83 protein-coding genes (2 of these 83 cut by a window edge) are annotated in these 115,343 nt (G+C 44.2%); 20 read left to right on the top strand and 63 right to left on the bottom strand.

The features are described 5' to 3' along the window. From ACTJKG_RS10435 to ACTJKG_RS10445, 3 genes are all read right to left on the bottom strand, one after another. Nucleotides 1-291: the beginning of a SusD/RagB family nutrient-binding outer membrane lipoprotein gene (locus ACTJKG_RS10435; RefSeq protein WP_172334489.1), read on the bottom strand. It extends 1,167 nt beyond the left edge of the window; the window shows 291 of its 1,458 coding nt (coding positions 1-291); the start codon lies at nt 289-291; its stop codon lies off the left edge, out of view. 11 nt (nt 292-302) lie between these two features. Beyond that, on the bottom strand, nt 303-3,548 hold the full coding sequence (locus ACTJKG_RS10440; RefSeq protein WP_172334490.1) for a SusC/RagA family TonB-linked outer membrane protein: 3,246 nt from the start codon (nt 3,546-3,548) through the stop codon (nt 303-305). Between the two features lie 251 nt (nt 3,549-3,799). Beyond that, nucleotides 3,800-4,087, bottom strand: coding sequence for a CBU_0592 family membrane protein (locus ACTJKG_RS10445; RefSeq protein ID WP_440739157.1), 288 nt, complete (start codon nt 4,085-4,087; stop codon nt 3,800-3,802). Between the two features lie 171 nt (nt 4,088-4,258). Here ACTJKG_RS10445 and ACTJKG_RS10450 point away from each other — a divergent pair, with 171 nt between their 5' ends. After that, complete coding sequence (locus tag ACTJKG_RS10450) at nt 4,259-4,867, top strand: TetR family transcriptional regulator (protein ID WP_440739158.1); 609 nt, start codon at nt 4,259-4,261, stop codon at nt 4,865-4,867. A 29-nt stretch (nt 4,868-4,896) separates the two neighbouring features. Here the strand turns inward: ACTJKG_RS10450 and mnmE are convergent, their stop codons facing one another. Further along, nucleotides 4,897-6,297, bottom strand: a complete 1,401-nt coding sequence (gene mnmE / locus ACTJKG_RS10455) for a tRNA uridine-5-carboxymethylaminomethyl(34) synthesis GTPase MnmE (protein ID WP_440739159.1) — start codon at nt 6,295-6,297, stop codon at nt 4,897-4,899. A 592-nt stretch (nt 6,298-6,889) separates the two neighbouring features. Here mnmE and ACTJKG_RS10460 point away from each other — a divergent pair. Both ACTJKG_RS10460 and ACTJKG_RS10465 read left to right on the top strand, forming a co-directional pair. Further along, on the top strand, nt 6,890-7,948 hold the full coding sequence (locus ACTJKG_RS10460; RefSeq protein ID WP_172334875.1) for a nucleoid-associated protein: 1,059 nt from the start codon (nt 6,890-6,892) through the stop codon (nt 7,946-7,948). A gap of 550 nt (nt 7,949-8,498) precedes the next feature. Continuing rightward, on the top strand, nt 8,499-9,116 hold the full coding sequence (locus ACTJKG_RS10465; protein ID WP_440739160.1) for a class I SAM-dependent methyltransferase: 618 nt from the start codon (nt 8,499-8,501) through the stop codon (nt 9,114-9,116). A gap of 488 nt (nt 9,117-9,604) precedes the next feature. On the opposite strand, the gene ACTJKG_RS10470 is transcribed toward ACTJKG_RS10465, so the two are convergent. From ACTJKG_RS10470 to proS, 4 genes are all read right to left on the bottom strand, one after another. Continuing rightward, entirely contained in the window at nt 9,605-11,602 is a 1,998-nt protein-coding gene (locus ACTJKG_RS10470) for a KUP/HAK/KT family potassium transporter (RefSeq protein WP_172334590.1), read from the bottom strand. Between the two features lie 450 nt (nt 11,603-12,052). Next, nucleotides 12,053-12,910, bottom strand: coding sequence for a TIGR02757 family protein (locus ACTJKG_RS10475; RefSeq protein ID WP_440739161.1), 858 nt, complete (start codon nt 12,908-12,910; stop codon nt 12,053-12,055). A 93-nt stretch (nt 12,911-13,003) separates the two neighbouring features. After that, the gene (locus ACTJKG_RS10480) at nt 13,004-14,167 is read right to left on the bottom strand and encodes a cystathionine gamma-synthase (RefSeq protein WP_440739162.1); all 1,164 of its coding nucleotides are present in this window, start codon (nt 14,165-14,167) and stop codon (nt 13,004-13,006) included. A gap of 81 nt (nt 14,168-14,248) precedes the next feature. Next, nucleotides 14,249-15,721 (bottom strand): proline--tRNA ligase, encoded by a 1,473-nt coding sequence (gene proS, locus ACTJKG_RS10485; protein WP_440739163.1) that lies wholly within the window; start codon nt 15,719-15,721, stop codon nt 14,249-14,251. Between the two features lie 103 nt (nt 15,722-15,824). On the opposite strand from proS, the gene ACTJKG_RS10490 reads away from it, so the two are divergent. After that, nucleotides 15,825-16,700 (top strand): hypothetical protein, encoded by an 876-nt coding sequence (locus tag ACTJKG_RS10490; protein WP_216650517.1) that lies wholly within the window; start codon nt 15,825-15,827, stop codon nt 16,698-16,700. Between the two features lie 103 nt (nt 16,701-16,803). After that, the gene (locus ACTJKG_RS10495) at nt 16,804-18,300 is read left to right on the top strand and encodes an OmpP1/FadL family transporter (protein WP_440739164.1); all 1,497 of its coding nucleotides are present in this window, start codon (nt 16,804-16,806) and stop codon (nt 18,298-18,300) included. A 322-nt stretch (nt 18,301-18,622) separates the two neighbouring features. Here ACTJKG_RS10495 and ACTJKG_RS10500 read toward each other — a convergent pair whose 3' ends face one another. The 3 genes from ACTJKG_RS10500 to ACTJKG_RS10510 all read right to left on the bottom strand — a co-directional run bounded on the left by ACTJKG_RS10500 (nt 18,623) and on the right by ACTJKG_RS10510 (nt 22,849). Beyond that, complete coding sequence (locus ACTJKG_RS10500; protein WP_440739165.1) at nt 18,623-21,220, bottom strand: TonB-dependent receptor; 2,598 nt, start codon at nt 21,218-21,220, stop codon at nt 18,623-18,625. A gap of 113 nt (nt 21,221-21,333) precedes the next feature. Continuing rightward, the gene (locus tag ACTJKG_RS10505; protein ID WP_440739166.1) at nt 21,334-21,996 is read right to left on the bottom strand and encodes a hypothetical protein; all 663 of its coding nucleotides are present in this window, start codon (nt 21,994-21,996) and stop codon (nt 21,334-21,336) included. Between the two features lie 322 nt (nt 21,997-22,318). Continuing rightward, nucleotides 22,319-22,849, bottom strand: coding sequence for a lipocalin family protein (locus ACTJKG_RS10510; RefSeq protein WP_440739167.1), 531 nt, complete (start codon nt 22,847-22,849; stop codon nt 22,319-22,321). A 124-nt stretch (nt 22,850-22,973) separates the two neighbouring features. Here ACTJKG_RS10510 and ACTJKG_RS10515 point away from each other — a divergent pair, with 124 nt between their 5' ends. Next, nucleotides 22,974-23,777 carry an SDR family oxidoreductase gene (locus ACTJKG_RS10515; RefSeq protein ID WP_440739168.1) on the top strand — a complete coding sequence of 268 codons (804 nt, stop codon included), beginning with the start codon at nt 22,974-22,976 and terminating at the stop codon, nt 23,775-23,777. A gap of 102 nt (nt 23,778-23,879) precedes the next feature. Here ACTJKG_RS10515 and ACTJKG_RS10520 read toward each other — a convergent pair whose 3' ends face one another. The 14 genes from ACTJKG_RS10520 to ACTJKG_RS10585 form a co-directional block, all read right to left on the bottom strand. Further along, nucleotides 23,880-26,051 carry a GH92 family glycosyl hydrolase gene (locus tag ACTJKG_RS10520; protein WP_440739169.1) on the bottom strand — a complete coding sequence of 724 codons (2,172 nt, stop codon included), beginning with the start codon at nt 26,049-26,051 and terminating at the stop codon, nt 23,880-23,882. 11 nt (nt 26,052-26,062) lie between these two features. After that, complete coding sequence (locus tag ACTJKG_RS10525; RefSeq protein ID WP_440739170.1) at nt 26,063-28,342, bottom strand: beta-N-acetylhexosaminidase; 2,280 nt, start codon at nt 28,340-28,342, stop codon at nt 26,063-26,065. 14 nt (nt 28,343-28,356) lie between these two features. Next, the gene (locus tag ACTJKG_RS10530) at nt 28,357-29,508 is read right to left on the bottom strand and encodes an acyltransferase family protein (RefSeq protein WP_172334601.1); all 1,152 of its coding nucleotides are present in this window, start codon (nt 29,506-29,508) and stop codon (nt 28,357-28,359) included. Nucleotides 29,509-29,535: 27 nt separating this feature from the next. After that, the gene (locus tag ACTJKG_RS10535) at nt 29,536-32,325 is read right to left on the bottom strand and encodes an alpha-L-rhamnosidase (protein WP_172334602.1); all 2,790 of its coding nucleotides are present in this window, start codon (nt 32,323-32,325) and stop codon (nt 29,536-29,538) included. A gap of 271 nt (nt 32,326-32,596) precedes the next feature. Then, complete coding sequence (locus ACTJKG_RS10540) at nt 32,597-34,093, bottom strand: RagB/SusD family nutrient uptake outer membrane protein (RefSeq protein ID WP_440739171.1); 1,497 nt, start codon at nt 34,091-34,093, stop codon at nt 32,597-32,599. A 90-nt stretch (nt 34,094-34,183) separates the two neighbouring features. Beyond that, complete coding sequence (locus ACTJKG_RS10545) at nt 34,184-37,246, bottom strand: SusC/RagA family TonB-linked outer membrane protein (protein ID WP_440739172.1); 3,063 nt, start codon at nt 37,244-37,246, stop codon at nt 34,184-34,186. 568 nt (nt 37,247-37,814) lie between these two features. Next, nucleotides 37,815-38,435, bottom strand: coding sequence for an alpha/beta hydrolase (locus ACTJKG_RS10550; protein ID WP_440739173.1), 621 nt, complete (start codon nt 38,433-38,435; stop codon nt 37,815-37,817). Nucleotides 38,436-38,439: 4 nt separating this feature from the next. Further along, on the bottom strand, nt 38,440-39,375 hold the full coding sequence (locus ACTJKG_RS10555; protein ID WP_172334606.1) for a ring-cleaving dioxygenase: 936 nt from the start codon (nt 39,373-39,375) through the stop codon (nt 38,440-38,442). 248 nt (nt 39,376-39,623) lie between these two features. Continuing rightward, a complete protein-coding gene (locus tag ACTJKG_RS10560) occupies nt 39,624-40,418 on the bottom strand; it encodes an FHA domain-containing protein (RefSeq protein WP_172334607.1) in 795 nt (264 codons plus the stop codon). Between the two features lie 231 nt (nt 40,419-40,649). Then, nucleotides 40,650-44,765: an FtsW/RodA/SpoVE family cell cycle protein gene (locus tag ACTJKG_RS10565; RefSeq protein WP_440739174.1), complete on the bottom strand. Its 4,116-nt coding sequence runs from the start codon at nt 44,763-44,765 to the stop codon at nt 40,650-40,652. A 143-nt stretch (nt 44,766-44,908) separates the two neighbouring features. After that, nucleotides 44,909-46,357: a PP2C family protein-serine/threonine phosphatase gene (locus tag ACTJKG_RS10570; protein ID WP_440739175.1), complete on the bottom strand. Its 1,449-nt coding sequence runs from the start codon at nt 46,355-46,357 to the stop codon at nt 44,909-44,911. 90 nt (nt 46,358-46,447) lie between these two features. Further along, entirely contained in the window at nt 46,448-47,410 is a 963-nt protein-coding gene (locus tag ACTJKG_RS10575) for a hypothetical protein (RefSeq protein ID WP_440739176.1), read from the bottom strand. Nucleotides 47,411-47,498: 88 nt separating this feature from the next. Continuing rightward, nucleotides 47,499-48,938, bottom strand: a complete 1,440-nt coding sequence (locus ACTJKG_RS10580; RefSeq protein ID WP_440739177.1) for a serine/threonine protein kinase — start codon at nt 48,936-48,938, stop codon at nt 47,499-47,501. Nucleotides 48,939-49,175: 237 nt separating this feature from the next. Further along, complete coding sequence (locus tag ACTJKG_RS10585; protein ID WP_440739178.1) at nt 49,176-51,467, bottom strand: glycoside hydrolase family 20 protein; 2,292 nt, start codon at nt 51,465-51,467, stop codon at nt 49,176-49,178. Nucleotides 51,468-51,589: 122 nt separating this feature from the next. On the opposite strand from ACTJKG_RS10585, the gene ACTJKG_RS10590 reads away from it, so the two are divergent. Beyond that, the gene (locus ACTJKG_RS10590) at nt 51,590-51,973 is read left to right on the top strand and encodes a hypothetical protein (protein WP_440739179.1); all 384 of its coding nucleotides are present in this window, start codon (nt 51,590-51,592) and stop codon (nt 51,971-51,973) included. Between the two features lie 39 nt (nt 51,974-52,012). On the opposite strand, the gene ACTJKG_RS10595 is transcribed toward ACTJKG_RS10590, so the two are convergent. The 3 genes from ACTJKG_RS10595 to ACTJKG_RS10605 all read right to left on the bottom strand — a co-directional run bounded on the left by ACTJKG_RS10595 (nt 52,013) and on the right by ACTJKG_RS10605 (nt 53,790). Continuing rightward, on the bottom strand, nt 52,013-52,843 hold the full coding sequence (locus ACTJKG_RS10595) for an N-acetylmuramoyl-L-alanine amidase family protein (RefSeq protein ID WP_440739180.1): 831 nt from the start codon (nt 52,841-52,843) through the stop codon (nt 52,013-52,015). Next, the gene (locus ACTJKG_RS10600) at nt 52,840-53,286 is read right to left on the bottom strand and encodes a Fur family transcriptional regulator (protein ID WP_172334615.1); all 447 of its coding nucleotides are present in this window, start codon (nt 53,284-53,286) and stop codon (nt 52,840-52,842) included. The genes ACTJKG_RS10595 and ACTJKG_RS10600 overlap by 4 nt, the downstream gene beginning before the upstream one ends. Nucleotides 53,287-53,403: 117 nt before the next feature. Beyond that, nucleotides 53,404-53,790 (bottom strand): MerC domain-containing protein, encoded by a 387-nt coding sequence (locus tag ACTJKG_RS10605; RefSeq protein WP_172334616.1) that lies wholly within the window; start codon nt 53,788-53,790, stop codon nt 53,404-53,406. A gap of 141 nt (nt 53,791-53,931) precedes the next feature. Between ACTJKG_RS10605 and ACTJKG_RS10610 the strand changes: the two genes are divergently transcribed. Next, nucleotides 53,932-54,564: a phosphatase PAP2-related protein gene (locus ACTJKG_RS10610; protein WP_172334617.1), complete on the top strand. Its 633-nt coding sequence runs from the start codon at nt 53,932-53,934 to the stop codon at nt 54,562-54,564. Between the two features lie 105 nt (nt 54,565-54,669). Then, nucleotides 54,670-55,869, top strand: coding sequence for a GTP-binding protein (locus tag ACTJKG_RS10615; protein ID WP_172334618.1), 1,200 nt, complete (start codon nt 54,670-54,672; stop codon nt 55,867-55,869). A gap of 11 nt (nt 55,870-55,880) precedes the next feature. Here the strand turns inward: ACTJKG_RS10615 and ACTJKG_RS10620 are convergent, their stop codons facing one another. Beyond that, nucleotides 55,881-57,377, bottom strand: a complete 1,497-nt coding sequence (locus ACTJKG_RS10620) for a gluconokinase (RefSeq protein WP_440739181.1) — start codon at nt 57,375-57,377, stop codon at nt 55,881-55,883. A 601-nt stretch (nt 57,378-57,978) separates the two neighbouring features. Here ACTJKG_RS10620 and rhaT point away from each other — a divergent pair. The 4 genes from rhaT to ACTJKG_RS10640 all read left to right on the top strand — a co-directional run bounded on the left by rhaT (nt 57,979) and on the right by ACTJKG_RS10640 (nt 64,177). Then, a complete protein-coding gene (gene rhaT, locus ACTJKG_RS10625) occupies nt 57,979-59,058 on the top strand; it encodes an L-rhamnose/proton symporter RhaT (RefSeq protein ID WP_440739182.1) in 1,080 nt (359 codons plus the stop codon). A gap of 110 nt (nt 59,059-59,168) precedes the next feature. Continuing rightward, complete coding sequence (locus ACTJKG_RS10630; RefSeq protein WP_440739183.1) at nt 59,169-61,289, top strand: bifunctional aldolase/short-chain dehydrogenase; 2,121 nt, start codon at nt 59,169-59,171, stop codon at nt 61,287-61,289. Nucleotides 61,290-61,530: 241 nt separating this feature from the next. Continuing rightward, nucleotides 61,531-62,805: a sugar isomerase gene (locus ACTJKG_RS10635; protein ID WP_440739184.1), complete on the top strand. Its 1,275-nt coding sequence runs from the start codon at nt 61,531-61,533 to the stop codon at nt 62,803-62,805. Nucleotide 62,806: 1 nt separating this feature from the next. Beyond that, the gene (locus ACTJKG_RS10640) at nt 62,807-64,177 is read left to right on the top strand and encodes an FGGY-family carbohydrate kinase (protein WP_440739185.1); all 1,371 of its coding nucleotides are present in this window, start codon (nt 62,807-62,809) and stop codon (nt 64,175-64,177) included. 119 nt (nt 64,178-64,296) lie between these two features. On the opposite strand, the gene ACTJKG_RS10645 is transcribed toward ACTJKG_RS10640, so the two are convergent. From ACTJKG_RS10645 to ACTJKG_RS10760, 24 genes are all read right to left on the bottom strand, one after another. Continuing rightward, entirely contained in the window at nt 64,297-65,157 is an 861-nt protein-coding gene (locus tag ACTJKG_RS10645) for an alpha/beta fold hydrolase (RefSeq protein WP_440739186.1), read from the bottom strand. A gap of 106 nt (nt 65,158-65,263) precedes the next feature. Continuing rightward, complete coding sequence (locus ACTJKG_RS10650) at nt 65,264-66,115, bottom strand: ThuA domain-containing protein (protein ID WP_440739187.1); 852 nt, start codon at nt 66,113-66,115, stop codon at nt 65,264-65,266. 490 nt (nt 66,116-66,605) lie between these two features. After that, entirely contained in the window at nt 66,606-68,570 is a 1,965-nt protein-coding gene (locus ACTJKG_RS10655; RefSeq protein WP_440739188.1) for a hypothetical protein, read from the bottom strand. 12 nt (nt 68,571-68,582) lie between these two features. After that, a complete protein-coding gene (locus ACTJKG_RS10660; RefSeq protein ID WP_172334627.1) occupies nt 68,583-70,418 on the bottom strand; it encodes a family 16 glycoside hydrolase in 1,836 nt (611 codons plus the stop codon). Between the two features lie 680 nt (nt 70,419-71,098). Continuing rightward, nucleotides 71,099-71,899: a M12 family metallopeptidase gene (locus ACTJKG_RS10665; RefSeq protein ID WP_172334628.1), complete on the bottom strand. Its 801-nt coding sequence runs from the start codon at nt 71,897-71,899 to the stop codon at nt 71,099-71,101. A gap of 699 nt (nt 71,900-72,598) precedes the next feature. After that, on the bottom strand, nt 72,599-72,778 hold the full coding sequence (locus ACTJKG_RS10670; protein ID WP_172334629.1) for a hypothetical protein: 180 nt from the start codon (nt 72,776-72,778) through the stop codon (nt 72,599-72,601). 279 nt (nt 72,779-73,057) lie between these two features. Further along, complete coding sequence (locus ACTJKG_RS10675; RefSeq protein ID WP_172334630.1) at nt 73,058-73,564, bottom strand: hypothetical protein; 507 nt, start codon at nt 73,562-73,564, stop codon at nt 73,058-73,060. Nucleotides 73,565-73,723: 159 nt separating this feature from the next. Continuing rightward, nucleotides 73,724-74,881 (bottom strand): glycoside hydrolase family 88/105 protein, encoded by a 1,158-nt coding sequence (locus ACTJKG_RS10680; protein ID WP_440739189.1) that lies wholly within the window; start codon nt 74,879-74,881, stop codon nt 73,724-73,726. Nucleotides 74,882-74,934: 53 nt separating this feature from the next. Then, nucleotides 74,935-75,405, bottom strand: a complete 471-nt coding sequence (locus tag ACTJKG_RS10685) for a RidA family protein (protein WP_253952200.1) — start codon at nt 75,403-75,405, stop codon at nt 74,935-74,937. 93 nt (nt 75,406-75,498) lie between these two features. Then, nucleotides 75,499-76,062 (bottom strand): Crp/Fnr family transcriptional regulator, encoded by a 564-nt coding sequence (locus ACTJKG_RS10690; RefSeq protein ID WP_172334632.1) that lies wholly within the window; start codon nt 76,060-76,062, stop codon nt 75,499-75,501. A 14-nt stretch (nt 76,063-76,076) separates the two neighbouring features. Further along, entirely contained in the window at nt 76,077-76,769 is a 693-nt protein-coding gene (gene rpiA / locus ACTJKG_RS10695; protein WP_440739190.1) for a ribose 5-phosphate isomerase A, read from the bottom strand. Nucleotides 76,770-76,798: 29 nt separating this feature from the next. Continuing rightward, nucleotides 76,799-77,221, bottom strand: coding sequence for a nuclear transport factor 2 family protein (locus ACTJKG_RS10700; RefSeq protein WP_172334634.1), 423 nt, complete (start codon nt 77,219-77,221; stop codon nt 76,799-76,801). Further along, nucleotides 77,218-77,604, bottom strand: coding sequence for a DUF302 domain-containing protein (locus ACTJKG_RS10705; RefSeq protein ID WP_216650518.1), 387 nt, complete (start codon nt 77,602-77,604; stop codon nt 77,218-77,220). Before ACTJKG_RS10705 ends, ACTJKG_RS10700 begins: the two co-directional genes overlap by 4 nt. A 132-nt stretch (nt 77,605-77,736) precedes the next feature. Then, nucleotides 77,737-78,276 carry a carboxymuconolactone decarboxylase family protein gene (locus ACTJKG_RS10710; RefSeq protein WP_172334635.1) on the bottom strand — a complete coding sequence of 180 codons (540 nt, stop codon included), beginning with the start codon at nt 78,274-78,276 and terminating at the stop codon, nt 77,737-77,739. 25 nt (nt 78,277-78,301) lie between these two features. Then, nucleotides 78,302-78,868 (bottom strand): DUF417 family protein, encoded by a 567-nt coding sequence (locus ACTJKG_RS10715; RefSeq protein WP_172334636.1) that lies wholly within the window; start codon nt 78,866-78,868, stop codon nt 78,302-78,304. 62 nt (nt 78,869-78,930) lie between these two features. Next, complete coding sequence (locus ACTJKG_RS10720) at nt 78,931-79,791, bottom strand: helix-turn-helix domain-containing protein (RefSeq protein WP_172334637.1); 861 nt, start codon at nt 79,789-79,791, stop codon at nt 78,931-78,933. Between the two features lie 108 nt (nt 79,792-79,899). Next, on the bottom strand, nt 79,900-81,114 hold the full coding sequence (locus ACTJKG_RS10725) for a DUF4998 domain-containing protein (RefSeq protein ID WP_172334638.1): 1,215 nt from the start codon (nt 81,112-81,114) through the stop codon (nt 79,900-79,902). 23 nt (nt 81,115-81,137) lie between these two features. Next, nucleotides 81,138-82,382, bottom strand: a complete 1,245-nt coding sequence (locus ACTJKG_RS10730) for a DUF4959 domain-containing protein (RefSeq protein WP_440739191.1) — start codon at nt 82,380-82,382, stop codon at nt 81,138-81,140. Between the two features lie 50 nt (nt 82,383-82,432). Next, on the bottom strand, nt 82,433-84,340 hold the full coding sequence (locus tag ACTJKG_RS10735; RefSeq protein ID WP_440739192.1) for a RagB/SusD family nutrient uptake outer membrane protein: 1,908 nt from the start codon (nt 84,338-84,340) through the stop codon (nt 82,433-82,435). A gap of 28 nt (nt 84,341-84,368) precedes the next feature. Further along, complete coding sequence (locus ACTJKG_RS10740; RefSeq protein ID WP_440739193.1) at nt 84,369-87,554, bottom strand: SusC/RagA family TonB-linked outer membrane protein; 3,186 nt, start codon at nt 87,552-87,554, stop codon at nt 84,369-84,371. A 602-nt stretch (nt 87,555-88,156) separates the two neighbouring features. Further along, nucleotides 88,157-89,191: an aldose epimerase family protein gene (locus ACTJKG_RS10745; protein ID WP_371742438.1), complete on the bottom strand. Its 1,035-nt coding sequence runs from the start codon at nt 89,189-89,191 to the stop codon at nt 88,157-88,159. Next, nucleotides 89,188-92,529 carry a DUF5107 domain-containing protein gene (locus ACTJKG_RS10750; RefSeq protein ID WP_440739194.1) on the bottom strand — a complete coding sequence of 1,114 codons (3,342 nt, stop codon included), beginning with the start codon at nt 92,527-92,529 and terminating at the stop codon, nt 89,188-89,190. The genes ACTJKG_RS10745 and ACTJKG_RS10750 overlap by 4 nt, the downstream gene beginning before the upstream one ends. 18 nt (nt 92,530-92,547) lie before the next feature. Beyond that, nucleotides 92,548-93,894 (bottom strand): sugar porter family MFS transporter, encoded by a 1,347-nt coding sequence (locus ACTJKG_RS10755; RefSeq protein ID WP_440739195.1) that lies wholly within the window; start codon nt 93,892-93,894, stop codon nt 92,548-92,550. 39 nt (nt 93,895-93,933) lie between these two features. Then, the gene (locus ACTJKG_RS10760) at nt 93,934-96,162 is read right to left on the bottom strand and encodes a hypothetical protein (protein WP_440739196.1); all 2,229 of its coding nucleotides are present in this window, start codon (nt 96,160-96,162) and stop codon (nt 93,934-93,936) included. Between the two features lie 389 nt (nt 96,163-96,551). Between ACTJKG_RS10760 and ACTJKG_RS10765 the strand changes: the two genes are divergently transcribed. Beyond that, nucleotides 96,552-97,457: an AraC family transcriptional regulator gene (locus tag ACTJKG_RS10765; RefSeq protein WP_172334646.1), complete on the top strand. Its 906-nt coding sequence runs from the start codon at nt 96,552-96,554 to the stop codon at nt 97,455-97,457. A gap of 18 nt (nt 97,458-97,475) precedes the next feature. Here the strand turns inward: ACTJKG_RS10765 and ACTJKG_RS10770 are convergent, their stop codons facing one another. After that, nucleotides 97,476-97,793, bottom strand: coding sequence for a hypothetical protein (locus ACTJKG_RS10770; RefSeq protein ID WP_172334647.1), 318 nt, complete (start codon nt 97,791-97,793; stop codon nt 97,476-97,478). 260 nt (nt 97,794-98,053) lie between these two features. After that, entirely contained in the window at nt 98,054-98,995 is a 942-nt protein-coding gene (locus ACTJKG_RS10775) for an NADP-dependent oxidoreductase (RefSeq protein WP_440739197.1), read from the bottom strand. Nucleotides 98,996-99,086: 91 nt separating this feature from the next. On the opposite strand from ACTJKG_RS10775, the gene ACTJKG_RS10780 reads away from it, so the two are divergent. Further along, nucleotides 99,087-99,965, top strand: coding sequence for an AraC family transcriptional regulator (locus ACTJKG_RS10780; RefSeq protein WP_440739198.1), 879 nt, complete (start codon nt 99,087-99,089; stop codon nt 99,963-99,965). On the opposite strand, the gene ACTJKG_RS10785 is transcribed toward ACTJKG_RS10780, so the two are convergent. Further along, nucleotides 99,966-100,706, bottom strand: a complete 741-nt coding sequence (locus tag ACTJKG_RS10785) for an SGNH/GDSL hydrolase family protein (protein WP_440739199.1) — start codon at nt 100,704-100,706, stop codon at nt 99,966-99,968. Between the two features lie 454 nt (nt 100,707-101,160). Here ACTJKG_RS10785 and ACTJKG_RS10790 point away from each other — a divergent pair, with 454 nt between their 5' ends. Together ACTJKG_RS10790 and ACTJKG_RS10795 are read left to right on the top strand one after the other, a co-directional pair. Then, nucleotides 101,161-102,453 carry an esterase-like activity of phytase family protein gene (locus ACTJKG_RS10790; RefSeq protein WP_440739200.1) on the top strand — a complete coding sequence of 431 codons (1,293 nt, stop codon included), beginning with the start codon at nt 101,161-101,163 and terminating at the stop codon, nt 102,451-102,453. An 884-nt stretch (nt 102,454-103,337) separates the two neighbouring features. Next, nucleotides 103,338-103,703 carry a hypothetical protein gene (locus ACTJKG_RS10795; protein WP_172334652.1) on the top strand — a complete coding sequence of 122 codons (366 nt, stop codon included), beginning with the start codon at nt 103,338-103,340 and terminating at the stop codon, nt 103,701-103,703. Between the two features lie 667 nt (nt 103,704-104,370). On the opposite strand, the gene ACTJKG_RS10800 is transcribed toward ACTJKG_RS10795, so the two are convergent. From ACTJKG_RS10800 to ACTJKG_RS10815, 4 genes are all read right to left on the bottom strand, one after another. Beyond that, nucleotides 104,371-107,178, bottom strand: coding sequence for a S8 family peptidase (locus ACTJKG_RS10800; protein ID WP_440739201.1), 2,808 nt, complete (start codon nt 107,176-107,178; stop codon nt 104,371-104,373). 91 nt (nt 107,179-107,269) lie between these two features. Beyond that, nucleotides 107,270-108,130 (bottom strand): M57 family metalloprotease, encoded by an 861-nt coding sequence (locus ACTJKG_RS10805; RefSeq protein ID WP_440739202.1) that lies wholly within the window; start codon nt 108,128-108,130, stop codon nt 107,270-107,272. A 121-nt stretch (nt 108,131-108,251) separates the two neighbouring features. Further along, entirely contained in the window at nt 108,252-109,094 is an 843-nt protein-coding gene (locus ACTJKG_RS10810; RefSeq protein ID WP_216650520.1) for a M57 family metalloprotease, read from the bottom strand. A gap of 66 nt (nt 109,095-109,160) precedes the next feature. Beyond that, nucleotides 109,161-110,030 carry a M57 family metalloprotease gene (locus ACTJKG_RS10815; protein ID WP_440739203.1) on the bottom strand — a complete coding sequence of 290 codons (870 nt, stop codon included), beginning with the start codon at nt 110,028-110,030 and terminating at the stop codon, nt 109,161-109,163. A gap of 757 nt (nt 110,031-110,787) precedes the next feature. Here ACTJKG_RS10815 and ACTJKG_RS10820 point away from each other — a divergent pair. The 3 genes from ACTJKG_RS10820 to ACTJKG_RS10830 all read left to right on the top strand — a co-directional run bounded on the left by ACTJKG_RS10820 (nt 110,788) and on the right by ACTJKG_RS10830 (nt 113,094). Further along, nucleotides 110,788-111,486 carry a Crp/Fnr family transcriptional regulator gene (locus ACTJKG_RS10820; protein WP_440739204.1) on the top strand — a complete coding sequence of 233 codons (699 nt, stop codon included), beginning with the start codon at nt 110,788-110,790 and terminating at the stop codon, nt 111,484-111,486. Nucleotides 111,487-111,638: 152 nt separating this feature from the next. Beyond that, on the top strand, nt 111,639-112,367 hold the full coding sequence (cobA, locus tag ACTJKG_RS10825) for a uroporphyrinogen-III C-methyltransferase (protein WP_172334656.1): 729 nt from the start codon (nt 111,639-111,641) through the stop codon (nt 112,365-112,367). A gap of 46 nt (nt 112,368-112,413) precedes the next feature. Further along, nucleotides 112,414-113,094 (top strand): DUF6000 family protein, encoded by a 681-nt coding sequence (locus tag ACTJKG_RS10830; RefSeq protein WP_440739205.1) that lies wholly within the window; start codon nt 112,414-112,416, stop codon nt 113,092-113,094. Nucleotides 113,095-113,469: 375 nt separating this feature from the next. Here the strand turns inward: ACTJKG_RS10830 and ACTJKG_RS10835 are convergent, their stop codons facing one another. The 3 genes from ACTJKG_RS10835 to kduI form a co-directional block, all read right to left on the bottom strand. After that, complete coding sequence (locus ACTJKG_RS10835) at nt 113,470-114,252, bottom strand: DUF4350 domain-containing protein (RefSeq protein ID WP_440739206.1); 783 nt, start codon at nt 114,250-114,252, stop codon at nt 113,470-113,472. Between the two features lie 165 nt (nt 114,253-114,417). Then, on the bottom strand, nt 114,418-115,236 hold the full coding sequence (locus ACTJKG_RS10840) for an SDR family oxidoreductase (RefSeq protein WP_440739207.1): 819 nt from the start codon (nt 115,234-115,236) through the stop codon (nt 114,418-114,420). Nucleotides 115,237-115,270: 34 nt separating this feature from the next. Next, nucleotides 115,271-115,343: the end of a 5-dehydro-4-deoxy-D-glucuronate isomerase gene (gene kduI, locus ACTJKG_RS10845; RefSeq protein WP_172334660.1), read on the bottom strand. Its footprint extends 758 nt past the window's final position; 73 of the gene's 831 nt are visible here — the last part of the coding sequence; its start codon lies off the right edge, out of view — the gene reads right to left on this strand; the stop codon is at nt 115,271-115,273.

Here is a 115,343-nt window from a genome sequence, read left to right on the forward strand (position 1 = left end):
CGATTGCTCCATTTTTATGACCTGGCGAAGGTTGTTGTAATTAGAAAAATCGCCGCGGGTCCAGCCATAGTATTGATAATTGGAGGCCGATTCGGTAACCGCCATCTGCCTTATAGCTAAGGCAACGCTAAGACTGGTTGACTGAAACGCGCTTTGTTCAACGGTGTTTAAAAGTAAATCAGGTGTAGCGGTTGTTGATTTATTGGGGTCTGTTTGAAACTCGCTAAACTTTTTACATCCTGGGGCACCTAAGGCCACGAAGGCCAGCAGTGCGAAAAATATCTTTTTCATCAATTTTCTGGTTAAAATTTAATGTTAGCATTAAAACCTATGGTGCGGGTTGACGGGGTTTGCAGGTTATCAACACCAGTGTCCGGATCTACGTTCGGAATTTTGGCAAACAGGAACAGGTTTCGGCCAACGGCAGATAGATTAAGTCCTTTGATAAATGATTTCTGAAGCCATTTGCCGGGTACCTGCCAGGTTAAACTGATCTCGCGGATCTTTAAAAATGTTTGCGAATAATAGTTGTAGTTGGTATTGGCCGAATTGCTGGTGTTGGTCATGTAATCGATATAGTTGACCGCCTTGGTATTTGGCGCAAATTTGCGGGTGTCGCTGGTAATGTTACCATTTGAATCATAGGTAACCGATCCGGAAGTTACTACCACACCTTGCCCTACATAAGTAGCCTTGCCTGCATTGGCTTCATCACGATAGTGGTTGAGTGTACCCATATTGGTACCGCCCCACCACATTTTCTGGTTAGTGGTTGAATACATTAAGCCGCCAACGCGTCCGTCAACCAATACTTTAAAGCTGAACTGCTTGTAAGTAAAGCTGTTCTCTATACCGTAGGTAAAATCCGGATCACCGTAACCTACGGATCTCGGGAAAGTGTCATCTAACGGGAAACCGTTGCTGCCATAAATAACATTGCCGCTTGGGTCTTTTTGATACACGCTGGTATAAATCTTATCTACACGGTCACCAACTTTCAGGTTATTCAAGGTTGGCGCGTTATTGTATATACCGGTTAAATAACGATGATAGGTGCTGAAGTTAGCAGCGATGTCCCAACGAAAGCCAGGAATTTTTACCGGCGTGGCCGTTAAAACGAGCTCTAAACCTTTGCGTTTGTACGTGTTTCCGTTAACCAGTTGTGAGCTAAAACCGCTGGTGTTGGAAATGGGGATAGAGAAAATATTGTTAAAATCGCTGGTTTGGTAATAGGTGGCTTCCAATCCTATGCGGTTGTTAAAGAACTTGGTATCGATACCAACTTCCCAGCTGTTAGAAGTTTGGGGGTGCAGATTCGCGTTCAATATAGATGAACCATAGGAAAGAGAAGGAATATTATTCCAGGTATAGCCTTTTGAATAGGTTGGCAAATAGCTGTAAGTATAAGCGTTGTCATTCAACGTCGCACTTGAAACCTGCGACCATGACCCACGCGCTTTTAACAGACTGAACCAATCAGGCAGTTTGGTTAATTGCGAAATCACTACTGATGATCCGAATGAAGGATAAAAGAAGCTGTTGTTTTGAGTAGGTAAGGTCGAAATAATATCATTACGGCCGGTTGCGGTTAAGTAAATAGCATTTAGATATTCCAGATCCAAAACACCGTAAACGCTGCTGGTGCGCCGCTCTTCCAGGGCATTTGTGGCAGTAACCGGATTGGTTGAGTTACTTAAATTATAAAAACCGGGTATAGTTAAACCATCCGTTGCCGAACTACCATATTTATCATTACGATAATAATTAGAACCACCTACCTGCGCATGTAATTTGAATTTTTCTGAAAAGGTATGGTTAAAGTCGGCTATCAGATCTGATGTGATATCAAAGAAATTATCGTTCGAAACCGTAAAGTTACCCCTTGATTTATTACCATAACCAATATAGCTTTTAGGTTCGTCGTACGTCCTGTTCAGTCCGTAGGAGTTCATCCCGTTTCTGAACTGTATACTAAAGTCAGGGCTGATCTTATAATTCAGGTTCAATGATCCAAAAGTGCTGTTCTTATCATAACCCCTTAAGTATTCATAAGCCTGGAAATAAGGGTTATTGTAATAAGAGTTATTATAGTTGCGCTGTTGCAAGCCTACCTGTCCCGGAGCCCAATAATTGCGCAGATCCTTAACACTAACATCGGCACCGGTCCACAAGATCAGGTTGTATAAATAGTTTGTAGGGCCGTAACCAACCTCGGGGAAGTTTTTGGTATACTGCTTATTAAAGGTTATACGGGCGTCTGCGGTAAGATTATCAGACAAGTTATAGTTGCCCGACAGATTGAAGGATGTATTATTCAAATCCGTATTAGGCACAATACCAACCTGGTAAACATTTGATACCGAGGCACGGAAAGCCCCTTTGTCTGAACTTTTGGTGATACTGATATTATTTGATGAAATAACGCCAGTTCTGAAAAAGTCCTGGACATTATCTTTACCCCTAGATACCCATGGTGTAGGGATTCTTTTACCCGTTTGCGGATCGATAGGGCTATCATATTGCGGTAATTCAACAAACCCACTTTTGGTTGATGGATCTTTCTGATCCAGTTTGGGCCCCCAGATCCAGCCGCCGCCTTCAGGGCCACCGCCAGAACCATCTACGTAGCTGTATTGACCTTTAAAACCATCACCATATTCGGTTTGCACCTTTGGTATTCTGATAAAGCTAGGTTGCAGCTCTGTAGATGAATTGATCTCCACACTCAGGTCTTTACCTTTACCCCGCTTGGTTGTGATCATGATGGCGCCGTTTTGACCGATAGAACCATACAGAGCAGACGCGTTGGCCCCCTTCAATACAGTCATATTTTCGATATCATCGGCATTAACTTTCCAGATATCTGCCGATTGATCCGGAATACCATCAATTACGATCAATGGCTGACGGCCACGAAGAGTAATGGTAGGGCTCTGGAACAGATCTGTAGAGCTTTGAACGGTTAAACCTGCAACGCGGCCTGTTAAATTGGAGAAAACGTTAGGCTCACGTGCTTTCACCAAATCTTCGCCTTTTACCTCCTGAACAGCATAGCCAAGTTTTGCTTTCTCCTTTTTAACACCGAGTGCCGTAACAACTACTTCTGATAAACCTTTGGCATCATCTTCAAGCGTTATCTGATATTTCTTGCTATCTGTTACGGTTACTTCCTGGGTTTTGAAGCCCATAAATTTTAAAATCAGGATATCGCCAGGTTTTGCCTTAAGTGAAAAATCGCCCTCCTGGTTGGTTGTAGTACCGGTGTTGGTTCCTTTTACCAGGATAGACACACCCGGAAGAGGCAGATTTTTTTGATCGGTAACATGCCCCCTTATAATTTCAGCAGGCACTGATATCGAGGGGCTTAAATTAAATACCTGTTGATTCCCAACAGCATCTTTGCGCAGTGGATTACCGCGTCTGGGTAATGATGCAGGGGCATTATTCGCGCTGGCCGTAGTAGCACAAATGGCTACTGTGGCTACGCCAATAGCAAATGTTTTGTAAATCCATGATATTTCAAAACGTGGGTCAATTTTTTTTTGCATAAATTGGCAATTCGTTAATTAAATGTTCTACTGTTTAATGGCGATTCTTTTAACCGGCATCTCGCACATGCCGGTTAATATTTTACCCCGATTACCTGGAATGGGGTAAAGTATTTGCTCTGTTGCTTTCTTTTCTTTTTATAACTGTGTTTAACTTTTTACTCTTTGTTTGGCAGCCATGTGTTCTCAATACCTTCAGATGAGGTTTGTTACACTTTTATTTTCGCAGACCTACAATCAACAACATATACTTACTGATTATCAGCCGCATGACGTCTACCTCGTTTTCTCCATTTATCGTTATACATCCCATAAAGTGCGATAAGGGCCCAGGCAATGTTGATGAAAGCAGCAGGATAAGAATGATCAACGTATGTATTTATGCCCAGCAGGATGCCGCCTAACAGATTAGAGATATGAAAAGCGTAGGATGAAAGCCTCCATTTTTTGATGACAAGCAAATAATAGGATACCAGGAACAGTAACGTCCCCAGCCATCCCATGCCCTGGTAGATCATATTGATATCACCGAAGCACATTGTCTAACAGATTCTTTTGTAAAATTTATTCATACGCCTTTTTTAGAAAACGATCAAAATAACTCATCGTATGTTAAGCTTTCGTAAATATAAAATTAAATAAACTGAACATTCAGTAAATTTATTTTTACAATTATATTTTTGTGCTTTTATGGTAAGTTTGACGAACATATGGGCAGAAAAAGTTTAAAAGAAGATCAGCAAAAGAGAATAATCGAAGCCTTTTATCAAATCGCGAAAAACGAAGGGATTGAAAACACTTCATTTGGTAAAGTGGCAAAAGAGTTGGATATGCATCCGAGCCTGGTAGTACATTATTTCTCCACCAAAGAGGAGATGCTAATTGGCCTGATTGACTTTATTATCAGCAGTTACGAAAAAATATATATCCCTGAGAATGAAAGCATTGATCCGTTAAACCGGCTGATTGAAGTTTTAAATAACATTTTCTCAAGAAAATGGGATAGTTATATTGACGACAGTATTTTTTACAATTGTTTCGCGCTGATATTCAGAAACCCCCTGATCAAGTTTAAATTTAAAGAAATGCATCTCCTGCTAAGAGAATGGCTTAAAAATCTAATTCAGGAGTGCATGGACAAGAAACTGATAGACTGCGCAGAAGCAGAACTTGCTTCGGATTTAATTTTTGTGATCTCCGATGGGGCCTATTATTTTTTAAGCATGATTAATGATCAGGCTGATTACGAAAAACATGCAAAAAGATATAAAATTGAAGCGTTTAAAATATTAGGCCTGAATTCTCAACTTATTTTATGATTTACTTAACGTTTAGATCATAAATAAGCTTACTTGCCGATACAAAACTTACTGAATATATTATCCAGCAGATCATCCGTAGTAACGGCGCCGGTTATTTCACCGAGATAATGAAGGGCCTGCTTGATGTCCATCGACAGGAAATCTGAGGTGATGCTGCCGTCGATGCCACCTAATACCCGAATCAGCGCATCTTCTGTTTTTTGCAAAGCCTCTAAATGGCGGATGTTGGTTACCAGGGTTTCATCACCACTGAGCTGATCTTTGATTGCTGTGCCGTAGATGTTATTTTTCAGGTCATCTATATGCAGTTTTTCTTTGGCCGAGATAAAGATGGTCTGCAGATCTGGAAGACCGGAAGTCAGGAAAAATTCCTGGATGCTTTCCGACTTTTCCTTTCCTTCTAACTGTATCAAATCCATTTTATTGGCAACCAACAGCATGGCTATACCAGGGCTTTGCAAGCTTTCCAGGTCATTTTTTAGTTCTTCAAGCGTAATCTGATCCGCATCAAAAACATAAATGAGCAGGGCGCTTTGGCTTATTTTTTCCATGGTACGCTGTACCCCTATCTGCTCAATAGCATCGGTAGCCTCGCGGATACCGGCTGTATCTATCAGCCTGAAATTGATACCTTGTATGTTCAATACTTCTTCAATAGTATCGCGGGTGGTACCTGGTATGTGGCTCACAATGGCCCTTTCCTCGTTCAGCAGGGCATTGAGCAGGGTTGATTTCCCCGCGTTCGGCCTGCCGGCTATTACCGTGTTAACACCCTGTTTTATGGCATTTCCCAACTCGAACGACTGGATCAGCCTGCCTATAATGCGGGTAATATCCACAATCAGCTGTTTGAGCTGATCGCGGTTGGCAAACTCTACGTCCTCCTCGGCAAAGTCAAGTTCCAGCTCGATGAGCGAGGCAAAATTTACCAGCTGCTCGCGCAGGCCTTGCAGTTGATTGCTAAATCCGCCGCGCAATTGCTGTAGCGCTACCTGCTGTGAGGCTTTGGAATTGGAAGCGATCAGATCGGCTACAGCTTCGGCCTGCGAAAGATCGAGCTGACCATTCAGGAACGCCCTTAGGGTAAATTCGCCGGGTTTGGCACTCCGTGCACCTCTTTTGATGAACAGCTTGATAATACTCTCCACAATATATCCCGAGGCATGACAGCTGATCTCCACCACATTTTCGCGGGTATAGGATCTGGGTGCCACAAACAGCGATACCAGCACCTCATCCAGCATCAGGTCGCCATCCATGATATGACCAAAATGGATAGTGTGCGAGGCCTGTTTGGTCAGGTCCTTGCCTTTCCATACGCTGTTGGCTATGTTGATAGCATCCAGGCCCGAAAGGCGGATCACCGCGATTGCCCCTATCCCGTTTGGCGTAGCCAGCGCTACTATAGTATCTTGTAAATTGTCCATGGCGAATAGTCGATGGTCCATGGAAATTATCAGCAGCCACAGACCAGGGCACAAATTTAACACAAATAAATCGCACCCGATCGACGGGCCTGCTATCGGCCTCAAGCTTTTACCTTTTAATGGCTAAAAAACTTTTTAAACCTTAATTTTTAACACTTTTTGCTCAAAAACGGGTTAAAAACTGCCATTTTTTTTTCAAAAACATCGATTTTAACATTTTTTAACAAATTTCAGCATGATTTTTAACGCGCTTTTAAAACTTTAAAAAGTATTAAATATTTGATTGTCAAATAACTAAATCAAAACAGAGCATTTTTTGATCTGTTTTTCTCCTTAACAAAACAGCCCGGCTCTCTTATTTGGAGAGCCGGGCTGTTCGCTTGTTATAAAGATACGAAATTACCGTGAGAGTGGCAAATGAAATGTTCATGGTTCATAGATGATAGTTCATAGTAAAAATACTCCATAGGTTAGTAATCACAGTCGATGGCTGATAGACCATGGTTCAGCGTAATTATTTTTTACCATGAACTATGAACCATCATCTATGAACTATCAACTACGCCGTAAAACCCCTACCTTCGCAGCCATTATGGTAACTTTTTTTGAAGCTTCGCTCGATACTATTTCGGTGCATCATGTTGGCAACCAGTCGCAGGAAGAGATGTACGCCCTCTCTGATCAGCCCCTGGAACTTAAGGATGATATTATCCCCAACCTGCTAATGCAGTATTTTTTAAAACCATTTGAAAAAGCCAACGAAGTATACCACCTCATGCACAGCAGCGGTAACCTTTCATTGAACGAGATCCACCACTTTGCCTCACAGGCTTTTGAGGACCGGGAAAAGTTTCATGAAGCATCCGAGCAGATAGCCAAACACCTGTACAAAACCACCACCCATCCCAACATTAAAGGTGGCGAGCTGTACGTGGTTTACTTTAACGATGTACAAATTGAGGGCAACCCGCTTGATGCCATCGGTATTTTTAAATCGGAAAATAAGGAAACCTACCTTAAAGTTTACCCCGATAAAGGTGGCTTCCAGGTTGATTATGAGCAGGATGCCATCAACATCAACAAGCTGGATAAAGGAGTGCTCATCTTCAATATCGAAAAGGAAAATGGCTATAAAGTAGTGGTGGTTGATAAAACCAATGGCGGACAGGACGCTGCCGTATTCTGGAAAGACAACTTCCTGCAGCTCCGCATCCGTAACGATAGCTTTAACCAAACCAACAATACCCTGGGCATCTACAAAAACTTTGTAACCGAAAAACTCGACGAGCAGTTTGAAATGAGCAAGGCCGATAAGATCGATTTGCTGAACCGATCCATGAAGTATTTTAAGGAGAAGGATGAGTTTAATATGGACGAATTCTCGAACGAAGTAATCGGTAACCCCGAAGCCATCGAATCGTTCAAAAGCTTCAAGAACCAGTACGAGCAGGAGTTTGACAGCCCCATTGCCGATAACTTTGTGATATCAGACAATGCCGTAAAAAAGCAGGCCCGCGTTTATAAAAGCGTGCTCAAACTGGATAAAAACTTCCACATTTATATTCATGGCGATAAGGAATTGATTGAAAAAGGTTTCGATGATGGCCGCGCCATGAACTATTATAAAGTTTATTTTAAGGAAGAAGCGTAAGATTTCAATTATTGATTTAGTGAGTTAGTGATTCCTTTACTTGCGCTCGTTTGCAACGAGTGCAAGATTGAATTAGCCGGAATTGAGGTTTTTAAGTAAGATAGATCAGTTTCTATACCATCCGGTAAGGAATTTTCCAAACCCCATCGGGGTTAAAGCTTTGTAGAAAAATTTCAATTGCAATTCAGTGCCGTAGGTACTGTACTCAGGTTGCATACCTACGGCATGCTCGATATCTATTTTTTGTTTTCTACAAAACTTTTACTCCTACGGAGTAGCCTTTAGAATCGAATAATCCAGATCTTTTATATCGAAGTCATGCCAAACTTGTTGCGGCATCCCATGAGCAAGGTTTACAGCATGGTGGTTAACTCACCATATGGGATCCTGATACAAGTTCAGGATGACAGATACCTCATCCCGGAAGTCATGCCGAACTTGTTTCGGCGTCCCATCAACAAGGTGTACAGCCTGTTCTCTCAGGATGACATTGCGTTAACAAGGCAAATAGTTATTTGCTGTAAATTGCGCGTCAATAATTTAAAAGATCATGGCAAACGAAAAACCGGAGTTTTGGGAAGCGGCCTTTGGCGAAAAACAAGAGATGTGGGGTTTTGAACCTGCAAAATCGGCTGTATTGACCAAGGATCTTTTTGTAAGCGAATCGGTAAAAAACATACTGATCCCAGGCATCGGTTATGGCCGCAATGCACAGGTTTTCAGAGAAAACGGCATCACGGTAACCGGGATCGAGATCTCCCAAACAGCTATTGACATGGCCCGGAAGCATTACGGAACGGATATGGTGATCTACCATGGTTCTGTAACCGACATGCCCTTTGATGATCACCGGTACGACGGTATATTTTGCTACGCCCTTATACATTTGCTTGACAGCGGCGAACGCGAAAAATTGATCAGCGATTGCTATAGTCAACTGTCGGCAGGTGGCTATATGGTATTTAGCGCAATCTCCAAAGAAGCCAACACCTACGGCCAGGGCAAATTCATCAGCCAGGATCGTTACGAGATATTTGCCGACATGAAAATGTTCTTTTACGACCGGGAAAGTATCCAGGCCGAGTTTGGCCAGGCCGGATTATTCGAGATCACGGAGATCAGCGAGAGCCAGCCATTCTTTTTAATCAAGTGTAAAAAGGGGGAATAAGTTAAGGTGATTGTGCCTATGCTTTTCAGTTCCCTCCCCACGGGAGGGGCGCGACGGATTTGCGTGATGGCAGGGAGGGGTTTATGTACCAGGTGAGTTTAGTTTCATAAAGTATCGGGCGATGAAACCTCTTCCCCCCTTCCCGAGGGAAGAAATCGCACTATTTCTCCGGCTTTTGATCTTTGGTAAATGAAAGACTTACGAAGTTTTTGAAACTGCGTAAGTCTTTTTATATCCGCTCAGGTCATGCCGAACTCGTTTCGGCATCCCATAAGCAAGATGTACAGTATCTTGGTTAGCCTGTCCTGTGAGATCCTGAAACAAGTTCAGGATGACATTTTTTAATTCCACCAAGGGAGGGAAATAATATCACAAAAGGGGTCACCCTGAGCTCCGTCGAAGGGTTGAGCGCAGAGGCCTCCCCACATGCTTCGACGGGGCTCAGCATGACAGCCTTACTTACACGTCATCACAAACACACATAAGCATCAGCTCACTTCCAACACACCGTTACTGTAACTAACCGACTCTACCCTTTTCAGGTGCACATTACTCACCGGTTTTACTACCAGCGGTATTTTTTCTATCCGGGTTTCGCTCGTATCCAAACCAAAAGCTTTGGCTTCTGACTGGGCCAGTTTTTTGATGGCGAAATAACTATTGAGGATAAATGCCTCCGAAGTGCTGAACAAGTTATTGTACGACAGGAATTTCTCCATGATCACAAACCTGAAATCGGCAGCTATTTTGTATTTGTTCAATGATTCGTACTGACTGGTAATGTCAATTTCCTTACGTTGCACCATGTCCTCCACTACATTTCTGAACAACACGTTCACTCTTGGCTGTATCCGGAAACCTAAGCGGAATTCGATGCGGATTACTTTACCGGGCTCTATCTGGTCAACGCTGTATTCCATGGTATAGGGTTCGTCGGTGCGTTCAATGTGCACAAACCAATAGGTATCAGCACGTTTGGGCCGGCGGCTCATGATGGAGTAAATGATCTTTTCTTCTATCTGCTTACCATTGTTGGCTTTGGTAAGATAGATGAGGTGCGTAGCGTATTTGTTTACCGTAGTATCGGCGCTCAGCGCATTGAGCAAGGGCAGTTTTTCTTTAATGTCGATAAAATTCAGGAAGCGGTTATTGATCTTACGGGCCTTAAACCAAACATACATGGTAAATATCAAACCAATTTCAAAACCTACGAAGAACAACCGGTGTATAATTTTCACGGCGTTGGCCACAAAAAACGAGAATTCCACCGTTAAAAACACGCACAATATCATGGTGACTATCCATACCGGCCAATGTTTTACGTAGCGCATAAAGTAGTACATCAGTATAGTGGTACTGAGCATGGCAATAGTGATGCTGAAACCATAGGCGGCCGTCATGGCGGCAGATGTTTTAAAGTACAGCGATACCAGGATACAGCCCACGCACAGGATCCAGTTGATGCTGGGGATATAAATTTGTCCGCGTATGTTGGATGGGTATTTGATGGTGATGCGCGGCCAGAAGTTCATACTTACCGCTTCACTGATCAAGGTGAATGAACCGCTGATCAAAGCCTGACTGGCAATAATGGTAGCCATAGTAGCCAGCGCCACGCCGGGAATCAGGAACTGGTGTGGTACGATCTCGAAGAAAGGATTAACACCGGTAAAATCTTTACCGGGCGCTTGCGCTAAGACCCAGGCACCCTGACCCAAATAATTTAAAACCAGGGTTGTTTTTACAAAAATCCAGCTTACCTGTATGTTTTTACGACCGCAATGGCCCAGGTCTGAATAGAGCGCTTCGGCACCGGTGGTACACAAAAATACCGCGCCCAGCAGCCAGAAACCTTTGGGATGATCCATAAGCAGGCGCGCACCGTAATATGGGTTTAAAGCTTTAAATATAGATGGATGGTGTATTACCTGCATGGTGCCCAAAACGCCCAGCATCACAAACCAAAGCAGCATAATAGGCCCAAATGCCGAGCCTACCACCTTGGTACCAAACTGCTGAAAAAAGAAGAGCAGGATAATAATACTGATCACGATGATCAAAATAAGGTTATTACCCGGCACAATAACGTTTGAGAAAGCAGGCACCAGGTTAAGCCCTTCAATAGCCGATGTTACGGATATGGGCGGAGTGATGATACCATCGGCCAGCAAGGTACCCGCGCCTACAATAGCAGGGATGGCCAGCCATTTGCCATAGCGCCTTACTAACGCATACAGAGAAAATATACCGCCCTCGCCTTTGTTATCGGCCTGCAGGGTGATTACGATATACTTAAAAGTGGTTTGAAGGGTAAGTGTCCAGAAGATACAGGATATAGAGCCCAATACCAATGCCATATTCACCTTGCCGCCCTCTACCAGTAAGGTTTGGAAAACATACAACGGCGAAGTACCTATATCGCCAAAAATAATACCCAGGGTAACTATCAGACCCGCGAAAGAGAGTTGCTTAACGTGCGAATTCATTCAATGAGATAAAAAAAGAGGGGTTGGATATGATACCTGCGAACGCTGCCGGGGAGATGGTTGCCAATTTTTTATTCTTAGGATCGGCAGCTAAAGAAAATAACAGCATCATACATTAATTTGATTGATAATTCACCTTAGCCAAAATGCGTGCCGGGAGGTGTTTTATTTTGATAAAGATTTATATAACAGATACATAGTCAAAAACGCACAATTTTAACCTCCATTTAAAACCTATCATTTTGATAGGTTTTATCATTTTGAGAGGGTAATTAGGAAGGTGTTTTTTGTAGAATCTTAGCAATTTTCCTCTCTCTACGTCATTGCGAGCGTAGCGTGGCAATCCCCAATTAGCAAAGCCGCCCTGCATAGTTAGGGATTGCCACGCTACGCTCGCAATGACGCGCGGAAGTTAATTGGAGGATATGCAAAATATGACGCAAAAACAGTCTAAAACTGCACACCCCAGCGTTCTTCGATCCCTAATCCAAACAGGGCGAAATCATATTTTACGGGATCTGTAGGGTCAAATTCACGCAGGCGGGCGGTGAGTTCGAGGGCGGTTTGCCAGTCGGTTTGTTTGCGGGTGATGAGCAGGAGCTTGCGGGCTACACGGTCTACATGCAAATCAAGCGGACAAATGAGATCGGCCGGTTTAATACGGTTCCAGATACCAAAATCAACACCGCTATTGTCCTGGCGCACCATCCAGCGTAAAAACATATTTAAACGCTTGCAGGTTGATTTTTGCGAAGGCGACGACACATGTTTTTTGGTACGGTGCGGGTAATCGGGCAGGGAAAAGAAATAGGAACGAAAGTGGTTAAGGGCTGTTTCAGCATCAATATCTCCATTTCTGTCATCCTGAGCGATAGCGAAGGATCTATCAGCAGACAGATTCTTCGTTTCACTCAGAATAACAAACTCTTTTATAGCTGGTGGCAAAAACGCATCCTCCAATGATTCAAACCTTTCGTAATGATACCTGAAAAAGGCGATGAAATACAGGGTATCGATATCGTTAAAGGTACGATGCTTAAAGCTGAGCAGCTTTTTGAGGTCGACTTCCTCATGGTTGGTGATAAAATCATAAGGGGCACCATCCATGAGGGCGATGAGCTCCTTACATTTTTTGATGATGGTAACACGCTGCCCCCAGGATAAAGTAGCGGCCCAAAAACTCATGATCTCGATGTCCTGCTTGCGACTGAACATATGCGGGATGGATATCGGGTCGTTCTCAATAAAACCGGGCTGGTTATATTGGGCTACTTTGGCGTCGAGGAAGGCTTTTGTATTTTCGATCATAATTTAGTATCAAGTAGCGAGTATCAAGTATCAAGTACAGAACCTTTGATTGTATATTCAAAAATCTTGATACTTGATACTAACTACTTGCTACTAAGAAAGCGCTTGTTTCAAATCGTCCAGCAGATCTTCGATATCCTCAACCCCTACGCTCAGGCGTAGCAGGTTGTCAACTACACCGGCTTTTTCACGTTCGGCTTTGGGGATGGAGCCGTGGGTCATGCTTACGGGGTGATTGATCAGCGATTCTACACCACCTAATGACTCGGCCAGTGAAAATACTTTGAATGACGATGCGATCCGGAAGGTTTCCTTAAGATCAGCTCCCTTAAGTACGATAGAAATCATACCGCCAAAATCCTTCATCTGCTTTTTGGCGATACTGTGATTGGGATGATCTGTAAAGCCTGGCCAGTATATTTTTTCGACCTTGGGATGCGTTTTCAGGAATTCGGCTATCTGACGGCCGTTCTCGCAATGGGCCTTCATGCGCAGGTGCAGGGTTTTGATGCCCCTCAGCACCAGGAAGCTATCCATTGGGCCCGGGGTAGCACCACAGGCGTTGTAAATGAACCATAGTTTTTTGTACAGTTCCTCGTCGTTCAGCATCAGGGCGCCCATCACCACATCGGAGTGACCGCCGATGTATTTGGTTACGGAATGCATCACCACATCGGCACCCAGGTCGATTGGATTTTGCAGGTATGGCGAAGCAAAGGTATTATCCACTACAAAAAGCAGACTTTTCTCTTTGGCTATCTTACCTATCGCCTCAATATCCACAATTTGCATGGTGGGATTGGTAGGCGTTTCTATCCAGATGAGTTTGGTTTTATCGTTGGTATATTCGCGGATGATCTCAGGGTTCGACAGGTCCAAGAAATGGAACTTAATACCGTAATTAGCAAATATCTTGGTGAAGATCCGGTACGAACCGCCGTACAAGTCGTTCCCGGTGATCACTTCATCACCCGGGGCCAATAGTTTCATCACCGCATCGGTAGCACCCATGCCGCTTGAAAAAGCGAGTCCGAATTTGGCGTTTTCCAATGCCGCCAAACAATCCTCCAGTGCCTTACGGGTTGGGTTGGTACCGCGCGAGTACTCATAGCCCTTATTATCACCCGGCGATTTTTGCCAATAGGTTGATGTCTGGTATATCGGCGTCATGATAGCGCCGGTAGTTGGATCGGGCTCCTGCCCTGCGTGTATAGCTTTTGTTGCGAATTTCATAGTAAGTGCGTTAGCACGGTCCATAGTCGATAGTCAATGGACCATAGTAAAAAATAAATCACTCATAGCTATGGACTATCGACCATTGACTATGGACTTCCTCACCTAATACGCCCTTGCAAACAGTACCCGCTGTGTCGACGGTTTGCCGGTGAGGATACATTTGCCCGCTTCCTGTTTGTTATCCAAAGGTATGCAACGGATTGTCGCCTTAGTTTCCTCTTTTATCTTTTGTTCGGTTTCTGATGTGCCATCCCAGTGCGCGCTCAGGAAACCTGGCTGCTCATCCAGCATACGTTTAAACTCGTCCCAGGTATCCACTTCGATAGTATTTTCGGCCCGGAAATCGAACGCTTTTTTGTAGATGTTGTTCTGGATCTCTTCCAGCAGGCTTTCTATTTTCTGGGCCAAACCTTCCTGCGTAGTGGTTTCCTTGGTTTTGGTATCCCTGCGGGCCAGCTCAACAGTACCGTTCTGCATATCGCGGCTGCCGATGGCTACGCGCAAAGGCACGCCTTTCAGTTCGTATTCGGCAAATTTGGCTCCCGGACGGTGGGTATCGCGTTTATCAAATTTCACGGAAATACCTTTCGCTTTCAGCTCCTTGGTCAGGCCTGCTACGTAAGCGGCAATATTGTCCAGCTCTTCGTCGTGCTTGTAAATAGGCACAACTACTACTTGTATAGGCGCCAGTTTTGGTGGCAATACTAATCCGGCATCATCGGAGTGCGCCATGATCAGCGCGCCGATCAAACGGGTGGATACACCCCATGAAGTAGCCCAAACAAAATCCTGAACATTCTCTTTATTCGTAAATTTCACATCAAAAGCCTTGGCAAAGTTTTGCCCCAGGAAGTGTGATGTACCTGCCTGCAGGGCTTTACCATCCTGCATCAGGGCCTCAATACAATAGGTATCCAAAGCACCTGCAAAACGCTCATTGGCAGTTTTACGGCCTTTTACTACCGGCAGCGCCATCCAGTTTTCGGCAAAATCGGCATATACGTTCAGCATTTGCTCGGTTTCGGCAATGGCTTCTTCTGATGTAGCGTGGGCGGTGTGGCCTTCCTGCCATAAAAACTCGCTGGTACGCAGAAATAAACGGGTACGCATTTCCCAGCGCATCACGTTGGCCCATTGGTTTACCAGGATAGGCAGGTCGCGGTATGATTGTATCCAGCCCTTATATGTGTTCCAGATAATGGTTTCGGATGTGGGGCGGATGATCAGTTCTTCTTCAAGCTTAGCTTCTTCATCAACAATGATATTACCTGCACCATCGTTTTTTAAACGGTAATGAGTAACCACGGCGCATTCCTTGGCAAAACCATCCACGTGGCTGGCCTCTTTACTAAAAAATGATTTGGGTATCAGCAGCGGGAAATAGGCATTCACATGCCCGGTATCTTTAAACATCTGATCCAGTATGGCTTGTATCTTTTCCCATATCGAATACCCGTACGGCTTAATGATCATGCAGCCTCTAACCGGCGAATATTCGGCCATGTCAGATTTTATAATCAGGTCATTAAACCATTGCGAATAATCTTCGTCTTTACTAATAACACCTTTGCTCATATTGATTGGAATATATAATTTTTGACTTGTGCGAATATTGTATATTGCGCCAAATTTATAAATTAAAAAGTTATTTGAACTCGAACTTTTCACATACCTGCATATGAAACGGAACATTGCTATAGGAATTTTTCTGATCGGCGCCATGGCGTTGAGTTCCTGCTCCACCACAACCAAGCTTGTCAATCCGGAAACCAGTGATGATGTTTATTTTTCAAATGCAAAGGCGGGCGATGAACCTACTTATGCCGCGGCTGATAATTACAACCCCAACGTACAGCAAAACCAGGAATACCTGGATGACAACGATGATTATTTTTATTACGATGATTACGCGTCGCGCATTAACCGTTTCAACTACTTCTCTCCTTTTAGCTTTTATGACAATTTATACTACGGTTACAGCGATCCATATTATAACAATGGCTTTAATTTAGGCTTTAACTATGGCCCCTGGGGCTATGGCTACTCTCCTTACGGCTATGGTGGCTGGGGATTGGGTTATGGTTACAGTGGATGGGGTTATGGATATGGTGGCGGATACTGGGGCGGATATGGTGGCTATTACGGTGGCGGATATCCCGGCGGTTACTGGAGCAGCGGTTACTTTACCTCTGGCAGACCACGGCCTAACCGCGGACCAGGCATTCCATTTGGCAGTGGAGGAGGTGGGCGTGGTCCAATTGGCGTGCCCGGCAACGGCTTACCAGGCCGCACACAACCGGGCAGCGGCATAGGCTATATACCTGGCGGTCGCGGCACCAATAACAACTATTCGCGACCGGTCCGTACAGATGCCCGTCCATCGCGCCCGGGCTATCAACAAACCAATGCCGATAATGCCCGACCAGTACAGCAACCACAGTATCAACCGCAGGTTGATCGTTCCTCTTCGGCTCCTTCCAACAACTCTGGAGGTGGCTCCAGAAGTTCAGGCGGCGGTGGTGGTGGCGGTGGCGGCAGACCAAGCAGACCATAAATTTTATCAACCTGAAATTCCATGAAACGATCATGAGTATCGCTTTTAAAAAATGTACAATTGCTCATAATCATTTCATCACCCAAAAAAACCGATCACACCGATGAAAATAAAATACTTACTTAGTGTAATCGCTATAGTAGCTATTACCAAAAATAGTTTTGCGCAATACTCCCAGGACGTAGTCCGCTATTCAACCTTTCAAAATGGCTCTACATCACGTATCAAAGCCATTGGTAATGCCGGTACGGCTATAGGCGGCGATTTGAGCTCTATTAGCGGCAACCCCGCCGGTTTGGGCTTTTTCACCCACTCAGAATTTAGCATAACGCCCGAATTTAATGGTTCAAAAGTAAAATCCAATTATTTTGGGCAAGCCAATAATGCCAGCAAAAGCAGCGGCAATTTAAGCAATGCATCCATTGTGTATTATCAGCAACTTAACCGCCCAAAAGGGAGTGATAAAAGCAAGGGCTGGCTCAGCATCAATTATGGCGCAGGCTACAGCCGCACCAATAACTTTTATGAAAACATGGTTTACAACGGAAAAAACGCGGCCAACTCCATATCCGATTATTATGCAGGTACGGCCAATAACCATCCGGATGACCCACTCGCGCAAGCGGCCTATAGTGATCGTTTAATCGATAAGTTTGCCACCCCTCAGGGCTTTGATTTCGGCAGTACCATTAATGTCCCCGTAAACCAAACAGGCACCATTTCGCGGGTAGGCGGTCAATCGGAGTTTAATTTAGCTATGGGGGCCAATTACAGCAATAAATTATACCTGGGTGTGAGTGTGGCTATAACCGACCTCAGATATGATTATTCCCGTCAGTTTATTGAGGATGGCACCGCATCTATAATACCCAATGGGGGCGTTAATGGTGTTACAACCCCTTTCAGGTCTAACTACAGACAAAATCAGTCAACCAGGGGTTCGGGTGCTAACATTAAGCTGGGGATTATTTACAAACCCGTTGAAGCCGTACGTTTAGGTTTCACCTTCACCTCTCCTACCTTTTACAGTATCAACGATGTAACTACCGAAGGATTGGCCACTTCCATTAATGGAAGACCAAACCAGCCTTATAATTCAGGTAATTATGAACTAAACTACAATATGCGTACACCGCTTAAATTAACAGGCGGGGCCGCTTTTTTTATTGGCAAATATGGTTTTATCAGTGGTGATATAGACTATGTTGATTATAAAACGGCCCATATCAGTAGTATCCCAGATGCTGGCTATAGCAACATCCCTGACATAACAGACATTAAAGCTAACTATCGCTCTGCCGTTAACGTACGTGTGGGTGCCGAAGCCCGTGTAACCAGTATGTTTTATTTACGTGGTGGATACAGCCAGCAAGGTAGCCCGTTTAAAAATAATACCAGTGCAACAGATGTAAGCAGTGATATCAAAACGGTTAGCGGTGGTATAGGCATAAGATTTGGCCAATACTATGTGGATGCCACTTACGCACACGTTACCGGTTCCGAAGCTTTTTCACCGTATCTGATCAATAATGGCAACCCGACGGCTAATTTTAAAAAGACAAATGATAACGGCTTTTTGACTTTAGGATATCGGTTTTAATAAACATCCACAATGACCACCTATAGAATAATCGGTATAGTATTGATTGTTATAGCAATAGGGATGTTTTTTCTTGAGGCCTCCCTGTTTGCATATCAAGGCCCACCACTAAATCCAATTGTAAGTAAAATGGGAGAATATTCTTTCTTTTGGTGGTTGCCTACACTGATTGTGGGCCGAGGTCTGACCTTTGGCTCAAAAAAGAAGGATAGGTGATATGTAGCCAGTGATCGGTGTTATCGCCGTATCACTTTCCTACACTTATTCCGGCTATGAGATAAATGGTGCGGTGATAGCACCGACTATAAGCTTAATAGATTGATCATTTCAAATGTCCAAACTTACTTATTCTGTAGGTAAGGCTCAGCAGTACAAATTGGCTTAGATAGCTTGTTTTATTATTAACTATGCTATTATCTATAATACTTTGACTTATTTTATTCCCCTGGTTCAATATATCAGATGCTTGTAGTCTTAGCATCAGTTTTTGTTTTAAGAAAAAACAGGAGGCCGTCGCGTCAACAATAAATGGATTGTTTGCGCCAATATTAGTATATCCATGAATGAGGCTTTTACTTGCTGCAAGATTTAAGGTCACATTTTTAAAAAAGGTAACATTTTCATTTAGTGCAAACACCCATCTGGTCACGGTAGTAGTTAATCCTTCACCTATTATATAATGATTAAAACTTGCTGTATAATTAACAGATGCTTCGGTGTCGGTATGTTTAAGGGTATTAGTTATTTTAATAGTTTGTGAAAAATTACGGGAAAAATTAAACGCTTTGTTGTTGTCGGCATAAACTACCTGGCGGGCAAAGTTGGCATTTCCGTAAAAGCTGGTTTTTAAAGCAGCAGCAGAAATTTTTATTGGCATGGAATATCCATAACTGGCGTTGAGCTGGTATTCTCCACTGGCATTTAAAAAATGGGTTTCCCGCCTTAATAAATTCAAGGAATCCGTAATAATTAGCGAGTTGCTGACTATTTTGTTTTGGATAACTGATGCCGATAACGCTGCATTAATTATGCGACGAGAATGATTACCCCAATGCTGAAAGTTAAATTCTAATCGATTATTAAATGAGGTTTTTAGATTAGGGTTTCCAATAGTAATATTTTGTATATCCCGGATATCCGGCACAGGGTTCAATTCTTCAATTGAAGGAGCCTGGCTGTTACCAGAGTAGTTCGCTTCCCAGGTTGTGCTTGTACTGGGGTTGTAACTCAAAGTAAAAACTGGTGAGAAATTATATATAGCTTGTTTAATCTTATTTTCACTTCCTGGAGAAAAAGTCGATAACGAGTTCTTTTGTCCACTTATACCTTGCGTCAAGCTAAACTTCTGTCCGGTAAAACGGTAATTTATACTTATTTTTTGAGTTTGGGTTGTGTTCTCGAGATGTTGATTAAGTGAATCAAGCCCTAATCTCAAGAGAGATGGATATACATCGGTTAGCTGGATTGTTTTTTGTTTGTTTGTTGAAACCTCATAATCGAGATCAAGGCTGCTTCTGGATGTTAATGGTTGCACAAAAGATACAGTTAAGTCTGTTGCGTTAACCTTTAAAAATCTATTAGTTAAGGTATTAAATATGGAGTCGTTTTTAAGGCTGTCAACCGTATCATACTCTTTGATATTTCTGTTTACTTGCTCTGCGTTATTGTTGTTATTAGATTTATACTGAAAATTAATCATAATTAACGGCCCCCGTTTACTCAATTTTCTGCCTATTGTGGCATCAATATTTTGCATGGGGTTTTCACTTTTACTGTAACTACTTGAGACTAATTTTTGATTAATTAGGCCAGTTTGCAGAGAATTGGATGTAAAATTATCATTAGAGTTACTTTTAGACAAACTTAGGTTTAGTTTAATATATGTTTTTTTGTCTCGTTGATATTTTGAGTTAAGGTTAAATGAATGGGTATTATTTTCTGCAAATGAAGTGCTGTTAATATCATTTTTTATAGTACCCAAAGAATTTATAGTTTCTGAAAATGTACTGTTTTGGGCACTTGATTTGGAAACGTTTAAATTATAAAAAGCGCCAATTTTTAAATATTTACTAATATGATCGCTATAATTCAAACTAGCTTGATTTGAGTTATTTGAGCCAAGCACGTTTGATGCCGTCCTTAAATTTATTGAGCTTGAAATTTGTTTTGATTCTTTCCAATAATTGCCAATTGCATTTGTAGCTACCTGTTTGCCCGGCCCTCGACTGGCAGTTATATTTCCAAATATTCCATTATTTTTACCTGGTTGGGTTACCAAATTTAATAATTTATAAGACGGGCCTTTTTTAATACCTAAGAAAGCACCATCATCTCCAAAATCATTAATAATTTGAACTTTAGAAAATATGCCGGCGGGTAACTGCTTTATAAGTTCCCTGGTGTTTCCTGAAAAAAAATCCTCCCCATTTACACAGAGTTTATATATGACCTTCCCCCCTGAAGACAAATAACCATTTCTATCTATCTCTAAGCCAGGTAGTTTTTTAAGAAGATCTTCCATCAAATCATCATCATTTACCTCAAAAGAAGAAATGTTATACTCGATAGTGTCCCTTTTTAATACAACGGGGGGAGCCTTTTCTTTGATGACCACCTCTGCCAGCTGTTTCTCATCGGCGTTTAATTTAATTGGCTCTAAACTAAGTAATTGGGTATGATTTTCTATTAAAAACACAGCATTAAACCCTACAAACCCGACGTGGCTTATTTTTAATTGAAAACTACTATAAGAATTAGTCCTTTTAAAAATAAAACCGCCTTTTTCATCACTCCTGGTTTTTAAGGTATCAGAACCAATGATCAAAGCAATATTAGCATCACTTATTGGAGATGCCTTAGAATCTATTATAACCCCTTCTATCCTATACGTATTTTGGGCATACGCTGAATTTAATAACATGCATAGCGCAATCAATAAAACTACTTTGCAATACATATCATCAGTCACAATCAAAAAAAACACCACTGGCCAAAGCCGGTGGTGTTTTTTTTGATTCTTTCAGTGGTATTTTATTAATTTTTGTCTACATTGATATACGACACTTTCCCATCTAAACCATTATGCTCGTGATAGGTAACCTTTACATATTCATCTTCAAATGACTTCTGATAGCTGTTTATTTGATAAAAGTCTGTAGGAGGGATCGCTTTTTTTACAAGAATTTCAATCCAATCATCATCTGTTTGAGCAGAAGGGTTGTCATAAAATGTTATCAACCGCCCCGCAAACATGCCACTTATTTTCAGTGACCTGGTTTCGTCATTTGCCGGAGCCTTCGTATTTTCATATTCCAGGCCGTCATTTCCATGCACAATGAGGTGTAAGAACAGGTCACCCTCACTATATCGGAATCTTCCTTTAGCAGTTGCGTTATAAGGCAGCACGATGTCTCCATTGTCAACGATATCTCCTTGTGCAAAGTTCTCCTCATACAATATAATTTCAAGACCTTTATTTGTAGGATTACCATTTGGAATAAACTGACCGCGGATTAACGAAGCCGGGTCCGGGACATGTCTGCCGATGTCTCCTCCTCCTCCTCCTCCGGAACCTGGGTCGCCGCCTCGGGGTGGTGGAGTGTCGGTTCGAGGTGGTCTGGTTTGTGCGTTTGAGGCAGGTGCTAAACATAAATACAGCAGAGCTGCTAAAGTAAGTGTAAGTAATTTTTTGTACATGCGGATTATGATAAGTATAACTACAAAATTAGTTGGCAAATATAGAAAAACACTGCAATCTTGCAACATATATAATATATTTTTTATATATAATATATATTTTTTTATTTGAGAGGCATTTATAAACAATCGCTGTCAGTTTACACGCTGATTGGTGTTATCATCATACCAATTTCTACAGTTATTCTGGCTATAATATCATGGTGCGGTGATAACGCCTACCATAATCTGACTGATAAAAAAAGACGCATGTGATGCGTCTCTACAATACAAAACGTAGAGACGCATCACATGCGTCTTCTGCTAATAATACATTTATTTATTATATCCCAGACACATCAGTTATCTGGTCGGTTTTTACCAGTTTCCGTACGTCGAACCCTTTATTGGCAGCGCGTACCACCAGCTCATTATAAGTTTGCTCATCCAGCGTGGGCCGGCGGCTCAATATCCATAAACTACTGCGGTTGGGATTACCAACTACAGCATAGCTGTAATCTTTGGCCAGATCAATGATCCAGTATTTGCCCCTGAAAGGCCAAAAGAACTCTACGTCAAGTTTGGCGTTAGTACGATCGGTTACAAAGGCCCTTCCTTCTTTTACTTTCAGGTCGCCATCCTGGATACAACGGTTTTTGACGATGAGTGAACCGTTCTCGGCCAGTCCATACGTTGCCGATGTGCACATACAACCTTTTTCAAAAGCTTTTGGGAAGGCAGCTATTTCAAACCAGGTGCCTAAATATTTTTTTAGTTCTACGTATTTAACAGTTTCTAAAGGCTTACACCTGGCTTGCAGGGCCAACGCGGTTAAACCTAAAACCACAGATGTTGCTAAAATCTCTTTTTTCATACAACAACAACGATTATAGCCCTCAAAAAGTTTAATTCAAAAACGCATATTTAGTACAATTTCCTGCTTTAAATATTTAATTACCTTTACGCCAATTCATTAAAACGAAACTCCCGGACAAGCCATGGTGCAGAAGATGAACATCAGTATTTTAGGTTGCGGCTGGTATGGCCAGGCGCTGGCAAAGGCCCTGATCAATGTAAGCCATGCGGTGAAAGGTTCTACCACATCCCAACAAAAAATGGCAGCCCTGGCTGCTGATGGTATTGCCCCCTACCTGGTGAGCTTTTTACCCGGTGATGAACATTATGACGATTCATTTTTTACCTCCGATGTACTTTTTATCTGTATCCCCCCCAAAAGCAGGAGCGGCGAAGGACCCGGGTTTATTGATAAGGTACGGGGAATTATCAAGGCCATCAAAAAGCATAGTGTAAAAAAGGTGGTATTCATCAGTTCAACGGCGGTGTATGCTGATATAAACGCGGAGGTTGATGAGTTAAGTGATCCGCAACCCAATATAGAAGCAGGCAGGATATTACTACAAGCAGAAGATCTGTTCAGAGCCGAAAACACATTTAAAACCACAATTATCCGCTTTGCGGGATTGATCGGACCTGGGCGTGACCCAGGCAGGTTCTTTGCCGGTAAAAAAGATATTGCCAATGGCAGGGCACCGGTTAACCTTATTCACCTGGATGATTGTATCGGTTTGAGTATGGCTATACTTGACCGGCAGGCGTTTGGCTATTTGTTCAACGGCTGTTCTCCTCATCATCCGGCCAAGTCTGTGTTTTATACTAAAGCAGCTGTTAATTCGGGATTGGAAAAACCGGAATTTATTGATGAATTGAAGGAGTGGAAGATAGTGAAGAGTGTGCAGGTGGAGGAAGTTTTGGGATATCGGTATAAGATGAAGATTGATTAATATTTTGTAGAGACGCATAATTGCGTCTCCAGCCATGCATTTTCACAAACCATATTGGGATTGTCCTATAAGAGACGCAAATATGCGTCTCTTATAGGAAGATCATATCTTCGGTTTATCACCCATCACAAAAACCAACCTTCCGCCTTTTAAAATATCAAAGTGCCTGATATAATTTTTCAGATAAGGTTTACCATTCAGGCTGATGCTTTGCACGTATTTATTGGCCTTTGATAGCCCTTTGGCTTCGATAACAAAACTTTTGCCGTTAGTTACGCTAATGTTTACCCTGCTCAGTTGCGGCGCACCAAAAACGTAGCGGCCATCAGCAGGATTAACGGGATAAAAACCGAGGGCCGTAAAAATATACCAGGCCGACATTTGGCCGCAGTCATCATTGCCCGAAAGGCCATCGGGTTTGTTCTGGTAAAACTGATCGGCTATCTGGCGTACCAGGCGCTGGGTTTTATACGCTTGCCCGGCAAGCGCATACAGGTAGGCTACGTGATGATTGGGCTCATTACCATGGGCATACTGCCCTATCAAGCCGGTAACATCCAGCGTGGAACCTTTGCCAAATACTTTGGAGCTCATGCTGAACAACGAATCGAGCTTAGCGGTAAAAGGTTTATTCCCTCCCATCAGTTTGATCAACACAGGAATATCCTGCTGTACCGACCATACATATTGCCAGGCATTGCCCTCGGTATAATCGCCGCCGATAGCCAGCTGACCGCTATCCAGGTTGGCAAAGGGACGCACCCAATCGCCATTAGCTAAACGGCCCCGCATCAGGTTGGTCGATTTGTCAAACAGGTTCATATAATATTTTGATCGCTTGTTGAAATAATTATAATCGTCTGTTTTATGCAGGGATTTGGCCAGTTGCGCGGCGCACCAATCGTCATAAGCGGCTTCCAGCGTGCGGGAAACGGCCTCGCGTTTTACCGAGTCTGAAGGCAGGTAGCCGTAACGCGTATACGTATCCCAGTTATATTTAGGGTTTTTATGATTGGTAAGCGAAACTTTAATAGCGGCAAATGCCTGCTCCCGGTCAAATCCTTTAATGCCTTTTAGCGCGGCATCTACTATGGCGGGCACCGCGTGATTACCGATCATGGCATAGCTTTCCTTGCCCCATAAAGTCCACACGGGTAACAGTTTGGCGGTGGTGAAATGCTGCAGCATGGTCTCGATGATCTGCCCGTCTTTATCCGGACACATCAAAGTATAATATGGCTGCGCGGCCCGGTAAGTATCCCATAGCGAAAGGGTGGAGTAATATACCTTATCTGCCGATTGATGAACTTCACCATCCGCACCACGGTATCGCCCATCTGCATCGGCGATATTGTTAGGTTGGATGAGGGCGTGATAAATGCTGGTATAAAAGGCTGTTTTTTGAGCTCCGGTGCCTTCGGCTTTCATCCGGTTGAAATAGCTTTCCCAAACTTTGGAGGCCTCGGCTTTAACCTGGTCAAAAGTTTTGTTCAGTGTTTCGGCAGCCATGTTTTTGCGGGCACCATCGATGCTTACGCCCGATATGACCACTTTAACTTCGATGGTCTCGCCGGGTTGGGTATCAAAGTTGACTATCAAACGGCGATGATCCTCATCAATAAAATGCGAACCGGTAAAAGCCTTGCTAAACTGCGCGGTGAAATAAACCTTCTTCTCCACCCATTGGCTGCTGAAGGCATAACCGCTGACAGTCGTTTTTGAATCGATAGAGATGCTTCCTTCAGATACATGCTCTTTTAATTCCTCGGCGTTCTCTACCAGGCCACTCTGCATATCGATAAGCAGATGCGATTGCCCGGCTTTGTTAAAGGTGTAGCGGTGCAGGCCGGTGTGCGCGGAGGCAGTGAGTTGCACCTTGATGTCGTGATCATCCAGCTCCACTTCATAATAACCCGGCGAAGCTTTTTCCTTACGGTGTGAAAACCTGCTGACGAATTGTTGTGGCTCCTTTCCCTGGAATGGGAAGAACAGCACATCGCCCAGATCAACTCCGCCTGTGCCGCTTAAATGGGTATGAGCAAAGCCGGTGATGGTGCTATCTTCATAACGGTAACCCGACGAATAATGCCAGCCGAAGTTGCCGGTTTCCGGGCTCAGCTGCACCATACCAAACGGCACCGTAGCCCCTGGAAAGGTATGCCCTGTAGCGGAAGTGCCAATAAACGGATCAACATACTGGCTATAGCCCTGGGCATGAGCTGCAGCTATGATCAGGAATGCCACTACAGTTAAACTCCATTTTTTCTGCATCATACTGGTATGATCTATAAATGAAACAGGTACACCGCCGGATCAAGCAATTTACCGCCGGCATCTTTCAACGAAAATAAGGTTTGTTTGCTGTTAGCCTCAGTGGCGGTGTAATATCCGCTAAACTCATAAAAACCTTTTTTAAGATGGAGCACAGCTTTCTGCGGTTCTACATACCTGTTCTTTTCACCCCTGATCACCGGTTCATTATCCAGGTATAGGGTTGGACTTACCTCAAAGCCCGATGTCAGTTCGTAATCGCCCTCCGCATCAATCTTAATCATACCGCTGAATTTAACACAGGTGATGTCCCCATCAGTTACCGGCATTATCATGGGTGTGCCCGTTGTTATCACCATCATGCTAACCGGTGGAACCGCCTCCAGTTTGGCGTAGTTGATCTCTTTGGCTTTGAAAATCTTATAGCCCAAACCTGGTTTCAACTCTGCTGTATAAACTTCCCGGGACTTAATTTTCACATGTTTAATAATCGCACTTTGAAATATGTGCTGGGCGTTCAGGTTCCAGGTGGTAAAAGTTTTGAGCTGGATACTATCCTTAAGCGGAACATCAATATTTACAGGAAACGCCACGGGCCTGGCTGTGCTATCAGGCATTTTACCGTTGAGCGAGTATCGCACCTGCGCACCTGACAAAGGGTACTGCAGTGTTTGTTTAAATCGCTCGGCATTGGTAAAAACATGATCGACGCCAACAATATCGGGCAGGCGCGCGTTGAGGTTCCATAGTTTAAAATAAGGATACTGTTGTTTCATTTTGTACTCAAAACGGTCGATATTCTTATTCTCTTTGATGCTCCAGGCCAGTTCGGCGACGGCCAGCGCACGGGGGAACACCATGTATTCCAGGTGCGGGGCATTGGGTATCTTTTCAGTCCAGATGTTCCCTTGGGCTCCTAAAATATAAGCGGCTTCGGCGGGTGTCAGCTGGCTCGACTGCGGTTCATAGTTGTACACCATTTGCCAGGTAACCGGCGGGTTCCAGCCTATGGGTTCCAGTTGTTCATTGGCCTGTGGCGCGTCGAAATACATATAGGGCAGTGGCGTCATGATCACATGGTGATGCATACGGGCCGCTTCAATACCACCCTCTTCGCCCCGCCAGCTCATTACTGTTGCCGATTCGGCCAGGCCGCCCTGCAATATTTCGTCCCAGCCTACCAGCTTTTTGTTTTTGGAGATCAGGAATTTTTCAATGCGTTTAATAAAATAGCTTTGCACTTCCTTCTCATTCTTCAAACCTTCTTTCCGCATCAGGGCAACGGCTGTGGGGCTTTTGAGCCAATCGACCATCTCGGCTTCATCGCCACCAATGTGCACATACTGATTAGGGAATAGCGCGATCACCTCGGTCAACACATCTTCCATAAACTTAAAGGTATACTCGCTGGGGTCGAGCATGCGCACACGGTGTTTGGCGCCTGTGGAATCTTTACAACCCAACTCGGGATAAGCAAATATGGCTGCCTCACTATGACCCGGCATTTCAATCTCGGGCAAAATGGTCACAAACCGGTCCTGCGCATATTTGAGCACATCGCGGATCTCGGCTTTGGTATAAAAGCCATCGTTACCGCCATCAACCAGGTTATCCAGTTTCCGGAATTTCCCTTCTTTAGCATAGTAGGCTATTTTGGCGCCCATTTCGGTCAGTTTCGGGTATTTATCTATCTGGATGCGCCAACCTTCATCATCGGTTAAATGCCAGTGTAATACATTCAGCTTATAATGCGCCATAACATCGATGTATTTCTTCACCTCATCCACCGTAAAAAAATGGCGGCATACATCCAGGCTTAAACCACGCCACTGAAAACGAGGTTCATCGCTAATAGCACAAACGGGTATCTGCAAAGGCTTGATGCTAACCTGTGGCAGCAATTGGATAAGTGATTGCACCCCATAAAATATCCCGGCTCCTTTACCCGATACGGTTATTTTACCTGCGGTAACACTCAGCGCATACGCCCCGTCTGCTCCTTTCAGGTTACTGCTGATCAATCTTATACCCGTTGATGGGGGGATCTGGGCGTAAACCTTCAGCGCTAACTGTAGTTTATAATATTGTGCCAGGTAGCCTTGCAGGTATTTACCTATCGCGGCGCTTTCTTTGTCAACTCCGATAACAGCTTTTCTGTTCAACACAAAATCGCCTTTTTGCGTTGTTAAATGCAGCGGTTGCGGAATGACATGTATTTGAGCAGTTGTTGTTTTTGTATTTAAACCCAAACAGGTAATTACTAAAAGCAGATATATTTTGCTGAAACGAATCATAAAAGGATGTAGGTTTAAATTTTAACCGTGATATTTTTCCTGTATAGGATCCAAACTGGTATAAAGATGATGATCACGGTAAAGATAGCCGAAATAAGCGAGGCATTCTCTGGCGAAAAATTGGGCGTAAGCAGGTGAAAATACATGTACGACCAGATATTGGTCTTATGGCCGTTATCCTTAACCGGGATAATAGATATAATAGCAGGGATAACATCGGCCAGCACATAAGCCGCTATAGCATTGCGCCCAAAAGCCAGGAATGGCGGCAGCAGTTTTTTATAACCCTTTACATCGATGAACCAATAAGACACGGAGAGAATAATGATGGCCAGCCCTGCGGTAAATAATACAAAGGAGCTTGTCCACAAAGATTTATTGATGGGGAAAAACGTGTTCCAGATCAATCCGGCTACGGCCAGTAAAGCTCCCACATTCGTCAACCGGAGTATTTGACTGCCGGTTTTTAGTTTATCGCTTTTGAGCCAGATACCAGTAAGCACACCGATTAAACAGGTGCCGATAGCTGGGATCGTACCCAATAAACCCTCCGGATCCCAGGTTTTGGATGCACCCCAGAGATGATTCGGGGTAAATACCAGTCTATCGACCCAGGCACCCAGGTTGGTTTCGGGGTTAAGGCTGGCAGGCCCGAAACCAGGCACAGGCACCAGTGTCATGAGCAGGTAATAGCCAACTAAACAAATGGCGGCAATAATTATCTGCGTACGGGTATTGGTTTTAATGTACAACACCGCGGTAATGCCAAAAACGATACCAATACGCTGCAGCACGCCGGGAAAACGCAAATGGCTGAACTGAAAATCGCCAATGAGCGGTAGGCAGATCCCCAGCAATACAATAATGACGGTACGGCGCAAGATGGACAGCATCAGCTTAGGATGTGCCGTAGTGTCGGTTTTTTTGGCCTGCATGGCATAAACAATGGATACGCCCACCATAAATAAAAAGAAGGGAAAAACCAGGTCGGTTGGGGTGCAGCCATTCCATTTGGAATGCTCCAGTGGCCAGTAAATATGGCTCCAGTCGCCGGGATCGTTTACCAGTATCATAGCCGCTACGGTAAATCCCCTGAAAAAATCGAGCGAAAGTAAGCGCGGGCGACTGATACTGGTGGCCTTATCGCCAACGATGGTGTTTGCCATATTTTTATTCTCTGTTGATCAACAACCTTAATTCACGTGCTTGCCAAAAGTTTTCAGCGTATATACAAAATGGTAGGTACCCGAGCCAATATTTAAATGCTCATCGTTACCTATTTTTTGGATTCCGGTAATTTCCTTTATGGTATTGATATCGAGGCCGCCTTCGGTGATCTGATCGGTTACGGATGGCAGCACGATCTCGGCAGTGGTATTGGGCGGCACAATTACGTCTAAGGTAAATATACCATTATCAATGCTCCATGCCGATTTTACTTTGCCATATAAAGTTTCCAGCTCGGCCTGGGCACTGGTCAGTTTGCCGCCCGGATGCGGCGAAATAATGATCTTATGAAAACCCGGTGAATTTTCGTCGGTATTGATACCTGCTATCACCCGGTACATCCAATCGCCAATGGCGCCATAAGCATAGTGGTTAAACGAGTTCATTTCCGGGTCTTCAAAACTGCCATCGGGCTTGATGCCGTCCCAGCGCTCCCAAATGGTGGTAGCGCCGTGTTTTACCGGGTACAGCCATGATGGGTACGACTCCTTCATCAGCAGGTCATAAGCGATATCGGTATGGCCAAAACGACTCAGTACATGGCAAATATAGGGTGTACCCAAAAAGCCAGTGGTGATATGTTCGTCATAATCCTGTATGTTGTTAACCAACCTTTTTGCCGCCGATTCCCTTAAATTCTCGGGCAGCAGATCAAAGCTCAGGGCCAGTACATAAGAAGTTTGCGTACCGGATATCATCCGGCCATTGGGTGTAACATACTCGCTTTGGAACGCTTTTTTGATATTGTACAGCAGTTGGGTGTATTTCTGCACGTCATCACCCCTTTGCAAAATTCTGGCCGCGTTGATCAATAACTGGGTCGAATAGGCGTAAAATGCCTGTGCTATCAGGTTTTTATCGGTAAGCGCGGCGCCATCAGCATAATTGGTTCCGGCGTAAAAGAGCCAGTCGCCAAAGTGGTTACCGGTATCCCAAAGATAATTGCGGCTATGCATCTGTATATAGCCTACCCAGGCTTTCATACTTTCATATTGTTGTTGCAGCACCTGCTTATCGCCATAGGCCAGGTAAATAGTCCAGGGTGCAATGGTGGCTACATCGCTCCAACCCGAAGCTGCCGACGAGACGCTATCCAACACATTGGGTATCACATAAGGCACAGCCCCATCTTTATGCTGATCGGCCGAAAGATCTTTTAGCCATTTGGTAAAAAAGCCGGCCACATCCATGTTGAAGGTGGCGGTACGAGCAAAGGCCTGTGCATCGCCGGTCCAGCCCATGCGTTCATCACGCTGCGGGCAGTCCGTTGGTACATCCACAAAGTTGCCTTTTTGCCCCCACTGTATGTTATGCTGCAGCTGATTAACTAATGGATTTGAAGTGGAGAACTTACCCGTTTGCGCCATATCGGAGTATACGGCATAGGCGGCCACGTTGGTAGAGTCAAGCGGACCATTATAGCCCACCACTTTCAGATACCGGAACCCCTGGAAAGTAAAATGCGGCTCGTAGCTTTCGGCGCTATCACTTTTAAATACGTAGGTGATCTCCTGTTTAGCGGTTCGCAGGTTTTTGGTGTAAAAATTTCCTTTCTGATCAAGCACCTCGGCATGAAAAAGGTGGATGGTATCGCCGGTTTTGGCTTTCAGCTTAAATTGCACCCAGCCTACCAGGTTTTGTCCAAAGTCGATCACTTTTTCGCCGGCAGGTGTGGTTAACACTTTGAGCGGCAAAAACTTCTCATGTTTTTTTACCGTTGGGCCGATGGTGGTGATGAGGTTACTTTTGATGCTTTCATCCGTTTTTACGGTATCCCAGGTGGCATCCTTATACAAAGGATCCGTCCATCCGTTCTTTTCCTTGCGGGCATCATACACTTCACCATCAAAAAATGAGGATGAGCGGATAGGGCCATAAGCCACCTTCCAGCTTTTGTCTGAGGTGATGGTTTCGCGTTTGCCGTTGGTATAAACTATCTCGAGCTGATAGAGCAGGGCCAGTTTTTTGCCGTAAACATTCTTTCTGCGATTGTAAGTATAGCCCCGGTACCAACCATCGCCAATGGTTACACCTGTGGCATTATCCCCCCTCCGGAGCAGCGAGGTAACATCATATACCTGGTATTGCAGGCGTTTGTTATAGCTTGTCCAACCGGGAGCAAAATAATCATTGCCCACCCGCTTACCGTTTATCTGCGCTTCAAATACGCCATGCGCGGTGATATATAAATGTGCAGCACGTATTTTATGATCAAGCTTAAATGCTTTTCGGAACATAGGGCTCGGGCCGCCGGTAGTATCAGACAGATAATTATCCTGGATCCATTTGGCCGACCAATCCTCCTGCTTCAGTAAACCCATTTTCCAGTAGTTCACCATGCTCCAGGGTGTTACCTGGTTTTTATTGTTCCATACCCGCACCTGCCAGTAGCACTTTTCGCGCGAGGTAAGCATCGGACCGCCATAATACACATGCGCCGACTCATCCGAAGGCACCTTGCCCGAGGTCCAGATGAGGTCTTTACCCTTGGTTAATGATACCGCATTGGTACCCACCCTTATCTCGTAATAAGTTTGTTGTATGTTACGGTCTTGTGTGATCAGTTTCCAGCTCATGCGTGGGTTGGCCGCGTCAACAGCTATGGGGTTAACCTTATACTCACATATTAAATTATCAACCCTGAAAGTCACAGGCGCATTTTGAACCTGTGCAAAGCCCTGGCGACAAATAAAAAATAATATAACGGTACTCAGGTATACTTTTTTGAGCAGGCCTGTTTGGGCTATGTAATTCATGCTACTAAATATAGCTTAAGAACGGTTTTTGTTTGTATATATCTCATATTTTTTAACCGTAAAAGTAAATATGATGTTACAGAGAGATTCAAGATAATAAGAGTCAGGAATCAAGACTTCGAAATCAGGAGTCAAGGATCAAGATACAAGAATCGGGACAAAAGCCCAAACCATCTTGTTATTTATTTTCCTGCCTGACTCTTGATTCTTATATCTTCACTACAATTTTCCATCTCTTGATTCCTGACTCTTATTATCTTGACTCTCTTTCTCAATGTCCCAGCTGCCCCTGGGTTAACGGATATTGGAAAAGCAGGCGAATATTGGTATATGCTACCGAATTAATATTCCAATACGGCTTTTTAATTTCCTTTTCCCGGGCACCATGGGCCGTCATCACCGCTACAGCCTTGCCGGTACGCAGGAGGTCAAACCAGCGGTGGTTTTCGAAACACAGCTCAATTTGCCTTTCATGCGCTACCGCCGTGCGAAAATCTTCCTGGCTGGCCACGTTTAATGTGGCATCGGCATTACCCGCGGTTTTATCTGGTAGGCCTGCCCGTTCCCTCACCAGGTTTAAATATCTGAAAGCATCACCTCCACCTGAAAAACCCTGTTCATTGAGGCATTCGGCCAGCATGAGGTAAACATCGGCATAGCGATAAACCGGGAAATTATTGCCGGTTATGCCTTTAACAGCGCCTACACTCTGGTATTTTTTAATATAAGGCATGGTGATACCATATTGATCAGATGTAAATGTTTCATCAACAGAGGCTGCCCGTCTTTTATCATCAGGCTCATAAGCATCCAACAGATCCTGTGTAGGGATATTCCAGCCGTTTTGCGCGCCATTATCCAGGGTGTGTCCGGTTACAGAATCATCATATACATCCCAGGGGGCAAACGTATCGATAAAATCACTCCCCAGCCCGTTTGGCCCTTCGATATATTGGATCTCAAATATCGATTCGGGGCCATTCTCTTTATTGATATCAAAATTATCGGCATAGTTGGCATTCAGGCTATACACATTGGAGCTAATAATACTGCGCAGTAAAGGTACTGCCAGATCAAATTTTTTCTGGGTCATGTATACCTCAGCCAGCAAGGTTTGGGCAGTGCCTTTGGTTACCCTGCCTTTATTACCCAAGCCCGCATAACTAAGTGGTAATTTAGCTATAGCGTCATTGGCATCGGCAATTATCTGGGTGTATATATCGGCGGCATGGGCTTTGGTTGCTACTTTATAAGCATCGCTTACCGATTGCTGTTCAGTTAATACCAGGGGCACATCGCCAAACATGCGCACCAGGTTAAAATAATTAAATGCACGTAAAAAACTAGCTTGCCCGCTTATAGTATCTGCCACGGCTGGAGGCAGCTTGGCAGCAGGCAAACGAGCCAGAATTACGTTACACCTACCTATTCCTGTAAAACTTGAGCTAAAAAAAGCACCAACCATATCATTATTATCCAACTCCCTGAATTCATCAATTTCTTCTTTATTAACACCTGACCTATCGTCGGGATCAAATTCATACGATGTATTATCAGATCGCATTTCGCCCATGGCCCAAAAAGAACCTGTGTACAAGCCTTGCAAAGGTGCATAAGCCCCGTTAACAGCCTGCGTAAACTGGGCCGGTGTTTTATAAAAATTAGTATTGTTTTCGTAATCGGTGGGTTGAAGGGAAAGGTAATCCTTTTTACAGCCGGCTACACCCGCAGCGGTAAGGATCAAAAAAAGATATATGTATTTTTTCATGTCTTCGGTTATTTGTTTATCCGTTTATCGGTTCATTAGTTCATTGGCTTACAGATCCTTACTCTTTGCTCCAAGAATCCTTATTCCTCACTAAAAGGTTACATTACAACCTATGGTATATACAGCAGAGATTGGGTAACCTGTAAAATTCACATTTGGCGAAAGTGACCTGTTACCATCCTGCCCTTCAATGCCTACTTCGGGGCTACCGCCTCTGTAACCGGTTATCAGGATAGCATTCTGCGCGCTGAAATAAACCCTGAAATTTTTGCTGAACTTAGTCTTGAAATTGTACCCCAGATCGATATTCTTAACCATGAGGTAAGAGTTGCTCTCGACCCAATAGGAAGGGTATTTATCACGGGCCAGATCTGTATTAACAACCGTGGTTGGCAAAAGCCCTGCACCCGGCTGCTGTTCGGATCGCCAGCGTTGCATAACAGATTGCTCTACATTAAATACGCCATCCAGGTTGGTGGTGAACTGCTTGTATACATCAAATATGTGCCCGCCCACTGAACCGGCCGAAATAATGTTCATATCAAAATTTCTGTATGACAGGTGATTGTTAAAACCGAAAGTAAATTTTGGCCAGGGATTACCGATAGTGGTTTGATCCTTACCGTCAATCACTCCGTCGCCATTTACATCCTTGTAGCGGATGGTGCCTACTGCTTGTCCGTCAAAATGCGGATATTTATCCAGCTCTGCCTGGTTTTGGAAAATGCCTTCAAAAATGTATCCGTAAAATTGTCCGAGCGGCAAGCCAACCTTAGTTATATTAGTTGGATTATCATTGGGCGGAGCATCATATATCTGCTGGGTTGGGCCCAGGCTCAATACCTTGTTACGGTTAAAGGATATATTCATATCGGTGCTCCAGTTAAATCCGCTGCCGATGATATTTTTAGTGGTTAAAGTAAACTCCCAGCCCCGGTTGCGCACGTTACCCACATTGGTTAGGGCATTATCATAACCGGAAGCTATAGGCAGCGGAATATATTGCAGCATGCGTTGTGTGTAACGGTTATAATATTCGGCTATTAAATAAATACGGCCTTTGATAAGGGAGATATCCATGCCAATATCCAGCTGGCGCGTGGTTTCCCATCCAAGCTGTTGATTTCCAAGAGATGTTATAGATTTTCCTGGAGCCAGCGACCCTCCAAACGTATAATTAGTGGATTCAATCGGAGGGAAAAAATCATAGTTACCTACATTGTTATTACCGGCAAGGCCATAACTGGCCGTAAATTTCAATTGATCAATAAACCCTGTTTTGGGAAAAAATGATTCATCAGAGACACGCCAGCCTCCGGATACGGATGGAAACGTACCCCATTGATGTCCTTGGGCAAACCGGCTCGAACCGTCGCGCCGGATAGACGCACTTAACAAGTACTTATCCTTATAGGCATAGTTTACACGGGCTATCAATGATAACAGGCGCCACGATTGATCGGTATTATTATCCGGCGGGGCGGTAATGGTAGTAGCAGCTCTGATCGACCGAACTACATCATCCGGAAAATCGGTACCAAAAACAAAGCGGTTGTGATCTGTTTCCTGTTGGATAGAGTAATCGCCAAATGCGGTTAATGTATGATTGCCCCATGTTTTTTTATAATTAATGGAGTTTTCATTTAGCCAGTTAAAAGAGTTTACCGAGGTAGAGGATGCAATAGCTTTTGCCTGAGTTCCATCGACATTATGGTTATTGAAGGCTCCCAGGAACGATGGCCGGAAATAATCCTGTGATTTGGTTTGATAATCAACACCAAAAGTCGACCTCAGGGTTAAACCCGGGATGATCCGCCACTCTGCATAGGTATTGGCAAGCCCTCTGAATTCGTTACGTTTATTGGTAGTATTCACCAGCTCACTTACCGGGTTGGCGTTCTGGAAGGTACCCGGCGAACCTACCACATTGGTATAGGAGCCATCGGGTTGTTTTACCGGAATAAGCGGACTTTCCAGGTAAGCCTGACTCAAAACGGCTGAAAGGAAGTGCCCATCTGTTTCCTGCAGATCCCTAAGGCTATAGGTAGGCGCGATGCTTAAGCCAACGGTTACGTTTTTGGCCACATCGGCATCTATAACTCCCTTTAAGGAGTATCTTTTAAATCCGGTATTCAATACCGTACCCCGCTGATCAAAATAGCCCAATGAAAACAGCGACCGTGCTTTTTCGGTACCATTAGCTATGGTAACATCATAATTTTGCATGGGCGCTACACGGGTAACCGCATCAAACCAATCGGTACCTTTGCCCAGCGATGCCGGATTTTTATATTCATCCGGTATCGGATTATTAGTACCATTGGCCTTGTTGGCATCTTCTATCGCTTCTGTACGCCATTGCGCGAATTGAGAAGCCGTCATCATTTTAAGTTTGCTTTTAGGCAATACGGTCTGGATGCCGGTAGATGTATTTACCGTAACTGTTGATTCGCCCTTCTTAGCCCTCTTAGTGGTGATCAGGATAACGCCATTCGCACCGCGCGAACCGTATATGGCTGTTGAAGCCGCGTCTTTTAGTACGCTGATGTTCTCGATATCATCGGGGTTAATGGTACTCAGCGGATTGGAATACTGATCAAAGCCCGGCGAGATCGGGAAGCCATCCACCACATACAGCGGATCATCACCCGCACCTACCGAACCCGCGCCCCGGATATTAACGGATACGCCACCACCCGGAGTACCGGTTACCTGGTTCACAGTTACACCGGCCAGCTGCCCGGCCAGTTTCAGATCGGCACTGGCAGCTTTGATCTCTTTGATATTACTCATTTTAACCGTCCCTACCGCTCCTGTTACATCTTTTCGTTCCTGGTTACCGTAGCCTACTACCACTACTTCATGCAGCTGGGTTTTATCTTCTTCCAGCACTATATCAATAGCGGTACGTTTATTTACAGGCTCTTCTTTAGTTCTGAAACCTACAAAGCTGAACACCAGCACGGCGTTATCATCAGCCTGTAAGCTAAATTTACCGTCGACACTGGTAGTGGCGCCAATGCTTGTTCCCTTTATCTTCACGTTAACACCCGGCAATGGCTGCCCTTGTGCATCCTTTACCTGACCTGTTATGGTTATGGGTTCTGAAGAATCCCCTATGAAATTTTTGGCCCTAAGCTGTAAACAGCCCATGATGATTAATAAACCCGTTAGTTTTAAAACTAAAAATAGCTTGGAGGTTGTTGTCCGGGGCGCATATAATACCCTACTCGTAAAGTTTAATTGCATACCTTGGTTGTGTTTGGTTAATGTTTCTGTTAATGAAATTCTGTCGAGCCGGTTTGGCTCATCTGCATCAAAAAGTGTTACCTACTTCACTTTTTGTAAACGACTGTTAAGTTGTCGTGATGGTGATTTTGTTGATGTTTGTCCATAGTTTTATATTTCGGTTTGGTTTGGTTTTGATAGTGATACAATACTGTTTTTAGAGCTCATCATATGAAATGATAAACTGCAAATACTTCACAATAAAGATTAATTTGAGCGGTCAGTCTGCAAATAACCTGTATAACAAACAGTTATAAGACCAACAAAATATATAGGAATTGGTTGTATTAAATTGAAATAAATTTAAGCTTAACTTAAACTATATTACATAACAAGCAAAGCTATTTGCTGTACAAAGGGGTTTTCAGTATTATTTATAAACAAAAAAGAGGTACTTTTCAGCACCTCCTTTGATTATTCTCATCTAAATTATTTACTCCAGTAGCTTATTAGCCAGATCAAGTTCTGCACCAGAGATGGTATGCTGCCGGCCCTTATAGATCTCTTTGGTAACATTGGCATTAAGCTTTTCAAGAAGGCTCACCGTCTCATTCACCCGACTTACGGGTACATGAGGATCAGGATCGCCGGTGGTGATCAATACGGTGGTTTGATCAAAATCGCCTTTATAGTTTTCATCGATCAACTTTTCACCTATCAATCCACCGGTGAAAGCTATTACACCACCATATTTACCGGCATTACGGGATACATACTCCAGCGTTAAACACGCCCCCTGCGAAAAACCGAGGAAATAGATATTTTCCTGTGCTATACCCTGCTGTTTAATATCCTCCACCAAACTGCTTATCACCTCCAGTGCCGAATCCAATGCAGGCTGATTATTACTCACCGGCGCCATAAAGCTATAGGGGTACCAGCTATGTTCGGTAGCCTGCGGCGCAAAAATGGCATAACCATCCAGTTGCAGGTGATCTTTTAAGGTGAGGATGCTCACTGCCGATGCACCGCGCCCATGCACCATGATCATGGCCTTTTTGGCCTCACCTGCAGGCAATCCCGCTGTAACTATCTGTTTACGATGCGTGTACATAATTTTATATTAATGAAGGTAACGATTTTTCCAGATCCTCGCGAATGTTCTCATACTGTGCAGGTAGTTTTAAACCGCTGCCCAATTGGTCTACCGGTTCATCAACCGAAAAACCAGGGTTATCGGTAGCCAGCTCGAACAATACACCACCCGGTTCGCGGAAATACAATGAGTAAAAATAATTCCTGTCGATCTTATCGGTTATGTGTAAACCCAGTGCGGCTATCTTTTCGCGGTATTGCATCAATATCTCCTCGTTTTTAACCCGGAATGCCACGTGGTGCACGGAGCCTCCTGCAACATGTCCTGCAACTTCTCCGGCTACTTCAACCAGGTCAACTATCGCCGCGTTATCTACCGCGTCGGTCACAAACCTAAAGCGGTTCACATGCTGCTCCAGTAATTTATAACCAAAAACATCAGTTAATATTTTAGCGGTAGCATCCATTTTATTGGTAGTGATGGTAATGTTGTGAAAACCACGGGTAGCATTTTCTGTTTTCACTTCTGCTGTTTCCCAGGGCAGCCTGTTATCGGCAGTTTTAGGTACTATGAGCTCCAGTTTTAAGCCGTCCGGATCCAATAAAGTGAGATATTGCTCGCCAAATTTTTCGGCCGGTTTGTTATATAGTACGTTGTTAGCATCCAATCTTTTCAACCAAAAATCCAAACTACCTTCGGGTACGCTGTAGCCAATTTCAGTTGCCTGACGTGCGCCTCTTCTACCCGCGGTAATGCCTTCCCATGGGAAAAAAGTAAGGATGGTTCCAGGTGTACCAAACTTATCGCCATAATACAGGTGATAGGTTTGCGGATCATCAAAGTTCACCGTTTTTTTAACCAACCTTAAACCCAAAACACGGGTATAAAAATCATAGTTCTTTTTGGCGTTGCCTGCAATAGCAGTTATGTGGTGAATGCCGTTTATTGTATTTTCCATTATCTTCCTTTCGTGATCAAAAATTAATAATTGTTTTAATTCATGATTCAAAGTTACCGCGTAAAATAGGGTTTACACTTGATGTAGGATAAGAAATGAAGGGGCTTGGGGATTTTGGGAGTAAGGGATAACCCACGCGTCATTGCGAGCGCAGCGTGGCAATCCCCGATTTGTAGAGCCGCTCTGTAAGTAGGGGATTGCCACGTCGTTCCTCCTCGCAATGACGCGGGGAGAAACCAGAGTTATAATTACCCCTCAGCCTTCGTACTAAACAGAAACACCGCCGATTCGCCCAGGATCACCTGGTCGCCTTCGCTCATGGGGTGACCGATCTGGGTGGAGTTCAGCTTGATCATTTTGCCGTCGGCAGCAATGTGAATTTTGGTTTTGTTGCGGGGAGGTACGCCGCCTTCATCGGCAAATATCATAAAGCATTCCGAGTCCTTATTCCACTCGATATGGGCATGCTGCCTGCTGATAAATCTATTACTTTCATCTTTGCTTTCGGCCGGGAAAACCAGTTTATTTAGCCGAAACGATCCGTTATCGGTTACCGCTTTTTTATCGCGACCGATGTTTATTTTATCGTCCGTAGCTTTGATCACGTACTCTCCCTGCTCGGCTTCTCCGTTCAATATCCGGATGTAGGCTACCGCCGATGAGGCATTGTGCATTACCTGCCGGCGGGTGTGCATCAGGAAAGCCGCGTCCAGATCGGGGATCGGGCTTGCTTCTGATGGCAGTTCATCCACAAATTCCACCTCAATTGTCCAGTCAGGTGGCAGGTCAAGCGCGTAATCATCGGCTATTTTTTGTACTTCGTTTCTGAACTTATCTTTATCGTGTACATAAACAGCGCCTTCATACAAGTGCTTATCTTCCGGACTTGCCGCTATATAAAGCAACAGCTCCTTGATGTGACCGCCTTCTCCACCTTCTACTTTTTGTAAAGACTCTTTGATAAAACGCAAAAGGGCATCGCGCAAACTTTTTACATCCCAGTCGCGTTTCTCACCCTTATTTCTGAATAATTTAAATGCCATTTTGGTAAAATTCTAAAACTCTAAAAACTAAACTCTAAATTCTAAGAACCCGTTTAAATTTTGATTTAAAACATTCTTACATAATTGCGTCTCTCTCAAGATGAGCCGCCTAAAAAACGTTTAATTATTTTAATATGTATTCGGGAGACGCAATGATGCGTCTCTACATTTAAAAACAATCAAACTTAAAAAGCCTCTTAAGAGAAAGCTTTTCCAAAAATTCTTGCTCCCTTATTGCTGCGTTGTGTCTCCCGGGAAATTTATTTCATCAGGAGCCTGTTTTACTTGTTCAGGAACCACCACTTTTTCAGGAGCAAAACTTTTCATATAACCCTTTTTCAATAACAGCGGGATGATGTGATTACCAGCCAACCGCACCGCGTCTGATGAGCCCCGGGTTGATTCGATACGGATACACACCACCATATTGCCGGTACCTTTGGCTTCGGGTGCGAAAAATACATACCAGCCATCGTTCACGCTTTTATTTTTTACAATACGCTCGGGCGTACCGCTTTTGCCGGCTACGGCTATATGCAATATAGGTACTTTTGGTGCACTTTGTGCTATCATGTATTGTTTCAGCAAAGCGGCATATTCGGGCTTTTCTGCCAGTTTAAAGGCTGGCTTTACCGCTATTGCCGTATCGTTGACCTTGAGCACAAAGCGATTGGGATGCAGCACGCCGTCATTGGCTACGCCCGATATGAGTCGGGCAACTGCCGCCGGTGTAGCGATCAATTCACCCTGTCCCCAGGCCATACCCGAGATACCTTTGGCCCTGGTTTTATGGATATTGTTAGGATCGTAACGCGGTTTGGTATTAAATTCGGTTTTGCGCCACAGGTTACGCCATTTTTCTTCCTGCTCATCATTTTCGGGTGGCTTATTATAATAATAACCGCCTACGCCATGCAAAAACATACCGGTTTTCATATACAGGTTACCCATATATTCTTCCAGGTGCTGCTGATTGGCCAGCTTGATAAAATATACGTTGTTTGATTTGGCAATGGCCCTGGCCATAGTAATCATGCCGGTTTCATCGGGCTCGATTCCTTTTGTCCGAATACGTTCTTCGGTACTTACATGGTACACCACATTGGCCGCATCAATACCCAACTTGTTAAATGCCGACATGGCCGTGAGCACTTTGGCCGTTGATCCCGGTTGCGAAGCATAGGTAAAACCCAGATCGGTAGTGGTCATCCAGGTAGCCAGTTTATTCTGATCACCCTGCGACATCGTCAGCTGATCCCAGTTATGTACAGGCGGCAATGGATACACCGCAGAAGTTAGCACATCGCCTGTACCAGCTTCCATTACTACTACAGAAACCCGGTTATCCTGCAACGAGGTATCGGCAGCTATGGCCTGTTGTATACCTGTTTGTAGCTCAGCATCTACCGTCAATTGTACATCCCGGTTCTTGTTTTTAAAGGCGGCTATCTCCGGACCGTTAATGTCGGCCAATAATAATGGGGCCAACGCACTGTAATCGCGTTTGCTAACCGTCATTTCCTTCATACCACGAGGCAGAAAGCGGTCTTCCTGGTAGCGGGATGCTTTGACATTGTAACTGGTAATGGGCATTTTAAAGCCGCGCAGCTCGGCAGCATGTTCATATTCGGCAAAATAGCCGTTGGTGCTGCCGTTAAATACGCCGGTGTTTTCGTCGCCCGTCCAGAAAAACATATTTTCCTCAAAAGGATAATACCGCTCCAAACGCTTATGCATAGCCGAATCCAGATCATAATGAGCGATCCCGGCATCGGCCAGTTTTTGTTTTTGCTTTTCTATCAGCTCGGGTTTGCTGGTAGCCAGGATCAGTCCGTTACGATCCAACAATGAGCCCGCCTGCAGCTTATTCATCAATATAGCGATACGCGGGTTATAGCTAAACATTCGTAAGCCGCTTTTATCGGCCACCAAAGCGGGTTTTACCACCCAGTGTTTGTTATCGGCGCTATAGCGCGATACATTTACCGTAAGCAATACTACCGCGGCTAAAGCTGCAGCCAAAGCGGGCACCAGGTTTTTGTCCTGCTGTTTGGTAATAAAACTCATTTGCACCTGCGTACCTTTTACTGAAGATACGGACAACAAAAAACCTGCCGCCACCATATTGATCACCAGTGATGAACCACCATAACTTTCAAAGGGCAGGGACACACCAGATAAAGGCAGCGCCCCTATCGATCCCCCGGCTATAAGGATAAATTGTACAAAGCTACAAACGCCAATACCCGCGCTAAGGTAAAATAACAGCGGCGTACCCGTTTGCCGCCCGATGATAATGGAGCGATGCAGATAAAGCAAGAACAGTATAAAGATGGCTGCCATACCTGCCCAGCCAAATTCCTCGCCGATGGATGGCAGAATCATATCAGTATGCGCCTCAGGGATAGTTTTGGCAAAACCCTGACCCACGCCTGTGCCGCTTAAGCCACCACTGGCCATGGCCCAAAGTCCGTTAGCAACCTGATCGCCGCCATATACTTCGTTGTTCCAGGGATCCTGCCAGATGGCTTTACGCTCTACTAACCGCTCAACCGGACCGGGGATCAATTTATCCAGCCCGGGTATTTTATCAATGGTTAAAAACGCGGTGATCACAATCAATGCCATAAATGCCGATTCGCTGAGCAAGCGGGGTTTTAAAAATGCCACGATACCCCATACGCCAAAAGTGATGGCCGCGCTGATCCAGACATTTTCAAAAAGCCAGGTGGCCAGTACAAACAGGATCACATAGGCGGCCATGTGCATAAAATCGCCTCGCGAAAAGGAGAACAGAATAATAAAGGTAAAACAAATCACCATAGCCGGCCCCAGATCGCCCAGTACTAAAAACAGCAATAAAGTGATCACCGTAGCGATAAGCGCAAAAGAGAAAAACGACCAGCGTTTACCCCAACTAGCATACTGACTGATGAATTTTTCATTAGCAGCAAAAAAGCCCGCCAGGAATATCATGATCAGGTATTTTACGATCTCGCTGGGCTGTACCCCTAACAGATTCACTTTCACCCCGCTGCCTTCGGGCCCGGTGCCAAATAAGATAGTACCAAATAACAGGACCATCGCTACCAAAGCCCATGGCCAGCCATTGGCCGCGCTGCGTGCTCCTTTAAAAAACAATAGTCTGTATAAAGTAGAATCGGCATTGAAACGGCGCAGGTTGAAGAATTGCATGATGCAGATACCACCAACGCCGATACCCAAATAGATTAAAGTGTCCTTAGCTAAAAAACGGTCGCGAAGAGGGTCTTGTAAACTCAACAGCGTGAGAATGGAAATGCCCGTGAGCAACATCACCAACGGCAATATCAACTGATCGGCCTGGGGGTAACGGCTGCTGAGCAACAGGTGTATGATCAGGAAACCAGCAAGAAAGCTACCTACTATGATCCAGTACCATTCATTAAACTCCTCGTGGGTACGAACAATGAAAGCACCTTCCTTTTTCAGGATATTAAAATCGCGGGTGGATAATAGTTTTATGGTATGCGGTGCCTGGCTGAAATTAAGCGTTTTATCCTTATCCAATTCCACTACACCCTGCGAGCGGCCGAATTCAAAACCGGGCTGTAATGGCAGTACTTCAAAGGCTTTACCGGTAGGCAGGTTTTTAAACGCATAATGACCTTCGGCATCGGTGCGAGCAAAGGCGGTTAATGATTGCAGCTGGCGTTTTTTATCCGCATTGATCACATAAACTTTTTTATAAGCGGCCGACGTCTGCGCGGTGGCTCCCCTGGCTATGGTTTCTTCATCAGTATAGATACTATCCTGCGGCAATATCATATTTAGCCTCACCAGTACACCGCCAATAGCTTGTTCTTTGTGGTGGATATTTCCTGATATGCTGTATTCGCCCAAACCCAGATCTGTTTGTGCCGGTAATTGCGGGGGATGAATACGCTCCTGCGTAAACCTAACGGAATCATCGCCGGTATAACCCAGTAAGGAACGGGATACCAGTACCCTTTTCTTGAAGGATTCGCCACCATTGGCAAAAGCATCATCGGCATTTACATAGTAACGGCGTTTGTTCAGCTCGCCTGCGTTATCAATTTCCTCACCAATATTTACTTTGGAAGCGATGGTTGATCTGATATAATCAACATCTTTGGGGTCGTCAAAATAGTACCCTTTTTGCAGCAGGGCGGCCACATTACGGGCGGTATTTGGTGTATTGAGGTTTACGATAGTACCATCCTGAAGCCGTTTATCTACATCCACAAACTTTTGTTGCAACACAAAATAAAGCTTGCCAAAAAGGGCGACGAGCATAATACCCGTCAGCAATAAAAACAGCCGCTCCATTCCCCTGCTCTTATCCATTGTTAGAATCAAGAGTCAAGAACCAAGAATCAAGAGTTGACATTTTGGAACCGGAATAAATAATTATTAATTGATCAGATATAAGCATATTTCTAAAAACCCTTTGGGCTTTAAATGTGTAAAGAAAGTCCTTTATCATACTATTATTTTGTCTTGATTCCTGATTCTTGACTCTTGCCTCTTACCAAACTGTCTATTTTAAACATGCCTCCAAACAACCTGCCCGAAACCTGTTTGCTGGCCGGGAAACTGTAGGATGTTTGTACCGGCGTTACACAGTTATTAAATACCACATGCTTTAATACCAGGGCATCATTGTGTGTAGTAATAGCTGTTTTAAAACCTTCAAAAGCTACGCTATCCAACACGATGAACTTACAGGTAGCCGCCAATGTAAGCGCTGGCCCATGGTATAGAGAGTCGCGTTTAAAAAGGATGGTTCCTTTTGCTTTGATGTACAAGCTGTCGCCATCAATATGCAGGCTGTCGGTTAAAACAATCGGTTGGGGATAATCAGCAGCGGATAATACCAGCGTTTTTCCTTTGAGCTTGTTAATAGTATCCTGCAGTTTAATTTCCTGGGCGTTTTTAACTTTAACGGGAACGAGCGGCACTTTTACAGTAGTTTGCTTCAGCTGGTAATTAAGCCAATATTGCCATAAGAAACCTGCTACTGCCAGGGCCAGCAATATGAAAAGCATGATCATACTGCCCCGGTTGCTTTTTCTCCTGACTGGTACAGTTGCCGGGCCGTCGGGTAGTTTTGGCTGCGCCAGCGGATCGACGATCTCGTCTGTAACCTTCGCGGTTGCAGCCGGACGGGTAGCGTTATGTTGCCTTGGTGCCTTGTCATTTTGAACAAGCACTACCGTCACATTATCTTTTCCGCCCTTACTGTTGGCGGCATCTATGAGCTTTTTGCCTTTTTCTTCAATTGCATTATTGTTGGTCAGAATGCCGGTAATGAGGTTTTTATCAACCAGATCAGTCAAACCATCGCTGCAAACCAGCAGGGTATCGCCGGGAAGAAAAGGCGAGTGTCCGGTCTCCACAAAATCCGGATCTTTGGAGATCTCGGGGTTAAAACCAAGGGCTTTATTAATTTCATTGCGTTTAGGGTGATCCATGGCCGCCTCTTCAGTCAGCCGCCCGGAATCTTCCAGGAAACCTACAAAAGAGTGATCTTTAGATATTTTGATGAGGGTATGATCGCGCAGCAGATACAAACGGGTATCACCTACGTGGGCATAATAAAACTGGTTGTTCTGTAAATCGATCACGGCCAGGGTAAGCACACAAGCCATGCTCTCCAGTTGCTTATCCGTCCGTTTTTTATCGTATATTTTTTGGTTGGCTATTACAATGGTATTTACCAATAACGGCACTACATCGCCAGCAATATAGGCCAGCTGCTCCAGGATACAATCTCGGGCTATATCGGCGGCTACCTCACCACCTACATAGCCACCTACGCCATCAATTACACAGGCGATAATAAAATTGCCATCACCGGACCTTTGGGCAATAAAAGTATCCTCATTATTATCCCGTTGCCGGCCAATATCTGTTATTCCGAAAAAATTATTTGCCATGGTTTTTACTGGAATTTTTGATGTCGATAAAATGGGCTATTAATAATAAAACGCCTATTGCCAAGAGCCCGAATGATAATATTTGCGACATTATACTTCGGGTTTAAATAAGTTAATGCCGACGATGCCGTTGAGCAATATTTTGGAATTGAAAGGAAGATCAACCCATTGCGGCACGTTCACGTCGCTGCGGGGCACTTCCTGTTCATTAATTAACGTAAGCTCGCCAAAGGAGGCCAGGTAAAATTTACCATCAGCCTTGTTGAGCCTGATGCGCAGGTGCGGGGTGTTCACCCAATCGCTGGGTACTTTGAATATGGCACGCTCTTCACGGGATTCGTCATTGCCTGATACCACAATGTCATCATCCATCACCAGGTACTCTACCTTACGGCCCACAAACTGTTTGTCGGGCATAATGGTATCCAGGCGCGCCAATATCTTATCACCGGGCCGGTCAAGTTCCTTTTCCTTATGGTTCAGATCGTAGGCGTAAGGCAGTTCGTAATACCCTTCGCTGTAATAGGTGAAGCCTTTGAGGATATCGTTGCTGATATCCAAGGTTTGGGCTACGCCAGTATGGCGGGGGATGAAAGTTACCCGCAGATTCTCTTCCTTTTTATCGCTACCTGGTAAAAGTTTACCAATAAATCCTTTATCGCCTTTGGCATAATCTGGGTGCGAAACCAACCGGAATACCCATTTGGAGCTGGACGGCTCTACCTTTTTGCCAACTTCCTGGTATTCACGCAACAACTCATAGAATTTTTTTACCGATTCGTTAACGATGATACCGAAAAGACCGGAGCGGTTATTGATAAACTCCTGGTAGTCTTCCTCGTTAAAACTGATGATAAACTCATGGTAAAATACCACTCTATCGGCAAAGGAAAGCTGACCGATAGATTCTTTAAATTTTTCGATAATGTACAAATAAACATCATCGGGAGTAAGTGCTTTTATAGTCGCGGCTTCGGCATTGGCTGGTTTGCCGTTTGGTAAAAACCAATCCTGCAGCCCTATCTTTTGCCAGAATGTTGATTTTGATTCCATTCTTTATGTTAAATTCTAAATCCTAATTTCTAATCCCTAATCTCTAAATCCTAACTTGCCGGGTATTTTTACTCACCACTCACCACCATCAAAAATTCAAATTAGAGGTATCCTTGGTTTTGGCGCTGTCGCGATAAAATTGGGGTTCCTGCGTATTTGTCTTTTTGTATTTCATGCCTTTCAATATCGAATCGGTTTGTGAATCAACTTCGGGTGGTATACCCGATTCATCATTGGTTGGGGTGGTATCCTGCTGTGGCTTTTCTTGCTCCTTTTTTTGAGGAAGGACAACATTTTTAGTAGAGTCTACAGGCTTTTTTGATGATTTAAACAAACGGTTATAAACGCCATGATAGATCCTGTCGCCATATTTGCTTAGCACCACTGCCGAAAACACGGTAAACCCACAAAGCATCAGCATAAAAAACACAAAAATTGGTTTCGACATGCGTACCTGTTTGCCGTCGTCCACAGGTCTTTCAGCCCCATCTGTTACCACGGGCTGAAGCGCTTTATTATTTTCGGCTTCCTGGTAATATAAAAGCAAACCTTGCAAACGCTCGTTCTCTTTAAGCAATACCGATGAGTTCCAGCTGTCATCAACCTGGTTATTGCTTACTGCCGATATACTACTGTGCATCAGGGTTTCCTGTAGTTCAATACCATCGGCAAACCTATCGTCCGGGTCTTTTTTAAGGCATTTGGCCACTATTTGCAGCAACCAGGCCGGTACCAGCATTTCATGCTCTTTTTTCTGATCGGCCCAGCTTTCGGGCAGATTGTTTTTGCGCAGCTCCATCACATCGGGCACCGGCGATTCCATATGGGCCAGCATCACGGCGTTACGCGCGGTTTCGCCATTGTCACGTAGTGGGAACGGCACCTGGCCTGCTATCAACTCATACAAAATAACGCCGTAGCTGTACACATCGGTCTGAAAATACATCAGGCCCTCATTTTGTTCGGGCGCCATAAATTCTATAGCCCCGGCATGACGGATACTGGTACGACGCTGATCATCAGACATAGCCGAAAGACCAAAATCCAACAACACATAATTGCCCGTGTGGATATTGAACTTGACATTATTGCTCTTGATATCGCCATGCTTTACCGAAACTTTATGACAGTGCGACAGTGCGTTGGCCAATTGATCTGCCAGTTTAATGATCTCTTTGATGGTGAAGATGGGTTCGTGCGGTGGTTTCAGCAGATCCTCCAGATCGGGGCCATCAATAAATTCCATTTCAATAAACGGGAACGAACCGCTTTCTGTAATGCCCGAATTCAGGATCTTAACTACGTTGGGATTAGGTTCTTCGTTTACCTTTTTTAATTTTTCAACCTCGTTTTGAAAATTACGAAAATTCTTATCGTCGGTACTTTCGGTATGGATGGGGGTTGGTAACAGCTTTACAGCGGTAATGATAGGGCCGTAACGTCTGCCTTTGTAAACTGAGCCCTGGCCGCCCGTTCGTAAAGCACCCATATTTTCCAAGCCCTCGGTTATTGTAAATACTTTGCTCATGGAGTAATTGTCCTCGCGGTGCTTTCTGTGTAAAATAATTGCATATCAAACAGTATATTATTTCAACATAACGCACGCATTAGTGTTTGGTATAAAATTAGGAAAAAAAATATGGATGACTGTCTGAATCAGAATTTACAGAATTTTAGAATTAACAAAATGCTTATGTAGATTCTGAAAATTCTAAAATTCTGTAAACGGCGAAGCCCTCAACGAAGTTAATTCTGATTCATACATCTACTTCACTATCAGTTCATCCACCATCAGCCAGGCCTTGGCGCCGGCAATGTATTCGCCGGGTGGGATAATACCTTTGTTGGTGCCTTTTACCCGGATGTACCGGGCTTGCGTGGCTTTTATATTGGCCCTTACGGCATTGATTCCGTTATCATTAAAAGTAGTTTGACGATATACTTCGGTATAGTTTTTACCATCTGTTGATGTTTCAAAGGTAAGCAGCGTGGGTTCCCACATTTTTTGCCAGTGATATTTTAAGATATTGATACCCAATTGTGATACCGGCTGAACTTTCCCCAGATCAACCACTGCTTCCAGATCATCGCCGTTAAAACCGTACCATTGCCCGTCGTTGTACAGTTTACTGCCAAAAACGCCATTCACCAGGCCAAACGTATTGCCGGGATTATACCCTCCCTGCGGTTGATTGGTAAGCGTTACGGTTTTACCGATGGCCTTATCCAAGTAAAAATCTTTCTGGTAAACCCGGCCAATTTGTTTAGCACCGCTGAACACCGCCGCCTTTATTTGTCCGGATGTGGTAACAATAAAAGGCTTGTTGTATTTTTTACTTTTTAAGCCGGGGGTGGTACCATTGGTGGTATAATAGATCTGAGCGTTGGGCAAAGTACTGCTCAGCGCAAGTTGTACCTGATAATCTGCCGATTCTGTTACGCTATCGGTAATTTCATCAAAAGTATCAGCAGCATTGATATTGAGCTGTTTAAGCAGAGGATGTTCGTAACGCAGGCGTTTTAAAAAGTTGGAATAGCTTTTATTTCCTTTCGTTGTCCATCCAATTTCGGATAAAGCCAGTATCCGCGGAAATATCTGGTGCTCGGCCTGTGCAGTGCTGGCCAGGTATTCACTCCAGGCATTGGCTTGTACGCCTTTGATGTATTTAGCCTCATCGTCGCTTAACTCTTTGGTGATGGGCTCGTAATTATAAACTTTACTTAAAGGGGTGTACCCTCCGCCAGCTAAAGGTTCGCTGGGGTATAAGGATTGATAATAATCCAGGTAAACATATTTTTCTGGCGTCATGATGGCATTGTGATGCAGCTTGGCCGCAGCAATGCCGCCCTCCTCGCCTGTCCAGCTCATTACGGTGGCACCGGGTGCCAGGCCGCCTTCCAGGATCTCATCCCAGCCGATGATCTGCCGTCCTTTGCTGTTCAGGTATTTTTCCATCCTGCCGATAAAATAGCTTTGCAACTCGTGCTCATCCTTCAAATGCTCATCCTTGATGCGTTGCTGGCATTTAGGGCAGGTTTTCCATTTGGTTTTAGGGCATTCATCCCCACCGATGTGGATGTATCTGGAAGGAAATAGCGGCAGTACTTCATCCAGCACATTTTGCAAAAAGGTAAAAGTTTGCTCGTTGCCGGCACAATATACATCGTCAAAAATACCCCAGTAGGTAGCCGCTTTGTAGGGGCCGCCGGTACATCCCAGTTCGGGATAGGCAGACAATGCCGCCAGCGCGTGGCCGGGCATTTCAATTTCGGGAATAATAGTGATATGCCTTTGCGTGGCGTAGGCAACTACTGCTTTTACTTCCTCCTGGGTATAATAACCGCCATAACGTTTACCGTCAAAGCGGTGCGGACTATCCTTTTTATGACCAATGATGGTTTCATCGCGATAAGCAGAAATGCTTTGCAGCAAAGGGTACTTTTTAATCTCGATGCGCCATCCTTGATCATCGGTGAGGTGCCAGTGAAAAGTATTGATCTTGTACAAAGCCAGCAGATCAATCCATTTTTTGATAGCATCTACCTTAAAAAAATGTCTGCTCACATCCAGGTGCATTCCCCGGTAGGCAAATCGCGGATGATCTTCGATAGTGCAGCCCTGCACGGTTATTTTCCCATTTGATTTATGAAGTAATTGAAGGAGTGATTGCAAGCCATAGAATACGCCAGCCTGATCGTGCCCGATAATACTGATCTGTTTTGAGGTTACGGATAATTTATAACCCTCCGCTTGCGTAACTGCTACAGAGTCAATACGCAATTGAAGCGCACCCGTATTTTTGCCATTTTTTAAGGTATATCCAGCTAAAGAACGAAAATATTGGTTAAAAAAAATGAGGTTATCTGTGCTGATGCCATCCCCAACACCTATCGCTACATTTGGCGAGAATCTGAATACATCACCAGTTTTTTGAATACGATAAGGTTGCGGTATAATACCCTGCTCTTTAACCTGGGCATGTACTCCACCCATCAATAAACAAAGAAATAGCGTATAACAAATATTTTTAAAAACGGTAGTGCAGGTATTGATCATCGGCGTAGAGTTGTTAAAGCCGAATATAGTTGTTTACCATTAAAAAAAGCACGATACATTAGCTTATTCCTTAATAGGGAAATAAGAATAAATCATTATATTCAATAATTAAAATATTATTTATGCCCTCATATTTTCCTTTCTTAGTATTAGTCACACCATTCCTGATAGTAGTCATTGTACTACTTATCCCTCGTGTTAAATCAAAAATCAGAAAGGAACAGTATTACCCAACATTAGGGCTGATGTGTTTATTCGTATTGGTTTCCACTGCCCTCTCTATATGGGCAATGCACGGATTAAATGAAGCAAAAGATTACAGTTTTAACGGCATAATAGAGCAGGCATACTATGAAAAGCCTAAACAAATACCGCATATAACCATTAAAGGAATAAAGTATGACCTGGGCAGCCTAAATTATCCTGATTATGATACGATTTTAGCCGGAGACAGTGTAATAAAACAAAAGGGAACACTTACATTCAGGTTGATAAAAAAACAATAGACATTGTTTTTCATTCTACTTTTAGTACACTGCCTCACTCTACAAAGCCCCTATCGCTTTCTTATAATTATTAATGGCCCTGATGATAGACTGAACGATCTCGTTTTGTCCTTCGGGTGAGTTCAGATAATCTTCTTCTTCGGGGTTATTAATAAAACCGGTTTCAATGAGTACGGCAGGCATAGCGCTGTGGGCCAGTACCAGTACGCCCTGCTCCTTTACACCATTACTTTCGCGCCCGTTGGTATCTACAAACTCGGTGTTGAGCAGATCGCCAAAGAGGATACTTTGTTTGCGGTATTTTTGGATGTAAGCATTGAGGATGATGAGATTGGAGGGATCGCTTTCATCATAGCTCTCGTAATTTTGCTTGTAATCTTTTTCGATAAATATGGAAGAGTTTTCGCGTACGGCTTCCTCCTGCTCCTTTAACCGGTGAAAACCATAAACCAGCAGCAATACACCTTTCCGCTTATGCGCGATAGCCGCGTTACCTTCGGGCGAGGAATTACAGTGTATAGAGATAAACAGGTTACCATGATTCTGATTAGCTATGGCCGATCGCTGGTTAAGTGGTATAAAAGTATCATCGGTGCGGGTCATGATAGCCTTAACACTGGTGATCTGCGAATCGATTGCTGCTTTTAATCTTTTAGCTATAGCCAGAGTTACCGTTTTCTCGTTAGAGTATGATCCACGCGCGCCGGGATCTTTACCGCCGTGACCGGCATCAATAATAATGGTTTTGAATTTGAAGGTAGATGCAGCAGGTATAGTATCCCTGCCGGGGGTAAATGAGCAAAGACTAAGAAATAAAAATAGAAGTCCGCAGTTTACAATTAGGTAAAAAAACTTTTTATTCCCGATCATTTTTTGGCGGCTTTTTTACTGCATTTTGGGCATAGGCCAGTAGCATACAACGTAAAACCAGTGGGTTCAAATCCTGCGGGAAGTTTTATTGGCGGCAGATGCAGGTCGTCTAAACAATAAACATTTTTGCAATTGGTACAGTTAAAATGCAAATGTTCATCATGATGGTGACCTTCATCGCAGTTGGAGCTGCACAGCGCGTAATTGGCTGTACCGTTTAAATCAAATACCTTATGGATAATGCCTTTTTCTTCAAAAGCATTGAGGATGCGGTAAAGCGTAACCCGGTCAATATCGCTCATCACGCTTTCCAGATCGGGCTGGGAAGTGGCCGCGCTTCTTGACGACATCATGGATAAAACCCTGAGCCTTGGGGCGGTTTTTTTTAAATGATGCTTGTTCAGCAAGTCTTCAAAATGAAAATTATTGCGGGTTTGTGTCATTTAACTGGGGAATAATATAAAAGCCTACAAATTTAACAAGAATAACTAAGGGTTTAAAATATGGTTTTGTTAAAAGGCTAATATCAACTATTCATTGCCCTTCCACCTCCTTTCCGGCTATTTATGGCTGCAGGCCCCTGTATATTTGTAATTTACAAAATGCGCGGCAGCAATCAGCAAACCACCAGCAGGCACCATGATTACTTCAAGCCAACCTGTAGTAAACGCATGTCCCAACAAAATCACAGCAAAACCGGCTATCAACAAAAAAAGGGGAGCGGGCCGTTTGTGTACGCGCAAATAAGCCCCGCCAATGGAATAGGTACCGATGATTAGTGCCAGCAAGATCATCCCCCACTCTACCCAGGCATTGGCCAAAAAACCCAGACCAATTAGCGGTAAACTGGTAAATAACACGGGCACAACCGCACAATGTACAGCGCACAACGTTGATGCTGTTATCCCGATATGATCAAGCCGTGAAGTATTTTTTGGAACATCCATGCGCAAAGATAAATTAAAACGCAACATCATTGCATCAAATTAATTTCATATTTTTGTCTGATTTATTTTAACTTTTTGGTAACAACTTCTTAATATTGAAGTCAATAAACTATTTAAGCATACCATATTTATATATAAACTGTGCCCAATACCGCTATTTATAAGCTAAAACAGAACTGGTTAACCGCGTACGATACCAGTTTAAAGCGTGTTAAATTATTTGTTGGCTCCATACTTATTGTGGCCATTATTAATATTATGCCGGGCTTTTTCAGAGGAATTGAAAACCGCAACGGCACCGTACTTAATGATTGGGTGCTGGCGCATTTACCTGCTTATGATGTATCGGTACCTATTTTTGCCCTTATTTGGGGTATGGGAATCCTGATGGCTGTAAGGGCTTTTTATAAACCCGCTGTTTGTACTACTTATATCTGGACGCTGATTTTTGTTTGTATAGCGCGTTTCATATCACTCACGCTGGTCAAACTCGACCCACCTGCGGGGCTCGTTCCCCTGGTTGATCCGCTCACGAGTTATTTTTATGGTCATGCGGCTATCACCAAAGATCTTTTCTTTTCGGGGCATACCTCAACTATGGTACTTATCTATCTTCACCTGGATAAAAAACGGGATAAAGCTATCGCGCTTATTGCCGCGCTTGTAGTGATGGCACTCCTGCTTGTACAGCACATTCATTATACACTGGATGTACTGGCCGCCCCTGTTATTGTTTACTGTTGTTACCGGTTTGCCAAGGCTTTTAGCCTGTAATATATAAGCAACACAGCTCATTCGTAGACATTTATTTTTTCTTTTTTAAATGCAACATAATTGCATTTAAAAATTATCTCTTATGTTTGTATAAAATAATTACAGATGGAAAAGAGATTACCTGTAACCGTACTCAGCGGCTTTTTGGGCAGCGGCAAAACAACCTTGTTAAACCATATACTGCATAACAAGCAAAATTTGAAGGTAGCGGTTATTGTGAACGACATGAGTGAGGTAAATATTGACGCTCAACTGGTAGCCAATCAAAAAACGTTGTCGCGCACCGAAGAAAAACTGGTAGAAATGAGCAATGGCTGTATTTGCTGTACCCTGCGCGAGGATCTGATGATTGAGGTGGAAAAACTGGCCAAAGAAGGTCGTTTTGATTATTTGTTGATAGAAAGTACAGGAATTTCCGAACCTATACCCATCGCCCAGACATTTAATTTTGCAGATGAAGATGCAGGTATCGACCTGAGCAGGTTTGCGAAACTGGATACCATGGTTACCGTGGTGGATTGCTTTAACTTTTATAAGGATTTTGGGAGCTCGGAATTATTGCTGAACCGCGACCTCGTGGATGACCCCAACGACCGTCGCACCATAGTTAACCTGCTTACCGACCAGATTGAATTTGCCGATGTGATACTACTCAACAAAACCGACCTGGTATCGCTCAAAGAAGTAAAGATATTAGAAGCAGTGATCACTAAATTAAATCCCGGCGCTAAAATATTACACACCCAATTTGGTAAGATCGACCCTAAGGAGATATTAAACACCGGGCTATTTGATTTCGACCAAGCTTCCCAGTCTGCCGGGTGGATCAAAGAACTGAATGGCGAACACACGCCAGAAACCGAGGAATATGGCATCAGCTCAACCGTTTTCCGGTCAAAGAAGCCCTTCCATCCCGAAAGATTTTACCATTACCTGCATCACGATTTTCCGCAGAACATTATCCGTTCCAAGGGTTTGTTCTGGATAGCTTCTGCCCCGGATGATGCCCTGAATTTTTCGCAGGCAGGTGGATCATCACGCCTGGAAAATGCGGGTGTTTGGTGGGCCAGCATGCCCTATCAGCAACGCGTTAAATTCCATGATTTTGTAGAGAATAAAGAAATGATCGAAAAAAACTGGTCGAAAGAATTTGGCGACCGCCACAACGAGCTGGTTTTTATTGGCGAGCACTTGAATAAGGAAGAATTAACCAGAGAGCTCAACAGTTGCCTCATCACCGATGCCGAGTTCCTGGATCTGATAGCGGGAAAAGCCTTCGCCGATCCATTTAATAATCATTCATAGCAGCCCCCTTTTTAAATATCTAATTCATGCAGTCGGTGCATCGAATCCATGAGGTCGCGGTACAGCTTTTTAAATATTGGAAACAATTTGCTGTACCGCTCATGGTTTTGCGCATTGGGCTCAATAACCGTTTGGTTATCAACATGTGTAAGCTGATCATAACTTTCGGGATGCAGCACCTGCGCAGCCAGGTAAATGGCTCCAACGGCCGACGCGTCTTCGGGCTGCAGCACTACCAACCTTTTCCCGGTAATATCTGCCAGGATCTGCGTCCAGGTAGCAGAACTTACAAAACCGCCGCTAATGTTCACCTGAGTAATATTTACCGAGGCATCCTCTACGGTTTTCAATACATCATACAAAGCAAAACAAACCCCTTCAAGTGCCGCCCTTAAAAAATGGGCCCGGGTTTGGGCCGGTTTTATATTCAAAAACCCGCCGCTGGTTTGAGTATCCCAAAGCGGGGCACGCTCGCCGTATAAATAAGGCAAAAAGATGAGTCCGTCACTTGCTGCTGGGATGGTATCGATGGTCGCGAATAATTCGTCATAATCTGCCGGTGTCAGTTTTTCCTTTTGCAAGAAATTTTGCAGTAGCCAGTTTATGGCGATACCTCCGTTGTTTACCGCACCACCGCATACAAAAGTATCCTGGTTAAGCAGGTAATTGAAAGTCATCCCATCAAAATTGTATACCGGTTTGGGACTGGTGATACGCACCGCTCCGCTGGTACCAATAGTAAGCGCCGCAATACCCGGCCCGGTAGTATGGCTGCCCAGATTGGCGCAGCAACCATCACTCGCGCCGATCACAAAATGAGTTTGTTGCGAGATATTCAGCAAGGCGGCTGTATCCGGGTTAAGGTTATTACGGTGATAAGTGGTGTTTCTGGGGATTGATAATTTGGCAGCAGAAATACCGGCCAGCTTACAGGCTTCTACACTCCAATCCAGCTTCAAGATATCAAACAAGCCGGTAGCCGAGGCAATGGAATAATCGATCTCAAAACTTCCAAACAGTTTAAACCAGATAAATTCCTTGATCGATATAAATTGAGCTGCCTGTATAAACAGCTCGGGCTTATTGGTACGCAGCCAGATGAGCTTACACAAGGGCGACATGGCATGTATTGGTGTACCCGTAATGCGATATATTTCTGCACCTTGTACTGAATGTCTTAGCTCCTGCGCGATATCCTCGCTCCGCGCATCGGCCCAGGTGATCATCGGCGACAGCGGCGTTCCTGTTTCATCTACCAGTATAATACTGTGCATGGCGCTGCTAAAACTCACGGTAACCGGTGCATAGCCCACCCGCGCGGTGATATCCTGCATACATTTTACAAAGGCATGCCATATCAACAGCGGATCCTGCTCACTGTAACCCGGCTCCGGATTGTTGATAGGGTAATGATTTTGAACCACCCCCAATGCCTCGCCAGTCAGGGTGAGGGCCACAGCTTTGGTGCTACCCGTGCCTATATCGATACCTAAAATATATGGTTTCATATGTGTGCCTAATTTAGGATAAAAACACAAGGGACGAAAGGATAAAAGACAAACAGATTCCTACTTACGTTCCTATATTGGGAAGCTCAAATGCTAAAAAGTGGGTTTACACAATTCAGGCGATTTATCATTAAAAATCAATTCAAATTACTCATTATCAGCAATATAGCATCATGTAAACCATAAAAAAGCGTAAACCATGTAAACCCACTTTTTAACAGAAATAGTCCCCATAGCATGAATTATAGTTTACTGACCCGATCATCGCTACGCTCGATCACGCTCTCTTCGCCTGCGGCGGAAAGAGGGGATTTAAAAATCAAAAGAATTGTCATCCTGAGGAACGAAGGATCTGTTATTGAATATGCTAGGAGCAGAATAGATGCTTCACTCCGTTCAGCATGACAAATGTTTTCTTTACCCTCTTTCCGCCGCAAGCGAAGAGAGGGTCGCCCAGCAAAAGCGCAGGCGGGGTGAGTCGATATTCATCCTTATACTCCCTCTCCTTTGGAGAGGGTTGGCTGAGGTTTCCATGACAGTACATGACAGTTTCGGCCTATTTATTCCCTAAATTAGCTTTACCAATATAACCTGATAGTGTATGCAAATAATCTTTGGAGTCTTTTTCCATTTTGTCGGTGGCTTTGCCTCGGGGAGCTTTTATATCCCTTATAAAAAAATTAAGGGCTGGGCCTGGGAAAGCTACTGGATAGTGGGCGGCATTTTTTCCTGGTTTATTGTACCGCCGCTGGCCGCATGGTTAACCATTCCGGGTTTTGCAGATATCATTAGCCATACCGAAGGTTCCGTTATCGGCTGGACATACCTCATGGGTTTACTCTGGGGAATTGGCGGACTCACCTATGGCCTTGGGGTGCGGTACCTGGGCGTATCGCTGGGTAGTACAATTATCCTGGGACTTTGCTCTGTTTTTGGGGCTTTGATACCATCGATTTATTATGATATTTTCCCAAAAGCAGGTAAGGATACTTTTAGCCTGATGCTGCATACCTCCTGGGGGCAAATGGTGCTGCTGGGTATTCTGCTATGCGTTGCTGGCATTGTGATATGCGGCAAAGCGGGTATGATGAAGGAAAAAGAATTATCGGCCAATGGGGCAATAGCACAAGAAAATAAAGACTATCGCTTTGGTCTGGGCATACTGGTGGCTATTGTATCGGGCGTACTAAGCGCTTGCTTTAATTTTGGTATAGAAGCCGGCAAAAGCATGGCCGATACCGCCAATCAACTGTGGCAAGCAGCTCATCCGGCGCAGGGTAATTTTCTGTTCCAGAACAACGTTACCTATATTATTATACTTTGGGGAGGCTTAACTACCAACTTTATATGGTGCATGATATTAAATGCCCGCAATAAAACTTTTGGTAATTACACCGATAAAAAAACGCCACTGCTTAAAAACTACCTGTTCGCGGCGCTGGCCGGCACCACCTGGTTTTTGCAGTTCTTTTTTTACGGCATGGGCGAAAGCAAAATGGGTAATGGCGCCAGCTCCTGGATACTGCACATGGCCTTCATTATCCTGATAGCCAATATGTGGGGACTTATACTAAAAGAATGGAAAGGCGTGAGTAAACCGGCATTTGCTACTGTGATAGCCGGCATTGTGGTCATTATACTATCGGTACTGGTAGTTGGCTATGGCAACTCAATTAAATAGCATGTCAATCAAAACTCAACAAAAACAATTCTTTAAATCAACAATTCAATATATCAGTGATCCAAAAAATTCACTAATTCACTAACTCAATAATTCAATAATTAAAACATATGTCTATCAGAACAACACCATTCAAACATGTAAGCTATCTGTGGGATGATGCCGAAGCCGCCAAACTGGAAGGTGATGAAGTTGCCCTGTTAATATACCGCTCAAACCTGTTAGGCGCCGATCTGCGCCTCACCAATTATGGCGGAGGCAATACCTCATGCAAGGTGTTGTCGAAAGACCCGCTCACCGGCAGCGAAGTTGAGGTCATGTGGATCAAAGGCTCTGGAGGCGACATCGGCACACTCAAAAAGAGCGGATTGGCAGCATTATATGTCGATCGCCTGCGCAGCCTCAAAAACGTTTACCGGGGTGTGGCCTATGAGGACGAAATGGTAGAACTTTTTAACCATTGCATATATGACCTGGCTTCTAAAGCGCCATCTATAGATACTCCCCTGCATGGTTTTTTACCCTTTAAACATATCGACCACCTACACCCCGATGCGGCCATCGCTATCGCCGCGGCTAAGGATGGTAAAAAAATAACCCAGGAGCTGTTTGACGGCACCATTGGCTGGGTGGAGTGGAAAAAACCAGGTTTTGAGCTTGGCCTGCAACTCAAACAATGTCTTGACGAAAATCCAGGCATCAGGGGTATTATGCTGGGTTCGCACGGATTGTTTACCTGGGGCGATACCGCTTTTGAAAGCTATGTAAACACCCTGGAAGTTATAGAACGCTGTGCCGAATACCTGGAAGAAAACTATGGTAAAAAAGCCCCCGTATTTGGCGGGCAAAAGATTCAAAGTCTCGACGAAGTTAGACGTAAAAAACAAGCAGCTGAAATTGCTCCTATCCTTCGGGGTTTTTGCTCGAGCGAAAAACACATGATAGGTCATTTTACCGATGATGCCCGTGTGCTGGAATTTATCAATTCCAATGATCTTGATCGTTTGGCGCCTTTAGGAACCAGTTGCCCGGATCACTTTTTGCGCACCAAGATCAGTCCGCTGGTATTGGATCTGCAACCTAACGAGGACTTGAGCAATGTAAAAGCATTACAGGAACGTCTTGCACCGGCGTTTGCCGCTTATCGCCAGATGTATACCGACTATTACAATACCTGCAAACATGATAACAGTCCGGCCATCAGGGATGCTAACCCGGTGATCATCCTGTACCCGGGCGTTGGTCTATTCTCGTTCTCTAAAGACAAACAAACCGCACGCGTTGCAGCTGAGTTTTATACCAATGCCATCAACGTGATGAAGGGCGCCGAAGCTATATCTGAGTATACCTCATTGCCCCGTCAGGAGGCTTTTGACATTGAGTACTGGTTGCTGGAAGAAGCCAAATTACAGCGGATGCCAAAACCCAAGGCTTTGTCTGGTAAAATTGCCCTGATCACGGGCAGCGCCGGTGGCATAGGCAAAGCCATCGCCAAAAAATTTGTGGATGAGGGTGCTGTAGTGATCCTCAATGACATGAATACAGAACGGCTTGAAGCTGCCGCCGAAGAGTTTAAAAAACAATACGGTAAAGACTCCTACACTACCGCTGTACTGAATGTGACCAAAGCCGAACAGATCAACGCCGCCTTAGAAACCGCGGCCCTGGCTTTCGGTGGAGTTGATATTGTGGTGAATAACGCAGGTTTGTCCATATCTAAATCCATTGCCGACCATACCGAGCAAGATTGGGATCTATTGTATGATGTACTGGTAAAAGGCCAGTTTTTTATAACCCAGGCCGCAGTTGCCGTGATGCAAAAACAAGATATTGGCGGTGATGTTATCAATATAGTAAGCAAAAATGCCCTGGTAAGCGGACCTAATAACGCGGGCTATGGCTCGGCTAAGGCCGCACAATTGCATCTGAGCAGATTGAATGCTGCCGAGCTGGGCGCTGATGGCATCCGGGTAAACGTAGTAAACCCCGACGCGGTGATCAGCGACAGTAATATATGGGCCGGCGGATGGGCCGAAGGCAGGGCCAAAGCTTATGGCATTACTGTGGAAGAGTTACCCGCATATTATGCCAAACGTACACTGCTAAACCAGATTATATTACCTGCCGATATTGCCGATGCCTGCTTCGCCTTTACCGGTGGCCTGCTCAGCAAATCAACAGGCAATGTTTTGAATGTAGATGGCGGCGTAGCCATGGCTTTTGTAAGGTAATTTTTGGAGCAAGGATTTGAAGATAAAGGATTTAGGGACAAAAAAAGCACATTAGAACCCACCGTGTCATTGCGAGCGAAGCGTGGCAATAAGCCCCCTCTAAATCTCCCCCGAAAGGGGAGACTTTTAGAAAGTATTTCAAAGCCCTCCCTTCCGGGGAGGGTTGGGTGGGGCTCATTACTTCGTCCTTCCTCCTCGCAATGACATGGTTTTAGTAATATATCATCATAAACCAATAACCATGCAATTAGAGAAGAGCATTATTGACGAAGCTAACCACAAACAACAAGCTGCGCACCAGCGTAAGTTTGATTTTGTGGCCGCCGATATAAAGGGACTGGATATCATCCTCCAAAAACTGACCGATTTTCAGGTGGCTATACCCAGTTGGGCATTAGGTACGGGGGGTACGCGCTTCGGTCGTTTCTCGGGCGGTGGCGAACCGCGCAGCCTGGAAGAAAAGATAGAGGATGTGGGTTTGATCCATGCCTTAAACAAAAGCAGCAACTCCATTTCCCTGCATATTCCCTGGGATATTCCTGATAATGCCGCTTCCATCAAAGCATTAGCCGCCCAGCATAGTTTACATTTCGACGCGGTAAACTCTAATACCTTTCAGGATCAGCCATCACAGCAGCATAGCTATAAACACGGCTCCTTGCACCATGTAGATAAAGCGGTGCGCAAACAGGCCGTTGGGCACAATATTGAGGTGATCAATTATGGCGTCGAACTGAATTCTAAGGCACTGTCTCTCTGGCTATCCGACGGATCAAACTTCCCGGGTCAACTCAACATGCGCGGCGCCTTTGAACGTACATTAGAGAGCCTTCAGGAAATTTATGCCGCACTGCCCGCCGACTGGAAGATTTGGATAGAATACAAGCCCTATGAGCCTAATTTTTACTCTACCACCATTGGTGATTGGGGGCAATCTTATTTACTGGCCTCCAAATTGGGCAACAAGGCGCAGACCCTGGTTGATCTGGGTCACCACTTACAAGGAGCCAATATCGAACAAATAGTTTCCCTTTTACTGATGGAAGACAAACTGGCCGGTTTCCATTTTAATGATTCCAAGTATGGCGATGATGACCTTACCGTGGGTAGCATTAATCCTTACCAATTGTTCCTGATATTTAATGAACTGGTAGAAGGTATGGACGCCCGCGGCATGAACCATGCTACCGGTATTGGCTGGATGATAGATGCATCCCACAACATCAAAGACCCTGTGGAGGACCTATTGCAGTCCGTAGAAGCCATCAAAATAGCCTATACGCAGGCATTGTTAGTTGATCAGCAGGCATTGAAGCATGCCCAGCTACAAAATGATGTAGTATTGGCGCAGGAAATTTTACAGCATGCTTACCGTACTGATGTACGTCCGCTACTTGCCGAATCGCGCTTGAGGACTGGTGGAGCGCTACAACCTTTGGAGCTATACCGCCAACAAGCGGTACGCCAGCAATTGATCAATGAACGGGGCGCATTAGCCGTATCTACAGGTTTATAATATGGCACCGATACCTGTTATAGCCATTTTTGACGTGGGTAAAACCAACAAAAAGCTGTTCCTTTTTGACGAGAACTATAAAATAGTTTTTGAAAGAACAGCCCGCTTTATCGAAACCCATGATGAGGATGGCGATGTTTGCGAAAACCTGGATAGTTTGCGTTTATCTGTATTCGACTCGCTGCGTGAGATCATATTTAAGCACAAAGAGCTTGATATTAAAGCGATCAATTTTTCAACCTATGGGGCCAGCTTGGTATATGTTGATGAAGATGGAAGGCCACTTACCCCCTTGTATAATTATCTGAAACCTTATCCACCAGAACTGAGCAAACAGTTTTATGATGCGTATGGCGACGAAGCCGCATTTGCCCGCGAAACAGCTTCTCCGGTATTAGGCAACCTTAACTCCGGCCTGCAGCTTTACCGTTTAAAATATCAACAGCCCCATATATTTGAAAAGGTAAAATATGCACTGCATCTGCCGCAATATATGAGCTCGCTGCTTACCGGTCAAATGGTAAGCGACCTCACCAGTATTGGATGCCATACAGCTCTTTGGGATTTTGGCAAAAACAACTATCATGACTGGCTAAGTAAAGAAGGCATCTTACCCAAAATGGCACCGCTTAAACCTGCAGATGATGTGCTGCCCGCCATATTTCCGGGAAATAGCTATAGCATAGGTATTGGCTTACATGATAGTTCGGCAGCGCTCATCCCCTATCTGGTGAGTTTTAATATGCCTTTTGTGCTCATATCAACCGGCACCTGGTCTATCAGCCTAAACCCCTTTAACCAAATGCCGCTTACCGAAGATGAATTGAAACACGACTGTCTTAACTATCTGCAATACAAAGGCAGCCCGGTTAAGGCATCGCGATTATTTAGTGGTTATGATTATGAGCAGCAGGTAAAACGTATAGCCGCACATTTTAACCAGGATGTGATCAAGTACCGTAACATGAATTTTGAGCCGGGCGTTGTTGCACAGCTACAAACTCAAAAAGTATTAAAGGGCAAATTCAATGAGGGCGAATTACAAAGGTCAGTTTTTGAACATCGCGACCTGCATGATTTTAAAACAGATACCGAAGCTTACCATCAACTAATGATGGATATTGTACAACAGCAAGTAACCTCAACCGGCTTTGTATTGCAGGGTTGTAAAGTGCAAAGAATATTTGTAGATGGTGGCTTCAGTAAAAATGCCGTATTTATGCATCTGCTGGCTTTTGCTTTCCCACACCTGGAAGTGTACGCGGCCTCCATGGCACAGGCTACCGCTGTAGGTACAGCATTAGCCATTCACCAGGCCTGGAATACCAAACCATTGCCTCATGACCTTATTGAGTTGAAATATTACTCGTGACAAAGTGAAACGCACCCCATTTAAAAAAATGCGGATGTCATGCTGAACCTGTCGAAGTATGGTGGACAAAGACCTCTCCACGCGAGTCTTCGACAGGCTCAGACTGACAGCCCTGCCCTTTATTGATTATTTCTCACCAATTCCAAAACATCCGCTATCAGCCTGGGATCTTTAATGATTCTTTCGTGCGTGGCATCGGGATATTCTTTCGACGTAATCATCGGATGTCTATTCAAAAGCTCCTGTGTGTAAGGAAAAGGCGCCATTTTATCATCTCGGTCATAGGCAAGCCATTGCTTTTGAGCGATATCCACGTTATATATATCGGCAAGATTAAAATACGTTGTAGGCACATCAAATATTTCATTAAAATTTTCAAAAAACCTGTCCTGGGCCGTCTTGGGAACATCGGCGCTGTTCATGGTAGCTATAAAATTTTCCCTTAAATTCACCATAGGTGTTACACTGATCAGTAACGAAGGTTTGATGCCGGTTTGCTGAATAGCTATGGTATTGGCCATCACCCCTAAGGAATGCCCTATCATGATATCCGGCGCACCATAAGTACTGATGACGGCTTTCACCGCCTCTGCAAATAACAGCAGGTTGGATAATTCACCTTCGGAGCTGCCATTACCCGGGGCATCAAAGGCGATGATATGCAGGTCATCAATGGCTCTGAGTGCGGTGATCAGATCGATAAAATCGGCGCCTTTGGAGCTCCAGCCATGTGTCAATAATACCTTATGGCTACCATTGCCCCATATATAACCATTAAATTTTAATACGGACTGACTAAAATGCGGGTCGTCAACTTCCAATGTAAATGGTGAAGCTTCATTTAGTAACTGCTGTTGCGGTAATCTCAACGGAAATTTTGGCGAGTAGCAGATCAGTTGCCAAATCAATGGAGTTATATCTTCGTTATCAACGTGTTGTAATTCCTTTACCCGGGTAAAAATTTCTTTTATTTTCTTCATAGGTGCAGATTGGTAGCCTCAAAGGTATAAACCGACTGCAAAAAACTCGCTCTTTATCGGGCGACTTTCTAAAAAAATGACATCATTACGAAGAATTAAAGAACTTCTATTTCCTACCGCTTCCCAGCCACAGCAGGGTATTCAGGATCAGTTTGTTCTGGATGTCGTTATCAAAGGTTTGCGATTGCTCTTTGTTTGTTCCGCCATCATAATCAATAGCATTATGCCCCATATTAAAGTAAACCATGCGGTAGTTTTTATTTGTCCATACCACCGGGTAGTAACCACTGTGCCATATTTCGTATGGTTTTGGCCCTGTACCCAGCGGGAAACTGGTAGAATCGATAGACAGCAATATCTTGATATCCGGGTTGGTGCGCAGATCCTTTTCCCAGCGGTACCACTCATTTGGCGATGCTTTGAAGGTGACGGGTAAGCCTTTGGTAACCGGGTGCTTGTTATCCTCCACCCTTAAAATAGCTGAGGTGGGATGCCAGGTATTGCTTTTGTACTGCCCCGATCCCAGGAACTCGTTGTGATACCAATCCCAGTTTTGAGGATAATCAGACGGCGTAAGCGCGAAGGCCGAAAAGTGAAAACCCATCCAGCCGCCACCATTTTTCATATATTGCTCAAAAGCAGCCCTTTGTGCAGGATCATCGGCACGGGTATCTAAAAATATAACTACCTGATATTTGGCCAGAAACTCTGGGTTCATATTACTCCAGTTATTAGTGGAATCATAGGCAAAATTGTACTTTTTGGCCATGGCCGGAAACCACCGGTTGGCCTCATGCATAAAGCTGATATGTGCCTTATCATTACGCCCTGTATAAAAGGCGATTACCTTGAATTTCGGTTTTGCACCCTGTGCGTGGGCGCTATATAAACTAAAACATAGAGCACAGATGGCAATAGCCAGCACTGCAATTTTCCGGATACCTGTACGGCTGATCATAGTTTAAAATGTGGTTTTGGTTAGAGCCATAAAACTAATTTATTTTTATAAACCCTGCACATCAAAACCGGGCATGAGAGGTGATGTAGGGGTGGTGCGAGAATCAAGAAGTTAGCGTCAAGAGATAAGACATTAACAATTGCCGTGGCTATCCGGCCCAAAAGCTTTTTAAACCTTAAATTTTAACACTTTTCTGCTCAAAAACAGGGTAAAAACGGCCGGAAAATGATTGAAAAACATCGATTTTAACACTTTTTAACAAATTTTAAGTCGGTTTTAGCCTGTTTTTGAAACTTTAAAAAGTGTTATTTTATTGACTATCAAATAACTTCATAAAAATAAGCCCATTTTCGGGCTATTTTCTCCTTTAACTAAACAGCCCGGTTCTCCTTTTTAATCAGGAAAACCGGGCTGTTTTTATATACAAATATACGCATTTAAGTCCGAAGTTTTAAGCCTTAAAGTGCCGGTTAAGGGGCTAAAATTTAATTTATTTAGCCAGCGATTTGATCCACAGAGCAATCTTACGCGCTTCTTCTTTGGGTACTTGTGGCATGGGCGGCATTGGTGTCGAATAATCAGGCCAGTGCTCGGGTTTGGGGCTATGGATCAGCTGTATCAGTTCGGTTACACTATATTTCCGTTTCGCCACATCTACGTATGCCGGGCCAACCTGTCTTTTGGTGGTATTATGACAAGATAGACAGGTATTTTTCAACAAAAGAGGCTGCACTTCGGCATAGGTAGGAATAGCATTTACCAACGCACCGGGTTTTAACGCCGTAGCCTTTTTAGTGCCCATCCCTTTTTTAACGGCAGCCGAAGCCACTGCTTTGGCCGAGTTTACCGTACTTACTTCGGTCATGGAAAGTTTTTGCCCTTCGGGGATATTATTCAAGGTGTAATAGGCTGTGGGATGCACCAGGTTAAAATAACTTTCCTTATCCCTGATGGCGGCAAGCGTAATGGTATGGATATAATACCTGCGTAAATTATTAACGATCAACCTTGCTTTTAAGCCATCCTCAGATACTTTAACCCCTGCTATGGGGCATTTTTCGGTATTCACCGGCGGACTACCATATACGCCGTGATATTTATAAATAAAACTTTCTATGGAGTAGGATGCAATATCTGCCGCCACCTTTTTATCAACCGGTTTGGTAAATTCTATTTCAAAACCATCGGGCATGGCCCTGATGGCGCGCATTTCAAACGGAACCCGGTTATTCCATACCAAACGCTGCAGGCCCATGGTTGCCTCCCCTGCCGATCCCCAGCCACGGTTGGTTTCGCCGGTAGCCAATGAGCCGTCGGACAGCCAGGCCAACCTTACGATGCCCGATTGAAAACCGCTTCTGAAAGCCCATGCCGCGCCCTGGTATTCGCCGTTAACTTTTTCCAGGAAGATCCGGTCGATCATGCTTTGTCCCTGATCGCAGATCAGTAGCTGCCCAGCAAACGGGCCAAATGCACCTTCGGGGATCTTCACAATTTCTGAATTGGAAATACCTAAGATGCCATGAGGTAACCAAACCGCAGGCAGCTGTAATTCCGGAAATTCTTTTTTAGCCTCAAACTCGGTCTTAAACTTTTCATTAACTATATCCTGTGGTTTTACCGGCTGTCCGTTTTTATCAAACTCTACCCGCGGGTTGTTTTTGGCAAAAAACTGCTCGGGCGTAAGCTTTAGCGGCGAGTTAGGCAAGCCTGTCCAAACCAGGCTTGAAGGGTGCCCCATGAAAGCCCCTTTTTTGATGGGCATAATACTGCCCGATCCAACCCAATCGCCCTGGTTATCGGCATACCACAATTCGCCATCAATCATACTGATACCGCAGGGCGAACGAAATCCTGCTGCCCATGGAGTAACCGTACCATCCTCTTTAATATTCAGGGCCCAACCGCGCCATGGTACAAAACTTTTAGGATGCCACCAATCGGGCGGAAAACCCAGGTTCAGGGTCACAAAAAATGAACCATCCGGCGCAATTTTAGGCCCGAAACTATATTCATGATAGTTGCCCGATAAAGGCCAGGCATAAATAGTTTCAAAAACATAGGCTTTGCCATCCATATTGGTATCCACCAGTTTGGTCAATTCACCGCGCTGAACAACGTATAAAGCGCCATCTTTCCAGGCGGCGCCCAAAACCTCATGTAAACCCGAAGCAAACTTGCGAAAGAAAGGATGCTGCCCGGTAGGATTTTCGACCATAAAAATATCCCCGCGACGGGTGGTTACCGCCAAGGTACCATTTGGCAAGGTACACAAACCGCCAACCTCTAATATGGTACCTTCGGGCGCAGGCACTTTCATGATCTTAAAAAAATCATCTTCTTTAGGCGATTCGGCCTGGGCAAAGGTATTTCTGATATCGCCTACCAACGCGATAATGACCAGCGTACATAAAAACGCGCCTCTTTTTATCATTTGTTTTAAAGTATTATCCATGATCAAGGCAGCTTAAAAAATGATAGAATAGGTTAACTTTTTTTGAATAGGGATGATGAGCTCCTGCTTCCCGTCTGCATCCCGAACAAGTGCTTTGGCCCCGCCAGCGTCATCAATACGGATGTAGTAAGATTTATCGTCAATAGCGTATAACCCGTTTCCAAGCGTTTCGACATTGCCTGTAGCCAGGTGGTAAAACAGGCCATCTACGGCATTGGCAAGCGTTATTTCCCGGTGGATGCCTTGTCCCTTATCCATCAAAGTACTGGCATCGTTTACCGGCACACCATAAATTAGGTATTTAAAGGCAGGCACATCATCGGCATTTAATACATAGCCTTTAGGTTTATAACCGGTGCCCGCGGTATCCAAAACCCAGGCGGCATTGGCATCATGGAGCTTTTCGATAGCGGGTACAGGCTTACCCAAATATTGAACAGAACCGGCCGGGCGGGATGAGCCGTCGCCCCTGTCGTGCCACATCGGTGTAGCATCCAGAAAGCCACCTCGCCAGATAGCTACTATCATCCCCTTGTCCAGATCATAAGTATAATTCAGCAATGCGGTACTGCCTACATTGACGCCATGCGTAACCCTGATGCCTCCCGGCAGATCTGAGAAACTGCGAACTATAGGACTGGAAGCAGCGTTGATCAAGATCGGATCAACCGGGTCATTGTTACTTACGTTGGCATCGCTTAGCAGATGCTCCCGCACGCCGGGGCCTGCTACGGTAAGTCCCAGGGCAGGTTTAGCCCAATCTATAGTTTTTGAATAGAACAATTCAAACGGATGATCGCCGGCTGGCAATTGTATTTTACCTTGCCCCGCGTTTTCGGTCAATGTCACAACATCTGTACCGTTAATACGAAATTTCCCCTTACCTCCCGGCACACTCAGCTTAAAAGCATACTCACCTGTTTCCTTAACCTGGATATTGCCGGTATACCGCATTAAAAAATCGTTATTCAGTTTACTCTGATTTGATGACAGCACAGGCGACGCTCCTTCCGACTCTGGCTTTAGCTTGTTATATGCATCCCCGGCCATATCACCGCCTTTATAAACCCGATATTTCAGGTTTGAAAGCGTTGGCTGCGGCTTATCATAACTAATTATCCTGATATTGCGGAAAGCCACCGCACCATGATCACCCTGTAAACGCAGCGGACCAGTTGCTGTTTCCACCTTATCAAAAGCACCCCGGGTTGGCCCGCTAAGCTCTACATTGTCCTGGATCAAAACACCATTTAACCAAATATAAAGCACTTTGGCATTGGCGATCTTTTGCCCCTTACCATCAAAGCGCGGTGCCTGGAACGAAATTTTTATATGCTGCCACAAACCCGGCGCACGACTGGCATTTTGCCTTGGCGCATGGCCATCATAACCTTGCTGTCCATCTGGTTTGCTATCATCCCAACGCTCATAAATACCACCGTTATCGCCCGATTTAGGATTTACCGTTCCCCAGCTATCCAAAAGCTGAATTTCATAACGCCCCTGCAAATAGATGCCCGAGTTTGATCCTCTGGCCATCATATAATCAAGCTCCAGATCGGCGTCGCCGTAAACAGTTTTGGTAAACAGGTCTTTTGCGCCTTTTTTGCCGGGCAGGTTTACCAAAATTCCGGTACCCTCTTTAAGGGTTAAAACTTCATCCTGCGCGATATCGGCCTGTACGCCGCCCGCTATTTTCCAGTTTGATGAAGGGTTATCGAAAAAAGAAAGGTCATGAAAAGATACCGCGTTTTGCGCCCTCACCTGCTGGTAACCCAACAGACAAAAACACGCTATCCAAAACTTTTTCCGGCCGGATAGTTTAGGAAATTGATTAAAACAATCCATCGATTTTTAATATAATATGGTTTATTGGTTATCGGGTATACTATAATACCTGATTTACACTGGCAATGCCAAGATAATTATTTTTAACAATCGATTGCGAGAAATTAAAAAATAGTTTTTTTTAATTCTCTAAGTTGCTGAATATTGAATAGGCGAAATGATTGATTTCTTTATTATACAGCGGCCGGAGACCGGGTAATAACTGTCACTCGGCTGGAGCCCTTAAGTGTTGGGAAGACATAAATTTATACCAAACATTGTCATTTCGATGAGCAGAAGCTGAGGTCTGGGCACGAGGGTGAAGAGAAATTTTATACGATTTGCTTATCTCGACGTATAAGATTTCTCCTCGTACCTCGTTCGAAATGACAACTTTTTCTTCTTCCCAACACTTGAGGGCCGGAGCCGCGCGACGGCGAGGAATAGTACCCATTACCCGGTAATAAGTTAAAAACCCTGCCAGTCTGAGCCTGTTGAAGACCCGCGCGCAGAGGCCTGCTCACCATGACAGCTTTTTTCTGCATGACACATAAACCCCTCCCTGCTTTTGCGCACATGTCAGCCGCGCCCCTCCCGTGGGGAGGGAATCGCACCCAGGGCAGTGCTTTTAAAAAGAAAACCCGCTATCCAGCATCAGAGACTCGGAATAGCGGGGTAAAAGGTCGGTTATTTCAAAAAGACTATCTGCCGGGGTAATACTTTTTCATATAGGCTGCATCGGTAGCCGTAATGGTGGTATTATTGGCAGCTATGGCTACATTGTTTGTTGTAAACCGGGCCGGAACGGGGTAGTGCATAATGGATGATTTGTCATAGGTGAGCAGGTTACTTCCGGTTCTTGGGCCAACCCATAGTACATTAAAATCTATCTGGTCTTTAGTCCAGAAGTTGGGGGCGCCCTCATAGTAAGCGTATACCGCGTCTTTGTTCCATGGGATGTTAGCATCAGGGTGTGCCTGTTCATGCTGTAAACCCAGCACGTGACCAAATTCATGGGTGGTGGTTCTCCTGAATTCCTCGTCGGAAGTATTGTTGTCAAACCAGCCAAAGTTAACCGATTGACTCTGACCACGGCCATCTATCCCCACGTAGGCCCAGGAGCCCCCGTCGCCATTGTGTTTAAAGCCTACAGTAAGATCTGCAGCGGCATTATCGGCCACAAACTGAAAGGTTACATTGGCGCTGCTTTCCCAGCTTTTGGCATATTGCTGCACTTTTCCGCGTACAAATGAGGTTCCCTCGCCGCTAATAAAGCGTACCTTGATGGTGCGGCCGTTGGTCCATAATTTGTTGTTGGGTCCCCAGCTTTCGGTTACCGGGCCGCCTGTTATGGTTTTCATTTGGCAGCTAAAATCCGCGAAAAGCGTTTCTTTTGCCGCAGCGTCTTTTTGCGGTACATTTTCTTCGTTGTTGTTGTTTTTTTTGCAACCCGTGGCAGCCAGCAGCGCCAGGGAGATGAGCAGGAGATTGGTTGTTTTCATCGGTAATAGTTAATTATGATTTATTATTTAAGATATTTCACATATTCATAAGATAAGGTTTATAAGAAAATTTGTGTATTGATCAACGGATCATCAATTTTCTGAGGAAAATTGTGCACTACATGATCCATGGATGTATAAATTACCAGGCTGTAATTTTTAATATTACCAATAATCGGTATATAATCGGGGTTATAAATGCCAAATTAATAAAATAATTATATGTTTTTATATTATTTAAAAAAATATACAATTATTTTATAAGAAAGCACAAACAATAGATATTGTATATGGTGAAGGTTTTGGAAGTCTATAAAATTAAAGATGTTATACTGAGATAGATCGAAGTATGGCGGGCAGGCCTGTGCAATCTACCCTTCGACGGGGCGCTCTGGGTGACACCCGTCTCTCTTAATTAAAAGAAAAAACAGCTATAAAAAAACAACAGCCGCTGCATTGCTGCAGGCGGCCGTCTCTAAGTTATTATCCCTAATTTATAACTTATTATCTTTATCCTGCTATTGCAGGTTCATGAACTTATTAATAACGTTTACCATCAATGAACTGTAGTGTAGTAGATTTAAGTAGTAATGTTTCTTCATAAATATCTTTAGCTTTTGTATGGTCAAAGATATATAGCCCGTTTAAAAACAACAGTAGTGATACTACGGTTTTACTATGCGGGTTTTACGCAAATTGCTACGTGTGCCTGCGAGCTATACCTTTTACCCCGGCAGCACCGGCAGGCCCAACCGCCCCAGTTAAGCCCTTATCGCCGGTATCACCTTTAGGCCCTGCAGCACCGTCCTTGCTGCAAGAGATCGTGAACAGCATAATGGCTGTTGTTAATATTAGTAATGCGTAATTAATTTTCTTCATATTCATAAATCTCAAAATCTGAAAAAGCAGCGCTCGAAAAATTGTCGTTAGTATTCCAGCAATATTTTCTTTTGCAATAATCCTCAAATCAAACAGGCCGGACAATCGCAGAAAACCATGATTTTTTGAAATGGATCATGAGATATAAAAAATGCAGAATAGCTGTCGCCGAAAAGGGCCGACCGGGAGTAAAAAGCAAAAAAGAGACAAATGCCTCCCTTTTGCTCCCGTCCTGGTAAAGCGGAATGGTATCATATTTTGAATAATATTTACACCGGATTAGTCTAAGGTATGGACTTTGGAGTTTTTAAAAAGATTGATCCACCCACTTTTACCGATCATGTAAGTAGTGAGTTTATTTTCATCGTTTTCTGCAGATGGATAGATATCAAATATGAGATTATTCATTCCGAATAAATTCTTTTTACGGGGTACTATCTTGCATTTATTTAGAGTTATCTCGTTGTCTTTGTAACTATCGTATAAACCTAATATGTATTTGTAAAAATCGGCTTCCTCTTTCAACGACGAAAAATTAATTATCGGTTCAAACGTAATTCCGGTTGTTTTCATGGTTGCGTAAGAAAGGTATTCGATCTCCTCCGCCTCTATGGAGTAAAGTCCAAAATCCATTATTAATCCGGTACTTTTAGAGCCGATTAATTTAGGTGTCTTCTTTCCTTTTTCTATTTTAGCTTCTTCTTTGGTTTTGCCAACCTTAAATTGTGAGTAGCCAGCAATGGGCAGGAGCAAGGCAATACTCAACAGTGATAATAGTTTGTTCATTTTTTTATGTTTTTGATTTGCAGGTAACCACAAAAGTAACTCATAAACAATGAATTACATATACCAGTTTCTGGGTATTTATTGATAGCGAATGATCTAATATCGAACGCCGGATGCCCAATATCGACTAATGAACAATCATTAGATGCGCAAAAATGCTCAATTTTTTGCAGCGGCCGGATGGCTGCCCAAATACTGATATAGCTGGGTTCCAGTAAGCAGGAAAGCGCCTACACCATACACCTCGGTACTATCCTCCGTAACCGCATCGGGGCTGGCGCCTATACGTTGTACATACCCCAGCATCCCATCTGCATGAACCGAAGTGACCAATGCCGCCCAGGCTTTTTTTACTACGGGCCAGTAGGTTTTGTTATCCAGCATACCATGGTTAAGCCCCCAGAGCAAGGCATAGCAATAAAAACCAGTACCGCTTGTTTCTTTAACCGGGTAGCTTTCCGGATCGAGCAATGAGGCATGCCAGCTGCCATCCGGTTGTTGCAATGAAGCTATTTTAGAAGCCATATCGCGGTATAGTTTTTCAAATTTCTTTTTATCGGGATTATTGGCGGGCATATTTTCCATCACCCTTACCAGGCCTGCCAATACCCAGCCATTGCCCCTTGCCCAAAAGATTTTCTTGCCGTTCTTTTCTTTTTTATCCAGGTAGCTGCCATCCCTAAAATACAGGTGTTCGGCAGGGTCATACAGGTAATCGGTTGTTTTCCACCAGAGTTTTGCGGCTGTATTGAGGTATTGATGATTGCCGGTAGCTGTACTCAAATAACTCAAAGCAGTGGGTCCCATAAACAAGGCATCGCACCAGGCCCATTCCCTGGAGGCTATATGGTTCTTCCACTCCAGCGACTCATCATGCGGCTTATTCACAATGCTATCGGCCAGCAAAATAAAGGGCGCAATCATTTTTTTATCCTTGTATTTGGTATATAGCAAAGAATAGGTTTGGCCTATGCAATAATCATCGGCCATAAAACGATCGCGCCCGGTATTCCAACCCAGATCGTTGGCGATGTTCACCAGGGTGGTTAAATATTTTTCGTTGTTTTTGATATATCCCAGCGCATAAATACCGGTATAACAGGCGGCATTTGTCCAATCAACCTTAGCATGTTTAAAACCATTGATGTTCCAGTCGTTAATTTGCCAGTCGGCAACCCGGTGCATCATATTGAGGACATAGGCTTTTTGCAGCAGGGAATCAGGTTTAACCATTGAATCTGCGGCATAGGCTTTTATGCCCACGATGAGCAATAACAATAACGAACAAATACGTTTGAATTTTAGCGGGAAGATCATTTTGCGTGTTTTTAGGTTAGGCTTTAAAGATAAAATATTTTACCTAAAATTGATTACTTCACCACTGTAGCTTCCAGCTCAACTTTTAGTGTTTCAAAAAGGCTTTTCACTTCCAACAAAGTAAGCGATTGTTTGATGCCATGTTTGGCTACCCAATCCTGGAAAATCTGGAAGTGCGGCCAAAGTTCCGCTGTAGAGGTTGTATAGATATTTAGCCTCACAATACCTTCAGGCTTGTATCCGGCCTCGGTTATCACGTGCTCCAAATTTTGCAGGGCTTTTATTAATTGGGTTTTCATATCCTCATTACTGGATATTCCGTCGGCACTGATGGCCGTTTGCCCAGAAATGTACAGGGTACTTTCTACGTGTTTTACTTCAACAGCCTGTACATAGCTGCGTTTATCCTGCCATTGCCAGGGATTAATGATCCTTTTTTCCATCTTATTGTTTTTGGGGGTTTGCGCCCATGCGGGCATTGTAGTTATCAATAGTAATGCTAAAATTTTCGCTGTTTTTTTCATGCTCATCGTTTAAAATTCACATGGCAAAACTGCTGATAACACCCGGAATGAGCTGTTGACAAACCTCACGATTATCATGTGAGGAATGTCACACTAAGAAGATAGGCGGCTCAGGGTTTCGCGCGAAACACCCAGGTAGGCAGCCAGCAGGCTTTTGGGTACCCGCTGAATAAGGGAGGGAGATTGTTTAAGCAGCTGTTCGTAACGCTCTCTGGAGCTTAAGGTTAGCCAGGAAATGATGCGCCGTTGTGATGCGATAAAACCAAAATTGGCTTTCTCCAGGAAAAAACGCACCATTTCAGGGAGATCGTCACAAAGTTTTTTGTACCCATCGAGCGAAAGGCAGAGTACTTCGGTATCTTCCAGGCATTCTAAAGACAGGGTTGCTTTGGTTTGCGTATAAAAGGCGTAGAAATCGCTCTCCCACCAGTCTTCCATGGCAAAAGAAACGATGTGTTCCTTCGCTGCTTCATCAGTATACACCAGTTTTAAAAGTCCGGAGAGCACAAAATAATGATACTTTACCGCTTCGCCTTCCTGTATCAGAAATTGATGTTTTTTATACTTTTTAACTGTAAAATGCGACCATACGAAGGTGAACTCCTCATCCGTGAGCGATATTATTTTTTCTATATGTTTCCGTAATATCTCCTGCATGTATTAAGAGGCGGCTATCGTTCGGGCGTAATAATGCATATCCCACTTTCTCCTGCTATAATAGCTTGGGTTGCCATACCATAAAATAGGGAATGCTCTACCACGCCCGGGATCATTTTTAAATCGATGTTGAGTTGTTGCCACTTCGGCGCATGGGTAAAGCGGATATCGGCCAGCAGGTTACCGTTATCAGAAATAACGGCGCCATCTTTCTGATCGCCTGTGCGTAACTTGATCTCAGCGTCGGGATAAGCGGCCGACCGGAGCCGGGCCAGCACAATCTGTAAAGCCTGGGGCAATATCTCAATCACCAGTGGATAGGTCGTATTCAATTGCGGTACAAATTTGGCATCATCGCCCATCAAAATAAATTCCGAAGCCATGGAGGCCAGTATCTTTTCGGTGGTATGGATACCGCCGCCACTTTTCAGGGCATTTAGTTGTTTGTCGAACTGGTCGCAGCCATCAAAATAAATATCCAGGTGATTTACCATGGCCGGTGTTTTTATCGTCAAGTTTTTTTCCTGCAGATAAACGTTTGTTTTAAATGAGGAAGAAACCAATACCAGGGAAGTGGCCAACTCCGGATTACTGCTGATCATATCAACCAGGTGAAATACCGTTGTACCGGCTCCGAGGCCAATGGTTTGTCCTGCTTTAATCCATTCAAATGCGGCTTTGGCAGCCTCCTGTTTGTAATCGGCCATAACGTTTTACTTTATCGCCGCAAGATAGCTCATATCCCCTCAATAAAAAAAGCATTGATGCCGGCTACATCTGAAAGATAGGTGGCCATGCTGGTTATTTTACCACCAGCTACCTCAAACACTATGGCTACCTGTTCATCCAATAACAGATCGCCGCGACTGGCCGTGTTGTGTAAAGACAAGGTGAAACCATTCAACCCTATAAGGATATGTTTCAAGTCGAACTTAACACCGAAATATTTGAGGCCCTGTGCCCGTTTGATAATGGCCTCTGCCCCATTTGCCGGGCCGGATAGCAAACTGGTACCAGGCAAGGTCCAGCCTGCATCATCTGCCAGTATGGAATGCATGGTTTCCCAGTCGTTGCTTTTTAATGCGTTGATAAAAGTTTGAGCAATGCTCAGTTTTTCGGCATCGGTTGGTTGGATATTGTTGGATTCTGAAGTTTTCATGATAGTATTTTTATTATTAAGGGATCGAGATTTAAAGGAGCGGATACGGTTGCTGATAAAGCGTACCTGTTTTTGATATAAGATGCATCGTTATAAGCCACATGCACGGTTTGTTCTTCATCCTGCCAGGTTACAATCTTTAGCGGCAGATCAAGCGCGGCTAATGGATTTTCGATCATCACCGGTCCGCCGGCTTTGGGGTTACCAAATAACAGAAACTCCAAAGGCGGGATAACCCGCCCCGCTTTTTGCAATTCCTGCTGCTGGTCTATCCGGGCGTAAACGGTTACCTGATGCTGTTCCAAAGCAGCCTGCAAACGGTTGATGGTTTCTTTTACAGAATACGGACTTTTGCGGATGGTAACACCTGTAGGATTAGTCATGATAATATTTTTAAATGGTACAACGCTGTAAAAGCAGGTGGCAACGGCTTGCTTTATAAAACTCCGCCTGGTATAGCCGTTGGGACTTCCCAAGCCGTTGCGCTGCTCCTCAAACATCACACACTGAAAAAATTAGTTTAATGGATCGGCCAACGGAAAATCAACAGGGATATCCGTTAAGGCAAATACATAATTGGTAAATATGCGTACGGTAACTAAACCTATCAGTTCCATTACAGCGGCTTCGTTATAACCAGCAGCGAAAAAGTTTTCCAACACCTGCGGATCGGCATGGCCTTTATTGATGGTTATGGATTGGGCCAATTGCAATAAAGCATTCAGCTTTTCGTCGTTGGTTTTACCCCTTCTGATATCCAGGGTTTCTTCCTTAGTAAATCCATTTTTTATAGCGGCCAAAGTATGCCCTGCCAAACAGTAGGCACAGCCGTTTATTTCGGATACGATGAGCGCGATGGCCTCCCTTTCTTTGGCGCGAAGTACGCCATGGCTCAATTCGGCATCAAAGTCCACAAAACCTTTTAATGCGTGCTCTGAATAACCCATGGTAGCATACAGGTTGGGCATACGGCCTATACGTTTCTGAAACTGATCAAATATAACTTGTGAGCCTTCGCTTACCTGGTCTCTGGTGGGCACTGGTATTGTTTTCATGATATTAAATTTACAGGTTGAATTATTATTTAGATTTTTGACGAAGATAAACTCTTGCCGATTCGCTCATGGTGATGATGGCGCCACCCAGGATAACCAGATCTTTAAGCACCAGACGGCCACGACCAGAAAGATACGGAAATCCCCACTGCTCATCGGTAAGGTGTGGCACCCAGCTCTCGGGCGTGGTTATCAAAAAGGAAAGCGTGCCCAGCGTAAGTATGGCAATAAGCAGGCTGGCTACCATGCTGGGCAGCGGCGCTACTTTATATAAGGCTACCAATACCGCCAGTGTTACCAGGAAAACACCCAAACCTTTTGAAAAACCATAGGTGTTATTTTCGGTATTCCATTGATGATTAGCGATGATCAGTTCACCTTCCTTGTTTTGATGGTGTTTATATTCAGTTGGATGATTGTAGAAAAATGACATGAAGGGGCTGTTGGCCACAAAGGGTACGATCCCATCGGCTTCATAAGTAAAAAACTTGAGGCCGCCTATCCAAAGAAATACGACTATGATGCCAAAACGGATAACCTTTTTACCGAATTGGTCGAGGTTGGCAATGTTGTTGATGATGGAAGTTTTCATGATGTGATTTTGTTTAGTCAAAACTACATCAGTTAACCATCCTGCAACATGGACGAATGTGGCTATTGCTTGGACAAATCTGCCACTATGGAGATGCCGGTTTTATCGCGGAAGGTTTGGGGCGAAACTTTGGTCACTTTTTTAAAAACACGACTAAAATAAAACTCGTCCTGAAATTTTAAATTATAGGCAATTTCCTTGATGCTTTGCCGGGTAAGATGGAGTTGTTTTTTAGCTTCGAGGATCAAGCGCTCCTGTATCAGTTGCGAGGGTGTTTTTTTGAAATATCGCATACACCGCTTGCTGAAAGTATTGGGCGACATGGCCAGCAATTGCGCGTAATCATTAGGCTTATGCAGCGTCAGAAAATGCTGATTCAACAGGCGGCTGAATTGCTCCATCTGCTCATCCTTTTCTTTACGGTCCTGATGATTGTCGATCAGTTTTATTTTAATGGAGCTTGACTTGGCCAGGAACAGCTGCAGGTAAGCCCTGAGTACGATCTCGGAAGGCGAATCCTGCCCAAATTCCTTATCCACTTCGGTTAACAATTGCTCGAATACACGGGCATCATCAAGGTTTAGCTTAACACAAGGCTGTATATAAACATTATTGAACAGCAGGCCGTTACAAGCCACTTCTTCGCGATGGTATTCGATACAATAAAAATCGCCGTGAAACTGCAGCATGGTTAGCGGCGCCAGCTTTTGATGTTTAAGGTAAATAACCTGCAGCGGGGTTGCAAACAGCAGTATAGGACCGGCATAGTTAAAAGAGCCAAAATCGGCATGGTAAACACCCTCACCTTCGGGGATAAAAAGGATGGTGTATTCCGAAAACTGAGCCGGAGAGCTCAACAGATCGGTATCCGCGTTTTTTAGTCCGATCAGGTACTCGCCCGATCTTGAAAATACTTCTTGCATTAATTTATGTTACGCCAAAAGTAGCTATTGAGCGGCTCTTTTGGTGCATCTGCACCAATAAAAAAGGGAGCAATTAATAACAACTGCTCCCCTTTTTAAGATTACTGACTATTTCAATTGTTTAGTGACCGATATTTCAATAGCGTGGAAATAATTGGTTCCACCCCATGTTTCCAGGATCTTGAACCTGATGTACCTTACCTCTGGACCATTTGCTGGGAAGTTGAACGGTTCGCCGGCGGCAGCAAATGCTTTATCCTCATCTGAATTTTGCCCGCGAGGTAGGCCCGAAGGTTTATAGGAAGTAAAGCTGGCCAATTGGGTCCAGCCGTTAAAGCTGCCAGATGGGTCGGGCGTGCTGTTGGTTCCCCATATTTCAAAGCGTTTAGCATTTCCTACATCATACAAGGCCGACATCCTTTGCCATAGCTTTAACTGTGTGAGGGTTGCCGATTGCCCCAGATCAATAGTGAACCAGATCGGGAAGTCGGTACCCGGCGTGTGGAAGCCCGGCTCATTGGTGCTGTTATCCCACAAGAATGGAAGCACCCACCCATAGGCCGTGCCTACATCTGTTGGTAAATAAACAGCCTTAAATAGGCTCTTATCCATTTCAATAGTCCCGATAATCGTCGGGAATTTATCATAGCTCAGGGCATTAAATGTATCTACAGCATCTTTTACCGGTTTATATGACGACCGGTATGTTACATCTGTGCCATACTTATAATCAGACAGGGTTATGGAGTTGCTATCGGCCACAAAGGAGCGTTCCGTCGTGGTTCCTAATTTATTGGTATATCTTACCGTGGTAGCCACATTTCCCGTATCGGCCTTGTTAAAGTTGAGGGTAACAGAACCATCACTATGCGTAACATAGGGGTTGGCGGCATTATACGCCCTGTTTAAAAGTGTCGACTGGTATGTGGGGCCATATACCCTTACATTATTGATGTCCTGACCGATGGATGGGTTATTATCCTTATCATACGCGATAATATGAAAGCTATATACATACTCCTGCAAGTTAGGTATATTCACTACAACGGAATCGCCCGGGTTATGACTGGTAGCGTTAAGCAGCAGGGAATCAAGACCATTATTCCACTTAACCACATACCTCCTGATACTCGGATCGGGACTTGGGTGCCAGACCAGCACGGCACGCAGGTTACCGGAATGATAATTCAATCCGGCGGCTAATCCGGGATAGGTTACCTCATGATTATCTAAAAACGACTTATAATCCGTATCATATTTTTTGCAACCTGTAATGGCCAAACACATGAACAAGAAAACAGTAACGTTGAATGCTATTTTCATTTCTTTAAGTTTTAATTAACGATTTACTGTACAGGTGCGCCAAACAGGGTGATCTCTTTGGCATTCACATAATCAAGTCCGGCCCAGGTTTGTGTACACTGGAAACGTATGTATTTTACAGCCGGCATCTGGCTTACATTAGGCATATTAAAGCTAAAGCCGTTTGCACCTGCTGTAGCTTTATCGGCATCGGTAGCCTGGTTTGGTGGTGCGCCCGATGGTGGCAATGGTACCACAAAGTTGCCCAGGTTTACCCAATCGCCCATGACGGTACCTACAGCGGTAACGGTAGCCGGCCACGATGGATAATCGCCCGGATTATCTTTTGTTGAACCCCAAATAGTAAACTGGCGACTATTTTGATAACCCCATATATCGGGCAACCTGTTGTATAGTACCACACGGCTTATTTTGGCCAGCGGGCCTATACCAAAACTGCATATTTTTAAAGGAGCACTGGTGGTGTGCCATCCCGGATCGCCAAGATTGTTATCAAAAAGGTATTTAAGTTCCCAGCCGTAACCTATCGGGCTGTCGGTGCCTAAATGAAACGTAAAGAATTTACTTTTGTCTAATTGTGTTTCAAACAATGGGGTAAGTTCTTTGGTAACCGTATCCGATACGTTGCCAAACCTGTCGGTTGTAAAAACGGCGAATTTGGTATTCTTTACCGAAAAGCCCCGAACCGATATATTCACCGTATCATTACTCAGGTATTGCGGGTCTTGCTCATCATATACCTTAGTGCCTTCATTGTATGATAAAATGTGTATGGCTACCGGTGTTTTATTAGGGTTAAGACCATAAAAGTTGGCCCCGCCAAAATCAGGGGTAATCGCCAGGTTATCATTTATGAGCAGATAATTAGGTATCTTGGGATTAACCTTAACCGTTATCGGGTCTGACATGATATTGGCACGGCTTACCGCGTTCAGCGTTACCGTATACTCTTTAGCTTTGGCAAAACCATCAACCATTACCGTATCGGTATAATAGCTGGCTTTGGTTTGCCTTACCACTTTATCATTGATGTTATACGTTGCAAGAACATATAACAGGTTCTTTGAATCGGGCAGGGTGTAGGTTATGCGGGCCGAGCCATTCAGATTCTCTACTTTTACATTAGTAACCACACCCGGCTTGGTTTTGTCGTTAGATACGATCTCGATATTTGACTGCCCCTTTTTACAGGCGATCAAAAGCACCACGAGCAGTACCGCTACATAAAGTATCGATACTATGGATCTGCCGTTATTAATCTTTTTCATAATTTATATTTTATATTAATTATTTATCAATAATGCCTTAGTCTCAACTACTACCAGTAGGGGTTTTGGGTAAGGTTTTCGTTTACCACCAGGTCTGTTGAGCTGATAGGCCATAAATAATCACGTAAGCCAAAAAGCGGCGTGATCACGTTGGTTGGGCGATAATAATTTGCCGATGTAGCCTGATTAATATTCCAGCCTTGCACGGGGCGGCTTAGTACGTCCTGTAATTCTTTCCACCGACGCAGATCCCAACCTATCTGACCTTCAAAAGCCAACTCTATCCTTCGTTCCTGGTGTATGATCTGGCGCAGACCATCTTTTGAACCCGGCTTGGATGGATTCTTCGAGAAACTGTTCCATGAATCCACCACGCCTTTTAGGCCTGCCCGCGCACGCACCTGATCAATGTAGGAATACACTTCGGCTGTGGGGCCTTGTACTTCATTTAAAGCTTCGGCATATAATAGGTACAAACCTGATAAGCGAATAAGCGGCAGGTGAAAATCAACCGTGGTAAAAGATTGATCCATTACGGTTTGATAGTTACCTAATTTTTTGGGCCATATACCGGTTATATTGGTTGAGTTGAAGCTTTTTGGACCCGCCAAGCCAAAAATACCACGGGCCTGCACATAATAAGCTTTGCTTTGATCTGTAACCCCGTTACCAAACCAGATACCACCATCAAAACCTATCGAGGCGTAAAACCTTCTTTCGCGGTTAAAATTCTCGCGGGCGGTTTCATATCCCTGTTCTATATAATCTTTGTTAGCATCATCACCAACCTGGGGTATAAAACGATTGGTATAATCAAAATTCTTATCCTCAACCAGCGGTACGCCATTGTTGGTATAAAACAGCTCCGACTCGGCCAATGGTACAGCCCAGTTTGAGGGGTATGTATTGGCCATACCTACTGCCGCACTGGTTAATTTAGGGATAACATAACCCTGGTAACCAAAGGTGTAGTTGAGCGCCCATATCAGCTCCGGATTTTGCTCCCACTTATCCGTAATGGTAAGCTGCAGCGTTAATACCTTCTTCAGTTCGTCAGATACGTTGATATTACCGGTTGGTGGTAAAGTATACAATTTAAGGCCCTGCGCCTCGCATTCGGTTATGGCAGCCTTGCAGGCATCTGCCGCTTTTTGCCATTTAGATGCATCATACGAAGCAGAAAACAAGCTTTTACCTGCCTTATCCTTAAATCCCTGGTAATCTGGATTGCCATTAAACAGCGGACTTGCAGCTGTGGTTAAAACCTCGGCCTTTACGCTCATGGCTATAAACTTGGTGATACGTCCAAATTCCTGAGCCTGATTTTGAATATTTGGCGGCAGATCGGGTATGGCCTGATCTAACAGGGATACTACGTAAGCAAATGATTCATCAACCGATGCCCTTTTGCGCTTCAAAGTATCGGGTGGGGCATCAATAGGATAACTATCCTTAATCAGCACCATGGGACCATACATCCTGATGAGGTAATAGTGGTAATAAGCTTTCAGGAATTTCACTTCAGCTATCCAGCGTTTTTTTTCATCGGCCCCCAGGTCTATGGGCTTATCAATATTCTCCAGCATGATGTTACACCTCCTGATAGCCTGAAAAAGCGGAGCGCCGCCATTGCTGTTTCCCCAGTAATTTAATGAGGGGCTGCCGGTGTTTTGTGTCCCCCGGATGAGGTCGAAACCCCGCTGGTCAAAAAAGTTGGTCGTTAAATTGTTAGGATATACAATTTCGGCAGAAGTGGTAAAACCCGCGTTATAAATTACGTTTGAGGTTTGCTGCATAGTTGAATAACAGGCAAACAGATAATTTTCGGCTTCGTTACGGTTTCTGAAGGCATACTCCAATGTACCCACGTTACTGGGGGTAACATCCAGATATTTTTTGCAGGATACTCCTGTTGTACAAAGCGTTATTGCCAGTAATAATTTATAATATGATCTCATATCGTTCTCTTTTTAAATCGGTTTGTAATTATAAATTCACATTCAGACCTACGTTAAACACCTTTTGAATGGGGTAAGCAAACCCGTTGCCGCCCTGCTCCGGATCCCATAGTTTGAAGGGGCTCCAAGTAAACAGGTTCAATCCGTTAAAATAAATGCGGCAATTGGTCAGTTTCATGGCCTTTGCTATACGCGTTGGCAGGGTATAGCCGATCTCTAATGATTTCAACCGCAAAAAACTGGCATCGCGCAGCCACCAGGTGCTGGGTTGCAGGTTGTTGGCTATTACTGTTTGGTTGGTACCTAATCTTGGATACAAAGCGTATAAATTCTGGTTCTCTTCAGACCAATGATCATTGGCAAATGCTTTCAGAACCTGCGTGTTACCATAAATGTACTGGTCGGGACTTGGTATGAAAGGGCTTACCCTATTAGGATCAACAAAGAAGGAAACCCTGGCCTGCCCCTGGAAGAATGCAGAAAGGTCAAATCCTTTAAAGCCTGTTGAGAAACCAAAGCCGTAAACAATTTCGGGCGTTTGCGGATAGCCCAGGAAGGTAAGGTCCAGATTGTCAATTTTACCGTCACCATTCAAATCACGGTATTTGATATCGCCCCCTTTTGGTGGTGCGGAAGAAAAATTCTGAGTTGGCGAGTTACGGGCTTCCTGATCGTCAACAAATAACCTCTCGGCCACATAACCGTAACCGCGACTAATTGGCTGGCCAATAAAGTGGCGCCATGGCTCGGCATAGTTAGGCTCTTCTATGTAGGTGTATTTATTGGTTGAATAAGTAAAGTTACCCCTGAACGATGCCCATAAACCATTGCTAAAGCTTTGTTTATAATCGGCAGATAAGTCGATACCTTTTGAATCAACCTGGCCTAAGTTGGTGGCGATGGATGTTTCAAAACCCTCGGTAGCCGGCACCAACCTATCCCGCAGAATATTATAGCGGTGATTTTTGTAAAACTCAGCAATAATGTTCAGGTTTTTTAACACAGTCATCTCCACCGCAACGTTGGTTTGTCTTGAGGTTTCCCAGGTAATATTATTATTATCATAGCTTACAATAGTTAAACCTTTACGCTCATAGGAATTGTTGAAACCAAACTGAGCATAGTTGTAACCCTCGTTAAAGTGCACATCAGACAGGTAGTAGAAACGTTGCGCGCCAATAGCATCATTACCCACCAAACCGTAACTTCCACGGATCTTTAACCGGTCAATAAATGATGGGTTCCAGAACGACTCGTTGGATATTACCCACGAAGCGCCGATAGTTGGGAAAAAGCCATAACGGTGATTGGCCGAAAATCGCTCAGAACCATTATACCCAAAGTTAAACTCGGCAAAATACTTGCTTTTGTACCCGTAGGTTGCCCGGCCTGCTAAACCCAGGTTACGGTATGGCAACGAGTACTGTAAGGATACAGCGTTGGTTTTGGGATCAATAGCGTTGGAGTTAACAGTTTGCTGAGCTGTACCAATCAATGTGGCATTGATGTTATGGCTGCCCAGCTGTTTGTTATAATCAAGCGCGGTTTGCAGATAAAAGAAAGTATCGGCATTAGGTGTACTGCGTGAATAAGACAGGTATTCCTGCGCTACGTTATTGCCTGTAGGCTGCGGATTGAGCCAGGTTAAGGTATAATTATTGCTTTGCTTATCATAGGAACCTATGTTGTAATAAAATGGATTATAAGCCAACTGCGAATCAAAATAAGAGTGTCTGTTGGTACTGAATATACTCCGGAATTTTAAACCATCAGTTACAAAACCCAGGTTCTGGTTTAGCTCCAGTTGTGCCTGCATGCGTGATTCTGACGAATTTTTGTGGCCGCGTAACAAAGCAGCGTATGGGTTATTATATAAAATGCTGTTACTGCTGGTGCCATCAACACCGCCTACGTTACCAAATAAAATATGCTGCGCGTTTGCATTAGCGGCATCTGGCTGATAATAGGCCGGGAATAATACAGGGCTGGTATGTATGGCCACATTGTACAGATCGGACGCAAAAGAACCATCGGAAGTAATTGGGCCGTTATATTCATTAAAGTTACCCCATAACCTTACAATAACTTCGGTTGTTTTGGTGAGGTTGATGTTTACGTTTGACCGTAACTGGTAATTCCTGAACTTTACATTGTTATCATTATTATTACGGATATCGGTATTCAACACCCCATTATCCACGTTGTAAGTACCGGTGATATAATACTTCGCCAAACCCGAACCACCGCTAACGCTCATGTTGTTACGCATAGTGGTAGCATTCTTTTTAAACAACATCTTTAACCAGTCCACAGCGGGATACACATAAGGGTTACTGCCTGGGCCACCGTTAAGGGTGTTTTGAGTATTGTTAATTCTGGTTTGTGTAAAGGGTAATGGCAATGTGGGATCGCGGGTGAGGGTGGCCTCATTATACAGGTTCATGTACTCGATGGGATCAACCAGGTCAAGCGTTCTTGTTGATTGCGATAAGGAATACTCCGAGCGGAAGTTGATCTTGGCGGGCCCCTCTTTACCTTCTTTTGTACTTACCAGGATAACGCCATTGGCACCCCTGGCTCCATAAAGCGCGGTGGCGCTGGCATCTTTTAATATCACAAAGCTGGCTATATCATCCACCTGCAAACGGGCAAGGTCGGTAGTGGTTAGCTCCACGTTATCGATCAATATCAGCGGATCCTGCTTATAACCGAAAGTGGTTACACCACGCACAAAGAAGGAGGCATTATCCTGCCCCGGCTGGCCGCTGCGCTGATAGGCGATAATACCGGCAGCCTGCCCGGCAAGCGCCGCGGTGAGGTTACTCGCCGGAATTTTCAATTCGCTGGGTTTAATACTGGTAACCGACCCAACAAGGGCCTCCTTGCGTTCCTTTTTACCAAAGGCCGTAACCACAACCTCATCGGCAAGCAGCTTATCCTCTTTAAGCGCCACATTAAAGATCTTGTTTTGTGCCGATACGGTAAATGATTGGGCCTTGAAGCCTACAAAGGAAATCCTCAATACCGAGCCATCCTCTACATCAAGGATAAACCTACCGTTACCATCAGTTACCGTACCAACCTTGGAATTACCCACCACAGAGATAGTTACACCAGGTAGCTTCACATGTGCGGTATCAGATACAGTACCGGTAACAGTTATTTTCGTTTGTGCGTGGGCAATATTATAAAATAAGGCTAATGTTAAAAACACCAAGCAACATCTTATCAAAAACCGCCCGGGCTGCTCATACTTTTTAAAAAGTGCTTTACTAAAAATGTAAGATTGCTTCATAAAATTGGGTTCATAAAAATTATTTTAATTAATCAAGGTTTAATCAAATAGGGATGTACTATCCACCGGATAGTGCAGGAAATTGGTGAATTACCGGTTGATTGTTTTTTGCATCCGGGTTATATTTTGACCGGATACAACTTCAGGCTTCCGTTTGATCATTATTGGTTTTACGATGAACCCAACAGGCAATAGCAATCCTGTTAAGTCTTTTTTTTGTTTCAAAACTTTTAATAATAATTGCCTATTATTTAGACATATAGACCCGATAGATTACCTGAATAAAGGACAAGCCGGTGCTCGCTTTCCCGCTGGTGTGGTAGTCAGTTTTTTACATACTTAATTGGTTTAGTTTACAATTGGTTTTGTAAATGTAAGTGGAAGCATCACATTTAAAAATGGATAAACTTTCAAAAAAGATGGACAATTTTATGAATTTACAACCCAGGCGTGGTTTTGTCCATTATTTATTGATTACCAAAAAGCAACTGTAAAAAATTGTGGGTGAGTCCCTTAAGAAGTTATATTCCAAATTTATAAATGATACTTTCATGATAAGTATCGCCGGGATTTAAAACTGTTGCAGGAAAGCTGGAATGATTAGGACTATCCGGATAATACTGACACTCCAGGCATACACCGTCAAATGGACTATATGGCTGGTGATGATAACCTAAATGCTTGCTTTGTAAATAATCACCGGTATAAACCAGCATAGCCGGATAGGTGGTGAATATTTCCAACTTACGCCCTGATGTTTTTTCTGATAACTCTGCCGCCCGTTTATGATAGGCGCCAGGCTGCTCATCCAATATATAACAATCATTTAGTCCCGTAATATGGTCATCATTCACCATCATTTTATTTTTGATAGCGTTGTACGAAAATTTCTTGTAACCAACAGGTTCTATAACACCGGTGGGTATGTATTCCGCGTTGTTTTGCAGCAAACTATCGGCATGAATGGTGAGCGTATGATCAAATATTTTAGCCCCATCGTTTGACAAATTGAAGTACGCGTGATTGGTAAAATTAGCCACCGTTCTTTTATCCGTCGACGCATAATAGCTGATGATCAGTTCATTAAGCTCCGTCCACACGTAATGTACCGTAAGTTCAAGATTACCAGGATACCCTCCATCTCCGTCTGGACTTTGTATGGTAAAAAACAGCCCTTCGGCAGTAATTGCATATTTAAAAACCCGCCTGTTAAAGCCATTGTTACCGCCATGATTGGTATTTTCACCATCGTTGTTATCCAGATGCCAGGTAGTATCATCAAGCTCAAAACGAGCCCTTCCTATCCTATTGGCATAACGGCCTATGGTTGAACCAATATAACAGTCATCATCCAGATAGGCCTGCAGGGATGGGAAACCCAAAACCACGTTACTATTAACGCCATGCCTATCGGGCACTACCACCGAAACCAGGGTAGCCCCGTAATTGGTTAATTCCACATAGGCTCCGTGAGTATTCTCCATTTTAAAGAGACATACGGATTCACCGGCATGATCCCCCCATCCCTGCCAGGTTATTCGGGTAGTACTGTTCACTCCTGGATATTTAAAGTTTGTTTTGCCATATCCAGATGGATCTTGCTTCCGGCATGAGTGGCATCAAGCTCCAGCACGTTGCTTAACATTTTTTGTGCAGCATCCAGCTCGTTCAATCCTAATGCACCCAGGCCTTGCAAAAAGCTGGTGTGTATGCGGTTCCGCAAATTCAGATCGTCATCAAATATGAGCAGGTTTGGCAACGACACGGCAAAATAATCGATCTTTACTTCATCATTCGCATGCAGAGCTCCATAATCGCTCAGCTTCTTAAATATGCTGTTAGCCCGCTCGGTTTTACCCAGCTTTTTCCAGGCTAATCCCTGGTAAAAGATTTTATCAGGCTGCTGGTCGTTATAAAACACCGCTGCCGATGGCTCGTCTAAACCTATAGTGGCCTGCTCAAAGTATTTTTGGGCCTGTTCAGCATCTCCGGCAGCTTCATAGGCACAGCCCAACCAGTAGTCGATATCGTTTTCCTGGGTTCCGTACAATTTACCTTCGCCCAGGTTGTGCGGATAGGTTTTGGCATTATTAAGATAAGTGATCGCTTTTTCGTACTGGCCTTCCTCATCATATTGCTTAGCCAGCTCAACCAGGCTGAATATATACTGACCCGAAGCCTTACCTTCGCCACCCTCCCATGGATGAAACTGGCGCGTGTTCAACAGATTCAACGCGGTTTCATGATCACCTAAAAGGTTATACAGTGTTACCCTTTCCAGGTATACATCGTCACGCTGATCAGCCACTGCAAGATTATCTTCCAGGAATTTCAAACGATCTTCGGGCGATCTGTTCAATCTTTTATATAACTGATCGAGCTCCATGAGTACACGGGCATCGGTTTTATCCAAGGCAAATGCTTTTTCAAAATATTCCAGGGCTTTTTGCTCATTGTTTTGTTTGTTGAAGTAGGCAATAGCCAGGTTACGGAAAACAGTGGGAAACTGATCGTCCAACTTAGCCGAACTTTCCCAGTAGCTCACGGCATCATCATACTGGCGTTTATCATAAAACAGGTTACCCAGATAGTAAGGTGCTTTGGCATCGGTTGGATTAAGTTCGATAGCTAACTTCAAAATACCAACCTCATCCAAACGGTTCGGGAAACAAAGGTACGGATCGGCCTTGGCGGCTTTAGTCAGCCACTCGGCCGCCTCAACTTTGCGGCCACTTTGATGGCTTAACCAGCCCAAAGTATAATAAACAATAGGGTTTGATTCCGCAGGTTTAACAACCAGCTGCAGCAGTTGCGAAGCTTCGTCATATAAACCGGCAGCGGCATAATCGAGAGCGTATTCAATAAAATTCTGATCATCGTGACGTGAAAGCGTTAACAGCTGGTTCAGACTCTCCTCTATTTTATCTATATTATTGCTTATTCTGTAGGCCAGTACTTTTTCAAATAGTACACCCAGATTAAAGCCATCACGATCCAATGCGCTTTCAATAGTAGCCAGTGCTTTGTCTACCTGGTTCAGCTTGCGGTAAGCCGCCGCCTTGATCACGTATGATTTGCTGTTGCTGGCATTTCTGTCTAAGGATTGAGTTATATGTTCCAGCGCCAAAGCATAATGACCACGGGCCATATCTATCTGTGCTACGCAGAAATAGCCAGTATCTTTCCAGGCATTGCTCCAGGTAGCTTTGTAAAACACGGTATAAGCTTCATCGGCTTTGCCTAAATATTTCAAACAAAGACCCAGATTATAATAAGGCTCACTATCATACGGATTTGGGTTACGTTGAATGCTGGTTTCTACCGCCTGGCGTAAATAAGGCTCGGCTTTGATAAACTGCCCTTTGCGGATATACCATTTACCCAGCGCATTATTATTGCGCACATCGGTAGGTTCGCGGCGCAAAGCCTCTTCATAATAAGGAATAGGACTATACGTAGCGTGGCGATATTGCTCCAGGTGTTGCGCGGTTAAAAACAGTTGCTCTACACTTTCCACATCAGCCGGGGGCAGTGCGGGTTTTGCCGGTAAAGGCATTTCGTTCTTTTTGTTTTTGGCCGGTTCGTAACGTAGTACTTCCTGTTTGCTGCTATTGGTGATGATGAACAACAATTCGTTCTCATTCACATCACTTTTAACAGCTACTTCCTGTACAAAAACTTTCTCCGGGCTGATATCAGTCGTTTGGGCAAATAAGTATTCGCCTTTATAGCTCAGGCTGATATTCAGTCCGTTTTGTGCCGAGGTTACCTGTACCTTGATGGTTACCTTATCGCCATCTTTACTGAGCGCGAGCAGGATATCTTTGGTAGCATTTTTCACCATACCCAGTTCGCGGTACGGTAAAAAGTATTGCGTAAAAGTTTTCTCTTCGTAAGGCATCAGCCAGCTAAAATCTGGCTGGTTATCGGTGAACACGCCGGTCATCAATTCGATATATGGACCGTCCTCGTCGGTCAGGTTCCTGTCCCAGGCCTGACCAAAATCGCTGTGACCCCAGGTCCACTGTTTTTTACCGGGCGATACATGATGATTAGCCACGTGCAGCAAACCACCTTGTGAATCATGCTCGTAACCACCTACAAAGTCATAATCGGAGTTGATGGCCATGTATGAGGTTGGCACCGGGATATTTTTATACATCGAAATATCGGTACCGGGCGAATAATCAACCTTGTAATAAGTACCGGTTGCGATAGGAAAATCAGACACATCACGTTTACCATGATCAAATACCGCGTTCACATCAGGCGGGAATACCGACTGGTAATAATCATTCACTTTTACTGCCGGGTTTGCCCACCACAGGAAAGTTTGCGGCAGCGCCGAGCGGTTAAACAGTTTGGCCTTGATCTCGATGTAAGCTGTATCCGGGCGAAGCGTAAAGCCAGCCATTCCCTTGGTATGGAACATGCGCTCCACCTCGTTCACCCAAACGGTTTTGCTGCCATCGGCGTGTTCTTCCAGGGTATAATCTACTGGATCAAATGTACTTGGGCGGTGATGCTGCGGCCAGTTAAATTCGATACCACCCGAAATCCAGGGACCGGTTAAACCCACCAGCGCGGGTTTGATCACCTGGTTATAATATATAAAATGACGTTGTTTGATCTTATCAAATGCCATCTGGATGCGGCCACCCAGCTCAGGCAGGATCATCACCTTCAGGTATTTGTTTTCCAGAAACAAACCGGTGTATTCTTTGTCTTCTTTTTCGTCGGCAATTTTTTCGATCACCGGGTTGGGGTATACTACACCGCTGCTGCCCTGGTAAACACGTTTTTCAAAAAACATCGGGTTTTTATCGGGCTTGCCCACACTATACGTAGGGATAACAACTTTCTCTTCCCAAACAGATACATTAGAATGATGCATAATATATTTTTCTTATGATTAATGTCTGATTAAATTTTCTTCCAGTTCTTCAAGGGTTTGGCCTTTGGTTTCCTTAACGCGCGACTTCACAAACAGGAAGCCCAGGAAACAGATACCCGCGTACAAGTAAAACGGCCCGTAAGTGCCTAACTTTTTAGCCAGGATAGGGAATGTAAATACCAATATAAAGTAAGCGCCCCACAGCGATACGATAGCGACCGATGAGGCGACACCCCTGATCTTGTTCGGAAAAATTTCTGAAATAAGTACCCAGGTAACCGGGGCCAATGAAATGGCATAGGTACTGATAGCCAGCAGCACAAATATGGATACCAGCCCCGCCGGGAAGTGATTTTGCAATGCCACGGCCAGCACAATATACAATATGGATAAACCCAAAGAACCTACCAGCATCAGCGGACGACGGCCTAATTTATCCACCTGCCACATGGCCAACAAGGTGAATACCAGGTTTACCACGCCTATGGAAACCGTTTCCAACAACTGACGATTGAGATTAGCCCCTACTGATTCGAATATGGTGGAGGTATAATTAAACACCACATTGATACCGCAAAACTGCTGAAACACGGCCAGCGTGATACCCACCACAACCGCCGGGCGAACGGCTTTTTCGAATACCATTTTGTAGGACTGTTTTACTGCGCCGCCCGCCAGTGATTTTTCAATGGCTTTCATGGTGGTATCGGCAAAGTCTACTGATCCAATTTTGTTGAGCACCTGTTGAGCTTTAGCCACCTGCCCAGATTTCATCAACCATCTTGGGCTCTCCGGCAACCAGGTAACCCCGATCAGAAATATAGCTGATGGCACGGCACCCAGGCCAAACATCCAGCGCCAGGCATCATGACCATGATCGGCCAGGAAATAATTAACCAGGTTGGTTACCAGTATACCAATAACCACCGTAAGTTGGTTGATAGCCACATTACGGCCGCGCACTTCGGCCGGCGAAACCTCGGCTATGTACATGGGGCAAAGCATAGAAGCCATACCCACGCCAATACCCGCGGCGAAACGTAGTATGATAAAATAAGTCAGGCTTTGTGCAAAGGCTATACCGATGGATGATACCGCGAAGATCAAAGCAGCTACCATCAGTCCGGGTTTACGGCCATATTTATCGGCCAGGTTACCTGCAATCAGGCATCCTACAATACAGCCTAAAGCCAATGATCCGGTCAAAAAGCCTTCCCATACCGGGTCGAGCGCAAATTGGGTACGCAGAAATGGCAAAGCACCCGATATCACGGCAAAGTCAAAGCCGAACAGATACCCCCCCAGGGCCGAAATAAAGGAAATCCCAATAATATAACTACTGTTAAATGTTTTTGAACTGCTCATTTTTTAGGGTATGTGTTTACTGGTTTAAGCATAATATCGTTATTTGGTTGCTTTATCTACCGCAATTATTTTTAGCATCAGGGCATCGGCGGGTGCAAGGCTCAGTTTAATTTCTGTATCGCCTTTTGTTAATTCGCCCAAAACCGCACCGCTCAGTATATCTTTAAGCTGATAACCTTTACCGGCATCCAGGTGCAGGGTCGAGCGGGTTAAAACCTGGTCAAAATTCCTCTGTTTGTCGAAATTAAACAGGGCGAGCATAGTATTTTCACCCGGCAGGTAAAATGACATCTGCTGATCAAATGTTTCGCCATCTGCAGCTTTCAATGGTGTAAATGCCTTAGGCTGACTAAAAAACGTCGCTATCTGTTTATTGTTTAAAAACGCCTGCGCACGGGTTGCCGCCAGTGGATGCCTGAAATCGGAGCCATCGCCCAGGATACTGCCCATCACCATCATGGCGTATAAGCGCACTTTGATCTCCTGCTCGTTCAGGTCGGGATTTTTCTGGAAGCTTTTCATAATGCTCACATCCAGGTTGGTGTATGGAAACAAGGTGCCTTGTACCCAGCCCATATGCGAACCCGTGGCCAGCGAAGCCTCGGTACTGCCATAATGCGGAAAGCCCGGCTGGTCATCACGCAAGTGCGAATACACATCGGTTGATATAAAACGGGTGTGCGCGTACTGGTGCGGGAACATAGGCGATATGGCCTGGGTTATAAAAATATCTTTACCCAGGATAGAATCAACCAGGTGGCGCAGCGTTTTCATGCCATAATCATAAGCCTGCATCCCCGTACGGATATTTTTATTATAGCGGGTTGTGCTTTCTAATGCCCCCCCGGTCAGGAAATCTATCTTCAGGAATTTGGCGTTGATGGCTTTGGCTTTTTTCAATTGCTGGATGATATACAGACGAACGGCCGGATGTGTAGGATCCATCGCGTAAGCGCCCCATTTACCATCTTTATACATGATGGGTTTGCCATCATTATCATGCAGCAATACGTCTTTTAAAGCATGGTTTGAGCCGGCGACCTTTTTCCCTTCGATATCGTCCTTCCAGTTCCACATGGCAAAAGGGATAAAATAAAAGCCCATTTGCTGGTTGTTTTTTGCGAAATATTTACTCAGGTCAGCCAAAACCTCGGTAGAGTAAATACCCTGATCGTAAGAGTCGATACTCATCACTGGTTTAGCGTAGCTGCTGAAATTAGTAAGCGTGTGCAGAAAATCGGAAATTTTTTCAACGGCAGGAGGCATCATCACTTTCTCGTAACCTAACACACCTTCAACGCCAAAGCTGTTCCAGTAAACCGGGGCATAACCATTCCAGGTTTGTTTACCATTGATGGCGGAATTTGCTTCGCCATATTGTTTAAAGGCCTGGTTCAGGTCGTCCTTGGCGCATAAAAATATCGTAGGCGAACTTACCGACTGGCCTATTGCCGTACCGTGCGCCACCAGATCATGCGTGCCATCATTACCACCATAAGCAGGGGGTAATTTTGGATCATCCGGTGTAGATGCACCGCCAAAAACACGCAGGGAATCCACATAACCTAACTCGTTTGAAGTTTGATAGGCCAGGCCTGTTTTCCAGAAATCATGCTTTACACTGCCTATCACCAGTCCCGAGTTTTTCAGCATATCATAAATAGCGGCAAACTCATAGGTAATACCTGTAGCCTTGGGCGATCCCGCTTTGGGCCAGCTTCTTTCTACCGTGGGCGTCCAGTCGTCATTATCAAAGGGCATATCCAGTATACGGGGCTCTGTACCGGGAATAAACAACCTGCCTTTGTATTTGGGTAAAATGGCAATAGCACTAATATCACGGGTTTCCAAAGGCGCCGCTTTGGCATCCTTATTTTTGGCAGTCAGGCTGATCAGCGTATAATCATGCCCCTCATAATTGGTAAAACGCTGCTCCAGTACAAATGGATGCTGATGATCGCTGTGCGTAATAATTACCTGCCTGCCTGTACCTATGTTATCATGAACTTCGGCAGTAGTATATTGATGATTGGTAAAATCAGCCGTTGAGGTAATCCCCGATTTTAAATCGTTAATGTAGCCTACCGTATTTTCCATCCGGATACCGTTGGGAAATACATAATTCACCATACCGGTATGGGCATCCAGCTTAATGGTAATATGGCTGGTGGTAATCTCAAAGGCGTTAACTGTCTTTTGTGCAAATCCTGAATGGCCAGCTAACAATAAGACAATAACAGCGAACGGGTGGAGTAATTTTTTCATCATAGTTTATACCGGTAAATCATATCATCTCTTATTAACAGGCATGCTGCTATCTATTATGCGACGGGGCGGGCGCTATAAATATGGATAATACGTTCAATTGGTTCGATGTAAAGCTCACTGATTATAGCAGATTAAAAAATAGTTAATGTTACGATAATGATGGACTTTTTTACGACAATATCTGCATTTGTTGTTAAATAAACATTTAATCAACCAATTGGCATTTTTTGGCTTTGTACCATGTTCAGCAAGCACATAAGTCACGTGTTACTTTTTCAATCGATTTCATTGTCTATCAGAAAATGAAAAATTTTCTGATGATTTTATTTTTTTTACCTAATGTTGTAAACAGTATTCCCAACCAATTATAATACCCATATCCCCTAAAAATGGCAAAAAGCATAGCGTTAAGACGGCGCGAAGGTTTTGAAGGACAGAAACTTATTGTACTGCCCAAAAAGATCATCGCCAACTTTTTAAGTAAAGACCCTGTTACCAAACAGATCTATATAACCGATATAGGGTATTACCCAAAGGCCAGTCATCATTATGCCGAACGCCCAAATGGTATCAATCAGCATATTATCATTTATTGTACAGAGGGTTATGGGTGGTTGGAGATCAATAAGAAGAAAGTAGAGGTTTCGCCATCACAATTTATAGCTATACCGGCCAATACGCCGCATAAGTATGCCGCTAATATGGATAAACCATGGACCATTTACTGGATCCATTTTAAAGGGGAAATATCGGCATTCATCATCGACCTGATACTCCAGAACTCCGAAAACTATAAACCTTATTTATCTTATAATGAAGACAGGATAAAGCTATTTGAGGATATTTGCTATAACCTGGAGAAGGGCTATAGTGGCGATACTTTACGCTACGTGAATATGATATTTTCGCATTTTTTGTCATCACTGATCTATGAAGATAAGTTCAATCACCTGGAAGAAAATACCGACGATAATGTGGTGGAGAAAGCCATCGGTTTTATGCAGGATAATATCAGTAAAATACTCAGGCTTGATGATCTTTCGGCCTTTGCCAACCTATCAACTTCTCATTTTTCGGCGCTTTTCAGGGCTAAAACAGGCTATGCCCCTATCGAGTATTTCAACCAGCTCAAAGTGCAAAAGGCTTGCCAGTACATTTCATTTACAGCCATGTCTATCAAAAATATAGCGATCAGCCTTGGGATCGAAGATCAGTATTACTTTTCCAGAATGTTTACCAAACTGATGGGAAGTTCGCCTAATGAGTATCGTAAAAAGATCAAATCAACACAATAACCTATAAGAGAAAAATATTTAGGAAAGCAAAGCCGGAGACGCGTCATCCATAGTCGTAAATAAACGTTTAAAAAAAGCGGCTACCTTATCCAGCCAGGTTTGTGTTTTTACAGGAGGAAATTGAAGGATTTCCTTTTGTTCCGGCTCATCCGGCGGATTATTTACAGCCTGCATTTCTTCCAGGATACTTTCGCGTATGTCGGGGTCACGGTTCACAATAGCGTCCAATTCTGTGAGCTCGTTAAAGGTGGCCACGCCTCTTTTTTGTCGTTTTATTAAAATATCAAAACGATCCTGGTTAAACGTACGCCGCTCCAAATATTTGCGCTGTTTCATAATAATCTACCTGCCTGTAGCATTATCAACAAAGCAAATGCCATCGTTATATTTAATTGATTATCAATAAATTAAAATACATACATGTTTCAACATGTGCTATTTTGATACATCCCATTGTTCGTTTCCGGTCGGTTAATAATTATTGTAAATTTACTACAGCTATCAGCCGAGGTTTAGTTTGAGCCATCACCGCGCTGCTAAACAGCGCGGTGATGAACTACTAAAATTTTCATTGATGTAGATCTGAAAATTTCCGATTAAACAGCCACCACTACTTTACCACGGGTGCGGCCACTGGCTATTTGCTGATGTGCGACTGACATTTGGTCAAACGGAAATACCTGTGATACGTGCGATTTGAGGATACCTTGCTCCAGCCATTTGGCCAGCTGTTTCATATCATCGCCATTAGATTCTACCAGGAAGAAGTATCCATTTATGCCTTTTGCTTTGGCCTTTTCAGTTATGGTTTCACTAATGCTCGAAGGTATACTGATCACCGTACCACCTTTTTTAGCTACTTCCAAAGAACGATCGATATTATCGCCACCAATGGCATCAAACACCAGGTCTACATCATGCACTACCTCTTCAAAACGCACAGCTTTATAGTCTATATGCTCATCGGTGCCCAGGCCCAATACAAAATCCTTATTGGCAGCAGATGAGGTGCCGATAACATAAGCACCCAGGTGTTTGGCTATCTGCACTACATAATGCCCCACACCACCTGCTGCGGCATGTACCAATACTTTTTGACCGGCCCGCACATTAGCTTTATGGATTAAACCCTGCAAAGCGGTGAGGGCAGCAAGGGTTGCGGCAGCGGCTTCTTCGTGACTAATGTTGGCCGGTTTCAAGGCCAGGTGATTTGCCGGGGCGGCTACATATTCGGCATAAGCCTTACCATGACCCGGGAAATTCACCATGCCAAATACAGCATCGCCAACTTCAAATTCCTTAACTGCGCTTCCTTTTTTGGTTACAATGCCCGATATATCCCAACCGAGAATAAACGGGTCTTCACTTTTTAAACGGCCCGACAGGCCTTTGCCAATAGCCGTTTTTACATCAACAGGGTTTACGCTGATGGCTTTTACCTGTACCAATACTTCGGTATCCCCTATTTCGGGAACCGGCAACTCAACTGTGTGTAAACTATCAGTTCCTTCAAATCCTTTTAATATGATCGCTTTCATGTTCTTTTTTTAAATTTTATGGTACAAAATTATACAGATTACTCAGCTCATTATTTGTACAAATAATACCAAATGCTGTACATTTGTGCCTATGTACCAGGAAAATTTACACCAGGAATTTGAGATAGTTTATAAAGAGCTCAACGAAAACCCTCAAAAAGCGCATCAGCATAGCTTTTTTGAGCTGATTTATATTGTAAACGGCACGGGTACACAATGCATCAATAAAAACTCCTTCGACTATCACGACGGTCATTTATTTCTGATAACTCCGCAGGACTGCCACTCCTTTGAAATCAAAACCACAACAAGCTTTTTCTTTATTCGCTTTAACGATATCTATATCCGTAACCAGCAGCAGGACCGTAAAGCCAAGAACGATTGGCTGCAGCAAATGGAATTTATCCTGCAACATGCCAGTCACCAACCTGGCTGTTTGCTATGCAACAATGGCGACAAACCGCTGGTAAAAATGCTGGTAGAAAGCATTATCCGTGAACAGGTGAACCGAGAGGCACATTATACCGAACTGATCAAACAACTGGTAAACACTATACTAACTATTGTGGCCCGCAACATGACCATGATGCCGGTAAGCGCTTGTCTAACAACCAATTTGAACAATGAGCCGGTTGTTGATATTATCCGGTACATACAGGAAAATATCTACGAGCCCGAAAAACTGCGTACCGAACTCATCAGTGATCATTTTGGGATAGCACAGGCTTACCTTGGTCGTTATTTCAAAAAACATACCGGCGAAAGCCTGCAACAGTATATCTCCAACTACAAACTTAAACTGGTTGAAACCCGCCTGCAGCACAGCGATATGCGCATCAACGAGATTGTTCGTGAACTGGGCTTTACCGACGAAAGCCACCTGAACCGCCTGTTCAAAAAGCATAAAGGCATCAACCCATCATCCTTCCGAAAACAGAACAACGCGACTTATCAGCCTGTGCACCAGTAACTATTTCAGCGCTTTGGCAATAGCCTGCTCGGTAACCGTTGCCATAACTTTATAACCTGCAGCATTGGGGTGTACGCCATCTGTAGTAAGCTCCGGCTTTTGCCCGTTGCGCTCATCAACCATGGGTGTAAAATAATCCAGCAGGGTCAGGTTATTTTCGGTGGCGTAGGCTTTGATGAGCTTGTTGAGTGCGATGATCTTGCCAGCCGGTTCAATGCCTTTACGCCATGGATAATCAAATACAGGCAGGTAAGCGCATAGTATCACCTTGATATGGTGCAGTTTAGCCAGCTCGGTCATGGAGCGAATGTTGTTCATGATATACTCATTTGTCAGGTGGCCATAGTTGGAGGCGATATCATTACTACCGGCCAGTATGATCACTGCTTTAGGTTTCAGTCCGATCACATCCTGCTGAAAGCGCAGTAATAACTGTCCTGAGATCTGTCCGCTCACACCGCTGTCCAGATAGGATTTTTCCTTAAAAAACTCAGGCACAGTGGTTTTCCACCGCTCAAATATGGAGCTCCCTAAAAATACCACCCTATTTTCGCCGGGTTTGGGGGCGCCTACCTCTTTGTTTTCCCGGGCATAGCGAGACAACGCGGCCCAGTCATCCCGCAAATCCTCTTTGTCAACAGCCGGCTTATTTTTTCCAGTATCGGGGCTGCCTTGCTGCGCGTAACCGGCAGAGGCGATCAATAATCCGGCGAATAATAATAGGGTAAGTTTTGTATTCATTTTGGATATATATATCGTAGCAAAAACTTTTTAAAGGTTGAATTTTAACAATTTTCGACTCAAAATCGGGCAAAAACAGGTGAAAAACAGATCAAAAATCACTCAAAATCATCGATTTTAACACTTTTTAACAAATTTTTTACACGTTTTGAAAACTTTAAAAAGTATTAATTTCCTATATATCAAATTACGACATACCAAATGATCAGTTTTTGGATTGTTTTTTCTGTTAACCAAACAGCCCGGTTCTCTGCTAAAAAAGAGAACCGGGCTGTGGTTTATACAATATACGAAAAATTGTTGAATATGCCGGTGGCAAAATTCATTGAACGCAGGTAAGTAGCGTGCGATAAGAGATGCTTCACCTCATCCAATCAATTATTTTTAAATTAACAATTCCTTTACAGGCCGGGGTTTACTTTGTGGCAACTTTATTATAAAAACCCTATTACCCATGAAAAAAACTTTATTAACCCTTTTTACTTTTAGTGCTATAGCCCTTAGTGCCTGCAAAAAAGATCATAAGGTAAATATAGCTCCACCATACCCGGATATGGCCGAAGCAGCCGATCCTGAAGTTTTGAAGACCACTGCCGATGGTGTAAAAGTATACAATGGCGGCTTTGGCTCGGCCATTGCTCCGGACCCTAAAGACGCTAATGTTTTTTACCTGCTTACCGATCGCGGACCTAATGCTGCGGGTTCAACAACCAACGCCATCATATTTGGCAAAGCCGATTTTACTCCCGAGATAGGCAAGTTCAGGCTAAAAGATGGTAAACTGGTATTGGAGCAAACCATTCAGCTTAAAAATGCTGCCGGCCAACCCCTGAACGGTTTACCCAACCCTATCGACCAGGGCGGCACCGGCGAAATCGCTTTTGATCTGAACGGAAACCAGATTGCACCAAATGCCGACGGGATCGACTCAGAAGGCATGGTTTTAGCCTCCGACGGTACTTTCTGGATCAGTGATGAATACGGTCCTCACATTGTACATTTTGATGCCTCAGGTAAAACCATTGAGCGTATAAACCCATTCGGAACAGGTACCGGCGGTCGTAAAATTCCCCTGGTGTTTGCCAAACGTAAACCCAACCGTGGCATGGAAGGCCTCGCCATTACGCCCGATGGCAAAACATTGGTGGGCATGATGCAATCGCCGATGCTTAACCGCAATAAAACGGCGGTTGCCAATTCAACCATCCTGCGTATCCTTACTTTTGATATCGCTTCGGGTGCTACCAAACAATATGCCTATGTTATGGATAATGTATCCCTTACCGGCGTAAGCGATATTGTAGCGGTTAATGCCACTACCTTTTTAACCGTTGAGCGCGATGGCTTGTATGGCGGCGCGCCAAGTAATCCGGCTACATTTAAAAAAATATTCAAGATAAGCCTTACCGGCGCTACCGATATATCAGATGACGCCAATGGCGCTAATGGCAAACTTTACGGGGGCAAAACCGTAGAGGAGCTGAATGACCAGGCCGGTTTGCAGGGTGCAGGCATTACCCCGGTATCTAAAATCCTGGTGCTGGATCTGCTGAAAGATCTGCCAACCGTTTACCCGCATGATAAGGCCGAAGGTTTGGCCCTGCTACCGGGCAATATCCTGGCCATCTCCAACGATGACGACTTTGGTGTACTGGATAATGGCAAGGGCGGTTTCGCTGCTAAAATACTGCCCGCTACCAACACGGTTGATCATAACCGCATCTATTTTGTAAAGATAAAGCTATAAGAGAAGCAAGAGATAAGAATCAGGAATCAAGACAGAACAAAAAAGCCATCCCGTTATTCGGGGGTGGCTTTTTATTTCGGCAAACAAGATCTCAAACAAGCTAAAACAGCATTAATTATTTTTTTGAAAATACGGTGTTTTCACGGATTGCGAAGACTTGTAACTCTGTTTACATTTGTATCAATGGGTTTTACTAAAACCGCTGATAATGAAATTAAGGTTAACTGATAAGGTACTTATTTTTTTTATCCTGATGATAGCGATTATAGTGCAACGCCCGAGCTATCAATTGGTGAATGCCTTGATAGGCGGCTTACATCTCAATTTGGGATTGATACCACACCTGAGATCATTTGTCGCATTATTTACAAATATATCATACTTCCTTAGGGGAGTTTATTAAGAATAACACCTATGAAAAGCACCTTGAGAAAGTGCAAAAAAGATTAAGTATATTGTTGGTGATATGCTTAGTTAAATGGTCCTGACCGGCCTCAATACAAGCATTACCTTTAACCAGGTAATGCTTTTTTGTTGGTACGGGACTGTCATATTGAACTCCACCGAAACACATCCTCCATTAAAAGCCTCGGCCTGTGCGATTCCTTCCCTCGGGAAGGGGGAGGAAGGGGTTTATACATCATATCGGTTTACCGCATGCATAAACCCCTCCCTGCCACAGCACAATCCAACCGCACCCTCCCGTGGGGAGGGAACTAAGAACCGGAGTCGGCCGTCATCCTGAACTTGTTTCAGTATCCCTCAGGACGGGTTAATCGTCATACGATGCACCTTGCTTATGGGGTGCCGAAACAAGTTCGGCATGACGTGGAGGGTAATTGTGGTCGCTGTAGAAATAAGTTATATTTGAATCGCATTCCCGAATGAAGAAACCGATGCCTTTTGATTTCCTGCTGGATTACTTACCCAGCGGCATCGTCGTTAAGCCGGCGATTGGTATGTTTTATATCTATTACGCGCAAAAGATCGTCATGATCTTCCGCAAAACCAGCAAGAACCCGCAGCATAACGGCATCTGGATATCGACCAGGCGGGAGCATCATGCCAGTTTAAAGGCCGAGATACCCGCCATAACCGATTTTGAATTAGAAGAAGGCTTTGATACCGCCTGGCTCCTGCTCAGCGACAGCCACGATGACTTTGAATACGCCGCCATACAACTCTGCGAACTGGTTGCACAAAAGGATCAAAGGATAGGCAAAGTAACACCCAACAGCACAAGCATTTAGCATGTGACTGGCATTATTACCGCAGTCGCTCGGCTCTAGCCCACAGGTGTTGGGAAGAGATAATGTTATCGATCAAGCTCCCCTCTTGAGAGGGGGTGTGTAGACTTGTGCAGTGGCAGGGGTGTGTTCATGAAGCGGAACGACACACCCCTCCACCCCTCTCAAGAGGGGAATCGCACTGTCTTCCACTCTTTTTCCGTCTTCCCAACACCTGTGGGCCGGAGCCGAGTGACCGTTATTACCCGGCCTCCGGCCGTCGCAAAAGGCAAGGTTATTTATATTGGTTTCCCCCTTCGCTGGCGCACGCGTGCCGCGTGTGCCTTCCACCATTTAAGTGTTCTAATACTTTAGAGTCACACGCGGCACGCGTGCGACAGCAGAGGGCCGTCGCAAAAGGCAAGTATATTGGTTTCGCAGGCCAGAGGCCTGTAAATAATTGTCGCTCGGCTGGAGCCCACAGGTGTTGGGAAGACATAAATTTATACCAAACGTTGTCATTTCGATGAGCAGAAGCTGAGGCCTGGGCAGGAGGGCGAAGAGAAATCTTGTACGATTTGCTTATCTCGACGTATAAGATTTCTCCTCGTACCTCGTCGAAATGACAACTTTTTCTTCTTCCCAACACTTGAGGGCTGGAGCCGAGCGACTGCATGAGATTTAGAGGGACTTAAACTTTAATCAGCTTGCCACGGGTAAGTATTTTGCCTTTAAGCATGATCACATAAATATATACTCCCGGACTAAGGTTTATCTGAAATGTATTTTGCAGCTGGGTAATGGTTCGCTCCAGGCGTACATACCCAACCGCGTCATACAGCTTAAAATCGTACGTATTGTCTATATCGCCGCTCAGGATATTGAGTTGTGTGCTTACCGGGTTGGGGTAAAGCGTAAACTGACTGGGTTGTAAATAGGTAGCATTAGCCAGGTCGGAGTAGATGATCTTACCATCATTAGTTTGAAGTTCTACCCGGTAATATTGTATCCCCTTTTTAGGATTGGCATCTGTAAACTGGTAGGCTAATGATGAGCCTACCTGGGTTGTGCCCAGGTTGGCGAAAGCATTGTATCCGGTTTGTTTTTGCCAGGTGATGGATTTAAGGTTCACCACACTGCCTATCTGCAGATCGAGCACAATGGTGTTATTCACTACATTGGCCAGCAGGGTTTTAACATAACAACCTACCCCCTGGTTCTTAGCATCAATGGTTAAGCTTTTCAGGCCCTCAAAACCATCGCCCTGCGCGCTCACCGCGAAATAGGATGAGGTTTGCTGGGCGGCAGGTATAAGAATGGTAGTATCAGCAACGGTGGTTAATTTTTGCAGTACGTTATCTTTAATAGTATAAACTACGTACCCTTTACTGCCAGGCTGGGCCCTCCAATGCAACAGCGTGCCGTCGGTACAGTTATACCCTACCTCCAGTTTAAGGGGTTGAGAAAGTACAAATTCCTTGCTGATAAACGCCTGGCTGCCGATATCCATTTTGAGCATGGCGGTGGTAAATACGTCGGGAGTTGTCCAGTCGTAATACCTGTTTTTGAGGGTAACGCTGCTGATGGCTTTCCAGGTATTGCCATGATCATAGCTTACGCTAAGCTGTCCCGATGTGGCGCTGAACGAACTTTGCCAGCGCAGGTAGTTTTCACCAGCTGCGAAAAGATGGTTCTGCCCCGAGGGATAGGTCCACTCAAAACGGTTGGCCGCTGTAGCCCCGTGCGCTATATAAAAAGTTTGAGTTCCGGATGCTATTTTACTTCCTTTTACATGGATGATATAATTACCGGCCACGGGATTTTGCAGGCTCACCTGTTCGGTATTGTTGATGGTATCCCGGCGGCGTACGGCAGGTTTTGTTAGGGAATCTGTGGCCGGATAGGTGCTTAAGCTCCAGGGCAGCAGCGTTTGCCCATCGGGTGTGGTAACAGACAGGTCAAGATCATTGATCAGCGCCTTGGGGGCGTTGAGCGCCGCAGGCAGATCGTTCCAGGCCAGCGACACCTTAAACAGACTGCTGCCTGCCGGAACGCTGATGGTATAATCTACCTGTTGCTGGTTGCTAACCGCTCCTTTTTTAAAACGGTTATCTGTAAGGGAGCGTAAAGCTTCCAGGGCGTTTAGCTGCCCGTAACCTGTTTTATGATCCACATTAGGCAAACCAATGTCATCTGCCGAATTGATGAGCACACTTTTGATGAGGGCAGCCGAGGGCAACTGGGCAAATTGTTTTTTGTAGGCCTGCTGCAACAGGGCTACAGTTCCCGTAACCAGGGCCGCGGCTCCGGAGGTACCATCTTCGCCATTGGATACCAGCTCGGGCTTTATCCTGCCGTCATAAGCAGGCCCGGCGGAGCTCAGATCTGCCGGCACCCCGTTTTGATCGGTACCGCCAATAACCAGCACATTTTTGGCCTGTTTAAAAGTTCCCGAAAGGTTGGCTACATTCGGGATGCCGTTATATAGGCCGGTAGTAGATGGCATAGTGCCGATATTACCAGATGAAAACACATGAATGATGGAATCATTTGCCATCACCTGTTGGTCGTAAGCTACTGCCTCTACCCCGTAATAGTTTTCGATGCCCGTACCATAGGAGTGATTTTCAACGCCGATGTCAAAGGTTTTAAAAAGGGCGGTACTATCGGGCAGTAAACGGGCAAAATCTGATGAGGTGAACCGCACTTTAGGAGCGGAGCCCAATCCCCTGATAAATGAATTACCGTTGCCACCTATTAAAGTAGCCATAATGGTAGCATGCCCCGAGGTAATAGCCGCCGCCGGGAACGAAGTAAAGGAACGGCCAAGCAGATCGATATCATCGTCATAGCGTTCTTCCTTAATAGCTACATTGATGCCGGTTCCGTCAATCCCCGGAAAATTATCGGCAATGGCCGAGATCTGGTTAATACCCAGGTCGATATCATTGATCACCAGTTCGGCGTGGGCCTTCCGGGTAACATTGGCAAAGGTTACGTAGGGTTGCTGCAACAGATCAATAAGCCGTTGCAAGGAAATATTGAGGGTAACTGTGTTTGGGCTTTGAGCGGTTATTTCACCGTATCTTTTGATATCGCTGATCACTGAATCGCTTTGTGAAGTGACAGACAGATCGATAGATTGTTTAGAGGATGGATGTTTTTGCAAAAGCTGCACTAAATTATCGGTAGCTTTCCATAGGGAGTTGGCTGGTGTAACCTCCTGTATATTGTCGTTGGTTGATATATCGGCGGTAGTGGCCACCACATAGAAATTATAGGATACCCGTTTTACGGCACGAAGCTTTTTCACATCGGCCTTATCTGGTTCTTTAAATTTAACCAGGTAATATTTAAGCCCGTTATTTCCATTCAATGGCTGCACAGCAGGCGCTGCCTTATAAAGCACGGTCATAGCTTTATCGCCTGTTGTTTTTTGCGCCCACGAGCATTTAAAACATAAAAATCCCAGTATAAAACAGAGTAATTTTTTAACCATACTGAATATTAAAAAAATAAAGGGGAGTTTTGCTCCCCTTTATTTGTAAAACTACTTTATTGATCAATAAGAAGCAATACGATAAGGTTTTTTAGTATAAATAGTTCAACGCTATTTTATCATTCGCGTTGAAGGTACGGTCAGACCCATTTGAACAGGCCAGCATCCATGAAGCCGCATCAGCAGCAGAAGGTGTACCCGGAATAAGAATAGCTCCAGGATAGTTTTGAGGATCGCTGCTGCTATAAGTATTACCTTCATTTACCGCTGTACCACCGCAGCTGAAAGAGCGGTTAAAGTAATCGGTATGGCGCATACCAATACAGTGACCCAACTCATGCTGGATAACAGAAGTAAGGTAACCCAAATTTGGATTACTTCCGTATGCCTGTGGATTGGTGTTCATACCGATAGCGTTGTAAGGATTACCCGCCGCGGTTGGGAAACCAGAATAGCCTAAAGTGATGTAACCACCGCTTGGCCCCTGGTTAAAGCCAGTAACCACGATGTTACCACCGCTGCTAACCACCTGAAACTGCAGCGAAAGATTTAACGCGTTATAACGAGCTATAGCATTAGCTGTAGCTGTAGCGTAAACAGTTGGCAGGTTTGAAACCGAAACAGTGATAGTTCTTGGTAAATTTTTCACCAGGTTGTGTGTCTGATACTGTTCTGTTTCGGCAATTCTAACAATAGGGCCGGCAACAGCAGCTTCTTTTAAATTCTCCGGAGTAAGTAAAATATCATCTTCTACCAGGTAATTGTCACCTATTTTGCGCACGTTGTCGGTACTGAAACCTAAAGCCGCGATTTGTTTTGAAGCATCGGCCGAGATTTGCGGAGTTTGATTGGCTTTTTTGTCGGCGCTTTGATTGTTTTTAGTACATGCAGTTAGTAATGAAGATGCACATATAATGCATAGCCCCATTTTTAGTAAGAGTTGTTTTTTCATTTTGTCGGTACTCTAATTTTGTTAGTTAATACTTTTAAAATAATATCCGGGACAACTAAAGCCTCCCTTTTATTATTTAATAATAATTGCCTGCTTGATTGATCAATAAGCAGCAATATTTTTAGTACAGGTAGTTCAATGCTATCTTATCATTCGCGTTGAAGGTGCGGTCAGACCCATTTGAACAGGCCAGCATCCATGAACCGGCATCAAATGTTTTGGTTGGTGTACCCGGAATGTGAACAGCACCAATGCCTGCTGTACCTTCATTACCACCGCCGCCTGTACCGCAGCTCAGGTTACGGTTAAAATAATCGGTATGGCGCATACCTATACAGTGCCCCATTTCATGCTGGATAACAGAAGTAAGGTACCCCAGATCCGGATTAGTGCCATAAGCGGCAGGGTTAGTGTTCATCTTGATCTGGTTGTAAGGGTTTCCTGATGAAGTTGGGAAGCCAGAAGAACCCAAGGTGATGAAACCACCGCTTGGGCCTTCGTTGAAACCAATGATCTGAATAGCACCACCGCTGCTTACCACCTGAAATTTAAGGGTAAGATTTAACGCGTTGTAACGTGACACGGCATTAGCTGTAGCCGTAGCATAAACAGTTGGCAGGTTTGAAACTGAAACGGTAACTGTTCTTGGCAAATTTTTAACCAGGTTAGTTGTCCGGTATTGCTCTACTTCGGCAATTCTAAGTGTTGGACTGGTGCTGGTTTCAGATAAATTAGCCGGGGTTAGCAGGATATCACCTTCTACCAGGTAATTATCCCCTACCTTACGCATGTTATCGGTGCTGAAACCCAAAGCAGTGATCTTGCTGCTTACATCTGCAGAGATCTGTGTAGCCGGATCATCCTTTTTTTCGGCGCCAGGATTGTTGTTTTTGGTACATGCGATTAGTAATGAAGATGCACAAGCTATGCACACCCCAATTTTTAGCAAGAGTTGTTTTTTCATTTTGTCGGTACTTTAATTTTGTTAATAATTATCCGATTGATCAATAAAAAGTAATACTGTATAGTTTTAGTACAGATAGTTCAATGCTATTTTATCATTCGCGTTAAACGTGCGGTCGGTGCCGCTTGAGCAGGCCAGCATCCATGAACCGGCATCAAATGTTTTGGTTGGGGTACCAGGGATGTGAACAGCGCCTGGATAATCCTGCGGATCGCTGCTGCTATAAGTGCTGCCTTCATTGCCACCACCATTTACGCCGCAGCTTAGGTTACGGTTAAAATAATCAGTATGGCGCATACCTATGCAATGGCCCATTTCATGCTGGATAACAGAGGTTAGGTATCCTACATCAGGATTGCTTCCGTAGGCATCAACATTGGTGTTCATACCAATAGCGTTAAAAGCATCACCAGAGGCGGTTGGGAAACCCGAATAACCTAAAGTAATAAAACCATCAGAATCAACACCTTCGTCAAAACCGGTAATCACCATATCACCGCCACTGCTTACCACCTGAAATTTAAGTGTCAGGTTTAACGCGTTGTAGCGTGCTACCGCGTTGGCTGTAGCTGTAGCGTAAACCGTCGGTAAATTGGAAACGGATACGGTAATGGTTCTTGGTAAATTTTTAACCAGGTTGTGTGTCTGGTACTGCTCTGTTTCGGCTACTCTAAGAACAGGGCTCGCAGGGTTAGCCTCATTTAAATTGGCCGGGGTTAACATGATATCGCCCTCTACAATGTAATTGTTACCCATTTTACGAACATTATCCGCGCTAAAACCCAGATTTTTGATCTTTTGGGCTACATCGGCAGAAATGGCGGTTTTGGGAGAAGCCGCCTTATCGGCGCCTTGGTTGTTTTTAGTACAAGCAGTTAGTAACGAAGATGCACAAGCGATGCACACCCCCATCTTAAACAAGAGTTGTTTTTTCATTTGTCGGTACTCTAATTTTGTTAATAGTTAAAAAATCACAAACAATCATGATAATAGCCGGCCAGCTTGTTGTTTATGATTATAAATATATTAAAATACAACGACATTTATTTTTCATTTGATAAATATAAAGACCATTATTGTCTTTAAAATTAAAAAATAGTAAAAACTATACCCCGTATAATAACTAGTAAAAATTAGCGTTATAGTTGATTTAAATTATCCCAAGACACTTTTCGGGGAAAATAGCGCCCGGCTCCTAATAGGTGTAAACACCTACCGCGTAACCGGGTAAAATACGGGTAAAATAAAAATTGACAAGCGCCGAAATTTACCCGACTTTATCCATTTTAAGTTTTCCTACAAGGGCTCGAACCTCAATCTTCAGAGCCAGAATCTGACGTGTTACCATTACACCATAGGAAAATTTGAACACTACAGAAGGTACCTTCTGTTTATCAATACAAATATACCAGCTAAGCTTTTACGCTGCAAAAAAATGTGCCCAACATCGGTACTGCTCTTTATAAATTTACAGTTTTCAGATCTTAAGGATAAATCATCCATATTTTATTCATTTTTTCGACATAATTTAATTAACAACCATTAATTAAATCAATTTTTCATTTTCTTTTATTAAATTTTATAAAAAAGTTACAAAGTGTGATATTTATCATACTATTAACATACATAATTTATGAAAATTATTAATTAGACTTGCACATAATGCCATTTAACTAAAATAAAAAACGTGTAAATGAAAAAAAGTCAAAATATTTGCGATTTAGAGAGTTGTTTTTTATGCAAAAACTGTTTAGATGAGTGGAAACCGGCCATTGCTACTCATAAAATAAACTATAAGGTAAAAAAAGGTGAAGTTATTTTCAAAGAGGGTGATCCGGTAACGGGTATTTATTTTGTTAACTCCGGCAGTGTAAAGGTTTATAAAAAATGGGACAAGGATAAGGAGCTGATTGTTCGTTTTGCAAGGGAAGGTTCTCTTTTTGGCCACCGGGGTTTAGGTAAAGGAGGGTTTTATCCCATATCAGCAGCAGCGCTGCAGCCAACAGTTGTATGTTATGTGGACATCGCTTTTTTTGAAGCCACGTTAAAAGTAAACGCCAATTTTACCTATCAATTACTCATGTTTTTGACTGAGGAGCTAAAACAGTCTGAAAGAAAAATGCGCAATCTGGCGCACATGCCCGTTAAAGGACGCGTTGCCGAGGCCTTAATATCCCTGCAAAACCAATTTGGCACTACCGCGGAGGGTTTTATCAATATCGACCTGAGCCGGCAGGACCTGGCCTCCTACGCCGGGGCAACTTACGAAACCGTGTTCCGGATGATGAATGAACTGGTAAATGAAAAGCTTATCGGTCTTTCGGGCAAAAGTATCCGGCTTATTAATCACCAGGAGCTTTTAAAACTGGCACAGGATGTTGTTTTTATTTAACCAAAAGAATGCCCAAGTACCTTAAAGCGGGAGACGCAATTATGCGTCTCTACGTTTAAATTTAAACAACCTCTTATAACTACCCTGTTAATCCAGTAAAATTTTTCATTATTTTACACCTGGGTATCAATCAACCAATTTCTGCATTGCACATGTCACACAGCACTCCTATTCCAGAGTTATTTATATTGGGCGCAGGTCCCGGCGATCCGGAACTGATTACCGTAAAGGGATATAAAATTTTACAGCAGGCCGATGTGATATTATATGACAACCTGGCCAACAAAGCATTATTGGATATAGCCAAACCCGGCTGCGAAAAAATTTACGTCGGCAAAAACCCTTATGGTAGCTATACCCCGCAGGAAACCATTCTGGAGATGATCAAACATTATGCCTTTACCAAAGGGAGTGTTGTACGCCTGAAAGGCGGCGACCCCTTTATATTTGGCCGTGGATTTGAAGAGATCATATATGCCCGTGAACAGGGCATCAAGACCCACTATATACCCGGTATTACCAGCATACAGGCTTCGGGATTTTTAGATATACCATTAACCCACCGGGCCATGAGCGAGGGCGTGTGGATCATCACCGGAACTAAAAAAGACGGATCGCTATCGGCCGATCTGAAACTGGCCATGCAAAGCAACGCTACCGTGGCCATTTATATGGGCATGAAACAGGTTGACGCCATTGCCGATACTTATATATCCGAAGGCAAGGGCAATACGCCCGCGGCCATTATCCAGCATGCATCGTTACCACAGCAAAAAGTAGCCCGTGGCCAGGTTAAGGATTTGCGACAGATGACCGACACGCACCAACTAACTCATCCGGCAATTATTATTATAGGCGAAGTTGCCGGTCTGGGTGCTTAGCATCTGTAATCATACAGATATTTTATACAATCAGTTGAGCTACAAAATGAGCGGAAAAAAACTTTGGACCAAGCTTTTTTCGAAAAAAACAGAGAAAGAAGCAATTGAATTGCATGTAGCAGGAGCAATGGTAAGACACCATAATCCGTTTGAAGATTTGACGGGTCCAAGAAATGAAGAAGAATTCTCAGACGATATTATAGATCAATATGTGCTACCGTTTTACATGACCAGTATTGCTAATCTTGATCAATCCAAACTTCAGGAATTTGCCATGACATCGCACACTATAAATACTAAGATCGTGGCGTTATTATTAGGGGATTTTAATTGGCGAACAAGGTTATGCGGCGCTTTTTTTGCAGCCATAAATAATTACGTTGAGTTTGAAGAAATTATTGGTAATCATTTACTAAAAAGCGAAGTATGCTATGCCGGTGACGCGTATTGCCTGGCGCTTGCTCAGTTTGATACCGATAGCGCTAAAAACTATTTGATAACCTATCTTAATTATTATCTCGACAGGAAAGATCTGTGGTTTGATCAGGACGATGCCTATTGTGCTTTGACCTATCTGGATAAAAATGCTGCTGATGCCTTTAATGATAAATGGCAATCATTTATATCAGACAAGCCTAATTGGAGTTTAAAAAAACACCAAAATCATTTTAACGCCCAAATGGCTACCATTAAGAAAATCAGGGCACTGGCCAATAAAGACAGCTAAATAAACCCTAATCCGGCTTACACATTCGCTATATTTCGCCACAGTTTAATAAACCTAACGGGCTTACAGTCTCCTTTGGATCTCTCGCAGAGGACCCTGAGGCATTGGATTGAGGCAAGAATAAACTCAGGGTCCCTTTCAGAAGACCCTGAGGAGACCCAAGCACTTAGCATCAGGATCACCCAACAAACAAAAAAGATCTTAGCAAATTGCTAAGATCTTTTTTGTTTTGTTTTCCCGCATGGGCTCGAACCACGATCGTCTGAACCAGAATCAGAAGTGCTACCATTACACCACAGGAAAATATAGGCAAATGTACTACTTATCCAACAGACTCCTGTCAGCCGCGCGTTATATCTCTTACTGCCTGTTAATCTATTTACCTATTGCCAACTGTAGCAGCCAATGCACCAGGTCATTTGCGGCTTTATCGTTTTCGAAACCAGCCGGTAGCCTGCCATTTACATATTCGTTATATAACCAGGGGTCGCCCACCGCAACAACCGTTCCTTTGCCATATTTGGCGCTGGCAATAATGGTAGCGCCGTTACTATTTTTAAGAACAGATTTTGCAGCGCCGGTAAGACCGATAGAACATACATCCTTCATAAATATCTTATTGGCGGTTTCAAATACCGGATTGCCTGTAGTTTTTACCGCGCCATCTTCAAAATGCGCATCATCAATCACGTGATTTTGCAGGTCATCATTAAAATGCATCCCAAATTTGGCGGCCAGGGTGTTAAAGTGCGGCAACTCCACGTTGGCGCTGTCATTAGCCATCATTAATAGCACACCACCTTTTTTCACCCATTTGCTAATCTCTTCCACATCCTTGGGCTGGATATAGTTGGGGTTCGGACTTTCCTTTTTGGTATCCGGATCAACAATGATATAAATAGCCGTGTTTTTTAGATTCTCTGCCGTAGGCGCCTGATCGAGCGAATCCAGTTTGGCACCGGCAGTGGTAAAAGTAGCACCGAATATAGAAAAGCCTGAATTTTGCTTTTCGCCCCAGAGGTAATGGAAACGCTCCTGCTGCCCGGCCTTATTTTTATGCACTTCGTGGTTAAAATAATAATCGAGCGTTACGGTTTGAGCACTGGCGGCTGCACCGGCACCCATCAACAGGGTTATTATGGTTAATTTCAGTTTCATAAAAATGGGTTTATAGTCAGTAACATATAATATCCATAGGGTGTCATGCTGAGTTCCGTCGAAGCATGGTGGGTAGGCCTCTGCGCTCCACTCTTCGACGGAGTTCAGGGTGAAAGCCCCTTTTTGGTATTACTTTTCTTTAACAGAGCAGCTAATTCTTTGTTCTTACACCCCGCCAAATATCGAGAACCCGCCATCAACGCAGATCATCGATCCGGTTACAAATGCCGATGCATCACTCAGCAACCAGGTCAGCGCCCCTTTCAGTTCATCCGCATGCCCGAAACGTTTAAACGGTGTTTGTTTGATCACCAATTCGCCGCGTTGGGTATAGCCGCCTTCGGGTTTGGTAAGCAGGTTACGGTTTTGCTCGGTGAGGAAAAATCCTGGCGCAAGCGCATTCATCCTGATCTTATCGCCATAACGGTTAGCCAGTTCCACAGCGAACCATTGATTATAACAATCAACAGCCGCCTTACCAATATTATAGCCCAACACCTTGGTGATGGCACGTTTAGAGTTCATGGATGAGATGTTTACGATACTACCTTTGCCAGCAGTTTTGGCGATAGCTTCGCCAAATATCTGGGTTGGAATGATAGTTCCCCAAGTGTTCAGGTCCATCACCTTTTTCATACCGGCGATGTTCATTTTAAAAATATCTTCTTCGGGGGCTAAAACACCTTCGGGCATGTTGCCACCTGCGCCATTCACCAGGCCATCAACCCGACCAAAAGCGGCCACAATTTTATCTTTGGCGGCTATCAACTCTTCTTCGTTCAGCACGTCGGCAACTAAAGCTATAGCTTTGCCGCCATTTTTGTTGATGGCTTCGGCACGTTCTTCGGCCACTTCTTTTTTCCGACCAAGGATACCTACCGCTCCGCCGGCTTCTACAATAGCATTTACAAAGGCGTCGCCCAGGATGCCGGTACCGCCGGTTACTACGATAACTTTACCGGCTAATGAAAATGAATTTTCCAATGTTTTTTTATGTTTTATGAATCAATTGATCTTTTTATCTGATATCAGGAATGGCAATAGCATCCATGTCGGTATAGTCGAGGTTTTCGCCGGCCATGCCCCATATA

Origin of the sequence: Mucilaginibacter sp. 22184 (assembly GCF_052045695.1) — a bacterium.
Classification (GTDB): Bacteria; Bacteroidota; Bacteroidia; order Sphingobacteriales; family Sphingobacteriaceae; genus Mucilaginibacter.

Bases quoted from the DNA above. Each gene is read 5' to 3' on its own strand.
- ACTJKG_RS10440 (WP_172334490.1), bottom strand. From the start codon at position 3,548: ATGCAAAAAAAAATTGACCCACGTTTTGAAATATCATGGATTTACAAA.
- ACTJKG_RS10785 (WP_440739199.1), bottom strand. From the start codon at position 100,706: ATGAATACAAAACTTACCCTATTATTATTCGCCGGATTATTGATCGCC.
- rhaT (WP_440739182.1), top strand. From the start codon at position 57,979: ATGCAAATAATCTTTGGAGTCTTTTTCCATTTTGTCGGTGGCTTTGCC.
- ACTJKG_RS10800 (WP_440739201.1), bottom strand. From the start codon at position 107,178: ATGGTTAAAAAATTACTCTGTTTTATACTGGGATTTTTATGTTTTAAA.
- ACTJKG_RS10835 (WP_440739206.1), bottom strand. From the start codon at position 114,252: ATGAAACTGAAATTAACCATAATAACCCTGTTGATGGGTGCCGGTGCA.
- ACTJKG_RS10685 (WP_253952200.1), bottom strand. From the start codon at position 75,405: ATGAAAAAAACAGCGAAAATTTTAGCATTACTATTGATAACTACAATG.
- ACTJKG_RS10660 (WP_172334627.1), bottom strand. From the start codon at position 70,418: ATGGATTGTTTTAATCAATTTCCTAAACTATCCGGCCGGAAAAAGTTT.
- ACTJKG_RS10820 (WP_440739204.1), top strand. From the start codon at position 110,788: ATGAAAAAAAGTCAAAATATTTGCGATTTAGAGAGTTGTTTTTTATGC.
- ACTJKG_RS10475 (WP_440739161.1), bottom strand. From the start codon at position 12,910: ATGATCGAAAATACAAAAGCCTTCCTCGACGCCAAAGTAGCCCAATAT.
- ACTJKG_RS10815 (WP_440739203.1), bottom strand. From the start codon at position 110,030: ATGAAAAAACAACTCTTGTTTAAGATGGGGGTGTGCATCGCTTGTGCA.
- ACTJKG_RS10495 (WP_440739164.1), top strand. From the start codon at position 16,804: ATGAAAATAAAATACTTACTTAGTGTAATCGCTATAGTAGCTATTACC.
- ACTJKG_RS10570 (WP_440739175.1), bottom strand. From the start codon at position 46,357: ATGGCAAATAATTTTTTCGGAATAACAGATATTGGCCGGCAACGGGAT.
- ACTJKG_RS10580 (WP_440739177.1), bottom strand. From the start codon at position 48,938: ATGAGCAAAGTATTTACAATAACCGAGGGCTTGGAAAATATGGGTGCT.
- ACTJKG_RS10715 (WP_172334636.1), bottom strand. From the start codon at position 78,868: ATGAAAACTTCCATCATCAACAACATTGCCAACCTCGACCAATTCGGT.
- ACTJKG_RS10730 (WP_440739191.1), bottom strand. From the start codon at position 82,382: ATGAAAAAGATTAATAACGGCAGATCCATAGTATCGATACTTTATGTA.
- ACTJKG_RS10775 (WP_440739197.1), bottom strand. From the start codon at position 98,995: ATGAAAGCGATCATATTAAAAGGATTTGAAGGAACTGATAGTTTACAC.
- ACTJKG_RS10675 (WP_172334630.1), bottom strand. From the start codon at position 73,564: ATGAACAAACTATTATCACTGTTGAGTATTGCCTTGCTCCTGCCCATT.
- ACTJKG_RS10605 (WP_172334616.1), bottom strand. From the start codon at position 53,790: ATGGATGTTCCAAAAAATACTTCACGGCTTGATCATATCGGGATAACA.
- ACTJKG_RS10595 (WP_440739180.1), bottom strand. From the start codon at position 52,843: ATGATCGGGAATAAAAAGTTTTTTTACCTAATTGTAAACTGCGGACTT.
- ACTJKG_RS10645 (WP_440739186.1), bottom strand. From the start codon at position 65,157: ATGAAGAAAATAAAAGAAATTTTTACCCGGGTAAAGGAATTACAACAC.
- ACTJKG_RS10700 (WP_172334634.1), bottom strand. From the start codon at position 77,221: ATGAAAACTTCAGAATCCAACAATATCCAACCAACCGATGCCGAAAAA.
- ACTJKG_RS10650 (WP_440739187.1), bottom strand. From the start codon at position 66,115: ATGATCAGCCGTACAGGTATCCGGAAAATTGCAGTGCTGGCTATTGCC.
- ACTJKG_RS10530 (WP_172334601.1), bottom strand. From the start codon at position 29,508: ATGGCAAACACCATCGTTGGCGATAAGGCCACCAGTATCAGTCGCCCG.
- ACTJKG_RS10620 (WP_440739181.1), bottom strand. From the start codon at position 57,377: ATGAAACCATATATTTTAGGTATCGATATAGGCACGGGTAGCACCAAA.
- ACTJKG_RS10630 (WP_440739183.1), top strand. From the start codon at position 59,169: ATGTCTATCAGAACAACACCATTCAAACATGTAAGCTATCTGTGGGAT.
- ACTJKG_RS10460 (WP_172334875.1), top strand. From the start codon at position 6,890: ATGGTAACTTTTTTTGAAGCTTCGCTCGATACTATTTCGGTGCATCAT.
- rpiA (WP_440739190.1), bottom strand. From the start codon at position 76,769: ATGGCCGATTACAAACAGGAGGCTGCCAAAGCCGCATTTGAATGGATT.
- ACTJKG_RS10525 (WP_440739170.1), bottom strand. From the start codon at position 28,342: ATGATTCGTTTCAGCAAAATATATCTGCTTTTAGTAATTACCTGTTTG.
- ACTJKG_RS10790 (WP_440739200.1), top strand. From the start codon at position 101,161: ATGAAAAAAACTTTATTAACCCTTTTTACTTTTAGTGCTATAGCCCTT.
- ACTJKG_RS10640 (WP_440739185.1), top strand. From the start codon at position 62,807: ATGGCACCGATACCTGTTATAGCCATTTTTGACGTGGGTAAAACCAAC.
- proS (WP_440739163.1), bottom strand. From the start codon at position 15,721: ATGAGCAAAGGTGTTATTAGTAAAGACGAAGATTATTCGCAATGGTTT.
- ACTJKG_RS10780 (WP_440739198.1), top strand. From the start codon at position 99,087: ATGTACCAGGAAAATTTACACCAGGAATTTGAGATAGTTTATAAAGAG.
- ACTJKG_RS10465 (WP_440739160.1), top strand. From the start codon at position 8,499: ATGGCAAACGAAAAACCGGAGTTTTGGGAAGCGGCCTTTGGCGAAAAA.
- ACTJKG_RS10655 (WP_440739188.1), bottom strand. From the start codon at position 68,570: ATGGATAATACTTTAAAACAAATGATAAAAAGAGGCGCGTTTTTATGT.
- ACTJKG_RS10535 (WP_172334602.1), bottom strand. From the start codon at position 32,325: ATGAATTACATAGCCCAAACAGGCCTGCTCAAAAAAGTATACCTGAGT.
- ACTJKG_RS10450 (WP_440739158.1), top strand. From the start codon at position 4,259: ATGGGCAGAAAAAGTTTAAAAGAAGATCAGCAAAAGAGAATAATCGAA.
- ACTJKG_RS10765 (WP_172334646.1), top strand. From the start codon at position 96,552: ATGGCAAAAAGCATAGCGTTAAGACGGCGCGAAGGTTTTGAAGGACAG.
- cobA (WP_172334656.1), top strand. From the start codon at position 111,639: ATGTCACACAGCACTCCTATTCCAGAGTTATTTATATTGGGCGCAGGT.
- ACTJKG_RS10520 (WP_440739169.1), bottom strand. From the start codon at position 26,051: ATGATGCAGAAAAAATGGAGTTTAACTGTAGTGGCATTCCTGATCATA.
- ACTJKG_RS10665 (WP_172334628.1), bottom strand. From the start codon at position 71,899: ATGAAAACAACCAATCTCCTGCTCATCTCCCTGGCGCTGCTGGCTGCC.
- ACTJKG_RS10545 (WP_440739172.1), bottom strand. From the start codon at position 37,246: ATGGGCTGTTTACAGCTTAGGGCCAAAAATTTCATAGGGGATTCTTCA.
- ACTJKG_RS10690 (WP_172334632.1), bottom strand. From the start codon at position 76,062: ATGCAGGAGATATTACGGAAACATATAGAAAAAATAATATCGCTCACG.
- ACTJKG_RS10720 (WP_172334637.1), bottom strand. From the start codon at position 79,791: ATGCAAGAAGTATTTTCAAGATCGGGCGAGTACCTGATCGGACTAAAA.
- ACTJKG_RS10555 (WP_172334606.1), bottom strand. From the start codon at position 39,375: ATGGAAAATACAATAAACGGCATTCACCACATAACTGCTATTGCAGGC.
- ACTJKG_RS10510 (WP_440739167.1), bottom strand. From the start codon at position 22,849: ATGAAAAAAGAGATTTTAGCAACATCTGTGGTTTTAGGTTTAACCGCG.
- ACTJKG_RS10505 (WP_440739166.1), bottom strand. From the start codon at position 21,996: ATGTACAAAAAATTACTTACACTTACTTTAGCAGCTCTGCTGTATTTA.
- ACTJKG_RS10805 (WP_440739202.1), bottom strand. From the start codon at position 108,130: ATGAAAAAACAACTCTTACTAAAAATGGGGCTATGCATTATATGTGCA.
- ACTJKG_RS10760 (WP_440739196.1), bottom strand. From the start codon at position 96,162: ATGATGAAAAAATTACTCCACCCGTTCGCTGTTATTGTCTTATTGTTA.
- ACTJKG_RS10735 (WP_440739192.1), bottom strand. From the start codon at position 84,340: ATGAGATCATATTATAAATTATTACTGGCAATAACGCTTTGTACAACA.
- ACTJKG_RS10710 (WP_172334635.1), bottom strand. From the start codon at position 78,276: ATGAAAACAATACCAGTGCCCACCAGAGACCAGGTAAGCGAAGGCTCA.
- ACTJKG_RS10635 (WP_440739184.1), top strand. From the start codon at position 61,531: ATGCAATTAGAGAAGAGCATTATTGACGAAGCTAACCACAAACAACAA.
- ACTJKG_RS10705 (WP_216650518.1), bottom strand. From the start codon at position 77,604: ATGACTAATCCTACAGGTGTTACCATCCGCAAAAGTCCGTATTCTGTA.
- ACTJKG_RS10615 (WP_172334618.1), top strand. From the start codon at position 54,670: ATGGAAAAGAGATTACCTGTAACCGTACTCAGCGGCTTTTTGGGCAGC.
- ACTJKG_RS10445 (WP_440739157.1), bottom strand. From the start codon at position 4,087: ATGTGCTTCGGTGATATCAATATGATCTACCAGGGCATGGGATGGCTG.
- ACTJKG_RS10470 (WP_172334590.1), bottom strand. From the start codon at position 11,602: ATGAATTCGCACGTTAAGCAACTCTCTTTCGCGGGTCTGATAGTTACC.
- ACTJKG_RS10725 (WP_172334638.1), bottom strand. From the start codon at position 81,114: ATGAAAATAGCATTCAACGTTACTGTTTTCTTGTTCATGTGTTTGGCC.
- ACTJKG_RS10600 (WP_172334615.1), bottom strand. From the start codon at position 53,286: ATGACACAAACCCGCAATAATTTTCATTTTGAAGACTTGCTGAACAAG.
- ACTJKG_RS10585 (WP_440739178.1), bottom strand. From the start codon at position 51,467: ATGATCAATACCTGCACTACCGTTTTTAAAAATATTTGTTATACGCTA.
- ACTJKG_RS10810 (WP_216650520.1), bottom strand. From the start codon at position 109,094: ATGAAAAAACAACTCTTGCTAAAAATTGGGGTGTGCATAGCTTGTGCA.
- mnmE (WP_440739159.1), bottom strand. From the start codon at position 6,297: ATGGACAATTTACAAGATACTATAGTAGCGCTGGCTACGCCAAACGGG.
- ACTJKG_RS10490 (WP_216650517.1), top strand. From the start codon at position 15,825: ATGAAACGGAACATTGCTATAGGAATTTTTCTGATCGGCGCCATGGCG.
- ACTJKG_RS10480 (WP_440739162.1), bottom strand. From the start codon at position 14,167: ATGGACCGTGCTAACGCACTTACTATGAAATTCGCAACAAAAGCTATA.
- ACTJKG_RS10560 (WP_172334607.1), bottom strand. From the start codon at position 40,418: ATGGCATTTAAATTATTCAGAAATAAGGGTGAGAAACGCGACTGGGAT.
- ACTJKG_RS10515 (WP_440739168.1), top strand. From the start codon at position 22,974: ATGGTGCAGAAGATGAACATCAGTATTTTAGGTTGCGGCTGGTATGGC.
- ACTJKG_RS10750 (WP_440739194.1), bottom strand. From the start codon at position 92,529: ATGCATCATTCTAATGTATCTGTTTGGGAAGAGAAAGTTGTTATCCCT.
- ACTJKG_RS10755 (WP_440739195.1), bottom strand. From the start codon at position 93,894: ATGAGCAGTTCAAAAACATTTAACAGTAGTTATATTATTGGGATTTCC.
- ACTJKG_RS10575 (WP_440739176.1), bottom strand. From the start codon at position 47,410: ATGGAATCAAAATCAACATTCTGGCAAAAGATAGGGCTGCAGGATTGG.
- ACTJKG_RS10500 (WP_440739165.1), bottom strand. From the start codon at position 21,220: ATGTTATTAAATTCAGCGTATGCCCAAAATACGTATAGGATAGAAGGG.
- ACTJKG_RS10565 (WP_440739174.1), bottom strand. From the start codon at position 44,765: ATGGATAAGAGCAGGGGAATGGAGCGGCTGTTTTTATTGCTGACGGGT.
- ACTJKG_RS10540 (WP_440739171.1), bottom strand. From the start codon at position 34,093: ATGAAAAAATACATATATCTTTTTTTGATCCTTACCGCTGCGGGTGTA.
- ACTJKG_RS10680 (WP_440739189.1), bottom strand. From the start codon at position 74,881: ATGATCTTCCCGCTAAAATTCAAACGTATTTGTTCGTTATTGTTATTG.
- ACTJKG_RS10795 (WP_172334652.1), top strand. From the start codon at position 103,338: ATGAAGAAACCGATGCCTTTTGATTTCCTGCTGGATTACTTACCCAGC.
- ACTJKG_RS10590 (WP_440739179.1), top strand. From the start codon at position 51,590: ATGCCCTCATATTTTCCTTTCTTAGTATTAGTCACACCATTCCTGATA.
- ACTJKG_RS10550 (WP_440739173.1), bottom strand. From the start codon at position 38,435: ATGTACACGCATCGTAAACAGATAGTTACAGCGGGATTGCCTGCAGGT.
- ACTJKG_RS10670 (WP_172334629.1), bottom strand. From the start codon at position 72,778: ATGAAGAAAATTAATTACGCATTACTAATATTAACAACAGCCATTATG.
- ACTJKG_RS10830 (WP_440739205.1), top strand. From the start codon at position 112,414: ATGAGCGGAAAAAAACTTTGGACCAAGCTTTTTTCGAAAAAAACAGAG.
- ACTJKG_RS10770 (WP_172334647.1), bottom strand. From the start codon at position 97,793: ATGAAACAGCGCAAATATTTGGAGCGGCGTACGTTTAACCAGGATCGT.